An 88,749-nucleotide genomic window follows, 5' to 3' on the forward strand; every position below is an offset into this window, starting at 1 on the left:
TTCTGATTATTCCGTCTTATATTACTTATCATGGAAAGAAGGCATTGAAAATCGTTGTATGTATGACTGGGAAGAGCTAAGTTTACAAAACGGAATTCATATGAAACAAGTACTGAATATATTAGTTATGACAAATAATTGGTGTGCATTTCTTTCGGTATTTAAAAAATTAGTGATCAAATGTTCGTTAAAAGATATCGTAGACTACAACATATGTTATTTTTTTGAAAAAGCTTCAGTAGATCATTTAAAAACAATTGAAGAAATATGGAATCAGCATGTGAGGCAACCCTTAGATTATATGATTGGCGCATGTTTAGCTTTAGCATCACATAAAAAGAAACGGGTAGAACAGTGCTTTCATCATTTGATGCAGTGCAACATATTTGACTTGGAACAGTATAAGAAAAGTAATGGTGAAATAACAAAGATTGATTGGAGTCGTTTGTTAAAAATATTTCTTTACATTCATTCTAGATAGCTGTATTTCGGAAAACGGATAAAGAAGGTGATATAGGTGGCGGGTAAAAAGGGATCATCAAATAAGGGGCATAGCGAGAAAGGAAAAAAGGATATTTTTTCACCGTTTTCAGCTCAAAAGAAAAATCAACCTATTTTACCTCCTCCATTTCAATCTGGAATGACGACAAAACAGATCGCATTACGAGAAGAAAATGCAGAGAATCAAAGAAACGGGATGCAAGAAGAAGGAGTTGAAGAACAACCAATCTTATTTTTATATGGAATAACAGAGAATGAAGAAGCAAGACCGTTAAGAGTGGACGATGAAGGATATTTATTAACAAAGGAATATAGTGTAAAAGGTGAAGAAGAAGGGACATTTAAGGGAAATAATTATGGAAGAAAGAGTAAGTTGTATGAAAAATATAAGCAATTGGGCTACATGAGTTGCTTTGCTCCATTAGGCGTTGATATGCCAGTAATGAGAAAAATGTTTTTTAATAGAGAAGTTATTTTACATATTTCTCAAGAAGAAGGGGACTTTGTAATATTTGACGTTTCAGAGCTAAATCTGTATTCTTTTGCAATCATTAATAATACAAATGCTGCCATTGAAACGTATGTACAAATTAGCCCGGACTCGATTCATTACTTTACAGATACAATCACATTTAAGATTGATCCTCTTCAAATGGCAACAATTTCTCCAGTTCGTTTTCTTAAATATGCAAAAGTCGTTGTAAAGGGGAAAGGAACTGGAGAAGTTTCTGTTTACTTGCAAGGGCAAACGTTAGGGTAATATTTAGATATAACTAAGACTTCATTATTATGAAATGGCAGAAGAGAGGATGATGAACGTAAGAGCCTCTTCAAAACATACATGAACGAACCTATTAAATATTTTGAGAAAATGAGCAGATTATTTAGAATGGATATATCGTTTGTCCTGTCAAGATGTTATATGCAGCGCAAAACTGTGATTGTGTATATTCGTTAGTTTTTATATCTGTTTCTTCATGTGTAAGTATCGTATGGAACGAACGCAGAATACAATTTAGCGCAAAGTATAACTCTTCCTGAGAGCAATTCTTTTCTTTTGTTGCGGTTGCTAAAATTAACTCTTCTGATAACGAGCGAAAATCAATAGTAGCTTGTCCAATTCTCATCGTATCATCTCCATTTTGGTTTTTACCATGTATATGAAGTGATTGGACAAAACATGCAAAATAGATTATATTTTTAACAAATATATATAATTTCAATTACCGTAATAAGATTACTTGCATTTTGACTATTAAAATTGGTAAGATTGGATATAATAATCAGATGTATAACTATACATAAAGAGAGTTGGAGTATATGGGAGAAGAAAAACAGGACAAGGTTGTTGTTATTATTGGACCAACTGCAGTTGGAAAAACGAAGCTTAGCATTGAATTGGCAAAAGCGTTAAATGGAGAGATTATAAGCGGCGATTCCATGCAAATCTATCGTAGTATGAATATAGGTACGGCGAAAGTTACGGAAGAAGAGATGGACGGAATTCCGCATTATATGATTGATATAAAAAATCCAGAAGATGCATTTTCCGTTGCTGAGTTTCAAGAACTTGTACGCGGTCATATAGCGGATATTACAAGTCGCGGTAAACTACCTATCATTGTTGGCGGGACGGGTTTATATATACAATCTGTATTATATGATTACCAGTTTTCTGATGAGCCAGGAGATCCTGCGTACCGTAAACAATTAGAACAAGTAGTAGAGGAACGTGGTGTAGAGTATATACATGGAAAGCTTGAAGAAGTTGATCCGAAAAGTGCAAAGCGCATTCATCCAAATAATGTGAGACGTGTCATTCGTGCTTTAGAAATTTTTCATACAACAGGGCAGAAGATGAGTGACCAATTAGAGCAACAAGAAAATGAATTGTTATATGACGTGGCTTTAATTGGTTTAACAATGGATCGAGATTTATTATATAGCCGCATTAATTTACGTGTAGACATTATGATGGAGCAAGATTTATTAGAGGAAGTTAAGCGCTTGTATGAAGAAGGAATTCGGGATTGCCAATCTATTCAAGCGATTGGTTATAAAGAGTTGTATGAATATTTTGATGGAAAAATTTCGTTAGAAGAAGCGGTAATTGCTTTAAAAACGAATTCCCGCCGTTATGCAAAACGACAATTAACTTGGTTCCGGAATAAAATGGATGTTAAGTGGTTTGACGTTACAAGCGGTGAAAAAAATCAAGAAATTTTACAGTATACAGAAGGAAAGCTACAACTTAAGGCGAATAATTAAGTTGTAGAGAAAAAGAGGAGGATTCGACATGAAGCAATCAATCAATATTCAAGATCAATTTTTAAATCAACTCCGTAAAGAGAATACGTTTGTCACGCTGTACTTATTAAATGGCTTCCAACTTCGTGGTTTAATTAAAGGATTCGATAATTTTACTGTATTGTTGGAAACAGAAGGTAAGCAACAGCTTATTTATAAACATGCGATTTCTACATTTGTTCCACAAAAGAACGTTTCAATCGAATTAGAATAGTAAAAGAATTGTACATAGTAAAAAGAGCGAATGATTCGCTCTTTTTTTATTTCTAAAAAAACATGGAAATCTAGTTAGGAGATAGAGAATCAAGATGTTTTGTTATTTGCCTAAGGAATGAAAATGCGAGAATAAAAAGGATGATTCTTAAATGTTGTTGAGAGTAAAAAATATATCTTCTTCAATAGCTAGAAATGTATCTTATTTATTGAAAACTTATGTTGGAAAAGGTGTTAAAATGGGCATTTTGAGTCGACTTTACGTATTACACAGGTAGATGTAGGGAGATTAGCTCCTCCTCGCTTTCTTGAAGTTGCTTATCTTGATGTTGTTGCTCATCTAAAAGTGCAAGATCGTTTTGTGCGTAGTGTGCATTTAAAAGCTCAAGATCATTTTGTGCGTAGTGTTCATTTGAAAGCTCAGGATCGTTTTGTTCAAGGTGTTCATTTGAAAGCTTAAGTTCGCTTTGTTCAAGGTGTTCATCTAAAAGCTTAAGATTGTTTTGTACACAGTGTTCATCTAGAAATTCGAATTCCTCTTGTATATGGTGTTCGTCTTGATGCTCTTGATCATCTTGAAGTTGATCATTCATTCCGAGTGGCATTATTTGAAGTAAAGCTATTTGTAAATTCTTTGTTTGTTCAATAATATTTTCAGATACATGGTGGTTCATCTTGAATGATTTTATAATATACAGCGAAAAGTTGAGTAGATTTTGTAATCCAATATATACTACATTTGCCGAAAACGGTTGATTGTTCAAAATAGTGATTAAATCCCTAGCAATCTCAATACCGGTTCCTCGCTGTGTTAGTGATACGTTTAAACGTTTTAGGTCCCCTTGTATTGCTTCTAATATGTTTATAAGTTCCTTTACGTTTGATTGTGATGGCGTTGAAAATACAGCTGGAATTAAATGAGTTAAGTCACTTAGTGTTTTTTGCAAACGTTTGATGGATGGTGTAGAAGCATGAGTGTAATGAACAGCTGGAATTCGGTGGGAGTGTATTGGAAAATAAGGCATTGAAACATTTTTCTCATTATCATTAAAATAAGACATTGAAAGTCTCCTTCCTAATTGTCATGGTGAAGAATTCTATCTTAGTAGATGCAAGTAATGTATAAAAAGGAATAGGGAGACGGGGTATTGTTATAAAAAATAATAAAAACGCCTATTACGAGGCGTTTTCTTTTTGCTTTGCATAATTATAATATCTTTTTAATGAAATTTTTGATTTAAAACCGATTCGTTTTATAATTTCTTGTTCCGGAACATGATTTTGGATGAGGCGTAAAATAAAAGTATTGCGTAAATGCTGGCCAGAGATACCTTTGCGTAGCCCTGCACGCGCTACTTCAAGTCGAATCATTTTTTGTACGGAAATCTCTGTTAATCCTTTTGGAGCGTCATTTTCATATACCCAACGGAATGTATTTCGGTTAAAATCAAAGGCCACAAATAATGAATCCGTGCTATGGTATTTTGGACGTACTGGCTCGGGGATATTTTTATAGTATTGATATAACTTTTTTTTATCTTCTTTTGTTAATGTAATAACTCGCTCTATTCCAGATACAGCAGGAATAGATAATGTATTATTTTCAAAATGAACGTGATGCATATTCAACGAGATGAGCTCTTGTAATGATAAACCGTAGTCGAGAAGAAGCATTATAATACATACGTTACGATCCATAAGTAATGGACGTACAGGCCGTTGTTTATCTGACAGTCCTTCCAAAGAAGTTAAAATATATTTTAAACGCTGCTCTTCTTGTTGTGAAATGAAATCTTCATCACGCAATGTACGATCTGGTTGTATTACAAGTTCCATATCTTTCAGGGGGCTAGGTAAGTTTAAGAAATGATACAGTCGATTTAATACAATAAAAACACGATGCATTGTTTTTTCAGAGTAATGACGTTTTATTTTTAAGTCTGAAAAATAATCTTCATAGTCTTTTGTACAAAGTGTTCCCCATATATTATTAGAAGAAATTTTTTTGTACTTTTCTAACCAATGAACAAAATCCTCGATGTCGTAGACGTATCGTTTAATGGTTGAAGGTTTTCGTCCCTTATTTAATAAATAAGCGCAGAAAGCCTGTAATGTATCATTAATTTCTTTTGTTGACATAGTCCCACCTCCCTAGTTTTCTTACATTATAACAAAAATTTTCAGAAAATGTTTATTTCTTGGGAAAGCGCAAATGTTGACAATATTCGTCAGTGAGATGATAAAAAATGAGGTGATTGTATGGAACAGTCGATGCGAAAGAAGAACAATAATCAAATTAACATTGTGCTAAATCACCGAAATAAAAGTTCTGTTTCCTCTCCAGAACAAAAGCAAAATCTTTCAAATGAAACTGTTACAAAACATGAAATGTTGCAGCGGATTGAAGAAGAAATGAGCAAGCTTGTGGGAATGCAGGAAATCAAAAAAATTATAAAAGAAATTTATGCATGGATTTATGTAAATAAAAAACGGCAAGAAATGGGTTTGAAATCAGAGAAGCAAGTCCTTCATATGTTATTTAAAGGAAATCCGGGAACGGGGAAAACAACTGTTGCTAGAATGATAGGGAAATTATTATTTGAAATGAATGTGTTATCGAAAGGGCATTTAGTTGAAGCGGAACGGGCAGATTTAGTTGGTGAATATATTGGACATACGGCACAAAAAACGCGAGATCTCATTCGAAAAGCAATGGGGGGAATTTTGTTTATTGATGAGGCATATTCACTTGCGCGCGGGGGAGAAAAAGATTTTGGAAAAGAAGCAATTGATACGCTCGTTAAACATATGGAAGATAAACAGCATGCTTTTGTACTCATTTTAGCAGGGTATTCACGGGAGATGAACCATTTTCTGTCACTTAACCCAGGTTTGCAATCTCGCTTTCCTTTCATTATTGAGTTTTCAGATTACACAGTCAATCAACTATTAGAAATAGGAAAACGGATGTATGAAGAAAGAGAGTATCAACTATCAAAAGAGGCAGAGTGGAATCTTCGCGATCATTTAAATGCGGTAAAATATTCATCGCATATTACTTCTTTTAGCAATGGGCGTTACGTCCGTAATATTGTGGAAAAGTCGATTCGTATACAAGCGATGAGATTGCTTCAGGAAGAAGCCTATGATAAATATGATTTAATAACGATTTCTAGTAGCGATTTAACACTTGAAGAAGAAGTGCATAGTTTATAAATTGTTTATAATAAAACACGAAGCGTTACGCTTCGTGTTTTATTTCGTATTCTTTGTTTTTGCACGCTGCTCTAATTGGCTTTTTGGACTTTGATCAGCTACATCTGAAGCAAGTCCTTGTGGATTAACGCTACTACCTTGTCCGCGATTACGTTTGTTGTTTCCTTTTGCCATATTATTTCACTCCTGCTCTTCTTTTGCTTTTTGTTGGTATGCTTTGTGATAACGTTCCATTTTTTTACTTTTTTCATATGATGAATTTAGATCATGCCCAAATTGATCTACAGAACTTCTTTGTGCACCTTTATTTACGTGCTTTGTCATTTGTTTCACCTCTCTTTAAGAAATAGTATTTGCGAATATGTACAAAAAACATGCAATAAAATAATTCTTTTATGAGTGGTATTTTTCGTTTCTAATGATGATAAGGAGGAGTAAGTGGAATGTTTTTTTTGATTGGGATAGGGGAAAATAGAAAAACCCTTTACAAAAAAAGTAAAGGGTTAATTTGTTACCTCTCGTTGAAATGTTCAATCTTTTCTACACTACGATGTGGTAGGTGCCATTTGTAATAGAGTGAAACCATACGGAGACATACGATAAGGACGAATAATACATATAATGCCCAGTCGCTCACAATAATTTTAGCCCCAATTAAAAGTCCAGCTATAATTGTCCAAAGTGCATAGACTTCTGCTCGTAGTACAAGTGGTTTTCGGCGTGCTAATAAATCGCGAATAATCCCCCCGCCGATTCCGGTTAAGACAGATGCTACAATCGTTGCGTTAATTGGTAAATTTAGTTTTTGTGCATATAGTGCCCCTTGAATAGCAAAAGCGGATAAACCAATTGCGTCAGTGATATTTTCCCAACGCTTCCAATGCTTGATAAGTTTGTTCGGAAATATAAAGATAATAGTGATTGATAATAGTGCAATTTGAAATAACATATCTTGTTTCCAAAGCGCAACAATTGGATAGCCGATTAATAAATTACGTAGTGCACCTCCGCCGAATGCGGTTGCCATCCCTAAAATATAAACTCCGAAAATATCATATTCTTCTTCCATCGCGATGATTGCTCCACTTAATGCGAAGGCAATTGTACCAATGATGCTAAATAAATCCCAAGCCATGAAATTCTCCCTCACTAACTAGATGAAATGTTCTTACTCTGCTATTATATTAGAAGGTTTAACTTTCGAAAAGGATGAGTGAGGATATTTGTTAAAAGAAAAAGAAAAAGTGATACTAGTTGGCTGTCAATTACCCGAGGATGATAATGAACGTTTTGAACACTCAATGGAAGAATTAGCATCATTAGCAAAAACAGCACAAGCAGAAGTGTTAGTTATGGCGGTGCAAAAACGTACTAAGTTTCATCCGGCAACGTATGTTGGAAAAGGGAAGTTAGAAGAACTTTCTGTGCTTGCAGAAGAACTAGAGCCAGATGTTATCATTTTTAATAATGAATTAACACCAAGTCAAATTCGAAATTTATCAGCGCAGTTAGATGCGAGGGTTATTGATCGTACGCAGCTTATATTAGATATTTTTGCTCAGCGCGCGAAGTCTAGAGAAGGTAAATTGCAAGTGGAACTTGCGCAACTTCAATATGCGTTGCCGCGTCTTGTAGGACAAGGGCAAGCGTTATCTCGCCTTGGTGGTGGTATTGGAACAAGAGGTCCGGGAGAAACGAAATTAGAAACGGATCGTCGTCATATTCGCTCTCGTATCGATGAAATCAAAAGGCAACTTTCTGGTGTGGTTGAACACCGTAAGAGATATCGAGAGCGGCGAAAAGAAAATCAAGTTTTTCAGGTTTCTTTAGTTGGATATACAAATGCTGGGAAATCTACGTTATTTAACAGATTAACTGCCGCTGATACGTTTGAGGAAGATTTATTGTTTGCAACACTTGATCCAACAACGCGTAAAATGCAATTGTCATGTGGCTATACAGTGTTATTAACAGATACAGTTGGATTCATTCAAGATTTACCGACGTCTTTAATTGCCGCGTTTCGTTCTACATTAGAGGAAGTGAATGAAGCGGATGTTATTTTGCATGTTATTGATTCAGCTGATCCGAATTATTTAGGGCATGAAGAGACAGTTAAAAAATTATTGCAAGAACTTGAAGTTGATCACATTCCGATTATTACTGTGTACAATAAAAAAGATAAGTTACATCCAAACTTCATTCCGTTCCCAAAGAATGATTTTATTATGACAAGCGCTTTTAATGAAGTGGATTTAGAAAGATTAAAAGAAGTTGTAGAAATAGAAATGATGAAGCGAATGGATTCGTATGAATTAATGATTCCGGTAAGTGAAGGCAGATTATTGACGCTTTTAAAAACAGAAACAGTATTAACAGCAATGACGTTTCAAGAAGAGAAGCAAGCTTACGAATGTACAGGGTATATTTTTGCTCATTCTCCGCTAAACGGCCAAATCAATAAATATTCAACGAGAAAAGGAGAAGACAAAGAAGATGTTTAATCGATTGAATAATGGGGAGAAGATTGCCCCGATTGTAAAAGAAGTAGAAATGCAAATTGCGGATATACATAAACAGATTGAAGAAGTAATTGAAAGTAATCAATTTCGTGTGTTAGAAAGTTTTCGTAATCATAAAATTAGTGACGCGCATTTTATTCCAACAACAGGATATGGCTATGATGATATTGGCCGAGATACGTTAGAGAAAGTGTATGCTGATGTATTTGGGGCAGAAGCAGGCCTTGTGCGTCCGCAAATTATTTCTGGGACTCATGCAATCTCTACAGCGTTGTTTGGTATATTACGACCTGGTGATGAATTGTTATATATAACAGGGAAGCCGTATGATACGTTAGAAGAAATCGTTGGTGTTCGTGGAAAAGGTGTTGGCTCATTTAAAGAGTATAATATCGGCTATCAGGCAGTTGCTTTAACGGAAGAGGAGCACGTTGATTTTGCTGCAGTGCAAGCGGCAATCCATGAAAATACAAAAATGATTGGAATCCAACGTTCAAAGGGTTATGCAACTCGCCCATCATTTACAATAGCTGAAATTAAAGAAATGATTGCATTTGTAAAAGAAATTAAACCCGATGTTGTTGTGTTTGTAGACAACTGCTACGGAGAATTTATAGAAGAGCTAGAACCGTGTCATGTCGGTGCGGATTTAATGGCTGGTTCACTTATTAAAAATCCAGGTGGTGGCATTGTGAAAACAGGAGGCTATATTGTTGGGAAAGAGCAATATGTAGAAGCGTGCGCATATCGTTTAACGTCTCCAGGTATCGGAGCGGAAGCTGGTGCATCTTTATATAGTTTGCAAGAGATGTATCAAGGTTTTTTCTTAGCGCCTCATGTTGCTGGTCAAGCGTTAAAAGGTGCTATTTTTACAGCGGCTTTTTTAGAGAAGCTTGGTATGAATACATCACCAACTTGGGATGCGCCGAGAACAGATTTAATACAATCGGTTCAATTTGATGATAAAGAACGTATGATTGCATTTTGCCAAGCGATTCAATATGCATCACCAATCAATTCGCATTTTACACCGTATCCGAATTACATGCCGGGTTATGAAGATGATGTAATTATGGCTGCAGGTACATTTATTCAAGGCGCGAGTATTGAATTATCAGCAGACGGTCCAATTCGTCCGCCTTATGTTGCTTATGTACAAGGCGGGTTGACATATTCGCACGTGAAGATTGCGATTTGTTCTGCTATTGATACGCTGATTGAAAAAAATCTATTAGTAATTTCATAAATGAAAGCTGCCAATTTCGGCAGCTTTTTTTGTATATAAGTAAGGAATTGAGACATTTTAATAAAAGTGAAAAAAATTTATAAAAAATACATGTAAGAAAAGCTAACATCTGTTGACATGAAACATAACATGATATAAAATGAGAATCAAGTTAAGGCGAAGGAGGAACTGAAGTGACACAACATGATCGACGTTCTGCTCCGCTGTTTCCGATAAGTATAGTTATGGATTTAACACAGTTATCTGCGCGTCAAATTCGTTACTATGAAGAACATAAATTGATTTCCCCAACCCGTACAAAAGGAAATCGCAGATTATTTTCATTTAACGACGTAGATAAATTGTTAGAGATTAAAGACTTGTTAGATCAAGGTTTAAACATGGCTGGTATTAAGCAAGTACTACTAATGAAGGAAAATCAATCAGAAGTGATACAAGTAAGAGAAGACGTGAAGGAAATTTCGAAATCTGAGCTTCGTAAAATTCTTCGAGATGAACTGCAACATACAGGCAGATTTAATCGAACATCTTTACGACAAGGTGATATGTCAAGGTTTTTTCATTGATGATTGATAATTTTGAGAATGTTTAGAGGGACTAAGGAGGAATTTTAAATGGCAAAGTACACAAAAGAAGATATTTTCCGCTTGGCGAAAGAAGAGAATGTAAAGTATATCCGTCTACAATTTACGGATCTTTTAGGAAGTATTAAAAACGTAGAAATTCCAGTTAGTCAGTTAACAAAAGCTCTAGATAACAAAATGATGTTTGACGGATCTTCTATTGAAGGATTTGTTCGCATTGAAGAATCCGACATGTACTTATATCCAGACCTAGATACATGGGTAATTTTCCCGTGGACTGCTGAAAAAGGGAAAGTAGCACGACTAATTTGTGACATTTATAATCCAGATGGAACACCGTTTGATGGTGATCCACGTAACAATTTAAAACGTATCTTGAAAGAAATGGAAGAACTAGGCTTTACTGACTTCAATCTTGGACCAGAACCAGAGTTCTTCTTATTTAAAGTTGATGAAAAAGGAAATCCAACATTAGAATTAAATGATAATGGCGGATACTTTGACCTTGCACCGATGGATTTAGGAGAAAACTGTCGTCGTGACATCGTTCTTGAATTGGAAGAAATGGGCTTTGAAATCGAGGCATCTCACCATGAAGTTGCACCAGGACAACACGAAATTGACTTTAAATATGCAAATGCAGTTAAAGCATGTGATGATATTCAAACGTTTAAACTTGTTGTAAAAACAATTGCACGCAAACACGGTTTACACGCAACATTTATGCCAAAACCGCTATTTGGTGTAAATGGTTCTGGTATGCACTGTAACTTATCACTATTCAAAAATGGTGAGAACGTATTCTACGATCAAAATGGTGATTTACAATTAAGTGATGATGCTCGCCACTTTATCGCAGGTATTTTAAAACATGCATCAAGCTTTACAGCGGTAACAAACCCAACTGTAAACTCTTATAAACGATTAGTGCCTGGATATGAAGCGCCTTGTTACGTAGCATGGTCTGCACAAAACCGTAGCCCATTAATCCGTATCCCTGCATCTCGCGGTGTAAGTACACGTGTAGAAGTACGTAGCGTTGATCCAGCTGCAAACCCATATTTAGCAATGGCTGTATTACTAGCAGCAGGTCTTGACGGAATTAAAAATAAACTTGCGGTACCACCTGCAGTAGATCGCAATATTTATGTAATGACTCCAGAAGAACGTGAAAAAGCAGGTATTATTGATTTACCAGCTACATTAGCACAAGCGCTAAATGAACTAAAATCAAACGAAATCATTTGCGGTGCATTAGGAGAACACTTACTTGAGCACTTTATCGAAGCAAAAGAAATTGAGTGGGATATGTTCAGAACGCAAGTTCACCAATGGGAACGCGATCAATATATGAGTCTCTACTAAGAGCGGAAAGCCTTGATACTACTGGTATCGGGGCTTTTTTTCTTTTTGTGGCTAAATCAATGTTAAAAGTATGAAAAGAAAAACAGCCACAAAACAGCCACAAAAAATCAGGAAAATTTTAAAAACCCAAAACATTATTCATATAGGCTTCAAATTGTGCGATGGAATCTTTATTAATCTTGTCACTGATATGTGAATAAACATTCGAAGTGATTTCGATATTTTTATGCCCCAAATGATCTTGAATGTATTTCATACTTGCACCAGATTCTAATAGAAGAACGTCATGTGTATGTCGAAGTGAATGAATTTCTAATTTGGTAAATCTACTTTCTAATTACAAAAATCTCTGCTGAACAGGGGAGCAGGGATTTAGGGATAAAAAGGATATCTTGTATTTTGTCGAAATATGTTGTATGCAACAAGTTAATAATATCGCGAATTTTCAGAATAACAGCGCGCTAAATGTGTCTGATTTGTAGATATACTACGTATAAATTTTTACAAAATAGTTATTTGAATGATTTATACACAAGGAGCATAAAGAAGTAGCGCTCCTTGTTGGAAATGTAATCTATATTTTGTTTTGGGTTACAATCTTAATATTCTCTAGAGGAATAATATCTTGAATTGTTTCTTTAAAGTCAATTTGAATCATTTCTTCAATATTGTCTAAGGAAACTTCAAAATTTGCACATTCCACAGTTTTAATATTTAATAAAGAATAATTTTTATTCTTTTTAAATACTAGATATTGTGTAGTATCTGTTTTCACTATACACCCTAATTAAATACCTAGTTTACTATTGTCTTCAAAATTCGTAAATGTTTCTCCTTTTATATGTATTTCCGATAGATAGTTTATAACATAAATACATTAGTTCATATTGAGAAACCTTACATTATTATTACAATTTTGTAAGGTTTCTGAATATCTAGTGGGCTAGTAATACAGATAGTATAAAAAGGCTCAATTGAATATTTAATAAAATCCTTATTTGGAGAAAGGGAGAAAAAGATGCCTAACAGGAGTTATCAATACCATGTATATAACGAGCATATGAGTTTTATAGTTTCTGTTCCTGTAAAAGAAGATAAATATGTGGAGCGGTTTGCCAAACGTGTAGCAGTGGATTTTTATGAATACACAGAGGAACAAGTCAAAAATGTAAATGTGGAATTCATCGTGAGCTATCGGATGGAATCAGCGATTAATTTAAAAAAGTTAAACAAAGCGTAATAAAATCGTTATTTTAATCTTATCGACACGTTTTGATATAAAAATAACTGCTAGAATTATAGTGAATTGACGTTATTTTTCTTTCTTAATGTATTTGGTCTTGTGGATGGCTTGATGGTAGATTTGAACTATCTGAATGACGACAAGCTGCTTGAATGGTTTACAGGCGGGAGCACTCAATCCTTACAACCACAAGAAGATGTCTTAGGATACCTTACAACAACTGCTGATGTAGCAAATATAATGTAAGTGCCCTTGTAATGAGACAAGCAACAAAAGGGCAAGGGCATACTTATTATGGATGGTATTAAGATGGTGCTCATTTTTGGTATAAAGTGAATCCTGATAATTGGATGAGAGATGATGTAGCAAAAATCAATAAAGACGGAAAATCCACTGGTGTTGTATAGGTAAACAGTGTAGATGTTAACTTACGAAAAGGAGCAAGTACTGGCGACGTTGTTATCAATAAAATTACAGAGAGTTCTGCTTACGATGTACATTACCGATATGAAAATTGGATTTATGTTACAGGTGAAGGCGTTTAAGGTTGGATGTAGTTTGATGAGTCTTATGTGAATTGGTTGAGATAACTAACAAAAAGCCCTGATGAAGTAGGGCTTTTTGTTGTTTGACAAGATGACAGTTTCTTAATCAAACATTGGTTATGACATTACAAATACAAAAGTAGAAAATCTATTACTATATTAAGATAACACGATATTACTGTTATTGGAAGTGTTTTGTTAATAAAAGTAAAAGAAATTAGATGATAAAAAATGCAACTCTTAGAGTTGACTTATTTTTATAGAATTCATTGATTGATGTAACCCATAAATTTTAATCAAAATTCATGAATTTGTTCGTGCAGTGAAGGAGAAGGAGAAATATTAAATAAGAAAAGTGCTTGCTTTTATTTGAAAGGTAGGCACTTTTCTTCTTTACATAAAATGAAACTCCTATGATAAATCGATGTTCACGGTTGAAAATGATGGGTTCTATCTGTAATATTAAAAGGTGCTAATAATTTATGATATAGAAACAAGAATAGGAAAAACTACATGTAAGGGTCTTATTACAACATTATATATCATAGTAGGGGGTTTCGCAGTTTGCGACGTACGTTATATCGATTATTGATTGAACTTACAAACGGTCGTTTTACGTCCTATATATTGCGTAAATTTGCACAGTCTCGTTTAAGCTCAATGATTATTCCATCTTATGCGAAGGTATTTCAAATTAACCAAGATGAGATGGAGAGGGATTTACAAGAGTATCAAACGCTTCATGAATTATTTACGCGTAAATTAAAAGAGGGCAAACGATCAATTGATACAGAAGAGTCTGCTATTGTGAGTCCGGTTGATGGCGTTTTTGCAGATCATGGCCCCATTGATGAGGCAAAAATGTTTGAGATTAAAGGAAAGCAGTATTCAATTGTAGACATGCTTGGTACGGACGAAAGGGCAACGCGTTACGCAGGTGGTACATACATGGTGATTTATTTAAGCCCAAGCCACTACCATCGTATTCATAGTCCGCTTTCTGGTACAGTGACAGAGCGCTTTGTACTTGGAAGGAAGTCATATCCTGTTAATGCAGCAGGTATGAAATATGGAAAAGATACGTTGTCTAAAAACTATCGCTCTGTAACAGAGATAGAGAGCGAAGGCGAGCGGATGGCGCTTGTTAAAGTAGGTGCAATGTTTGTGAATAGTATTGAACTGTTGCATGAGAGAGAAACTATGCAAAAAGGTGAAGAGATGGCCTATTTTACATTTGGCTCCACAGTCGTGCTTTTTTTTGAAAAAGGTATGGTTGAAGTCGTTCAATCATTAGCTAGTGGACAAGAGGTTCGTGTTGGTGAGAAAGTGGCAACTCGATTATAAAAGAGCCGTCTTATAAGATGGCTCTTTTTACAGGTGAAGCAGTATCTATTTCTCACGTAATAGGGGTTCTCGTTCAACTAATCATAAGTGGTTAAATGTCATCTATGGAAGTTTTACTGTATATATACTTAAGACGATTTTAAAAGCTTGTCCTCTAATGAGCGTCTAATGATTTCTTGTTTAATAAGTAAAATGAAGTCAGGATTTAAATTTAGTTCTTTTGCTTTATAATAAGACTCAGTGAGTAATTCAGTAGATAACTGTTCCATATGTTTCGCCGTCAAGGCGGTTCACCTCCTGCGAAAAAGGAAATTTGTCTCATTTAATGTACCAAAAATTGTCTTATGTCACAATCTGTTGGTTATCCACATTCTGTCGTGGATAAGATGTGTGGGAATTGTTGATAATTTTTGAATTAACTGAATTTAGCGGGAGGGAAATTGTGTACAAGTTTATCCACAGATGCATAATCGAAAAATGCTGTCGAAAAATTTTATCCGATTTTAACAGACAGTAGTTGTTAGATGATTTATCTCGCTCTTACAGAAAATCACGAGAAGAATGACTTCCTGTAAGAACCCGATAAGTTCAGCTAACCACTTTGAGAGAAAACCGTTCTCAAAGTAGAAGTTGAACTATACAAAACTCCTCAAAGAGGTGAAAGAGATTGAGTTTATTTTTACCGAATGAATATGTGAAAAACGTGTATCATATTCAACCTGAAGAATTGAAAAACCGAGGTATAAAAGGAATCATTACTGATTTAGATAATACCTTAATCGAATGGGATCGTCCGAATGCGACGCCGCAATTGGAAGAATGGTTTACAAAAATGAAAGAACACGACATTCAAGTGACAGTTGTTTCGAATAATAACGAGCAACGTGTAAAAGATTTTGCTGATCCACTTGGTATTCCGTTTATTCATAGTGCACGTAAGCCGCTTGTTCGCGCTTTTAAACGAGCAATAGCGAAAATGAATTTGCGTGCGGAAGAAGTAGTTGTAATTGGAGATCAATTATTAACAGATGTGCTTGGGGGGAATCGTGTTGGACTGCACACGATTTTAGTTGTTCCTGTTGCACAAACAGACGGGTTTATGACTCGTTTTAACCGGAAAATTGAGCGTAGAATTATGAGTAATATGAAGAAAAAAGGTTTAATTAATTGGGAGGAATAAGCTTGACTGAGACGTTTAAATGTATTGGATGCGGCGTTGCAATCCAAACGGAAAATAAAAATGAAGTTGGTTATGCACCAGCTTCTTCATTAGAGAAAGAGCATATCATTTGTCAGCGTTGTTTTCGCTTAAAGCATTACAATGAAATTCAAGATGTGTCATTAACAGATGATGATTTTTTACGCATTTTAAATGGAATTGGACAATCAGATGCATTAGTTGTTAAGATTGTTGATATTTTTGACTTTAGTGGAAGCTGGCTTCCTGGTCTGCATCGCTTTGTTGGAAATAATAAAGTACTTCTTGTCGGGAACAAAGCAGATTTAATTCCAAAATCAGTAAAGAATGAAAAGCTTACACATTGGATGCGCTATAGTGCAAAACAACTTGGTTTAAAGCCAGAAGAGGTTTTCTTAATTAGTGCAGCAAAAGGCCAAGGTATTGAAGAGCTTGCAAGTGCAATTGAACAATATCGTGACGGAAAAGATGTGTATGTTGTTGGATGTACAAATGTTGGGAAATCAACGTTTATTAACCGTATTATTAAAACGTTTAGCGAGGAAACGGAAAATGTCATTACGACATCACATTTCCCGGGTACAACGCTAGATTTAATTGATATTCCGCTTGATGAAAATTCATCTTTATATGATACACCAGGTATTATTAATCATCATCAAATGGCGCATTACGTTGGGAAACAAAGTTTAAAAATAATTACGCCAACAAAAGAAATTAAGCCGATGATCTTTCAATTGAATGAAGAACAAACGTTATTCTTCGGTGGACTAGCACGATTTGATTATATAAGTGGTGGTCGTCGTTCGTTTACTTGTCATTTATCCAATCGTCTTACGATTCATCGTACGAAGCTTGAAAAAGCAGATGCATTGTATGAAAAGCATGCCGGAGAATTATTAAATCCGCCAACACCAGAAGAACTTGAAAACATGCCTGAGCTTGTAAAGTATGAGTTTACCATTCATGAACCGAAAACAGATGTTGTATTTTCAGGTTTAGGATGGGTAACAGTGAATGAAGCTGGTGCAAAAATTGCAGCGCATGTACCAAAAGGAGTTAGTGTTTCATTACGTAAATCTTTAATTTAAAGTGGTGAGGACTTGTGAAACAATTATATGGCGTAATTGGAAATCCAATTGGACATTCCTTATCACCGCTTATGCATAATGATGCATTTGCCCAGTTAGAGCTGGATGCACATTATCATGCTTTTCTCGTTCAAGAGAGTGAATTAAGCGAAGCGGTGAAAGGGTTGAAGGCACTTGGAGTTGTTGGATTTAATGTGACAACGCCGCACAAGGTTTCGATTATGCAGCATTTAGAAGAAATTGATCCTTTGGCAGAACAAATCGGTGCGGTAAATACAGTGCTTCATAAAGAAGGAAAATTAATTGGCTATAATACAGATGGAATAGGGTATGTTCGTTCATTGCAATCTATTAGTAAAGAGCTATTGACGAACAAACGTATTTTACTGCTCGGAGCCGGCGGTGCGTGCCGTGCAATTTATTATTCACTTGCAGATGCTGGTGTGAAAGAGATTGACATTGCAAATCGTACAGTAGAGAAAGCAGAGCAGCTTATTGCAGAATGTAGAAGTGAAGTCGTGTCTTTGGCGCTTTCCTTAGAAGAAGCAACAGAGAAACAAGCATTGTATGATATTATCATCCATACAACGACAGTAGGGATGCATCCTCGTGTAGAAGATACACCGCTACGCATTCGAGATTTGAAAAAAGGAAGCATTGTATCTGATATTATTTATAATCCGTTTGAAACGAAGTTGTTGCAAGACGCGAAAGCGCACGGGGCGATTGTGCAAAATGGCATTGATATGTTTGTTTTTCAAGGTGCACTTGCATTTGAAATTTGGACGGGACGTTTGCCGAATATAGAACGAATGAAACAAATAGTAATGAAAAAGCTTGGAGGCTAAATATATGTTAACAGGAAAACAAAAACGATTTTTACGTGCAGAGGCGCATCATTTAACGCCAATTTTTCAAGTTGGTAAAGGCGGCGTAAATGAAAATATGGTAAAACAAATTGCAGAAGCGCTAGAAGTACGCGAGTTGATCAAGGTTAGCGTACTGCAAAACTGCGAATTTGATCGCCATGAAGTAGCAGAAGAGGTTTCACAAGGTGCAAAGGCTGAACTTGTACAGGTTATCGGAAGTACAATCGTTTTATATAAAGAATCAAAAGAAAATAAACGCATTGTGTTACCAAAAACAAAGTAACGATTTCTAAAAGTTAGTTGAACCAATCGAGTTCGTATAGGTGCCTCGTTTTGTCATAAATGAGAACTATCACCTATAAGGACAAGGTAAAGGGGCGTTTTCTTTGAAGAAAATCGGAATTATTGGCGGGACATTTGACCCGCCTCATAATGGACATTTGTTAATTGCAAATGAAGTGTATGATACATTGGAGCTTGATGAGGTTTGGTTTCTACCAAATCAAATTCCCCCTCATAAACGAGACAAGGACGTTTCAAGTGTACGTAATCGTTTAGAAATGATTCATTTAGCAATTGAACAAGACATGCATTTCTCTATTTGTTTAGCGGAACTGGAACGAGAAGGTCCGTCTTATACATATGACACTATGTTACAATTGACAAAGGAGTATCCAGACGTTCAATTTTATTTTATTATTGGCGGGGATATGGTGGAGTATTTACCAAAATGGTATAACATCGATGAATTGTTAAAGCTTGTTACGTTTGTCGGAGTTGCTCGTCCTGGTTATACACTTTCTACGCCTTATGACATTGTAACGGTAGAAATTCCGGAATTTGCTGTCTCTTCTTCGCTTCTTCGCGAACGTTTAACAAAGAAGAAGACATGCAAATATTTGCTCCCTAAAGGGGTACAGGAATACATTGAGAGGAATGGGCTATATGGATCGTAAACGAGCGCTTGAAATTGTGAAACAACAAATGCATGAAAAGCGTTATATTCATACAATTGGTGTTATGGAAACGGCTATTGAACTTGCAAAGCAATATGGTGTTGATGAAAAAAAGGCGGAAATGGCAGCAATTTTTCACGATTATGCAAAGTGTAGACCGATTTCAGAAATGGCAGAGATTATTAAGCGAGAACATTTGCCAAAAGATTTATTGCTTTATAATAAAGAATTATGGCATGCGCCGGTCGGGGCATATTTAGTAGAACAAGAAGTCGGTATTACAGATGCTGATATACTACAAGCTATTACGTATCATACGAGTGGACATGAACAGATGACGATGCTTGATAAAGTGATTTACGTGGCGGATTATATTGAGCCTGGTCGTAAGTTTCCAGGCGTTGAAGAAGCACGGAAGTTAGCGCGAGAAGATCTCAATCAAGCGTTATTGTATGCTTTAAAGCATACGATACAATTTTTAATGGAAAAGAATCAAACGATTTATCCATTAACATTTCAAACGTATAATGCAGTCATTAAGGAGGACCTTACGAAATGAAGGATAGAGAATTATTAATATTGGCAGCGCGAGCAGCTGATGATAAAAGAGCAGAAGATATTGTTGTGTTGAATATGCAAGGGATTTCCCCGCTTGCTGATTATTTTGTAATTTGTCATGGTAACTCGGATAAACAAGTGCAAGCAATTTCTCGTGAAATTAAAGAACAAGCACATGAAGTACAAGTCGATGTAAAACGCATGGAAGGCTTTGAAGAAGCACGTTGGGTATTAGTTGACCTTGGTGATGTTGTTGTACACGTATTCCATAAAGATGAGCGTGATTATTATAATTTAGAACGTCTTTGGGGCGATGTACCGCGCGAAGATGTTACAGAAGAGTTAGGTCAATGAGATACGAACAATTTGCATTGTTATACGATGAGCTAATGAATGATGTCCCATATGAAAAATGGGTGGAATTTACGGAACAGAGCTTGGAGCAAATTGGTAAAACAGATGCGAAAATTCTTGATGTTGCTTGCGGAACAGGGAATGTTACGTTACCGCTTGTACAAAAAGGATACGATGTAACAGGAGTAGATTTATCAGAAGAAATGTTAACAATTGCTCAGCAAAAGTTAGGTGAAGAAGGGGAATTTATTCCTTTTTATCAACAAGATATGCGTGAGTTAGATGTTCCAGGCGAGTTCGATTGTGTAACAATTTTTTGCGATTCTTTAAATTATGTACTAGAAGAAGAGGGCATCCAAGAGACATTCCGACGTGTGTATCATCATTTGCGCCCAGATGGTTTGTTTTTGTTTGATGTGCACTCTCTTTATAAAATTCATCACGTATTTCAAAATGAAACGTATACAATGAATGAAGATGAAATCTCTCTCATTTGGAACTGTTTCCTAGGTGAAGAGCCGAACAGTGTAGAGCATGATTTGACATTTTTTGTACGAGATGAAGAAGAGGAAGTGTATCATCGGTTTGATGAATTGCATATGCAGCGTACATATCCTGTTGAAGAACTGACGAAGTGGCTAGAAAAATCTGGTTTTACTGTTCTTCGTGTAACAGGAGACTTCGAAAGAATGGAAGTCACAGAACAAACAGAGCGAATCTTCTTTGTCGCTACAAAAAATGCATAATAAAAAAGCAACCATTCTCGGTTGCTTTTTTATTAGATAGCAAAAAATAAAATATTTTATGAAGGAATATAGTTGTTTTTGTCGTAAAAGATATATTAATGTTTATTAAATTGCTGTTCTATGTGCTCTACATCTTCTTCGTACTTTTCATGTGTTCGTTTTAACACCTTGTTAAACAAATCTCCAAGATGTTCTTCTAAAACACGAATCCCTTCTCCTGTTATACCTCCTTTTACGCAAACTTTCTCCTGTAAAGTTGGCAAGGTGAAAATTTGCTTCTCTAGCAGTTTTCCCATTCCAATAATCATTTCACTCGTTAAAATAGTAGCTTCTTCACGTGTAATATTTGTTTCCTCGACAGATGCGTCAATAAAACGTTGTAATAAGTAGCTGAAAAATGCCGGGCCGCAGCTTGCGATATCGGATGCTACTCTTGTGATATTCTCTTCAATGATGATAGGTTTAGAGATTTTTTGAAACAAGTTCAATATACGTCTTTGCCATTCTTGTGAGCAGTTTTTCCCAAATGTGCATAGAGAGCCCCCGGCTAAGGCGCGATTTGTAATACTTGGAATAACACGAGCAACGTGACAAGATACGATTGTTTCTAATTGTCCGGTAGATATGGGACTTGTAATAGAGATCAGACATTTATCGTTGGTAAGAATTGAAGCATGCTTTGTCAAAATAGGATGTATGTCTAATGGTTTTACACAAATAAAAATTAGCTCAGAGCGTTCGATTACTTCTTGGATTGTTTTTGCTATATGAATAGAAGGATACTTCTCTTTTATATGATATGCTTTTGCGAAAGTACGATTAATGATAGTAAGACACGAAGGTTTGACAGCGCGGGCTTCGATACATGCGTCAATAAGTATATTCCCCATATTTCCTGTTCCTATTATTCCTATGTTCAATGTTTCATCCCCTCCTTCGTAACATCTTTCTCCTAAACAATATGAAGTTTATTTTGAATTTATGAATTAGAGGTGCAAAATGATGATGATGAATTTGCCGAGAAAGTGGTTAGTTTTGTTTGCAGCAATTGGTGTTGTCAGTATTTTATTTGTATGGCAAACAAAAGGTGAACAAGGACAATCGGCAGTGAAAGTGGAAGCGAACGCGAAGATAGAAGAAAGAAAGGAGAAAACAAAGGTAACAGAATCTAAATTGCCATCAAAAACGATTATCGTTGATACGAAAGGAGCTGTGCATCGTGAAGGGGTATATGAGTTGCAAAGCGGAGCACGGGTGAAAGATGCTGTTGAAAAGGCAGGAGGATTTTTACCGGAAGCAGATGTAACAAAAGTAAATTTAGCGCAGCTTGTACAAGATCAAATGATGATTTATGTGCCGAAAAAAGGAGAAGCCGCTGCGAATGGATCGCCTGTGTCAGAAGGGAAAATACAAATAAACACAGCAACAAAGGAGCAGCTTGAAAAAATATCTGGCATTGGTCCTAGGAAAGCAGAAAATATTATCAAGTATCGCGAGCAGCACGGTCCCTTTCAAAAAGTAGAAGATTTATTAGAAATCGATGGAATTGGTGAAAAATCACTGGGAAAAATTAAAGATGAAATAATTGTTCCTTAAATAAATCATTGACGACTTTTTTCTTCTTTCGCTACACTATAAGAAGATTTCAAAAGAAGGTGAAGATAATGGAACGAGTTTCTTGGGATCAATATTTTATGACACAAAGTCATTTATTATCACTTCGCAGCACGTGTACAAGGCTTGCCGTTGGCGCGACAATTGTGCGTGATAAACGTATTATTGCTGGTGGTTATAATGGATCGATTGCTGGCGGTGTGCATTGTATAGATGAAGGCTGCTATGTGATTGATAATCATTGTGTGCGTACAATTCATGCCGAAATGAATGCGCTGCTGCAATGTGCGAAATTTGGTGCGAAAACAGATGGTGCGGAAATTTATGTTACCCATTTTCCGTGTTTGCATTGCTGTAAAGCGATTATTCAAAGTGGTATTACAGCCGTGTATTACGCACAAGATTATAAAAATCATCCGTATGCACTTGAGTTATTTGCACAAGCAAATGTAAGAGTAAAACATGTTCCTCTTGCATTTGACGTAACAACATTAGAAGAACAACAGAAAATGCGGGAGCTAAAACAGTTTGTATCTTCGTTACAAACGGATGAAATGACGTTAGAACAGTTGCAACAAGTATTACAACAAGTAAAAAATATGGTATAAACCGTGAGGTGAGTACGTGTTGTGCGGGCAATGGAGCTACGTTGCAATCTCAGCTATCTTTGGGATTGCAACAGCTTATTCCTCTTTTTCTATCGTTCCTTTTCTTATATTTGGTTGTTATTGTGTAGTTTGTATTTCGCGTATCTCTTTTCCTCTATTCTCCTTGATTATCCTCGCGTTTGGCCTTACCTATGTATACGCAATCTATGTAGATGCGCAAAATCATTCTATGCTCTCTTTTCGAGAAACAGACGTAATAGGTACAATTCAAAGTACGCCGATTATAAATGGAAATCGTCTTTCTTTCCAGTTGCAAATGAATGATGACGAAACGGTCCAGTTGTTTTACAAAATCCCTTCTCGTGAATTAAAAGAAAAATTGAAGCAGTTAACACCTGGTATGGTGTGTACGTTTACTGGAACGTTGAAAGAACCACCATCTCCTCGTAATTTTTATGCGTTTGATTATAAGGATTATTTATATAAACAGCATATTCATGCTCTTTTTGAAGTGGAATCAATTTCGAATTGTGTGCAAAAAGATATTTCATTTGTTCATTGGTTATTTTCGATGCGACAAGCAGCTGTTTCTTATATAGGAGAGACTTTTTCGGGGCAGTCAGCAGCTTTTATGAATGCTTTATTGTTTGGTGATCGTCAATATATGGCGTTTGAAGTTGAAGAACAGTATCAACAGTTTGGACTTGTTCATTTATTAGCAATATCAGGATCGCACATTGTTTTGTTAACTGCAATATGTTATTTTGTATCACTTCGAATTGGTATGACGCGTGAAAGCGCAACGATGCTTCTGCTTGTTTGTGTTCCGTTATATATGTTTTGTGCAGGGGCTTCACCATCTGTTGTTCGGGCATCTATAGCAGCTGTTATTGTATTTGTAGCCCTTACGCGAGCAGTGCGAGTGTCTGGGATGGATGCTTTAAGTATGACATTAATAATCATGCTTTTTTATAATCCGTATGTATTATTTGATATCGGGTTTCAGTTTTCATTTGTTGGAAGTTTTTCTCTTTTATTGTCTTCATCACGTCTGTTAGCGAATGAAAATGGTATAGTGAAAAATTCTATATATCTTTCCGTTATTTCTCAATTGACGAGTACACCTATTTTGCTTTATCACTTCGGCTATCTTTCTCCTTACAGTATCATTCTTAATATAATTTATGTCCCGTTTTTATCTTTACTGGTTTTACCGGTGTGTATAGTCATTCTTGTATGTCTTATATGTCTTCCCATTGTGTCTCAATGGTTAGCGGATCTGTTGTCCTTATGTATACATGTTTCAAATGTCATACTTCAAATGTGCGAGGCTTTACCGTTTGTACGTCTTACCTTTGGACAAACCCAGCCATTTCTCGTTGTTTTATATTGTATAAGTATTGTAACTGTTCTTTTATCATGGGAAGGGCTTATATGGAGAAAATATCGCCTATTGTTTCTATCGATGTTTCTCCTCCTTAGTACATGCCACTATGCATTTCCATATGTAAATGCAAACGGAAGTGTTACTTATATTGACGTCGGACAAGGGGACGCCATTTTGATTCGCCTTCCATACAATCAAGGGACGTATTTAATTGATACTGGCGGAACACTTCCGGTAAAGAAAGAAGAATGGCAGCAGAAAAAACATGAATTTTCTGTTGGACATGATATTCTCGTTCCTTTTTTACAAAAAGAGGGTGTACGGATGATTGATAAATTAATTGTGACACATGGAGATATGGATCATATGGGAGCAGCGCAAGAGGTAATGCAATCTATTGCGGTGAAAGAAGTTGTCTTAGGAAAGAAGATAAAATTCTCCTTGCTTGAACAACAAATACAGCAGCTTGCTATGCAAAAGAATGTGTCCGTTCGAATTGTAGAAAAGGGAGATAGCTGGAAGGCAGGAGAGACGGTGTTTTCAGTATTATCACCAGAAGGAGAAGAAAAAGAAGATAATAATCAATCTATTGTACTTTGGACAAAAATAGGGGGATTAACATGGTTGTTTACGGGCGATCTAGAAGAAGCTGGTGAGAATCGCTTCATACAAAGGTATCCAGAGCTGCATGCAGACGTTTTAAAGGTTGGGCATCACGGAAGTAAAACGTCATCTTCAGGGCAGTTTTTAGATGCTGTTCAGCCGAAAAAAGCCATTATTTCTGTTGGAGAGAACAATCGTTATGGACATCCGTATATTGAAGTATTAGAGCGTTTAAAGGAGCGTGGAATTGAGGTGTGGAGAACCGATGAACAAGGGGCAATTTCTTACGTTTTTCGAGGAGAGGCGGGAACATTTCACAGCAAGTTAACATATGATGAAACACAGAAAAAAAGAAGACTGCCACATGCAGTCTTTAAGAACCAATAAATTTAACGACTGTTGCGATGATAAATAAAGTGGTAAAAAATCCGAATGAAACGATAAAGCCTACCCCTGAGTCGACAGCGTCATTACGCTTACTTTGAACGTTTTTTTCAAATTCATTCATCTTTGAATCCCTCCCAACATTCCACTTTAGTATAAAATATTGTCAGAAAAAAATCTACAATTTATCATGTTATTCGTGGTCCGTAATTTCATTATTGACGAAAAATTCACAATATTTAGATTTAGTGGTTAGTAAAGTCTCTTTTCAAGATTTTGAGCGGTGGGATAACTGCCGTTTAAAGCTCGATTGGTTCAAAGCTTTTCCAAGTGTGCTAACAGTTGTCATTCATAGCTCGTAAGGTAGGTGCAAACAATAAAATCAAGGTGGTCACCGTTACGAAATAAGATTCCCGGGGCTTATTTTGTAACGTTTTATATAGATCAAGGAACGGGTAGCTGCCTGTTCCTTTGGACTTGTAAAACGGCAGTTGTCACATTACTATAAGTATATAAAGTGTTAGGGAGTAGGAAATTACATGAGTGATATACATAAAAAAATAAAGAAAAAGCAATTTGCTTCGTTATACTTGTTATATGGAACAGAGGCGTATTTTATAAATGAAACACTTCGGCTTTTGACATCAGAAGCGTTAGCTGAAGAGGATCGAGAGTTCAATGTTGTTACGTATGACATGGAAGAAGCATACATAGAGGAAGTTGTTGAGGATGCAAGGACGCTTCCTTTTTTTGGAGAACGTAAAATTATCGTTGTAAAATCACCGTTGTTTTTAACATCGCAAAAAGCAAAAATTGAGCAAAACGTTAAAGTGCTAGAAGAATATATTGCTGAACCTTCACCATTTTCTATCCTTGTGTTTATTGCTCCTTTTGAAAAATTGGACGAGCGTAAAAAAGTTACGAAGCTCTTGAAAAAAACAGCGGATGTAGTAGAAGCAAATACTATGCAAGTGCAAGATGTACGTAAATGGATTATAAGCCGCACGGAAGAAATGCATATTCAAATAGAAGAAGCGGCAGTTAGTTTATTGTTAGAGCTTGTTGGAAGCAATGTAACCATGCTTGCTAAGGAAATGGATAAACTGACATTATATGTGGGAGCAGGCGGTGAAATTACGGCAAAGCTTGTCGCAGAACTCGTTCCAAAGTCTGTTGAACAAAATGTATTTTCTTTAACAGAAAAGGTAGTGAAAAAAGATATAGCAGGTGCGATGCGCATTTTAGAAGGGCTATTCACACAACAAGAAGAGCCGATTAAATTGCTTGCGCTTCTTGTGAGTCAATTTCGTTTATTATATCAAGTGAAAGAACTTCAGCAGCGCGGGTATGGGCAAAATCAAATTGCATCGCACATCGGTGTACATCCATATCGTGTAAAGTTGGCTATGAATCAAACAAATTCTTTCTCGTTTGAAGCGTTAAAACGAGTGATTCACGAACTTGCTGAGGCAGATTATAATATGAAGACAGGAAGAATGGATAAACGTCTTGTACTAGAATTTTTTCTCATGCGTTTAAATCATATTGGATAGTGGAAAAATGTTCATGTAGACAACTACATGAACATTTTTTTAGGAAAATAAAAAACGACCCGAATGGATCGTTTTTTTAAACGCTTACGCGTTTACTTGTTTCGCTAAGCGAGATTTTTGACGAGATGCAACGTTTTGGTGGATAAGACCTTTACGAGCTGCTTTGTCAAGTTTTTTAGAAGCTACTTTGTATGCTTCTTTTGCTGTTTCAAGATCGTTATTGTTAACTAAAGCTTCTACAGTTTTAACAGCTGTACGCATGTCAGACTTGATAGAAGCGTTATGTGCACGACGCTCTTCGCTAAGTTTAGCGCGTTTGATAGCAGATTTAATGTTTGCCATATATTTCACCTCCCTGGTGCGATCGAGTGACTCGATTCTTACATAGAACAAGTGATATTCTATCAAACGAAGAAGAGAATTGCAATAGTGAGAACGATGAAATTTCAATATAGGAAAAGAATGTCTGAAAATAAATTGGGGAATTCTAATGAATATTGATTATAAATAGTGGAGGAGATTGTATGAGCGAACCGCTTGATTTAAGTAAATACGGGATTCGAACAGATCTTGCATTAGAAGCTCACCAAATGCTGCAAGAGAAGCAAGAAGAAAAAACTGCTATTCAAGGTGTAATTGTAAAAGAGCGCGAAGAAGAAGGGATTACAATTACAAAGGTGACGATTGATGAAAGTGCTGTTGAGGCGATGGGAAAGAAATCTGGAAATTATTTAACTTTAGAAGTACAAGGAATTCGTCAGCAAGATACCGCGTTGCAACAAAAAGTAGAAGGGATTTTTGCAAAGGAATTTTCGCACTTTCTAAAAGAAATTGGCATAAGTGAAGAAGCGAGTTGCTTAATTGTTGGTCTTGGTAATTGGAATGTAACGCCGGATGCCTTAGGGCCAATTGTTGTAGAGAATGTCCTTGTTACGCGCCATTTGTTTAAGCTGCAGCCGGAAAGTGTTGAGGAAGGGTTTCGGCCTGTCAGTGCAATTCGACCGGGGGTTATGGGGATTACAGGGATTGAAACGAGCGATATGATTTATGGTGTCATTGAAAAGACAAAACCAGACTTTGTAATTGCGATTGATGCGCTTGCTGCTCGTTCTATTGAACGGGTAAATAGTACCATCCAAATTTCGGATACTGGTATTCACCCAGGCTCTGGTGTTGGGAATAAACGAAAAGAATTGAGTAAAGATACGTTAGGTATACCGGTGATTGCGATTGGCGTTCCGACCGTTGTAGATGCAGTTTCAATTACAAGTGACACAATTGATTTTATTTTAAAGCATTTTGGGCGTGAGATGCGTGAGGGAGGAAAACCATCTCGTTCTTTACTTCCAGCCGGTTTTACATTTGGAGAGAAGAAGAAGCTAACAGAAGAAGATATGCCGGATGAAAAAAGCCGCAATATGTTTTTGGGAGTTGTTGGTATGTTAGAAGAAGAAGAGAAGAGAAAGTTAATTTATGAAGTGCTAGCACCGCTAGGACATAATTTAATGGTAACACCTAAAGAAGTGGATGCGTTTATTGAAGATATGGCGAATCTAATTGCGAGTGGTTTGAACGCAGCTCTTCATCATCAAGTTGATCAAGACAACACAGGGGCATATACGCATTGATTGGAAAAGGAGAAATAAGAAGTGGAGCAGTTTACACGTAAATGCATCATTGTCGTTGTTAGTGCATTTCTTATAACGTTAGCGGGTATACAAGTTGCCAATAGCGGATTGAAACGAATGAAAGGCTATAACGATCCGACATATGAGCAAATTGCTCACATAACAGGAACAAACTACGGGGGTATAGAAAAAGGAATTATTGGAAATGAATTTTCCATTGAAGATAAACAAAAACAACTAGAAGAATTAAAAAGTTTTAATATGTTTGAGAGTATGGGGAAAGGATTGACTTATTTGGTGAAAAATGTCATTTGCAGCATAACATATACCATTGTTGATAAAATAAAAGGTGCATTTCATTAATTTAAAGTGTAAAAAAAGAGCTATCCTACGTACGAGTAGGATAGCTTATTGTATTTTAGGAAAGGTTTGTCTATTGTTTACGAATTGCATATGATAAAAGTAAGAGTACTTGCTTATAACGTAACACCAGTTTTCATTGAATCTTTTTCCTTGTATTGATATAATCAGTGCTAGTGTATATTGGCGAGATTAATAGGAGTGATAAATAGATGAACAAAGAAGAAAGAGCAAAAAGGCAGTCTAAAATTCGTAACTTTTCCATTATTGCTCACATTGATCACGGGAAGTCAACGTTGGCAGACCGTATTTTGGAGAAAACAAATGCGTTAACACAACGCGAGATGAAAGCGCAGTTGCTTGACTCCATGGATTTAGAGCGTGAGCGCGGGATTACAATTAAATTAAATGCAGTACAATTAACGTATAAAGCGAAAGACGGAGAAGAATATATTCTTCACTTAATTGATACACCAGGACACGTCGATTTTACGTATGAAGTATCTCGTAGTTTAGCGGCTTGTGAAGGTGCGATACTTGTTGTAGATGCGGCGCAAGGGATTGAGGCGCAAACATTAGCAAACGTATATTTAGCACTTGATAATAACTTAGAGATTTTACCGGTTATTAACAAAATCGACTTGCCAAGCGCTGACCCAGAGCGTGTTCGCCAAGAGGTAGAAGATGTAATTGGATTAGATGCATCTGAAGCTGTTCTTGCTTCTGCAAAAGCAGGCATTGGTATTGAAGATATTTTAGAGCAAATCGTTGAGAAAGTACCAGCTCCAGCAGGTGATTCGGAAGAACCATTACAATGTATGATCTTCGATTCCTTATATGATCCGTACCGCGGTGTAATCGCATATATTCGTGTCGTAAACGGTACAGTAAAAGTTGGCGATAAAGTACGTATGATGGCAACGGGTAAAGAGTTTGAAGTAACAGAAGTTGGTGTATTTACACCGAAAACAACGCAACGTCAAGAGTTAACAGTAGGTGATGTAGGATTCTTGGCAGCATCTATTAAAAACGTAGGTGATACGCGTGTAGGGGATACGATTACACATGCAAAACGCCCAGCAGCAGAAGCTTTACCAGGGTATCGTAAATTAAATCCAATGGTATTCTGTGGTTTATATCCAATCGATTCTGCACGTTATAATGATTTACGTGATGCATTAGAAAAGCTAGAATTAAATGATTCTGCTCTTGAATTTGAACCAGAAACGTCTCAAGCACTTGGATTTGGTTTCCGCTGTGGATTCTTAGGCTTACTTCATATGGAAATCATTCAAGAACGTATTGAGCGCGAATTTAAAATTGATTTAATTACAACAGCACCAAGTGTTATTTATAAAGTATATTTAACAAACGGTGAAGACATGATAGTTGATAACCCATCTAACATGCCGGATCCACAATCTATTGATCGTGTGGAAGAACCTTATGTAAAAGCATCTATTATGGTTCCAAACGATTATGTTGGCGCAGTTATGGAAATTTGCCAAGGAAAACGTGGTACATTTATTGATATGCAATATTTAGATGAAACACGTGTTACGTTGACATACGAAATCCCACTTTCTGAAATCGTATATGACTTCTTCGATCAATTAAAGTCAAATACAAAAGGATATGCATCTTTTGATTACGAGCTAATTGGCTATAAACCATCTAAGCTTGTGAAGATGGATATTTTATTGAATAATGAGCAAGTTGATGCGTTATCCTTTATTGTGCATCGTGATTCAGCATATGATCGTGGAAAAGTAATTGTAGAAAAATTAAAAGAGTTAATTCCAAGACAACAGTTTGAAGTGCCTATACAGGCGACAATCGGAAATAAAGTTGTGGCACGTTCTACAATTAAAGCGATGCGTAAAAACGTATTAGCAAAATGTTACGGCGGTGACATTTCCCGTAAACGTAAACTTCTTGAAAAACAAAAAGAAGGTAAGAAGCGCATGAAATCTGTTGGTTCTGTAGAAGTACCGCAAGAAGCATTCATGGCTGTACTGAAAATGGATGATAACTAATAAAAAAGAAGCCGTACAAACGGCTTCTTTTTATTTAGGGAGCAGAAATCAAAACATGTAAAGTTTCGGTTAATATTTAGACATCTTTGTATCTCTCCTATACAATAGTGGTGATGCTTTTGATTGTAAGAGGAAGAATGTGAATGGAGAAAGTTCGCATAGGATTACAGAAGTAAATAAACCTCCGAAGTGCGGAGGTTTTCTTTTTAGAAAGGTAGGAACAGAATTTGATACAAGCTGCATATATCCATATTCCGTTTTGTCAGCATATTTGTCACTATTGTGATTTTAATAAAGTGTTTATTGAACGTCAGCCAGTTGAACAATACTTGCAATATTTAGAGAAAGAAATTGTGAATACAATCAACAAAACACCTTTTAAAGAAATGAAAACGATTTTCGTTGGTGGAGGAACGCCAACAGCGCTAAATATGGAACAAACAAAGCAATTGCTAGATATTATTAATCGGCGTTTACGTCCGTTTGCGCCAAGTTGTGAACTGACTTTTGAAGCGAATCCAGGAGATCTACCAAAAGAGAAATTAAATCTTCTACTAGAAGGCGGCGTAAATCGGATTAGTTTTGGTGTGCAAACGTTTCGAGATGAATTACTGAAAAAAATTGGACGCCAGCATACGAGAGAAGATGCGTTTATAGCGATTCGTGAGGCGAAGGAAGTAGGTTTTACAAATATTAATGTCGATTTAATTTATGCACTGCCGGGTCAAACGATAGAAGATGTGCAAGAAACGTTAGAGATTGCATTTACCCTAGGGGTTCAACATTTCTCTGCATATTCTTTAATTGTTGAACCAAAAACAGTCTTTTATAATTTAATGAATAAAGGAAAGTTGAGACTCCCAGGTGAAGATAGTGAAGCTAAAATGTATGAAATTGTGATGGATGAGATGGAAAAGCACGGTTATCAGCAGTATGAAATTAGTAATTTTTCAAAAGAGGGTTATGAAAGTAGACATAACCTCACTTATTGGAATAATGAAGAGTACTATGGTTTCGGAGCTGGCGCTCATAGTTACGTAAATGGCGAGCGAATTCAAAATGTAGGTCCACTAAAACAATATTTTACGAAAATTGATGAGACAGGTCTGCCGTATTTAGACGTTCATACAGTAACAGCGCAAGAAAAAATGGAAGAAGAGTTGTTTTTAGGGCTTCGAAAAACAGCGGGTGTTTCGAAAGTAGAATTTAGTAAAAAATTCGGTGTAGAGATGAACGACATCTTTGCAAAACAATTACGTCACAATAAGCAACATGAATTGCTGCAAGAAACAAATAATCATGTCTGTTTAACAAGAAAAGGGAAGTTATTAGGAAATGAAGTCTTTCAATCATTTTTAGTGGATTAACTTAATATGAGATTTTGCTGTATTCCGTTCTATATATAAGTTAAAAAACCGACATAAAAACCCCTTTCTTTTTAGGGGGGCGAGAGCATCTAGCCAAGCATAGAAACGGTCAGGGCCTTTTCCTACCACATGCAAGGTTTAAAACAGAAGGAGAAAGCAAGTAGCGGTCATGTTGTATTTTGCATAGCAGCAACTTATATGTCGAAAAAATGGATATATATAACAGCAAGTGCAGCAAGGTGAATCAAGAAGAGAGACCGTCTGTAAGAGCCCGATTGGCAGGGCTAATTAGCAGCAAAAAGTCGTGCTGCTAAAAGTTTCGCTGTATCTCATCACGTTTCCGTTGACAATTCAATATCAATTTTGGTAAGTTAGTAATAGATTTAGCACTCGAAACACAAGAGTGCTAACAGAGGTGATGATGAAATGCTTACGGAACGTCAGCTCTTAATTTTACAGACGATAATTGACGATTTTATCGGATCAGCACAACCTGTTGGATCAAGAACATTATCTAAGAAAGAAGAAATTACATTTAGCTCAGCAACAATTCGAAATGAAATGGCTGACTTAGAAGAATTAGGGTTTATTGAAAAAACACATAGTTCTTCAGGGCGCGTTCCTTCTGAAAAAGGGTATCGTTTTTATGTAGATCATCTTCTTGCACCGCAACATTTGCTCAGTGAGGATATTGTACAAATTAAAGACTTGTTCGCTCAAAGGGTTTTTGAAGCAGAAAAGCTTGCGCAGCAATCCGCGCAAATTTTATCAGAAATCACGAATTATACGGCAATTGTTCTTGGGCCAAAAGTAAGTGCGAATAAGTTGAGAAATGTACAAATTCTTCCGCTTGGTCATCAAACAGCGGTTGCAATTATTGTAACTGATACAGGACATGTGCAAAGTAAAACAATCACAGTTCCGGAATCTGTTGATTTGCAAGATTTGGAAAAAATGGTTAACATTTTGAATGATAAGTTGTCTGGTGTACCGATGTCAGAACTGCATAATAAAATCTTTAAAGAAATTGTAATGGTTTTGCGTCAGTACGTTCATAATTATGATAGTGTTATGAAGATGTTAGATGGTACATTCCAATTTCCGTTATCTGAAAAAGTGTATTTTGGTGGAAAAACAAATATGCTTGCGCAGCCAGAATTCCATGATATTCAAAAGGTTCGATCATTATTAAATATGATTGAAAATGAAGATGCCTTTTATGACATCTTAAAGAGTAAACAAATTGGCATTCAAGTGAAAATTGGCCGTGAGAACTCTTCTGCTGCAATGGAAAATTGTAGTTTAATTTCTGCGACATACTCGATTGGAGATGAGCAGCTTGGAACAATTGCGATTTTAGGACCAACAAGAATGCAATATTCTCGTGTCATTAGTTTGTTGCAATTGTTTACAAAACAATTTACGGATGGACTGAACGGTTTGTATAAACCGAAATAATAAGAAACTTTCATTTGGGGCGGGGATCTTCCCTGCTACGGGTGAGTAGTTGAATATAAGAAATTAGGTAGCTGGGTTCGTGCTGATTTATGCCTGCCCTGCCTTTTTAAGGAGGTGAAAGTTGTGGAAGAGCGTAATGAACAAGTGGTAGAAGAAGTAAAAGTAAAAGAAGCGCAAACAGAAGAAGCTGTAGCACTAGAAAATAGCGAAGAAACTGTTGAAGAAAAAAGTGAAGCTGCTCTTTTACAAGAAAAAGTAGATGAATTACAAGCGAAATTGACGGAAACGGAAGGTCGCATGCTTCGTCTACAAGCTGATTTTGAAAACTATAAGCGCCGTGTTCAACTAGAAAAGCAAGCGGCTGAAAAATATAGATCACAAAGCCTTGTGTCAGATATTTTGCCGGCTCTTGATAACTTTGAAAGAGCAATGCAGGTAGAAGCAAATGATGAGCAGATGAAATCCTTATTACAAGGGATGGAAATGGTATATCGTCAGTTGCAAGAAGCATTAGCAAAAGAAGGTGTTGAAGCGATTGAAGCTGTTGGAAATCAGTTTGATCCGCATGAACATCAAGCTGTTATGCAAGTAGAAGACAGTGAATTTGAATCAAATGCGGTTGTGGAAGAATTCCAAAAAGGCTATAAGCTAAAAGATCGTGTGATTCGACCATCAATGGTAAAAGTAAATCAATAATTACATAAATGTAGGAGGTTTTGTCATGAGTAAAATTATCGGTATTGACTTAGGTACAACAAACTCTTGTGTAGCTGTTATGGAAGGCGGAGAGCCAAAAGTTATTCCAAATCCAGAAGGTAACCGTACAACTCCTTCTGTTGTAGCTTTCAAAAATGAAGAGCGTCAAGTAGGGGAAGTAGCGAAGCGTCAAGCAATTACGAACCCAAATACAATCATGTCTGTTAAACGTCATATGGGTACAGACTACAAAGTAGAAGTTGAAGGTAAAAACTACACACCTCAAGAAATTTCTGCAATCATTTTACAAAACTTAAAAGCTTCTGCTGAAGCGTACTTAGGTGAAACAGTAACGAAAGCTGTTATCACAGTACCAGCATACTTCAACGATGCAGAGCGTCAAGCAACAAAAGATGCAGGCCGCATTGCTGGTTTAGAAGTAGAACGTATTATTAACGAACCAACAGCAGCTGCGCTTGCTTACGGTTTAGAAAAACAAGATGAAGAACAAAAAATCTTAGTATATGACTTAGGCGGCGGTACGTTTGACGTATCTATCCTTGAATTAGCAGATGGAACATTTGAAGTTATTTCAACTGCTGGTGACAACCGTCTTGGTGGTGACGACTTTGACCAAGTGATCATTGATCATTTAGTAGCTGAATTCAAAAAAGAAAATAACATTGATTTAAGCCAAGATAAAATGGCACTTCAACGTTTGAAAGATGCAGCTGAAAAAGCGAAAAAAGATCTTTCTGGTGTAACGCAAACACAAATTTCATTACCATTCATTAGTGCTGGAGCTGCTGGTCCATTACACTTAGAATTAACTTTAACAAGAGCGAAATTCGAAGAGCTTTCAGCTAACCTTGTTGAAAGAACATTAGAACCAACTCGTCGTGCGTTAAAAGATGCTGGTCTTTCTCCAAGTGAATTGGATAAAGTTATTCTTGTTGGTGGTTCTACTCGTATCCCAGCGGTACAAGAAGCGATTAAACGTGAAACTGGTAAAGAACCATATAAAGGTGTTAACCCTGATGAAGTTGTAGCATTAGGTGCTGCAGTACAGGGTGGCGTACTTACTGGTGATGTAAAAGGCGTTCTATTATTAGACGTAACTCCACTTTCTTTAGGTATTGAAACTATGGGTGGCGTATTCACAAAATTAATCGAGCGTAACACAACAATTCCAACAAGTAAGTCACAAGTGTTCTCAACTGCTGCTGATAACCAACCTGCAGTAGACATTCACGTATTACAAGGTGAGCGTCCAATGTCAGCTGACAACAAAACATTAGGTCGCTTCCAATTAACAGATATCCCACCAGCACCACGTGGTATTCCACAAATCGAAGTAACATTCGATATTGATGCGAACGGTATCGTAAATGTACGTGCAAAAGACTTAGGAACAAGCAAAGAACAAACAATTACAATTCAATCTTCTTCAGGTCTTTCTGATGAAGAAGTAGATCGTATGGTTCAAGAAGCGGAAGCAAATGCTGATGCTGACCAAAAGCGTAAGGAAGAAGTGGAACTTCGTAATGAAGCTGATCAACTTGTTTTCCAAACAGATAAAGTTGTAAAAGACTTAGAAGGCAAAGTAGATGCAGCTGAAGTAGCGAAAGCAACAGAAGCAAAAGATGCATTACAAGCGGCAATCGAGAAAAATGATCTTGATGAAATCCGTGCGAAAAAAGATGCACTTCAAGAAATCGTACAACAATTAACTGTAAAATTATATGAACAAGCTCAAGCTGCTGCAGGGGCACAGCAAGCAGAAGGCGCACAAGGCAATGCAGGCGCAAAAAACGATAATGTAGTAGACGCTGAGTTTGAAGAAGTAAAAGAAGATAAATAATCAAATAAGTAAGATGACAAAAAGTCAAAGTCAAGCGTGCCTTGGCTTTGGCTTTTTTCACGAGTGAAGAAAAGACTGGGTATACATGGAGTCTTTTGTGTGAGAGTCCAATCTTTTTCTTTTTGCATACTGTAAGTGAGGAAACAGTGTTGCAAAGCACTTTCTTTCGATGTTAAAATTACGTTTATGTGAAAGGATTCGGGGGTTACAAACTTATGAGTAAACGAGATTACTATGAGGTGCTCGGCATTAGCAAGGGTGCTTCAAAAGATGAGATTAAAAAAGCATATCGTCGTTTGGCGAAAAAGTATCATCCAGATGTAAGTACTGAAGAAAATGCAATTGAAAAATTTAAAGAAGTGCAAGAAGCATACGAAGTATTAAGTGATGATTCAAAACGTGCGCAGTACGATCAATTTGGTCATGCTGATCCAAATCAAGGCTTTGGCGGAGGCGACTTCGGTGGTGGCTTTGGCTTTGAAGACATCTTCAGTTCATTCTTTGGTGGTGGAGGCGGTAGACGTCGTGATCCAAATGCACCGCGTCAAGGGGCAGACCTTCAATATCAAGTTTCTTTAAATTTTGAAGAGGCAATTTCTGGTAAAGAAATGGATATTGAAATTCCAGCTGAAGATCCTTGTAATACATGTAACGGTAGCGGAGCAAAACCTGGAACTTCAAAGGAAACATGTTCACATTGTTCTGGAACAGGTCAAGTTAGTGTGGAGCAAAACACACCATTTGGTCGCATTGTGAATCGTCAAGCTTGTAGACACTGCTCTGGAACAGGCCAAATTATTAAAGAGAAATGTACAACATGTCATGGATCTGGAAAAGTACGTAAACGCAAAAAAATTAATGTTAAAATTCCAGCAGGTATTGATAACGGTCAACAAATTCGCGTTACTGGTAAGGGAGAAGCTGGTATTAACGGCGGCCCGGCAGGAGACTTATATGTAGTAGTGCGTGTGAAAGATCATGAATTCTTCCATCGCGAAGGTGATGATATTATTTGCGAAATGCCATTAACATTCGCACAAGTAGCACTTGGGGATGAAGTGGAAGTTCCGACAGTGCAGGGGAAAGTAAAATTAAAAATTCCAGCAGGAACACAAACAGGAACAGAATTCCGTTTAAAAGGAAAAGGTGCGCCAAACGTACGCGGATATGGGCAAGGTGATCAATATGTAGTAGTACGTGTTGTTACGCCGACGAAATTAACATCGCACCAAAAAGATTTATTAAAAGAATTTGCAGGTCAAGAAGATCATGATGATAGCCTATTTGGAAAGCTTAAGAGAGCTTTTAAAGGGGAATAATGGAAATAAAAAATGGAGTTGGTAAATTGTGAAATGGTCAGAAATTAGTATTCATACAACAGAGGAAGCAGTAGAAGCAATTTCGTATATTTTACACGAAGCAGGTGCAAGTGGCGTTGCGATTGAAGATCCTGCTGAATTAACGAAAGAGCGTGAACAACAATTTGGCGAGATTTATGCATTAAATCCAGCTGAATATCCGGCAGAAGGTGTGCTTGTAAAAGCGTATTTCCCAAAGAATGATGCTTTACAAGAAACAATTACAAATGTAAAGTCGTCCATTAATGTGTTACCTTCTTATGGAATCGAGATTGGAGCAGCAACTATATCTGTTAATGAAGTAGATGAAGAGGATTGGGCTACTGCTTGGAAAAAATATTACCATCCGGTGAAAGTTTCTGATACATTTACAATTGTGCCAACATGGGAAGAGTATACTCCTTCCTCACCTGAAGAAAAAATTATTGAATTAGATCCAGGAATGGCATTTGGTACGGGAACGCATCCGACAACAACGATGTGCATCCGTGCTTTAGAGAAAACTGTCCAGCCAGGAGATACTGTCATTGACGTTGGAACGGGTTCTGGTGTATTAAGTATTGCAGCGGCTAAATTAGGTGCTGCTTCTATTCAAGCATACGATTTAGATCCGGTTGCAGTAGAAAGTGCGGAAATGAATGTACGATTAAATCATACAGAACATGTTGTAACTGTTGGACAAAACAGCTTACTAGAGGGCATTGAAGGGCCTGTGGATTTAATTGTCGCAAATTTACTAGCGGAAATTATTTTACTATTCCCAGAAGACGCAGCGAAAGTTGTAAAACAAGGTGGATTGTTCATTACATCTGGCATTATTGCTGCAAAAGAAAAAATGGTAACGGAAGCGTTAGTAAATGCTGGTTTTACAGTAGAAGAAGTGTTAATGATGGAAGATTGGGTAGCAATTATTGCGCGTAGAGGATAAGATAAAGTGAAACTTCCGTCAGTGGGGGGCTTCATCCCCCACTGACGGTTAGCCCGCCCAATCGGGCTTTTACGGGCAGTTATCCCCCACCTATCTTGAATCTTGAGGTGGGGGTCTTACTGCCCGCGAATAGCGGATAAAGTTTCCTTAATCAAGTTTCAGGGAAAGGTAAGCGGAAAGTCTCTCGTTGAAAGTGGCGAGGGACTTACCGTTTGTTTCATCCAAATCATACCGTTTGGCTCTTTTCGTAAGCACTCGTTTACGAAAAGAGCTAAACTTTACTAAGGTGATAGAATGCAGCGTTATTTTGTAGAAGAACAAAATGTAAATGAAATGGCGATTCGTATTGTAGGAGATGATGTGCATCACATCGGAAGAGTAATGCGTATGACGCCTGGTGATCAAATTTATTGTTGTACAAATGGGAAGACGGCAATTTGTACAATTGCTGAAATTACCAATGAATTTGTAAATGTGACTATTGTAGAATGGGTAGAGATGTCAACTGAGCTACCTGTTTTTGTGACAATTGCAAGCGGATTGCCTAAAGGAGATAAGCTTGAGTTGATTTTACAAAAAGGAACTGAGCTTGGAGCAGCAGGCTTTTTACCGTTCCAAGCATCTAGATCTATTGTGAAATGGGATGCGAAAAAAGCTGAAAAAAAAGTAGAGCGTTTTAATAAAATTGTCAAAGAGGCAGCTGAGCAGTCTCATCGCAGTGAGATTCCGACTGTGTATGCGCCTGTTTCTTTTAAAGAGCTTCTCGCAATGAGCAAAGATTATGATAGCTGTCTCGTTGCGTATGAAGAGGAAGCGAAACAAGGTGAAAAATCAAATTTCGCTAAGGCTTTAACAAAATTAAGGCCAGGACAAAAGGTGCTCATTGTATTTGGGCCAGAAGGTGGTTTAACGGAAGAAGAAGTATCTTCTCTTTCTGATTATGCCTTTGTACCTTGTAGTTTAGGACCAAGAATATTGCGGACAGAAACGGCGCCTTTATACGCGTTAAGTGCCGCTTCTTATCATTTTGAATTAATGGGGTGAGTATATATGGCAACTGTTGCGTTTCATACGTTAGGTTGTAAAGTAAACCACTACGAGACAGAAGCAATTTGGCAACTGTTTAAACAAGGTGGTTATGAACGAACTGAATTTGAAAAAACAGCTGATGTGTATGTAATTAATACATGTACAGTAACAAATACAGGGGATAAAAAAAGTCGTCAAGTTATTCGTCGTGCCGTTCGTCAAAATCCTGATGCGGTAATTTGTGTAACGGGATGTTATGCACAAACATCTCCAGCGGAAATTATGGCAATCCCAGGTGTAGATATTGTAGTCGGAACGCAAGATCGTGAGAAAATGCTTGGCTATATTGAAGAATACCGCAATGAACGTCAGCCGATTAATGCTGTACGTAACATTATGAAAACACGTGTATACGAAGAGTTAGACGTACCATATTTTACAGATCGTACGCGTGCATCTTTAAAAATTCAAGAAGGATGTAACAACTTCTGTACGTTCTGTATTATTCCGTGGGCTCGTGGTTTAATGCGTTCTCGTGATGGGAAAGAAGTCATTCGCCAAGCGCAGCAATTAGTAGATGCTGGCTATAAAGAAATCGTCTTAACAGGTATTCATACAGGTGGATACGGTGAAGATATGAAAGATTATAATTTGGCAGGATTACTTCGGGATATGGAAGCGCAAGTAACAGGGTTAAAACGCCTTCGCATTTCTTCTATTGAAGCAAGTCAAATTACTGATGAAGTGATTGAAGTACTGCGTGATTCTAAAGTTGTTGTCCGTCATTTACACATACCGCTTCAATCTGGATCTAATACAGTATTGAAACGTATGCGTCGTAAATATACAATGGAGTTTTTCCAAGAGCGTTTAGACCGCTTAAAAGAAGCGCTGCCAGGACTTGCAATTACATCTGATGTTATCGTTGGTTTCCCAGGTGAAACAGAAGAAGAATTTATGGAAACGTTCAATTTCATTAAAAATAATCGTTTCTCTGAACTTCATGTATTCCCGTACTCAAAACGTACAGGAACACCAGCAGCACGTATGGATGATCAAGTGCAAGAAGAAATTAAGAATGAGCGTGTACACCGCTTAATTGCATTATCAGATCAATTAGCAAAAGAATATGCATCACAGTTTGAAGGTGAAGTGCTTGAAATTATTCCAGAAGAACCATTTAAAGAAGCTGATCGTGAAGGGTTATATGTAGGATATACAGATAATTACTTAAAAGTTGTCTTTGAAGGTTCTGAAGAATTAATCGGTAAATTAATTAAAGTGAAAATTACGAAAGCTGGTTATCCTTACAATGAAGCACAATTTGTTCGTGTGCTAGAAGATGTATCTCCAAAAGAATCAGCAAGCGCGTAACAGAAAAAGCATGCAAACAGTTTTGTTTGTATGCTTTTTTATTTGCTGGAGAACTTAAAATATGAAAACGCTATACTTTATGATATAATGCTGAAGATTAAGGTTGTCAGACAACTCATGAGTAACAAATTTGCTAAGTATAAGTTGAGAAAGGGGCAATTTTTAAATGAACTATGCAAAATTAATTGATCATACGGCATTAAAATCAGATACAAAAAAAGAGGTAATCGTGACGTTATGCGAAGAGGCGAAACAACATGATTTTGCTTCTGTATGTGTAAATCCAACATGGGTTGAAACGGCAGCAGAACTGTTAAAAGGAACGGATGTAAAAGTTTGTACAGTAATTGGTTTCCCTCTTGGAGCAAATACACCAGAAACAAAAGAGTTTGAAACAACAGATGCGATTGCAAAAGGTGCGACAGAGGTTGATATGGTAATTAACATTGGCGCGTTAAAAGATAAAAACGATGCGTTAGTAGAGCGAGATGTTCGCGCTGTTGTAGAGGCTGCAAAAGGAAAAGCGCTTGTAAAAATAATTATTGAAACATGCTTACTTACAGAAGAAGAAAAAGTTCGTGCTTGTGAATTGTCTGTAAAAGCAGGCGTTGATTTCGTAAAAACATCAACAGGATTTTCAACAGGCGGTGCAACAGTAGAAGATGTTGCGTTGATGAGAAAAACAGTAGGACCCAATATCGGTGTAAAAGCATCAGGCGGTGTTCGTGACGAAAAAGGCATGGATGCAATGATAGAAGCAGGTGCAACGCGCATTGGAACAAGCTCTGGCGTAGCGCTAGTAAGCGGAAAAACAGCAACAACTGATTATTAATTTAAAAGTGGAGCCGACTGTTCAGTCCTGTCGGCTAAGGTTCTTTCACGCAGAAGGTGTTCTTTACCTTCTCGCGTGGAAGGTTCTTAGACGTGAGGGACTAGGAGGCGCAACTGGATAAAAATAAAAGCGGAAGCCGCTCGTTTAGAACATGAGGGCGTTGGAGCTCTTGACGTAGAGGTGCTTTTTGCCTCGTAGGAAAGAGTGAAACGACCAATTGTTCTAGTGGCTGTAGCTGGATAAAATAAAAGTGGAAGCCGTTAGAAGAAGCGAACATTTTCATAGAATCATGTCGCATTGATATAGAAATTTGTATCGAAATTGCACGTACCGTGAAAAAAAGAAGAGTAAGTGCTCTTCTTTTCTTTTATCAGATAGTTGACCTAAAAGTATAAAATGTATTATAATCGTAAAAGACATGCTGAGAAAGTGTTTCTTTTTGCATGCTGAAATTAGGATGTAAGTGGATGTTTCGGAGGGAGGGAAAGAGAATGTCAAAAACAGTCGTTCGTAAAAACGAGTCTTTGGAGGATGCACTTCGCCGTTTTAAAAGATCAACTTCTAAAGCTGGTACGCTTGCTGAAGCAAGAAAACGCGAGTTCTATGAAAAGCCAAGTGTAAAACGTAAGAAGAAATCTGAAGCGGCAAGAAAGCGTAAATTCTAAGAGAGGGTGTAATTTATGAGTCTTCTCAGTCGTTTAAACGATGATATGAAACAAGCGATGAAGAATAGAGAAAAAGAAAAATTAACCGTTATTCGTATGGTTAAGTCTGCTTTACAAAATGAAGCAATTAAACTGCAGAACTCTCTTACAGAAGAAGAGGAACTAACAGTTTTAGCTCGTGAAGTAAAACAGTATAAAGACTCCCTCCTTGAGTTTGAAAAAGCGGGTCGTGAAGACCTTGTCGATAAACTGAAAAGCGAAATTCAGATTTTAGAAACATATTTGCCTGAGCAATTGACAGAAGAAGAATTGACTGCTGTGATTCAGCAAGTTATTTCTGAAGTTGGTGCAGCTTCTAAAGCTGATATGGGCAAAGTGATGAGTGCTGTTATGCCGAAAATAAAAGGTAAAGCAGATGGCTCACAAGTGAATAGGCTTGTTTCACAACTATTAGCATAAAAAAGCGTCTCATTTATAATGAGACGCTTTTTTATGTTTTTTTTCAATTTGGACGTGATATTACAAGCTTTTTTTTCATACATATGGGATGAGAGGGGGGTCTTCGATGAGAAAGTTGCAGCAAATGAAAAATTGGATTACGAAGCAGATAGACCTACCTGCAGATGTATTCATGGATCTGCCGAGAATTACACTTGTTGGGCAGGTACATATTTATATAGAAAATCATCGTGGATTATTGGTATTTAGTGATAAAGAGGTACGACTTTTATTAAAACAAGGACAATTATTAATAAAAGGAGATTCTTTTGTAATTAAGACAATTCTTCCCGAAGAGCTTTTACTTGAAGGAACCATTGAACAAGTCTTGTTTTTAGAAGAGGAAAAAAAAGGAAAATGAAACGAAGCTGTTATTCATGAGAGGTTTTGTTAAACGAATCAGGGGCAAGTGGTTAGGGAATATTTACTTCTTAGTCCTCCTACTACTGACTGTATGAGCGGAGTAAAGTCATAGAGGTGGTGCAGATCTCTCAAGGGGCTGCGCCTTTTTTAGAAAGCTGATGGAGGCGAGCTATGAAAAATAAGTGGTTCACAAAATGGATTGGGTATGTAAAAGTGCGAATTCAAGGAAGAGGTGCAGAACGATTTATTAACGAATGTGTACGAAGAGATATCCTAGTTTGGGACGTTAAGAAAGTTGCAGATGATACACTTGTATTTTGTATATTGCTACGAGATGTGAAACGATTACGCCCGATTTACCGTAAAAATGAATGCAATCTATATTTTATTGGACGTTACGGAGTTCCGTTTTGGAATAAGCGCTTACTTCGAAATGGTGGTTTTCTTGTTGGTTTTCTCATATTTTTCTTAGGTGTAATTGTTTTATCAAATATGGTATGGAAAATAGAGATAACAGGGGCGAAGCCAGAGACGGAATATATTGTGATGAAAGAATTAGACAAAATGGGTATTAAAAAAGGGAAGCTACAATTTCAAATGCCAAGTGTAGAAAATATACAGCGTTATTTGACTGATAATATTAACGCTATAACATGGGTTGGTTTGGACGTAAAAGGAACGACGTATCATTTTAAAATAGTTGAAAAAAATGAGCCGAAGAAAGAAGAAGAACAGGTGCCGCAACATTTAGTTGCCAAAAAAGAAGCGATTGTTACAAAAATGTTTGTAGAGATCGGAAAACCAATAGTTATGAAAAATGATTATGTGCAAAAAGGACAACTTCTTGTGTCAGGAATGTATGGGAAAGAAGAGAGTCCTACGATAGTTTCAGCCAAAGGTGTTGTATTTGGTGAAACTTGGTACAAGTCTGAAGTGGAGGTACCCCTAAAAACGAAATTTCAAGTTTATACAGGGGATTCATATAAAGAACATTATCTTACTTTTGGAAACATGAAAATAAAAATATGGGGATTTCAGCATGATAAGTATAAGCAGTCTAAAACTGAGACAGTAAGACATGATGTGAAATTGCTTGGTTTTACACTGCCGATTGCTTACGAAAAAGCGATTGTACGTGAAGAGGAAGAAGCAAACCGTGAATATACAGAAAAACAGGCAATAGCGGTGGCGGAGGAAATGGGACAAAAAGAATTAAAGAAAAAATTGGATGAACGTGCTATGATTATAGGGAAGAAAGTTTTGCATAAAAAGGTTGAGAATGGAAATTTAAAATTATTGCTGCATTATACAGTGATTGAGAATATTGCAGAGGCTCAACCGATATCTGAATCCGATATTCAAGGAGATTGAGTAATTAATGGCTGAACAATTAGTAGAGATGAATCAACAATTGGAAAACCATAATGAAGCAATTGCTTTGTTTGGAGTAAATGATGCGCATTTAAAAATAATTGAGAATGAACTTGAGGTATCGATTGTTACGAGAGGTGAATCTGTTCGTGTTTCCGGAACAAATGAAGCGGTAGCTCTTGTTGAAGGGATATTACAGCAACTTCTAGTTGTTATTCGCAAGGGTATATCGATTTCTGAGCGTGATGTAACCTATGCCATTCAGCTTGGACGTCAAGGGAAACTGGCTCATTTTGAAGAGTTATATGAAGAGGAGATTTTTAAAACAGCAAAAGGTAAGTCCATCCGTGTGAAAACAATGGGACAAAGGCAATATATTTATGCCATTAAGAAACATGACATTGTGTTTGGGATGGGACCGGCGGGTACTGGTAAAACATATTTAGCTGTAGTAATGGCTGTTCGAGCATTAAAAAATGGTTATGTGAAAAAAATTATTTTAACAAGACCTGCTGTGGAAGCTGGAGAAAGTCTCGGCTTTTTACCTGGAGATTTGAAAGAAAAAGTGGATCCGTATTTACGACCTCTTTATGACGCCCTTCATGATGTACTTGGGCAAGAACATACGCAAAGAATGATGGAACGCGGTATCATTGAAGTTGCTCCGCTAGCGTACATGAGAGGACGCACACTCGATGACGCATTTGTGATTTTAGATGAGGCGCAAAATACAACTGGAGCACAAATTAAAATGTTTTTAACACGTCTTGGATTTGGCTCAAAAATGGTTGTAACAGGAGACCCATCTCAGATTGATTTACCAAAAGGTGTGAAATCTGGTCTTTCTATTGCAGCGAATGTGTTAGATCGTGTGCCTGGTCTTTCGTTTATTAAACTTGAGCAGTCGGATGTTGTTCGACATCCACTCGTACAGCGTATTATTGAAGCATATGATAAAATGGAATGATCCTGCTTGTAAGGATCATTTCTTTTTATCTCGATTGGTTCAACTAACCTTTTAGAGAAGAGCGTTCTAAAAGGAAGTTTCACTGTCTATTTTTTAAAGATATCGTGAACAGGTTGGCTAATGCTTTATTTTTTATTATCATAAATAAAGGAAAGGGTATTTGTCCTTGCGCTTAAATATGTGAAAAGGAAGTTTCACTTAATATTTGGAGAGGAGAAGGTATTGTAATTATGTCAAGGTTTCAAGAAGTTGCTAAGTGGTTTCGCAATTTACAGCATTCGAAAAAACTGAGCTGGATTTCTTATATTTTAATAGGAGCGGTGTTATTTTTTGCACTGATGAATAATGTAAAACCGGAACAACTCCATATCAAAATGTTGTCTATTTCCAAAAAGACAATTCATTCTCCAATCAAAATTGAAGATAAAGTAACGACAGAAAAGAAAAAGAGAGAAGCGGCTCAAAAGGTTGAAGATCAGTATACATATCGAAGTGAATATAAGCAAAACCGGATTGATGTTGTGAACTCAGTTTTTAGTGCAATTAAAGAAGTGGATGGAGATTTAAATGCAACCGCTTCGGCGCCAGAAGGACAAAATAAATTGTCGGCGACAGAAAGATTGGACAAGTTAAAAAAGAAGCTTCCAACGGAGTTAACGAAAAGTTTATCTGATCAAGTGTTATTACAATTTTTAGGTGCTCCAGAAGATCAGCTTCTTATAGCGAGGGAATCAACTGTTACAGCTGTTAATAGTTTAATGAGCTCTCACATTAAACTGAATGAAGTAGATCAGTTTAAGGACCGCATTACTAACGAATTAAAAAATGTATCTGTCAGCAATGAATTGAAACAAGCAATTACTGCGCTTGGACAGTATGCGATTGTACCGAACTATTTTTATGATTCGAATGCAACGAAAGAAAGAAAGCAAATGGCAATCGATCAAGTAGCTCCTGTGTACATTTTGCAAGGTCAAATTCTTGTAAAAGAAGGAGACACAATTACAAGAGAAGCGTATGAACAGTTAAAGTTAGTAGGGTTATTAGATCAAAGTAATTCGTTTCAGCCGTATTTGGGGCTAGCGATTTTTATTGGTGTTCTTTTATTTTTCATGCATAAGCAATTTGATGCGTTTTTAAAGACGAGAAGAGAGGACAAACCATATATTTTAGCTTATACAACAATTGTTGCTATTACAGTTGTTTTAATGAAAATTATTAGTTTGTTTCAAAAGTTAGAATATGTCGGTATTGCTTATATTGCTCCAGTTGCAATGGGAACTATATTAGTCAAGCTGATGATTGGTGATCGATTTGTTTTTATAACAAGTGTGATTTTTTCGGTGTGCGGCAGTATTTTATTTAATGAAGGTGTAACGAGTACACTTAATTATACGGTTGGAATTTATGTATTGCTTAGCTCGCTTTCTGTTAGTATTTTCTTGCGAGAAAAACATCGTCGCACAATGCTGCTGCAAGTTGGGATACTTGTATCGATTTTAAATGTTGTTGTATTAGCAGCTTTATTGCTACTGCGTAACGGAAACTTTTCGGTAATTGAGATTGGAACACATTTATTAATGGCAGCGGCGTCTGGAATTATTTCATCTATTTTAGCGATGGGGATATTGCCGTATTTAGAAAGTGGTCTTGGTCTTGTCTCTAGCATGAAACTAATAGAATTAGCAAGTCCGAACCATCCGTTGCTTCGCAAAATTCTATTAGAGGCACCAGGAACGTATCATCATAGTGTTATGGTTGCCAATTTATCGGAAGCAGCATGTGAAGCTGTGGGAGCGAATGGTGTACTAGCGCGCGTAGGAGCATATTATCATGATATTGGAAAAACAGTGCAGCCGCATTTCTTTATTGAAAATCAAATGGGCATAGCGAATCCCCATGATCGGTTAGACCCTGAAACAAGTAGAAATATTATTATCGCTCATGTTACAAACGGAGTGAAAATGTTAGAGGAACATCATATTCCGCAAGAGATTATTGATATTGCGGCTCAGCATCACGGAACGACGTTGTTAAAATATTTCTATTACAAAGCAATGCAAGAAGATAAAGAGAAATATACAGAAGAAATGTTTCGTTATCCAGGGCCAAAAGCAACATCTAAAGAATCGGCAATTGTTGGGATTGCTGATAGTGTAGAAGCCGCAGTTCGTTCGATGAATGCACCAACACCGGAACAAATTGATAATCTTGTTCGCAGTATTATAAAAGATCGTTTACAAGATGGCCAATTCAGTGAATGTAATTTAACGTTTAAAGAACTGCAAATTGTCGGGAAAACATTATGTGAGACATTAAATGGAATCTTCCACTCTCGAATTAAGTATCCGAAATTAACAGAAGAAAAGGTGAAATAAATGGGATTAATAATTGACTTTTTTGATGAAACAGAAGAAGTAAAAGAAGAGTATGTTGAGCTGATTCAACAATTAGTTGAAAAAGCTGCAGAGATAGAATCTGTAGAGGATGGAGCGGAGCTTTCGATTACATTTGTTAATAATGAACGCATTCAAGAAATTAACCGTGAGTATCGTGATAAAGATCAGCCAACAGACGTAATTTCTTTTGCGATGGAAGATATGGGAGAAGGAGAGATGGAAATTGTCGGTGTAGAAATGCCTCGTATGTTAGGTGATATTATTATTTCTATTCCGAGAGCGAAAGAGCAGGCTGAAGAATATGGTCATTCTTTTGATCGTGAACTTGGTTTTTTAGCGGTGCACGGCTTTCTACATTTGCTTGGCTACGATCACATGACAGAAGAAGAAGAGAAGGTTATGTTTGGAAAGCAAAAAGAAATTCTTGATGCATTTGGATTAGCTAGATGAAAAAGGGAAAACTTATAAACAGTTTTCGCTATGCGTTTGCTGGCATTTTCTTTTGTCTTCGCTATGAACGAAATGTACGAATTCATTGTTTAGCAGCATGTATTGTTAGTTTTCTCGGCTTTTATTTCCATGTTACAAAAACAGAATGGCTCATTTTGATTTTGACTATTGGTGTTGTATTTGCGCTAGAAATTGTGAATACAGCAGTGGAGAAAACCGTTGATTTAGTAACGATGGATGTGAAGCCCCTTGCTAAAATAGCAAAAGATGCAGCGGCAGGTGCGGTATTATTTTTCGCGATTGTTGCTGTTGTAATTGGCGCTATTATCTTTGGACCGTATATGATATAGTTGCATTCCAAAGATTATTATCTTTTCATATCGTGAATGGGAAGGAAGAGAAGCGATGAACAGCAATGAATTAATTCAAGAAGCGATTGAAGCGCGTAAACAAGCATATGTACCATATTCCAAATTTCAAGTAGGTGCTGCCTTATTAACGACAGACGGGAAAGTATACCGTGGTTGTAATGTTGAGAATGCATCGTATGGTTTATGTAACTGTGCAGAAAGAACAGCGCTATTTAAAGCGATTTCTGAAGGAAGCACAGAATTTACTGCAATTGCAGTTGTAGCAGATACAAAACGTCCGGTACCTCCATGTGGAGCGTGTCGTCAAGTTATGGTAGAATTGTGTAAGTCAAATACAAAAGTATACTTGACAAATTTACAAGGTGACATACAAGAAACAACAGTAGGAGAATTGTTGCCAGGAGCATTTTTAGCGGAGGATTTACATGAATAGAGAAGGTTTTAAATCAGGTTTTGTCTCTATTATTGGGAGACCAAACGTTGGGAAATCAACATTTTTAAATCAAATTATCGGTCAAAAAATTGCGATTATGAGTGATAAACCACAAACAACACGTAATAAAATTCAAGGTGTGTACACAGAAAATGATGCGCAAGTCGTATTTATTGATACACCAGGTATACATAAACCGAAGCATAAGCTTGGCGATTTTATGGTTAAAATGGCGCAAACAACCATAAAAGAAGTGGATATTGTTTTATTTATGGTCAACGCAGAAGAAGGCTTTGGACGCGGTGAAGAGTTTATCATCGAAAAATTACAAGAAACGAAGCAACCGGTATTTTTAGTTATTAATAAAATTGATCAAGTCCATCCAGAAGAGCTTCTCGGACTGATTGATAAATATCGTACGCTATATAATTTTGCTGAAATTGTGCCAATTTCAGCATTACAAGGAAATAATGTTGATGCGTTAATCGGAGCAATTAAAAAGTATTTACCAGAAGGTCCTCAGTATTATCCGGAAAATCAAGTAACGGATCATCCGGAACGCTTTATTATTGCAGAACTTATTCGTGAAAAAGTATTGCATTTAACACGTGAGGAAGTGCCACATTCTGTTGCTGTTGTTATTGATGCAATTCAAAAGCGTGAAGGCGGAGCGATTTACGTTAATGCCACAATTATTGTAGAACGTCCATCACAAAAAGGAATTGTAATCGGAAAACAAGGTAAGATGTTAAAAGAAATTGGAAAAAGAGCCCGCATTGATGTGGAGTCGCTTCTTGGTTCAAGAGTATTTTTGGAACTGTGGGTAAAAGTGCAGAAAGATTGGCGCAACAAAATGTCCCAGTTACGTGATCTTGGCTTCCGTGAAGATGAATATCTATAAAGTGAAACGTTTTTACTGCCCGCAAATTGCGGGATAAAAGCTGTATAATTTAGAAAAATTTTTCTCACATGAAAATGAACAAAATGGGTCATTTTAATAGCAAAGAAAGAAATTGGATTACATGAACGCTCACTGAGAAAGGTGGATTCTTATGTTAGATTTTACCTGGAAAGTTTTCTCGAAAACAGGAAGCATTGAAACATATCTTCTTTTGAAGGAAATGGAAAAAAATGTAGAAGATGAAATGCAACAGCATGAAGAAATACAAGTAGAGCTAGATTCTCCAATTTCCTAACCCATTTTGTTCGAACCTTGGATGGTGACGAACATGTTTCAAAAAATTGAGGGAATAGTCATTCGAACGATTGATTATGGAGAAACAAACAAAATTGTAACTATATTTTCTCGTGAATTAGGGAAAGTTAGTGCGATGGCGAGAGGTGCTAAAAAGCCTAAAAGCAGAGTGTCATCCATTTCTCAATTATTAACTCATGGCCATTTTCTTATTCAAATGGGTTCTGGTTTAGGAACATTGCAGCAAGGTGAGATTATTTCTTCTATGAGAGAAATTCGTGAAGATTTATTTTTAACTGCTTATGCGTCATTTATTGTTGAGTTGACTGATAAAGCGACAGAAGAGAAAAAACACAATCCGTATTTATTCGAAATGTTATATCAAACGTTGCATTATATGAGCGAAGGGGTTGACCCGGAAATTTTAGCGCTAATCTATCAAACGAAGATGCTGCCAGTTTTAGGGCTTAACCCATACTTTGATACATGTGCAATTTGTCACCAGTCAACAGACTTTGTCGCCTTCTCCGTTAGGGAAGGCGGCTTTCTGTGTAAATATCACGCTGAGCAAGATCCGTACCGTATTTCAATTAGCGAAGCTATTCACAAGCTGCTTAGGTTATTTTATCATTTCGACTTAGCCCGTCTTGGAAGTGTCTCTGTGAAAGCAGAAACAAAAAAACAAATGCGCACAGTATTGAATATGTATTATGATGAATACTGTGGGATATATTTGAAATCAAGACGTTTTTTAGATCAACTTGATAAATTTCAAATATAGAGGACCGAATTTAGGTCCTTTTTACATACTTTCTTTTTTGAATGATATATTTAGTATATAATATTTAAGAGATAGTATAACTTTTTTCGTTTTGTAATGAAGGTGGTGATTATCATAGAACTGAATAAGCGCCAAGAACATATCATTCAGATTGTAAAAGACAACGGTCCAATTACAGGGGAAGCGATTGCTGAGCAATTAAATTTAACGAGAGCAACGCTAAGACCAGATTTGGCTATTTTAACGATGGCTGGCTATTTAGAAGCGCGTCCTCGTGTTGGGTATTTTTACACTGGAAAAACAGGTGGACAACTGCTTTCAGAAGCGGTTAAGAAGATTATCGTACAAGATTATCAATCTAGACCAGTTGTGATTGATAAAAATGTTTCGGTATATGATGCGATTTGTACAATGTTTTTAGAAGATGTCGGCACTTTATTTATCGTTGATCAAAATACATTGTTAGTTGGTGTTGTTTCTCGAAAAGATTTGTTAAGAGCAAGCTTGGGAAAGCAGGATTTAGCGTCATTACCGGTAAATATTATTATGACAAGAATGCCGAATGTTACGATTTGTCGTAAGGAAGATAGCTTGTATGATGTTGCAATGGATTTAATAGAAAAGCAGATTGACTCTGTTCCAGTTGTAAAGGAAACGAAGCAGGGTTTAGAAGTTGTTGGTCGAATTACAAAAACAAATATTACGCGTGCATTCGTTGATTTTGTGAATCATGAGTAAGGGCAATTCGTTTAAAGTGAGGTAATGCAATGAATAGTAAAATCGTATATGTCGTATCTGATTCGGTTGGAGAAACAGCTGATTTAGTTGTTCGAGCAGCTATGGGACAATTTCCATTTGCGCCGGATATTAGACGTGTGCCGTATGTAGAAGATACAGGGACGTTAAAAGAAGTTATTTCTATTGCTAAAAGTAATAATGCTCTTATTTGTTTTACATTAGTAAAGCCTGATATGAGAAAATATTTACGAGAAGAAGCAGAAAAAGAAGGCGTAGAAGTTTATGATATTATCGGTCCTCTTATCGATCAAATTGAAGATATAACAAAACAAACTCCAAGATATGAGCCAGGGGTTGTGCGAAAGCTGGATGAAGAGTATTTCAAAAAAATTGAGGCAATTGAATTTGCTGTGAAATATGACGATGGTAGAGATTCAAGAGGTCTTTTAAAAGCAGATATTGTATTAATTGGAATTTCTCGTACATCGAAAACACCGCTTTCGCAATATTTAGCACATAATAAGCGATTAAAGGTTGCTAACGTTCCGCTCGTACCAGAAGTGGATCCGCCAGAAGAATTATACCATGTGCCGAAAGAAAAATGTTTTGGGTTAAAAATAACGCCTGATCAATTAAATCATATTCGCAAAGAACGTTTAAAATCTCTTGGATTAAGTGATGGAGCAAATTATGCAAACATTGAACGTATTAAAGAAGAGATTAAACACTTTGAACAGATTGTAAGTAGAATAGGTTGCCCGGTTATCGATGTATCGAATAAGGCGATTGAAGAAACGGCAAATATTATTGTGAATGCAGTGCAAAACCAAAAAATGTTTTAGCACATTTACCAAAGGTGAATGTGCTTTTTTCACTCCACTATAAAAATTAAAAGGACATGTAGCTAAGTTTAGAAAAATGTATTATAATAAAAAATTGTGATAAAAACATTCATTTTACGTTTAGACTTCAATTTTTCAGAATAAACTAGTGATAGGTTTTGTAAAGGACATGCTTTTACGTAAAATCGACAAAAATCTGAACAAGAAAACGCACATTATGGAAGGATTCACAGAAGGGATGTAGAATAGAGAAATATGCAAAACATCACTCGAATTTATGTTGATGCAGATGCATGTCCAGTGAAGGAAGAAATTATGCGCGTCAGTGCAAAATTTCATGTCGATATTTGGTTTATCGCATCCTACGCCCATCAGTCAAGAAGTCAGAAGGGAAATTGGGTATATGTAGATTCTGCGTAAGACGAGGTGGATTTTTATATCTATCAGCGTGCAGAAGTAGGAAATCTCGTTATCACACAGGATATGGGACTTGCTGGTCTTCTTGTCAAAAAAGGAGTATATGTATTATCTCCGCGCGGCACAATTGTGACCGATGAGCATATGGATACAATTTTATATAATCGATACGTATCTGCGAAGTTACGCAGACAAGGAACCTTTACAAAAGGGCCAAAAGCGTTTTCTAAACGTGATCGACAATATTTTTTGGCAAATTTAGAAAAAATATTGTCGAATTATAAAGGAATCCTTTAATTTGTATCGAATACAAAATACGACACGGAGATGGAGTTATGGGGAACAGAATTCCCGAAGAAGTTGTAGAACAAATTCGTACATCATCTGATATTGTTGAAGTGATTGGTGAATATGTACAGCTTAAAAAACAAGGTCGAAATTATTTTGGGCTTTGTCCTTTCCATGGCGAAAACTCACCGTCGTTTTCTGTTTCCGCTGATAAGCAAATTTTTCATTGCTTCGGATGTGGAGAAGGGGGAAATGTTTTTTCTTTCTTAATGAAAATAGATGGACTGTCTTTTGTGGAAGCTGCGCAAAAATTAGGTGAGCGAAATGGTATTCCTGTTGCTAACTTTACATCAGAACTAGAGCAAACACAAAATATATCTGATGATAGCACGATTATGTTGCAAGCCCACGAGCTTTTGAAAAAGTATTATCATCATCTCTTAGTAAATACAGAAGAAGGAAAACAGCCGCTTGCGTATTTACTAGAGCGAGGTATTACAAAAGAAATGATTGTAAAGTTTGAAATTGGATACGCCACTCCTGCTTGGGATGCAGCGGCAAAAATCTTACAAAAACGAGGTTTTTCACCTGCTGTTATGGAGCAAGCTGGATTACTTGTTCGCAGTGAGAAGGATGGCAGTTATCATGATCGTTTTCGTGGACGAGTTATGTTTCCAATTCATACACTGCAAGGGAAAGTAGCTGCTTTTAGTGGACGGGCATTAGGGGATGATACGCCTAAGTATTTAAATAGTCCAGAGACACCTATTTTTCATAAAAGCAAGCTGGTATATAACTTTCATCAAGCAAGGTCATTTATTCGAAAACGAGGACAAGTTCTTCTCTTTGAAGGATATGCGGATGTTTTAGCTGCTGTGAAAAGTGGAATCGAAGAATCGGTTGCTACGATGGGAACTGCTTTAACTGAGGAACAGGCAAAGCTTTTGCGGCGTAATGTTGAAACTGTTGTTCTTTGCTATGATGGTGATAAAGCAGGACAAGAAGCAACAATGAAAGCAGGACAATTGTTATTGCAAACCGGTTGTGAAGTGAAAGTTGTCTCTATGCCAGATAAATTAGACCCTGACGAGTATGTACAGCGTTATGGAACAACAGCGTTTCAAAAACTTGTACAAGCGAGTATAAGTTTTGTTGGATTTAAAATAAATTATCTTCGTTTAGGGAAAAATTTGCAAGATGAGTCTGGAAAAGAAGCTTATGTGAAAAGTGTTTTAAAAGAGTTAGCGTCATTGCAAGATGCAATGCAAGCGGAATCGTATTTGAAGGCATTGTCACAGGAATTTGCTTACTCAATGGAAACACTGCTGGGGCAATTGCACCAATATCGCAAAGAACAAAAGGTACAGCAAAAACAGACAAAGCCAATTGCACAGCCTTCTCAAATTGTTCATGCGAAACCGAAATTTTCTGGTTTTGAAAGAGCTGAAAGAGAGCTTATTTATCACATGTTGCAGAGTGAAGATATCGCTTTTCGTATCGAACCTCATATAGAAGATTTTCATACAGAAGAACATAAAGGGATTTTATATGAGCTATACGCATATTATGAAAAGGGAAATGAACCGTCAGTCGCAAACTTTCTAAGTTGGCTTTCTGATGAAAAGCTGAAAAATATTGTAACTAATATTTCAACAGATGAAATGATTAATCCTGAGTTTTCAGAAGAATTGCTTCATGGCAATGTAGACGCGCTGCGTCGGCATAAGCAAAAGTTAAAGAAAATGGAAAATATTTTTACGCTGAAGCAAATGGAAAAAGAAGATCATTTAGCAGCAGCACGATTTTTTCAAGAATATTTGCAAAAACGAAAAGCAAGAAAATAGCTTTTTGTATAAAAACTTACTATAATCATTGTTTGTATCTCGCGTAAGGAGGGGAACAAATGGCTGATAAACCAGCTCGTTCTAAACAAATTGAAACTGATATGACACTTGAGCAAGTGAAAGAGCAACTCACAGAGCTCGGAAAAAAACGTGGCGTTCTTACATATGAAGAGATTGCAGAACGCATGAGCGGATTTGATATTGAATCCGATCAAATGGATGAATATTATGAATATTTAGGTGAACAAGGAATCGATTTAGTTGGCGACAGTGATGAAGATCCAAATACTCGTCAATTAGCCAAAACTGAAGAAGAGTTTGACTTAAACGATTTAAGTGTACCGCCAGGTGTAAAAATTAATGATCCTGTCCGTATGTACTTAAAAGAAATCGGTCGTGTTGACTTACTATCTGCTGAAGAAGAAATTGCTCTTGCAAAACGTATTGAAGAAGGCGATGAAGAAGCGAAACGCCGCCTTGCAGAAGCAAACTTACGTCTAGTTGTAAGTATTGCAAAACGTTATGTTGGCCGCGGTATGCTTTTCTTAGACTTAATTCAAGAAGGGAATATGGGTCTAATTAAAGCAGTTGAAAAGTTTGATTACCGCAAAGGGTATAAATTTAGTACGTATGCAACGTGGTGGATTCGTCAAGCAATTACACGTGCAATTGCGGACCAAGCAAGAACAATTCGTATACCAGTTCATATGGTTGAAACAATTAATAAGTTGATTCGTGTTCAACGTCAATTATTACAAGATTTAGGTCGTGAGCCGTCTCCAGAAGAGATTGGCGAAGAAATGGATCTTGCTCCTGAAAAAGTACGCGAAATCTTAAAGATTGCCCAAGAGCCAGTATCTCTTGAAACACCAATTGGTGAAGAGGATGACTCTCATTTAGGTGATTTTATTGAAGACCAAGAAGCAACATCTCCTGCAGATCATGCAGCGTATGAATTATTAAAAGAACAATTAGAAGATGTATTAGATACATTGACAGATCGTGAAGAAAATGTTCTTCGTCTTCGCTTTGGTTTAGACGATGGACGAACTCGTACGCTTGAAGAAGTTGGAAAAGTATTCGGCGTTACGAGAGAGCGTATTCGTCAAATTGAAGCAAAAGCGCTTCGTAAATTAAGACACCCAAGCCGTAGCAAACGTTTGAAAGATTTCTTAGAATAGAGCTTTGTGTAAAGTTTACTTCATTAATGTGAAGTAAACTTTTTTCTTTTGTTAATTTTTGTTAAATTTTATTTGTCAGTAGCAATTACAATTCTTGTAATTTATTTTACAGAATTGTCTTTTGATTTGCAAATAGTCATTTTTCGATTTTTCGATTAATTTCGTGTGTTCTTAACAAAAATATGTGGAGAATGTAACTGTTTATGATGAGAAAAGTGGATATTTAGCAAAAAACTACGTGAATTTGTAGCGAGATAATTAATTGAATATACGGAATATTTTTGACTTATTGTAGTTTGGTCTTTTCTGGTAGATTGTTTTCAAGTACAATAGAAATGACTGAATCATCAAAATATTAGGGAATATAGAGGGGGAAAAAGAAAAAATGAAGCGTAATCCGTTAATTCCATTTGCTCTTATTGCTGTATTGGGAATTATTGTTATGTTTGTATTTTCATTTCAAGGCATGCATAAATCAAAGGAACTAGCTGACGCGAAGAAAAACGGGGGGAAAACGACACAAACAGCAGCAAAGCCAGAAGAAATTGTAAAACAAAGTTGTGTAAGTTGTCATGGTGATCAATTACAGGGGGCGGTTGGTCCTAATTTACAAAAAGTTGGCGGTAAGCTTTCGAAAGATCAAATCCAAGAAGTGATTGTAAAAGGAAGAGGAAATATGCCACCAGGTATTATTCCAGCGGATCAAGCATCTAAAGTGGCGGATTGGCTATCAAAGAAAAAATAATAGTGGATTACATAGTAGCTCTTTACGCCTAAGTAAAGAGCTTTTTTATTTGCTAAACATTGAATTTAAAAATAAATGGTTTATAAACAGAGTAAAATGATTTATCTACTTGCAATCACAACTATAAATTCTTTATCATGGAGACAGACTGAAAGAGAAGGAGCAATTGAAATAAATGAATGAAGTAAAGCTTTCAAAACGATTAGAAGAAGTGGCACTTGAAATTCCAGCAGGTTCCACTGTTGCAGATATTGGCTCGGATCATGCTTATTTACCTTGCTATACAATTTTACATCATATTGCTGTGCAGGCAGTAGCAGGAGAGGTTGTAGAAGGTCCATTTCGTTCTGCACAAGCTACAGTAGCAGAATGCGGCTTGCAAGATAAAGTAAGCGTGCGTAAAGGGAATGGTTTAGAAGTCATCGCGCCAGGCGAAGTAGATGTCATTACAATTGCAGGTATGGGTGGTGCGTTAATTCGTGATATTTTAGAAAATGGAAAAGAGAAGCTGAAGGGTGTAACCCGTTTAATTTTACAACCAAACATTGCCGCACATCATATTCGTGAATGGTTTATTGAGAATGGTTGGGAATTAATAAAAGAAAAAATCGTAAAAGAAGACGGAAAGATTTACGAAATTTTAGTAGGAGAACAGGGCGATGTTCTAGCACCCTACAATGAGAAAAAAGAAGAAGCTTTATTCATGGGACCATTTTTAATGAAAGAGAAAAATGAAGTGTTTGTAGAAAAATGGGAAAGTGAACGAAAAAACTTTGAAAATATTTGTAAGCAATTAGAACGTGCAACAGAAACAGAAGAGACAAAAGAGAAGCGTGCAGAAGTACTTGAGAAGATCCGTATGATTGAGGAGGTTTTATCATGAGTAAAACGCCTAATGGATACGAAATCATTTCTTTGTTTGAAAGTATGTACCCGAAACATTTAGCGGTCGAAGGTGATAAAGTTGGATTGCAAATGGGGGCATTAAATAAACCGGTAGAGAATGTGCTAATTGCGCTTGATGTAACGGAAGAAGTTGTACAAGAAGCAATTGAAAAAGGGGTAAATTTAATTATTGCCCATCATCCGCTTATTTTTAATCCGCTTAAAGCAATTCATACAGAGCAAGCATACGGGCGTATTATTGAAATGTGTATAAAAAACGATATTGCAGTTTATGCTGCTCATACAAATGTTGATATCGCAAAAGGCGGTGTGAACGATTTATTGGCAGATGCTTTAGGATTGCAGGAAACAGAGGTGCTTGCTCCCACTTATGCGGAAGAAATGAAAAAGCTAGTTGTATTTGTTCCTTCTTCGCATGCAGAAACAGTACGTCAAGCAATCGGTGATGCAGGAGCAGGGTATATCGGAAATTATAGTCACTGTACGTTTTATAGTGAAGGCAAGGGTACATTTTTACCACAAGAAGGAACGAATCCGTATATTGGAGAGACAGGGCGTTTAGAACAGGTAGAAGAAGTTCGTATTGAAACGATTATCCCGGCGTCGTTGCAACGTAAAATCATGAAGGCAATGCTTGGAGCGCATCCGTATGAAGAAGTAGCATACGATATTTATCCGTTAGAAAACAAAGGTGAAGCGTTGGGACTTGGAAAAATTGGATATTTGCCGCGAGAAATGACATTACAACAATTTGCGGAACATGTGAAACAATCCCTTGATGTAAAGGGAGCTCGTGTTGTTGGTAACTTACAGCAAACGGTGAAAAAAGTAGCGGTACTTGGCGGAGATGGAAATAAGTATATAAAGCAAGCGAAGTTTAAAGGGGCAGACGTATATGTAACGGGGGATATGTATTATCACGTTGCGCATGATGCGATGATGCTCGGATTAAATATCGTAGACCCAGGACATAACGTGGAAAAAGTAATGAAAAAAGGTGTACAAAAACAATTACAAGAAAAAGTGGATGAGAAAAAATTTACTGCGCGTATACATGCTTCAGAATTACATACAGATCCATTTACATTTGTATAGAATGAAAAAAATAAAATCCGTTATCTTATGAGATAACGGATTTGTTTGTATTATCCCGCTAATTGCGGGCAATAAAACCTTCACTGATGGAAAGTTTATTTTGCCTTAACCTTTGGTAAGATTTTTTGTAATGGTACGTTTCGCTTACGCTCCCACGTTGCAGGATTTGTTGGATCGTACTGTTCAAAAAATGCAATTACTTCTTTTGTAATAGGCGTTGGTGTAGATGCCCCCGCTGTAATAGCGACTGTTTCTACGCCTTGTAGCCATTCTAATTGGACCTCACTTACATCGGCAACGCGGTATGCTTTTGTACTAGCAATTTCTTCAGATACTTGTGCAAGGCGGTTAGAGTTATTACTTTTTGGGTCACCAACGACAATTGTTAAATCAGCAACAGTTGCTTGTTTTGCAACGGCTTCTTGGCGCACTTGCGTAGCAAGACAAATTTCTTTATGGAATTCTGCTGTTGGAAACTTTTCTTGAATTTTCTCCATAATTTGTTGAACATCCCATTGACTCATCGTTGTTTGGTTTGTAACTAAAATCTTTTCCGTTGGAATGGTAAGTGCTTCAAGATCTGCTTCTTTCTCGATAAGATGGACAATATCCGGGGCAATCCCGACTGCACCTTCAGGTTCAGGGTGTCCTTTCTTACCGATATAAATAATATGGTAACCTTCTTCTTTTTTTGCTTCAATTAAGTCGTGTGTTTTTGTAACGTCAGGACATGTTGCGTCAATTGTTGTTAAGCCCTTTTCCTTGGCGCGTTGTTTTACTTCTGGAGATACACCGTGAGCTGTAAAAATAACAGTTCCAGACTCAATTTTTTCTAAAATATCTAAGCGGCTTGGGCCATCAAGCGTAATGATACCGTCTTCTTCAAATGCATCTGTTACGTGTTTATTGTGGACAATCATACCTAAGATATAAATTGGCCTTGGTAATGTTTTATCGAGCGCTGCATTGCGCGCAATGACCATCGCGTCTACAACGCCGTAGCAATAGCCGCGAGGAGAAATTTTAACGATTTTCATGTAATTAATCCGCTCCTTTAAAAAAGGATTTGTTTTTATAAAGCTAATCCTTTTTATTATAAAGGAGAAGAAAGCAGATGACAAAGAAATGTTACACGTATAGCTTTGGTTTCGGGGTGCTAGAGTGTACATTTTCTACTTCTATCTTATCTTCAAGTGTGGTTTGAGGAACAAGCGGTTTGCTTGTAATCGGGATTTCTTCAGATTGAGTAGCAGTAGTTGTTTTGACCTCTTGTGTTTGTTGTTCATCCGCATTTTTTCCAGAGGTAAGTATTTTCATGATATTAGGAATGTTGCGGACAATCGGACCATATTGCTGCACGACAGGACCAACGGACTGGGCCATTTGGACAACTTTTTCGACGTTATTGATCATTCCAGTGGGATTTGAAATAAAATTCGTGAAAAAACTGCTAATTCCACTAGGTGCACTTCCTCCTCGTGTTTCACCTTCTGCCATCATTTGAGGCTGGACCATTTGTTGTTGCTGTTTTGGAGGGTGCATATAGGGCTGATTTTGCTGATATGGTGTATTAGGGTATGTTTCTAATTGTCTATAGGGGGGCATCATATACATATAATCTGCAGCGGGATTTTGTTTTTGAAACAATTTTGCAAGAAATCCTTTTTTCTTAGGCATCATTGGTTGCATGCCTTGTGTTGGATACATTGTATGCGGATATGGAGACTGTGTATACATTTGTTGATAGGGAGGGGGTTTCATATACATTAGGAAATCCTCCTTTCTTCAATTAGGTAATATACACTACAATATGCAATGGAGGGAAAGAAGGTTAGTTTTTCCGTTGAAATGCTAAACGAAAGATATACAAGTTCAAAAACTTTCTTTTTAGGAGGGGCGAGAGCATCTGGCTGCGCGTAGAAACGGTCAGAGCCTTTTCCTACCCCATGCAAGGTTTAAAACAAAAGGAGAAAGCAAGTAGCGGTCATGGTGTATTTTTCATAGCAGCAACTTATAAAGAAAAGCGGAGCCGACTGTTTAAGCCTGTTGGCTAAGGTTCTTTCACACAGAAGGTGTTTTTTACCTTCTCGTGTGGAAGGTTCTTAGACATGAGGGCTTAGGAGCCAGAGCTAGACAAAGATGTTGAAAAATTAAAATGGATATATATAAAGATAGATTTTACCCATAGATTTCGATATAATGGTAACTTGACTGATTAATGAACGCAGTAGAAATAAGAAAGAAGGTGGAATGTATGACAGTGCAAACATTTACACAGTATAATTTTCAACCATTTTTAATAGATGCAATTCGTGAATTACGTTTTTCAGAACCAACAGAAATTCAACAAAAGATTTTTCCGGTTGTGAAAAAGGGAGTTAGTATTATTGGACAATCACAAACAGGATCTGGAAAAACGCATGCGTATTTACTTCCAACATTAAATCGTATTGATGCAACTAGAGAAGAAGTACAACTTGTAATTACAGCTCCAACTCGTGAGTTAGCGCAGCAAATTTATGAAGAAATCGTAAAGATAACAAAGTTTTGTGAAGAAGACAAAATGATTACAGCACGTTGTTTTATCGGTGGGACAGATAAACAACGTTCAATTGAAAAATTGAAGAAACAACCGCATGTTGTGGTGGGAACACCAGGGCGTATTAAAGATTTAGTGGAAGAGCAAGCGCTATTTGTACATACGGTTTCTGCAATTATCGTCGATGAAGCAGATTTAATGCTTGATATGGGCTTTATTCATGATGTGGATAAAATTGCAGCACGTATGCCTAAAAATTTACAAATGCTTGTTTTCTCAGCGACAATTCCGCAAAAGTTAAAACCATTTATGAAGAAATATATGGAGAATCCAGAGCATATTCATATTAATCCAAAGCAAATAGCAGCGATTAATCTTGAACATCACCTTATTCCGTCAAGGCACCGTAATAAAGTTGAACTTGTAAAAAATCTGTTATTGCAATATCAGCCGTATTTAGCAATCGTCTTTACGAATACAAAGAAAAAGGCGGAGGAAGTAGCGCATGGTTTAGCGGAACGCGGTTTAAAAGTAGGTCGTATTCACGGTGATTTATCACCGCGTGATCGCAAGAAAATGATGAAACAAGTTCGTGATTTAGAATTTCAATATATTGTAGCGACAGATTTAGCTGCACGTGGTATTGATATTGAGGGAATTAGTCATGTGATTAACTACGAAATTCCATCTGATTTAGATTTCTTTATTCACCGTGTCGGCCGAACAGCGCGTGCTGGATATTCTGGTATTGCGGCAACCATTTATGACCAAGCAGATGAAGAAGCGTTAGATACGTTAGAAAAGCAACGTCATATTGAATTCAAACATGTGGACTTGCGCGCAGGGGAGTTGGTTGAATTAGGACCTCGCCGCCGCCGTCAAAGCCGTAAGAAACCAAATGACAAATTAGATGCTATGGCACAAAAAGTTGTGAAAAAACCGAAAAAAGTAAAGCCGAATTACAAGAAAAAGCTTGAATGGGAACGCGAAAAGATTAAGAAGAAATATAACAAAAAGACAAGATAAGGATTTTCCTTATCTTTTTTTTGTGGAGAAGTTAACAGTGTCAGATTTCGATAAATTATGCTATCATTATAGCTATTGCATTTATAAGAGGTGATTACATGTTGAAAATTGGATCTCACGTTTCGATGAGTGGAAAGAAAATGTTATTAGCAGCGAGTGAAGAAGCTGTGTCATACGGTGCAACAACGTTTATGGTTTATACGGGAGCACCGCAAAATACGAGAAGAAAACCGATTGAAGAGTTAAATATAGAAGCGGGACGTAGACATATGGAACTGAATGGAATTGAAGAAATCGTTGTTCATGCCCCGTATATTATTAATATAGGTAATACAACGAAACCTGAAACATTCCAACTAGGTGTTGATTTCCTTCGCATGGAAATTGAAAGAACATCAGCATTAGGGGTTGCAAAGCAAATTGTACTCCATCCAGGAGCGCATGTTGGGGCCGGTGCGGATGCAGGAATCCAAAAAATTATTGAGGGTTTAAATGAAGTATTAACAACTGATCAAACAGTGAACATTGCGCTAGAAACAATGGCTGGAAAAGGAACAGAGTGTGGGCGCAGTTTTGAGGAGCTTGCGAGAATTATTGATGGTGTAACGCTTAATGAGAAATTATCTATCTGCTTTGATACATGTCATACACATGACGCTGGTTATGATATCGTTAATGATTTTGACGGTGTTTTAAACGAGTTTGATAAAATAATAGGTATTGATCGTTTACAAGTATTACACCTTAATGATAGCAAGAATGAGCGCGGCGCTAGAAAAGACCGTCATGAAAATATCGGTTTCGGTCATATTGGTTATAAAACATTGCACCATATTGTACATCATCCACAATTACTGCATGTACCGAAAATTCTTGAAACACCATATGTAGGTGAAGATAAAAACGATAAAAAGCCACCGTATAAATTTGAAATTGAAATGCTGAAAAATGGTGTGTTTGATGAAGAGGTTCTTCAGAAAATTAGAGAACAATAAAAAAGGGGGAGCACCCCTTTTTTATTTTATCCCATTGATGGAAGTTTCACTTTATTAATTTTTGAAATAGGGTATTAATTTGTTGTGCGGTAGCAGGAGAAGTGACCTTTGCAATTTGTTTTAAAAGTTGTAATCTTTCTTGGTCATCATAAATATTAATATGTTTTCCTTGAATTAATGTGACGATTTTGTCTGCTTGTTCGTTTGTAATCGGCACTCCGTATTCTGCACTATATTTTAATAATTCCTTAGAAGTCATATTGTTTAATTTTTTATTTACAAACTGTTGAATGAGGTTCATGATGCTCCCTCCTTTATTTTGTCTTCATATCCGAATATATGTAAAATATGCTTGTGTATATTCCAAAGCAGGCAGTTTTCTCATTAAAAAAAGGAGGGTATGTTATAATAAAGGGATAAAATATATAGATACTTGAGGAGGTAGTATGGCAAAACAAATGCATAAAAAAGAAAGTATAATTCATCTTGTGTATCGTCTTGTTATGATTGTCATAGGTGCTGGCTGTGCAGCAGTTGCACTTGAGCTATTTTTAATTCCAAACAAAATTATTGATGGTGGTATTATCGGTGTTTCCCTCATATTAGATTTCCTTACACCAAATATTTGGTGGCTAAGCTTTTCCACTTTAGTTGTAATCCTCAATTTACCGTTTATGTACTCAGGTTATAAGCAAATAGGAAAAACATTTATGTTATCTTCTGTTTTTGCAGTCATATGTTTAGCTTTGATTGAGTCGACATTACATTCTATTCAGCCTTTTACGACAGAGCCAATTTTAGCGACTGTCTTTGGAGGACTAATTTTAGGTATTGGTGTTGGGCTTGTGATTAGACATGGTGGTTCATTGGATGGAGCGGAAATTCTAGGTATTTTACTAACAAAGAAATTACCGTTTTCTGTCGGTGAATTTGTTATGTTTATGAATATTTTCGTTTTTGCTTGGGCGGCAGTCGTTTTTGGCGTAGAACAAGCAATGTATTCTGTCATGACATACTATATTGCCTTTAAAACGATTGATACGGTTATCCAAGGTTTAGATGAAACAAAAGCAGTAATTATTGTTTCGGACTATTATGAAGAGGTATCAAACGCAATTTTACATCGACTTGGCCGCGGAACAACGAAATTAGTTGGAAAAGGTGGCTATACGGATAAAGAAAAAGAAGTGATCTATGCAGTTATTACTCGTTTAGAGGTAACGAAGCTAAAATCGATTGTTCATGAAGTAGACGAAAATGCTTTTATTACCATTATGAATACACAAGAAACAAAAGGTGCAAAATTTAAATCAGCAATTCACTAAAAGCGGAGAGATTTTCTCTGCTTTTTGTTATAATAGATAAGTTATCTAAAATGAAAGGTATATTTTAGGACAGATTGGTTTACAACTCGTAATGAGCTATAATATAATTTAAACAGAGATAAATCGGAATCATTCTGAATTAGAATAGGTGAGGTATGATGAATTATATATTAGAAATCGAGAATTTAACCTTTCGTTATGAAGAGCGAAATGTTTTAGAGGACATTCAATTGCAAGTTCCTAAAGGAGCTTTTTTAGGTTTAGTAGGACCGAATGGATCAGGAAAATCTACATTATTGAAATGTATATTAGGGATTTTAAAACCGAAACAAGGAACAATTCGGTTGTTTGGTATGGATAGTAAAAAATTTAAAGATTGGAATGAAATTGGCTATGTTTCCCAAAAGGCAAATAGTTTCAACTCTGGATTCCCAGCAACTGTATTTGAAGTTGTTTCGATGGGACTCGTTTCTAAGAAAGGCTTGTTTCGCTTCTTAACAAAGATGGATAAAGCGAAAGTGACAAAAGCGATTGCTGATGTTGGAATGAGTGAGTTTATGAATCGGAATATTGGTGAGCTTTCTGGTGGGCAACAACAACGTGTTTTTATTGCACGTGCGCTTGTAAGTGATCCAGAGTTATTAATTTTGGATGAGCCTACTGTCGGTATTGATGTAAAGAATGTAGAAAGTTTTTATGATATGCTAGAACATTTAAATAAGCGTTTAGGGATTACACTTATTCTTGTCACTCATGATATGGGAGCTGTGACAGAGAAAGTTACACATGTTGCTTGCTTAAATCAGCGTCTTCATTTCCACGGAAATGTAGATACGTTCCAAAAGTTAGAAGATGCTGAAATGTCGTTATTATATGGTTACCATGTTCATCGTTTAGAGCATGATCATGAGCATCACGGGGGGATACGATGATACAGGATTTTTTGCAATATGATTTTTTACGAAATTCTTTATATGCTGGAGTTTTAATTGGACTTGTTGCCCCGATGCTTGGTGTCTTTGTGGTCATTCGTCGTTTGTCGTTAATTGCTGATGCATTAAGTCATGTTACGTTATCAGGTATTGCAGCGAGTTTATTATTAGAAAAAACCGTATTTACGGGCGGTTTTTTAAATCCACTATATATGGGGATGATATTTTCTATTGGTGGCGCTCTGCTTATTGAAAAATTAAGAACGGTATATAAACATTATCAAGAACTAGCAATTCCTATTATTTTATCAGCTGGTATTGGGATTGGTGTAATTTTCATTTCTCTTGCCAATGGATTTAATACAGATTTATTTAGTTATTTGTTTGGTAGTGTGAGTGCAGTTACAAGTAGTGATTTGCTTATTATTGGATTCGTTGCTGTGATTGTAGTTGCTGTCATTATTTTATTATATAAAGAGCTGTTTTTATTATCTTTTGATGAAGAATATGCTGTAGCTACAGGATTACGTGCAAAATGGATTCACTTTATTTTTATTATTTTAGTTGCACTTGTTATTGCGATTTCAATGCGTGTTGTCGGTATTCTTCTCGTTTCATCGTTAATGACAATACCAGTTGCAGCAAGTATTCGAATTGCGAAAGGTTTTAAGCAAACGATCTTTTTCTCCATTGTATTTGGTGAGATTGCAGTAGTTGGAGGTATGCTAGCTTCTTATCAACTTGATCTTGCTCCAGGTGGTACAATTGTTGTGTTATCAGTTCTTATTTTAATCGGTGCAATCTTATGGAAGAAGAAAAAAACTGCGTAAAGTAGGGATAACTATGAATCTTACAGAAGCTTTACACCTTATGAAAGAGAAGGGTTATAAACATACTGGAAAAAGGGAAGACATGCTGCGTTTATTTGCCGCTCATAATAAATATTTAACGGCAAGAGATGTTTTAGCTAATATGAAAGGTGATTATCCGGGACTTAGTTTTGATACCATTTATCGCAACTTAACTCTGTTTGTGGAAATTGGTATTTTAGAACAGACAGAGTTAAATGGTGAAAAACATTTTCGCTTCAAATGTTCTACTATAGAACACCATCATCATTTCATCTGTTTAGATTGCGGAGGAACGAAGGAAATTACATCGTGTCCAATGGAATTCATGAACAAAGACTTCACAGGATATGAAGTAACGGGACATAAATTTGAAATATATGGACGCTGTCCGAAATGTGCACAATAAAAAGCTTGTCAGTTTTAAAACTGACAAGCTTTTTTTATTAGCAGTTTTACATTTTATTTTTCTTGTTTTGCTGCGTATTCTTCTGCAATTTTATCAATTTCTTTCTTCAATTCTTCCACCATTGTTTCTTCTGGTACTTTACGTACAATTTCACCTTTGCGGAAGAGAAGGCCTTCTCCGCGTGCTCCAGCAATCCCGATATCTGCTTCGCGCGCTTCACCAGGGCCGTTTACTGCGCAGCCAAGGACAGCAACTTTAATCGGTGCTTTAATTTTTGAAATATATTCTTCTACTTCATTTGCAATGCTAATTAAGTCAATTTCAATACGTCCGCAAGTTGGACAAGAAATCAATGTAGCAGCATTAGAAGCAAGTCCAAATGATTTTAATAGTTCACGCGCTACTTTTACTTCTTCAACTGGGTCTGCACTTAATGAGATACGTAACGTATTACCGATACCTTTGCTTAAGATTGCACCAAGACCAGCTGCGCTTTTTACAGTTCCAGCAAATAAAGTTCCAGATTCTGTAATACCAAGGTGTAATGGATAATTGAAAGCACGAGATGCTTTTTCGTACGCTTCAATTGCCAAATTCACATCAGAGGCTTTCATCGATACGATGATGTCATGAAAATCTAGATCTTCTAAAATTTTAATGTGATGCAATGCGCTTTCGACCATACCATCAGCGGTTGGGTATCCATATTTTTCAAGAATATGACGTTCTAATGAACCAGCGTTTACACCGATGCGGATTGGGATGCCGCGTTCTTTCGCAGCATTTACAACTGCTTCAACTTTATGACGACGACCGATGTTTCCTGGATTGATACGAACTTTATCAATACCACCTTCAATCGCTTTTAACGCTAGGCGATAGTCAAAGTGAATATCAGCAACAAGAGGTATATTAATTTGTTTTTTAATATCAGCAATCGCATTTGCAGCGCGCTCATCAGGAACGGCTACACGAACAATTTGACAGCCTGCTTCTTCTAAACGCTTAATTTCAGCAACTGTTGCTTCCACATCATGTGTTTTCGTTGTTGTCATACTTTGTATAATTAATTCATTATTACCGCCAATTGTTAAATTTCCAACTTTAACAGGGCGTGTTTTTGTACGATGAGTTATTTCATTCACGAATAGATCGCTCTCCTTATAAAAGAAGTTTCTTATTTTGTAGACAAACGCATTTATATTATATGCAGTATTTGTCAAGTGAAGCTAAATGTCTATATAAATCCATTTTGATTTTTCAACATACAAGTCACTGCTATGCAGAAAAAACATGATCGCTACTTGCTTTCTCCCTTTGTTTTAACCATTGAAAGTGGCAGGAAAAGGCCCTAACCGCTTCTATGCATGGCCAGATGCTCTCGCCCAACTAAAAAAAGGAGCTTTTATGTTGTTTTTTTAGTTGTATTTATATAGTTTCACTTTTCCTATTGTATCAGCGCCTTACTGTAATTGACAAGGATTATGTGATGTTATTACGGATAGAGGGGGAATTTGTATTTTTTCCCGACTTGTAATTTTGCTGGAGAGTCGTTTTGATTTAAGTCCTTGAAGTCCGTAACAACTGTTTCAATAGAAGGGACTTTTTTCTTATTAATTTCTTCTGTAACAGAGAGAACGGTATCGCCTGTTTTTACTTCAATGACTTTATATTTTGCCAGTGATGTATTTTCTTTTTGTTTATTACTTGCAACTTTAGCTGAAGTTTCTTTTGTTTTGGAATATGTATGAAGCAACGGTAACGTGCCAATTGTCATATCATAGTACAAGACGTAACCGAGAACAAGTAGTAACAAGACACCGCCAAGCCTTTTCATATTTTTCCACTCCTTTGTAGAGAAATATATGCTTGTCCAAAAAAAAAATGCCTTAAAGGCATTTTTTATAGTGAATTTTTTTCTTTTGGTTTTGGCACTTCTTTTATTGTTAAATAAAGAACGATGAGGACAACACCAATGAATATAAATAATGAGAATGGGACATGCACTTTTAATAAGTCCATAATCATAAAGAATATAGTTGGGATTGTATAACTATAGGCAGTTAATGTCCAAACTTGTTTGTAAGATAATTTACGCTCTCCGCTCATTGCAGAGCCGATAAATGCCAATAGGGTAACACCAAGAAATGTAATAAATAGTTGGAATAAGTAAATAAATATCCCGATTAAGAATATCGCAACTGGAGAGATGTTATCAACGAATGAAACGATTTCTTGGATATCTTTCTTTTCAAACGTTGTATTTCCAAAATCAGTATATGGGAAGGATTGTGTTTGTTGCTGTGCTGTTGAAATCATTTTATCCTTTAAAATGAATATACCATCTCGATTTGGATAGGCTTTTGTGTCTGTTGCGTTTGGATCAAATACAAAAATAAAATCTGTTTCATCTTTTACAATTGGTTTGCTAATGTCTGCGTGCAGCTCGCCATTTTCAATTTTAAAATCAGGCACATCTTTTTCGATAGCGCGATCGATTAAATGAATGCCCTCTTGAACGAAATTTCCAAATAAAATCGTTTTTGGAACGGTAGCAAGCAGGCATAGTAACATTATGTAAAGAATCGTCTTTCCGATTTTTTGAAAACGAAAGATTGCCATCTCTTTTGGTGCGTATAAGCTTTTAAATAGTTGTGTAAATATGGACATGCATTCACTTCCTTCTTTAAATATATTGATTTACAATCTCATTGTAACGTATGTTTTTAAGGAATCACAAGATATATCATGTCGCATGTGAAAATACAATTGACACATTTCTTTTTACTATGGTAAATTTATCTTACATTTTTACATATAATCATCCATTCCATCGCAGTTGAACTGGCTATATAAATCTATTTTAATTTTTTTTACATATAAGTCGCTGCTATGCAGAATACAACATGATCGCTACTTGCTTACTCCTTTTGTTTTAAACATTGCATGTGGTAGGAAAAGGCCCTGACCGTTTCTATGCATGGCCAGATGCTCTCGTCCTCCCCTAAAAAGAAAGGGGTTTTGATGTCGTTTCTTTAACTTGTATGTAGAGAGAGCATATGGTTGATAACGGCGATGCCGTAGCGGCTATTCATATATCACGGACCCTTAGCTCAGCTGGTTAGAGCAGACGGCTCATAACCGTCCGGTCGTAGGTTCGAGTCCTACAGGGTCCATATCCATTTCGTATATTAATACATAGCGGATAAGCTTCCTTATAGAAGGAAGCTTTTTTTACGAAATGTATGAGCATTTCGTTTGAAAAGAAATGGGAAATTTGCTACCTTAATGTTAGCGAGGCAATACGCTAAATTTGTTTTCACCCTTATGTAATTAGGGTAAAATGAATTTGTATGCCAAGTCATTATCGGCAATACATACAATGGGAGGAATATAACAATGGCGAAACATGAATTACCAAATTTACCTTATGCGTATGATGCGTTAGAACCTCATTTTGACAAAGAAACAATGAATATCCATCATACAAAACATCACAACACATATGTAACAAACTTAAATGCTGCATTAGAAGGACATGCGGAATTAGCAGAAAAAAGCATCGAAGAGTTAGTTGCAAACTTAAACGAAGTGCCAGAAGCAATTCGCACAGCAGTACGCAATAACGGTGGTGGACATGCAAACCACTCTTTATTCTGGACAATCCTTTCTCCAAATGGCGGTGGACAACCAGTAGGTGAACTTGCAAGTGCAATTGAAGCGAAATTTGGTAGCTTTGATGCATTTAAAGAAGAGTTTGCAAAAGCAGGCGCAACTCGCTTCGGTTCTGGCTGGGCATGGCTAGTTGTAAACAATGGTGAATTAGAAGTAACAAGCACACCAAACCAAGATACTCCATTAATGGAAGGGAAAACTCCAGTTTTAGGATTAGACGTTTGGGAGCATGCATACTACTTACATTACCAAAACCGTCGTCCTGACTACATCAATGCTTTCTGGAGCGTTGTAGATTGGAATGCAGTTGAAAAACGTTACCAAGACGCAAAATAATAATAATTGTAAAAACTAGGAGATATTTCTCCTAGTTTTTTTCTATGCTTTTTTTGAGAGTTGATTGGCTCACCTCAATATTAATGAGAAAAATGCTTACTAATGAAAGTTTCATTTTCTACTTTTCTTCTTTACATAATTGTGACCTTCTTTGGAAGACTAGAACATGAAGTAAAGGAGAGTTTAATATGAAATGGAAACATTTAGTTGGCGATGTTGAGGTGAATCGTGATTTAGTTTTATTACTCATAATTGGCGGGTTATATACGTTGGCCATTTCGTTATCCAATACGTTTGTAAATATTTATTTATGGAAACAAACGAAGGATTTTATGAATATTGGCTTTTATAATTTAGCAAGCGTTGTTTTACAGCCGCTGACTTTTCTTGTTGCCGGAAAACTAGCGAAACGAGTAGATCGTACGATTTTACTCCGCATTGGTGTAACAACATTAGCTGTTTTTTTTATTGTTGTATTGCTGACGGGAACGAATGCTTCGCAGTATATTTTACTTATCGGTGGCTTACTTGGGATAGGATATGGATTTTACTGGCTCTCATTTAATTTATTAACATTTGAAATTACAGAGCCGGAAACACGTGACTTTTTTAACGGATTTCTCGGACTGCTTACCTCATTTTCAGGTATGATTGGTCCAATTGCATCCGGGCTTATTATTTCACGTATGGAAAAGTGGAATGGGTATACATTCGTTTTTTTCCTATCGTTAACCTTATTTACCATTGCAATAGTTGTCAGTTTTTTTCTGACGAAACGTGAATGTGAAGGGCGTTACGAAATTATTGAAGTAATGAAAGAGAGAAAAGTGAATAAAAACTGGGGAAGAATTACGCTTGCTCATTTCTTTCAAGGACTTAGAGAAGGTACATTTATATTTGTTATTTCTGTATATGTGTATATGGCTTCTGGTAGCGAATTAGCGCTGGGGAAATATGGGCTTGTAAATTCTGCTGTTTCTTTCATTTGCTATTATTTAGTAGCACGAGTATTGAAAAAGGAATGGCGAAAAAAAGCTATTTTACTCGGTGGAATTATTTTATATGCAGTTGTATTTTTAGTTGTCTTTCATGTCACGTATACGAAATTACTTATTTATGCAGCTTGTATTGCCGTAGCGTATCCGATTCTTCTTGTTCCATATGGTTCAATGACATATGATATAATAGGCAGAGCTAAACAAGCAAAGGAGCGGCGAGTAGAATATATTGTTGTTCGTGAACTATGGCTAAACGGAGGAAGAATCTGTTCGGTTTTAAGTTTTTTGTTAGCAGTTTCATTATTTCCGGCAGAAAAAAGCTTGCCTATCTTATTATTAATATTAGGTGCTGGACATTTACTTATCTATTTTGCGATTCGAAATGTCAAATACGATGATGAAAAAGCATGCCATGCAGGGCTTGCGGCTGTACAAACGACGCAAAATACAACAGAAGGAGAAGGTTAACTTCTGCGATATTTTATGTTAAAATAGTAAAACGTATATGACAGTAGCGAGGACACCTGAAGAAGGTGTCCCTTTCCGCTTACATAGCTGTTGGTAGAGGGGGTCCGTATGAGTAAGAAAAAGAAAAAAAAGAAAACCCACGTTCCATTTCGGTTAAACGTGTTGTTTTTCTGTGTGTTTTTACTGTTTTCAACAGTAATTGTTAAATTAGGTATGATACAGATTGTCCATGGTGAAGATTATAAAAATGAAGTAAACCGAAAGGAAAACTTAACGGTAAGTACCCCTGTTCCGCGCGGAAAGATTTTTGACAGGTATGGCCGTGCGGTGGTAGATAATACACCACTTCGAACGATTACGTATACAAGAACGAAGGAGTCAAAACGTGAAGAACGTTTAGAAACAGCAAAGCAACTTTCAAAGCTGCTTGATGTACCGACTGATAAATTAACGGAGCGAGATAAAAAAGATTTTTGGATTCTGTTAAATGAAGAACAGGCAAAAGCGAAAATTACGAAAAAAGATGAAGCTGATTTAAAAGCGAAAAAAATTGATGATAAACAACTGGCACAACGTCAGCTTGATCGTATTACAGAAGCGGAATTAAATGAATTAACTCCTGACGATTTAGAAGTATTAGCAATTAAGAGTAAGATGGAAGGCGGCTATGCAATGACGCCGCAAATTATTAAAAAAGATGTTACACCGGAAGAATATGCTGTAGTTAGTGAGAATTTAGCAAAACTTTCAGGGGTAGACACTACAGTTGATTGGGACCGTCACTATGCTTATGGAGATATGTTCCGCACTGTACTTGGCGGTGTAACGAGTTCCGATGAAGGATTACCGCGAGAGAATATCGACTATTACTTAGTTCGTGATTATAACCGTAATGACCGTGTCGGAAAAAGTTATCTTGAGCAGCAATACGAAGATGTATTGCACGGCATGAAAGCACAAGTGAAAAATATTACGGACCAAAAGGGAAATATTCTTGAGACTGTTTATCTTTCTAAAGGAGAAAGTGGAAAGAATGTAAATTTGACCATTGATATGGAGCTGCAAAAGAAAGTTGAACAAATTATTGAAGAAGAAATGAAAGCAGCAAAAGCTTCAGGCGGAGCGGAATATATGGACCGTGCGTTTGTTGTGATGATGAATCCGAAAAACGGAGAAATTTTATCAATGGCTGGTAAACAGTTTGGGGAAGAAAATGGGCAAAGTGTGATAAAAGATTATGCACTTGGCACGATGACGAGTGCATATGAAATGGGTTCGACTGTAAAAGGTGCAACTCTTTTGACTGGATATCAAGAAGACGCTATTAAACCAGGAGATGTAATGGTCGATGAAGCAATTAAATTTAAAGGAACCGATTATAAAAAATCATGGAAAACAATGGGGGCGATTAATGATTTAACAGCCCTGCAACAATCTTCTAACGTATATATGTTTAAAACAGCGATGAAAATCGCGGGTGTAGATTATGTTTATAATGGTCCATTAAGTGTTAAACAAAAGGACTTTGATACAATGCGTTATTACTACAGTCAATTTGGTCTTGGAGTACCAACGGGAATAGATTTACCAAATGAGATGGCAGGAGTAAAAGGAAATGCACCAGGACAACCTGGTAAGTTACTCGATTTAGCAATCGGACAGTTTGATACGTATACACCGCTGCAATTGGTGCAATATGTATCAACGATTGCCAACGGTGGTTATCGAATGAAACCACAGGTCGTAAAAGAAATTCGCACGCCGACTTCCAAACCTGAAGAGTTAGGAAAAGTAGTGGATTCGGTGGAGCCGGTTGTCTTAAATCGAATCGATATGAAAGATGAATATATTAACCGTGTGCAAGAGGGCTTTAAAATGGTTATGCAAACACCAAATGGAACAGGATATACGAATGGTTTTGCTGGTGCAACATATGATCCAGCAGGAAAAACAGGAACTGCACAGTCTGTTTATGCTGGTCCAAATGCAAAAGAAGTAAGAGCGCAGATAGGTGATAGAAACATATATAATTTAACACTTGTTGGCTATGCACCGGCATCTGATCCAGAAGTTGCTTTTTCTGTTGTTGTTCCATGGTTGTCTAGTGATCAAAACCCAGTAAGTAAAAAAATTGGGCGCCGAATTATGGACGCATATTTCGATTTGAAAAAGCAAGAAGCAAACGGAAATACTGGGCCAATAGAAGATACGAAGAAAACAAATAAAGAAGAATAAAAATGTGTAAGATTGGCACACTATCTGTGAAGATAGTGTGCTTTTTTTTATATATGTCGCATATAGTGATGAAAGAAGTGTACAAGCCTAAAAAATTATGTGCAATATTTATTTCAAAAAAGGAGGGGAGCAGATAAATTTAGTTTGTTTTTGAGATAAATCTGCTATGCAAAACAAAAAGAGACTTGCACTCGTTGTCTCTCTTTGTTTTAACATTGCACGTGGCAAGAAAAGGCCCTGACCGCTTCTATGCACGGCCAGCCGCTCTCGCCCATCTAAAAAGAAAGCTTTTTTGTTTGTTATTAAATTGATATTCCTATAAATAAATCCATTTTATTTTTTCAACACACAAGTCGCTGCTATGCAAAACAAAAAGAGACTTGCACTCGTTTACTCTCTATGTTTTAGCATTGTACGAGGCAGGAAAAGGCCCTAACCGCTTCTATGTACGGCCAGCCGCTCCCGCCCATCTAAAAAGAAAAGGGTTTTTATGTCGTTTTTTCAATTTGTATAAAGATATTTACAAAACTTTTACAAACTATTAAAACCGCATTAATAGTTCAACATTATTCTTATATATGTACTCCTGTTCGCAGGAGGCTCCTAGGAGGAAATATTACGTGAAACGTAATAGAGCATACACCATGGTTTTTATCATATCACTGTTTTGTTTATCTGTTCATACGTTACCTGTTTCCGCCGTTAGTATGGTAGGAGAAGTACAAATTGATGGATCTTCTACAATTTTTCCGATTATGGAAGCAGTAGCAGAAGAGTATACGAAGCAGGAGCCTCATGTAAAGCTTTCCATTGGTATATCTGGAACGGGAGGCGGATTTCATCGTTTTGGAAAAGGAGAAGTGGATATAACGAATGCTTCTCGGCCAATGAAGAGAGAGGAAGAAAGGCTTGCTAAGAAGCACCATATTACGTATACGCCATTTCAAATTGCTTATGACGGTCTTACACTTATTGTGAATCGTGAGAATACGTGGACAGATAATCTTACAATAGAAGAACTACAAATGATGTGGAGTGAAAGTGAAACGCCGAAAAAATGGTCGCAAATTCATCCGAAATGGCCGCATGAAACGATACAATTTTACGCACCAGGCATAGATTCTGGTACGTACGATTATTTTCAAAGTGTAGTATTGCAACAAAAGCGGATTACAAGAACAGTTACATTATCCGAAGATGACAATGTTTTAATAAGAGGTGTTATGAGTAATAAACACGCAATTGCCTTTGTTGGATATGCTTATTATGCTGCGAATCGTGACAAAGTAAAGGCCGTAAAAATTAACGGTATTTCTCCGGCGAAAGAAACAATACAATCCGGGGCATATAAACCGTTATCTCGTCCGCTTTATGTATATGTAAATAACTCTTCTATTCGTGCGAAAAACAGTGTTTCAGGCTATGTATCTTTTATGATGAAGCATGCTGGAGAGCTTGTAGAAGAGATTGGATATGTGAAGTTGCCGCAATATAAATATAATGAACAGCTGCAAATGTTAACAGAAATGCAAAAATAATGTCAAGATGGAAAGGGGTTTTCATCTTTGGCTCGTAATAAAAAGAGTCATGTTACGATTTCTGTTCAACATTTGATTGAAAGAAATACAGGCAAGCGAAAGAAAGCACAGCGAATCAATCAAATGGTTCCTTTTGTATTACGAATAATCGCCAGTATCTCAATTGTTACAACGATGGGGATTATTGTAACTTTGGCAAATGAAACATTTATGTTTTTTGAAAGAGTATCAATCGTTTCCTTTTTTACAGAGAAAGAGTGGCTTCCTTTTTTTGGAAATCCTAAATTTGGTATTTTACCGCTTATATATGGAACGGTGCTTGTTACTGTTATTGCCATGATTGTTGCCGTTCCGATTGGATTAGGCTGTGCAGTGTTTTTAAGTGAATATGCTTCTAGTGCGGCAAGAAAGGTGTTAAAACCAGCATTAGAGCTATTGGCAGGGATACCGACAATTGTATACGGTTTTTTTGCTTTAACAGTTGTTACACCTATTTTGCAGCGCATCGTTCCAAATTTGCAGTTTTTTAACGCGCTTAGTCCAGGGTTTGTAATTGGCATTATGATGATTCCGACAATTGCATCTCTTAGTGAAGATGCGATGCGAGCTGTTTCTCATAAAGTGCGAGAGGGTTCTTTTGCGATTGGCGCCACCCGTTTTGAAACGACAAAGCATATTGTATTACCAACAGCTTTTACTGGCATTTTAGCAGCAATTGTGCTAGCTGCTTCAAGAGCAATTGGAGAAACGATGATTGTTGTCATTGCGGGCGGTTCAACGCCGAATTTATCGTTAAATCCGACACAGTCTATACAGACGCTAACAGCATATATTGTGCAAGTTAGCTTAGGAGATGCTCCTTATGGAACGATGCCCTATTACAGCATGTACGCTGTCGGAGCGACGCTTTTTATGTTTACGTTGATTATGAATATGGTTGCACAGCGTATTATGCGTCGTTTTAAGGGAGCGACATAATATGCGAATGTTAAATGAGCGAAACATAGAAGAACATATGCCTCCTCGCTTTCGAAAAGATCGTGTATTTAGAACTGTATTTCGCATCGCGATGTTATTTTCACTTTGTATATTAATTTTTTTACTACACCAAATTTTTCAGCAAGGAATAACATATATTTCATTTGATTTTTTAATCCGTTTTGCATCGCGAAATCCAGAGGAAGCTGGCATTGCAGCAGCTTTATCGGGAACAATTTTATTTATGAGTGTTGTCGCTCCTACTTCCTTTTTATTTGGAGTAGGAACAGCCCTTTATTTAGAATACTATGCAAAACAATCATGGTTTACAAAAATAATTGAGCTCAATATTCAAACGTTGGCAGGAGTGCCATCTGTTGTTTTTGGATTATTAGGATTAACAATGTTTGTATATGGCTTGCAGTTAGGCGAAAGCATATTGGCAGCCTCATTAACGATGAGCCTTCTCGTCTTGCCGACGGTTGTTGTTGCAGCGCAAGAAGCACTTCGCTCTGTACCGAAAGAGTTGTTAGAAGCTTCTTATGGAGTGGGGGCAACGAAGTGGCAAACGATGTACCATGTTGTGATTAGAGCAGCAATGCCAGGGATTTTAACAGGTTGTATTTTAGCATTATCCCGAGCGATTGGAGAAGCGGCCCCGCTACTTGTCATTGGGGCACTTGCTTTTGCAAACTATGTACCACTTGATGTAATGGATAGATTTACAGTTTTACCGATTCAAATCTTTAATTGGATGAATAGGCCGCAAGAGGAATTTCAACATGTAGCAGCAGCTGGAATTATTGTGTTACTCGTGCTGCTATTGCTTATCAATACTTTTGCAATTTGGCTGCGAAATCGTAAGTAAGAAGGACTGGATGAAAGGGGATCTTCAAAATGGTATCTACAGTAGTAAAAGTTCAGGTGAAAAATGAAGAAAAGGCAGAACCGCTAACAAAAAAGGTTGTATTTGACACGAAAAATTTAAACTTATGGTATGGGGAAGACCATGCATTAAAAGATATTAATTTAAGCATTCATGAAAATGAAGTGACAGCGATTATAGGACCAAGTGGATGCGGAAAATCTACGTATTTAAAAACATTAAATCGTATGGTTGAGCTCGTGCCAATCGTTCGGACAACAGGGGTAATTGAGTATCGCGATCGCAATATTTTTGATAAATCTTATCCTGTTGAAGAACTGCGTACGCATGTTGGAATGGTATTTCAGAAGCCAAACCCATTTCCAAAATCAATCTATGAAAATGTTGTGTATGGTCCGAAAATTCATGGTATTCGCGATAAGAAAACGTTGGATGAAATTGTTGAGAACAGTTTACGCGGTGCGGCAATTTGGGATGAATTGAAAGATAGATTACATGATAATGCATACGGACTATCCGGTGGACAGCAGCAACGTTTATGTATTGCGCGTTGCTTAGCAATTGAACCAGATGTTATTTTAATGGATGAACCAACATCAGCATTAGATCCAATTTCTACATTGAAAGTGGAAGAGTTAATTCAGGAGTTAAAGAAAGATTTTAGTATTGTGATTGTTACGCATAATATGCAACAAGCAGCTCGTATTTCTGATAAAACAGCTTTCTTCTTAAGCGGAGAAGTTGTGGAATATACAGATACAAATAAGTTATTTACAACGCCAACAGATAAACGTACAGAAGATTATATTACAGGGCGTTTCGGTTAAGAGTATTTGTTTGAGGAGGAATTTTCTCTCCTTGTTTATTTGAGGTTTTACCTTATACGGAAGTGTGTGGAACGAGTGAAGGAGGAAACAACATGGTACGCGAACAATTTCAATATGACTTACAATCATTACAGCAAAAAGTTATTGAACTAGGTGAATTAGCAAAACAGGCTCTTGAAATTGCAATGGAAGGATTGCGTACAAGAGATGTAGAGAAAGCGATTGAGGTAATCGATGGCGATTACCGTATGGATAATTTGGAAGAAGAAATTAATGATTTTGCCTTAATGCTCATTACGAAACAACAGCCAGTTGCTAGTGATTTACGAAGAATTTTTGTTTCGATTAAAACGGCAACAGATTTAGAACGTATTGCAGATCACGCGGTAAATATTGCTAAGTCAACCATTCGTCTTGGAGAAAAAGAGGTTCTAGTTTCATTACAAAGCCTTGAAAGTATGTTCAAAATTGCAATAGATATGTTGCAAAATGTGATTCAAGCTTATAGAGAAGAAAACTTAACATATGCGAAAAAGATTGCTGAGATGGATGATGAAGTTGATGAACTGTATGGAAAAGCAATTCGTGAATTTATTTCTTCCATTCCAAATAAGCCGGAGTCAATTGGGCAAATTACACAACTATCGTTTATTGCCCGTTATATTGAGCGAGTGGCAGATCACGGTACAAATATTGCAGAAAATGTTTTTTACCTTGTAAAAGGGAAGCATTATTTGCTAAATGAATAAAATGTATTATGAGAGGAATGCAAAAGCATTCCTCTTTTTTAGTCAAAATATGACGAAAAAGTATCATTGTTACTTTCTTGTTGCGGTGATAAGATGGATTATAATGGAATTATAAGAAAACGCTTACTTTTGGGTGGGATGGTCCCGCTCAAACGTCTTCTAAAAGGGAAAACAAACCATCCGTAAGAGCCCGATTGGTTCAACTAACCTTTCATGAAAAGAGCGTTCATGAAAGGAAGTTTCACTTTATTCTTCTATACGAAGAGAAAAGAGGGATGTATGGAGCCTTTGCGTATTTTAATGTTGGCATGGGAATATCCCCCGATGATGGTAGGTGGTCTTGGAAGGCATGTGTATGAATTATCACGGGCTCTTGCACGTAATGGACATGATGTGCATGTAGTAACGATACACGAGGAGAAATGTACAATATATGAAAAGGTACACGATGTACATGTACATCGTGTTGCAGTTGATTATCGTGAAAAGCATCATTTTTATGAGTGGATTGCTCAGTTAAATAAGTCTATGCTTGCTTATGCACAAGAACTATGTAAAGTTTACGCGTTTGATGTGATTCACGCTCATGATTGGCTTGTTGCTATTTGTGCGATGGATTTGCAAAAACAGCAACAGTTGTCTCTCGTCACAACAATTCATGCAACGGAACGTGGGCGGAATAGCGGGATTTATACATCATTGCAATGGAAAATACATATGCATGAAAAAGAACTAGTAAAAGAATCTAATGTTGTGATTGTTTGTAGTCAGTTTATGAAAGGTGAAGTTGTGCGGGATTTCGAAGTAAATAGTGAAGCTGTTATTGTACATCCTAATGGAATTGATCAATATTTTTTTCATGCGGTTACGCCTTCGCTAGACATCACAAATCATTATAATTTAGCGGATCGATTGGTTGTATTCTCAATTGGCCGTATTGTGAATGAGAAAGGCTTCTATACCATTATTGAAGCAGCACCGCATATTACCCAGCAGTACCCCCAGATTTTATTTATTATTGCAGGTCAAGGAACCATGTTAGAGCAGTATCGTGCAGCTGTACAGGGGATGGGACTGCAACATTCTATCCTTTTTCTCGGTCATATTACAGAAGAAGAGCAGCGAGCATTTCTTCAAAGGTGTGATGTATTATTAATTCCGAGCTTGTATGAACCTTTTGGGATTGTTGCGTTAGAAGGGATGCTCGCCAAGAGACCAGTTTTAGTTTCACGTGTGGGCGGCCTGCAAGAGATTATTGTGGATGGTGTGAATGGGTTTCAAATGCAACCAGGTTGTTCGCAAAGTTTGAGTGAGAAATTAATATGGGTTATAGAACAGCCAAAAATTGCTCAGCTCGTTGCAAATAAAGGATATGAAGATGCTCTTGTTCACTACAATTGGGGTGAAATTGCAAGAACAACCGCACAAACGTATGAAAAAGCAGTTCAACATCATAAATGTGGAGGTTGAATGCCGATGAAGGGGGTTATTTTAGCTGGAGGGAAAGGAGCACGTTTACGTCCGTTAACATGCAACCTTCCAAAACCCATGTTACCCCTACTACAAAAGCCAGTGATGGAATACAGTATTGAACTATTGAAACAGCACGGTATTCGTGAAATTGCTATTACTGTTCAATATATGAGTTCCGTTATTCAAAATTATTTTGGTGATGGTAGTAAATGGGGAGTGAAGCTATATTACTTTGAAGATACTCCCCCTCTTGGTACAGCGGGGAGTGTAAAGCAAGCAGAGAAGTTTCTAGATGAGCCATTTGTTGTAATTAGCGGAGATGCGCTAACAGATTTTCAGCTGTCGAAAGGAATTGATTTTCATAACAGTCATAATGGAATCGTTACGATGTTTGTTAAAGAAGTAGTTAATCCATCATCGTATGGATTAGTTGTTACCAATCAACACCACGAAATTATTAAATATATTGAAAAACCAAGTTGGAATGAAGTTATTTCCAATACAGTAAACACCGGTATTTATATTATGGACCCCGACATTTTTTCTTATATTACACCTCATACGTTTTTTGATTTTAGTCATCATGTATTTCCTTTATTAGAAAACAAAGAAGCAATGTATGGATATGTAGCAGATGGATATTGGCTTGATATTGGAACGTTTACACAATATCGCCAAGCTCAATTTGACTTGCTTACGAAGAAAGTTCATGTACCTATTCCATATACAGAAGTGTTGCCGATGGTATGGATTGGAGAAGATGTAACAATTGAAAAAGGAACAAAGATACACGGCCCTGCTTTTATTGGTGAGGGAACAACGGTTCAAACAGGAGCTACTATTGATCCGTATTCTATCATTGGTAACCATAGCGTAATTTCTGCATATACCCGTCTTCAAAAAAGTATTTTACTCGCTCATACGTATGTAGGAAGGCGATGTGAATTAATCGGAACTACAGTTGGAACCAGCACAATTATTGAAGATGGAGTTACTTTATTTGAAAAGAGTGTTGTGGCTGATCATTGTCGAATTGGTCAAAATGCAGTGATTAAGACGAAAGGGAAAGTATGGCCAGAGAAAGTGGTTGAGAGTAGTGCGATTATTGCTTCATCTGGAATTACAGAACATGAAAATATTTCGTATTTTTTGCAGAAAAGTCGTATATGCGGCAGAAGTAATTTAGATATTACGCCACAAGTTGTTGTAAAATTGGCGATGGCATATGGTTCTTTATTATTAGAAGGAGCCAGTTTGCTGATTGGCAGCAGTACACATGCAGAAGTGCAAATGTTTAAACATATTTTTCTGCATGCTGTTCATACAGTGGGCGTGCATACGATGGAATGCCAAGACATGAATGAATCTTGCTTCCGATATGCAACTGGGCAAACAGATGTCGTTGGTGGAGTGTTTTTTTATAAGGGCCAAGATGAGAAACTTATTATCCAATTTTATAATGAAGAAGGAATGGCATTAACATATAAACAGCAAAAAGAGATAGAAAATTTGTATATGGCAGAGTCATTTCGTTATGTCGGTAGTAAAAAAATTGGGAATAACGAAGTCATAGATGTTTGTTCAGAAACATATATTGAATCTGCTTTGCAATTTATAGATATACCTGTTATAAAAAGACAACATTTTCACCTGCTTATAAATAAGCCAGATGAATTATTTCAGCCTTTGCTATTATCTTTTTTACAGGAAATCGGCTGCACAGTAACGTGGGTATATGCCGAGGGGCAAAAAGAACATATTAAGTCATTAATGAAATCGAGCCGAGCAGATATGGCGATTATATTTCGAGAACAAGAAAATACATTTGAATTATATGATACTTACGGGAATATTTATAAAAATACAAATTGCGAAGAAATGGATATTCCAAATTTATTATTTGAAAAAGATGAGGATTTCTACCCATTATCATTAAAATTAGGAGAATGTTATCTTCTTTTTTATATGCACAATGAAAATAAGAAATTATTTCAAACGAGATGGCAGCAAGATATTTTATTTCGAGTTGGTAAATTATTGGAGTTAATCGTTCTTCAAGGGAAAACATTGCCGGAAATGTTAGAGCAATATCCACCACTATACTTATTATGTGATGAAGTAGTTTGTTCGTGGAATGAGAAAGGAAAAGTGTTAGGAATGCTGCTGCGGGACCGGGCACAGCTAGAGTTTGAAGTATTGGAAGGAATTAAATTTACACATGCAGAAGAAGAGTGGTCTTATGTTGTTTCAGATGTAAATCAACCAAAATTTCTCGTTTATTCTCATGCAAGAAATCCAGTCATAGCAAAGGAAAATATGAATACACTTATAGAAAAAATTAGACAATATCAAAAGGTGTAGAATTTTTGTTTTAAAAGTGGTATTATGGTATAGTCTGATTTAAGTTATTAGTGACTGGAGGGAAATAAGAATGCGTGTGAATATTACTCTAGCATGTACAGAATGCGGAGATCGTAACTATATCTCTAAGAAAAACAAACGTAACAACGCTGAGCGTCTTGAGCTTAAAAAATATTGCAAGCGTGACAAGAAGTCTACGTTACACCGCGAAACAAAGTAAGCAGTAGGGATATTTTCCTACTGTTTCTTTTGTATATAGGGGGAATTCCAAATGAAAGAAGAGAAAAAAAGATTACGAACAGAAATATTACAGCGTATGAATGCTTTATCAGAAGAACAGTATACGACTTTATCAGAAAAAATTGCAGATTCTCTATATAAACAACGAGAATGGATTGAGGCTAAAACAATTGGGATTACACTTTCTATGGAACGTGAAGTCAATACATATGCAATTATTGAAAAGGCATGGGAAGAGGGAAAAGCAATTGTTGTTCCAAAATGTAATCGTAAAACGAGAACAATGACATTCCGTCAAATTACAAGTTTTGAACAATTAGAAACCGTTTATATGAATTTACGAGAGCCGGTTCCGTCTATGACAGAAGAAGTATTAGCAGAGGAGATAGATTTGCTTCTCGTACCAGGTGTTGCCTTTACAAGAAAAGGCGAGCGTGTAGGGTATGGCGGGGGATATTACGATCGTTATCTTGTGAACTACAAAGGGAAAGCGCTATCATTAATCTTTGATTTTCAAATTGTTTCTCATATCCCAGTGGAACCATTTGATAAAACTGTACAGAAAATTATTACGGAAAAAGAAATGTTTTCTATTTTGTAACTTATATAGACAAATTAGAAATTGACGATTCTTTTTTATGTTGATTATAATAAATTATGTGAACGTTTTCTTATTATGTTTTTATAGTAAGTAGACATTTAGAGGGTGAAAAAATGAAATCTATTTATGATATTCAGCAATTATTAAAGCAATTTGGAACGATTATTTATACAGGAGATCGTGTTGCAGATTTACAATTAATGGGCGATGAGCTTCGTGAATTATATAAATCACAGCTTATTGAGCCGACAGAGTATCAGATGGCTTTATTTTTATTAAAGCAAGAAATTCAAAAAACGACATAAAAACAACTTTCATACAAAAGCAATCTGACTCGTGTCATACGAGAACAAAGAGAGAAACCGAGTGCAGATTACTTCAGTTATTTTTATGTTGAAAAATCGAAATGAATTTATACAGTAAAACTTCTATTAGCAAATAGCTGGAGAAATAGAGGAAAGAAGGAGAACAACATGGAAGAGAAATGGTTGGTTGGTGTTGATCTTGGTGGAACAACAATTAAATTAGCATTCATTAATATCTATGGTGAGTTTATACATAAATGGGAAATCCTAACGAATACAAGTGAACAAGGAAAACATATTACACTTGATATTGCGAAAGCAATTGATAAAAAGTTACAAGAACTAGGTGAGCTAAAAAGCAAGTTAGCTGGAATTGGGATGGGGGCTCCGGGTCCTGTTCATGTCGCTTCTGGACTAATTTATGAAGCAGTAAACTTAGGATGGAAAAACTATCCTCTTAAAGATTTATTAGAAGTAGAAACTGATTTGCCAGTTGTTGTTGATAATGATGCGAATATTGCAGCACTTGGAGAGATGTGGAAAGGTGCTGGAGAAGGTTCGAAAGATATCGTTTGTATGACGCTTGGAACAGGTGTTGGTGGCGGTGTTATCATAAACGGTGAGGTCGTCCATGGTGTAAGCGGAGCAGGCGGTGAAATTGGTCACATTACAGTTGTAACGGAAAATGGTTTTGCTTGTAACTGCGGAAAATCAGGATGCTTAGAAACTGTTTCTTCTGCAACTGGTATTGTACGGGTTGCAATGCAAAAAATGCAGGAAACAGATGAAGCTAGTGTACTACGTTTGCTGTTAGAACAAGAAGGGCATATTACATCTAAAGATGTATTTGAGGCACTTGCAAAAGGTGATGCATTAGCAAAAAAAGTAGTTGAAAAGGTTGCTTCGTATTTAGGATTAGCGGTAGCAAATTTAGCTAGTACATTAAATCCAGAGAAAATTGTAATTGGCGGTGGTGTATCAAAAGCAGGTGATGCATTGCTACAACCAATTCAACACTATTTTGAACAATATGCATTTTCACGCGCTGTTAAAAGTACAAAACTAGCAATTGCGACACTTGGTAATGATGCGGGAGTAATTGGTGGTGCGTGGCTTGTGAAAAAGTATATTTGTGAAGCAAAGTAAAATGAATGAGAAGATAAGCGGGAAAAGAAAAAGGAAGGGGCGCCCTTCCTTTTTTCATATGCTAGAAATCGTGATGTATGTAGAGATTGTAAACAATTGTTTAATGTGTTGGTGGATAGCCATTGTTTAGTACTGTCATGACTGTAAACCATCCAAAAACAAGTACAGTTGCAACGGAAAAACCTCCAGCAAGAAGGTTCTTGTCTCGCAACGTTTTAAGAGAAGAGTATACAGCTAACAGAGTAACTAACGCAAAAATAATAACAAGACCCATACATATCCCCTCTACTCTCTTATTTCGTTTGAGTTTTTGCAATATTTCCTCATTTTAATTGTACATGTTTTCAATAGGGTTGTCGAGGTTTCGTTTCTTATGGACAGAAAATGTTGTATCATAAAGTGAAGCTTCTATCGGTGGAGGGCTCATTCCTGGCCGATAGAAAGCTCTTATGAATCGAGTATATGGCTACCCCTTTATATCTCTTTACATTTTGAGGCAGGGGTTTTACAGCAGTACAAAAGTGAGTGTAATGACTGGAGGAGATTGAGAGTGAATTGGATTCAAATGCCGTTAGGGCTACTGCAAACAAATGCATATATTTTAAGTAATGATCAAAAAGAGTGTATTATTTTTGATCCAGGCAGTGAAGGAGAAAAACTTGTAAGTTACATAAAACAACAACAATTAAAGCCATTGGCTATTTTATTAACACATGCACATTTCGATCATATCGGTGCAGTAGATGATGTACGCACTGCGTTTCAAATTCCAGTGTATGTTCATCAAGAGGAAGCGGATTGGTTAGGAGATGCTACTGTTAACGGTTCACAAATTTTTATGATGAATCGTAGTATTACGGTAAAACCTGCGGATCATATCATTGAGGAAGAAGGAACATTGACAATTGGTTCGTTTACGTTTGATATATTTGAAACACCGGGACATTCACCAGGAAGTATTTCATACTATTGCAAAGAAGCAAACGCTGTATTCTCAGGTGATGTTTTATTTCAAATGAGCATTGGCCGCACTGATTTACCTGGAGGTAGCTTCCAAGAATTAATCATGAGTATTGAAGAAAAGTTATTTGTACTACCTGATAATACAACTGTGTTATGTGGGCATGGTCCAGAAACAACAATCGGTTTTGAAAAAGAAAATAATCCATTTCTACAATAAGGGGAACAGGGATGAAGCACGTTCTAAAACAAGCGATGGAAAAGGAAGAAGACCGGTCTATTTCTTATAGTACATATATGAGCTTTGCATTATATGATGTAACCAATGGTTATTATATGAAAGAACGTGAAAAAATTGGCAGACAAGGAGATTTCTTTACAAGTAGTAATGTGTCTTCTGTTTACGCAAAAACATTTGCTCATTTTTTAATTCGGCTTGTAAACGAAGGAGTTGTTGCACCACATATATGTGAAATTGGTGGTGGAACGGGGAAATTTGCATATGATGTATTGCAAGAGTGGCAAACGATATCACCGGATACGTTTGGAAACATGCAATATTCTCTTATAGAAGTGAGTCCATTTCATAGAAGGTTACAAAAGCAACAACTTCTTTCTTTTGCAAATGTTTCACAATATGCATCCTATCAGGAATTAGGCGCCTCTTTCAATGGAATTGTTTTTTCTAATGAGTTATTTGATGCGTTTCCTGTAGAAGTAATTGAGAAGCGAGAAGATATGCTATATGAAGTACGCGTAAAGTATAATAGTGGGGATGAACTTATCGAAGTATTGCGTCCGTTAGATAATGAGCACATTGTAAATTATCTGAAAAGACACCAAATACAGTTGTATGAAGGACAACGATTTGAAGTGCCGTTACAAATGAATGTTTATGTAAAGCAGCTCACAAGTTGGCTAGAAGAAGGCATACTTATAACAGTCGATTACGGCTATACAAATGAAGAATGGATGCACCCAGCTCGTCGTGAAGGGAGTTTACGAAGTTATTATGAGCATCAACTGATTCGTAATCCTCTTCAACGTCCAGGAGAGATGGATATAACAACTCATATTCATTGGGATGCATTGAAGGTTGCTTGCGAAGAACGAGGTATACAAACAGTATGGCATACGAAACAAAGAGAATTTTTGCTTGCTGCAGGAATTTTAGAACAACTTGTTAATCATGAAGATCGTAATCCGTTTTCTAGTAGTCAAAAGAAAAACCGTGCAATTCGTTCTATGATTTTACAAGGTGGAATGAGTGATGCTTTTGATGTTGTCATTCAGAAAAAGGGGTTGCCACATTTCAATTTAGACCATTACTTGCATATCTTTTCATAAAGTGAAACTTCCGTCAGTGGGGGGGCTTCATCCCCCACTGACGGAAAGCTCTCACCAATCGGGCTTTTA

General features: G+C 36.7%; 94 protein-coding genes, 1 tRNA gene and 2 pseudogenes. 78 read left to right on the forward strand and 19 right to left on the reverse strand.

Annotation, left to right across the window (positions count from 1 at the left end; translation table 11 throughout):
- Both V7024_RS00485 and V7024_RS00490 read left to right on the forward strand, forming a co-directional pair.
- Positions 1-481, forward strand: a 481-nt coding sequence (locus tag V7024_RS00485; RefSeq protein ID WP_335514164.1) for a hypothetical protein, incomplete at its 5' end; no start/stop codon positions are given.
- A 36-nt stretch (positions 482-517) separates the two neighbouring features.
- Positions 518-1,261, forward strand: a complete 744-nt coding sequence (locus V7024_RS00490) for a DUF6385 domain-containing protein (RefSeq protein WP_335514166.1) — start codon at positions 518-520, stop codon at positions 1,259-1,261.
- A 124-nt stretch (positions 1,262-1,385) separates the two neighbouring features.
- Here the strand turns inward: V7024_RS00490 and V7024_RS00495 are convergent, their stop codons facing one another.
- Positions 1,386-1,622, reverse strand: coding sequence for a hypothetical protein (locus tag V7024_RS00495; RefSeq protein WP_196060798.1), 237 nt, complete (start codon positions 1,620-1,622; stop codon positions 1,386-1,388).
- A gap of 199 nt (positions 1,623-1,821) precedes the next feature.
- Here V7024_RS00495 and miaA point away from each other — a divergent pair, with 199 nt between their 5' ends.
- Positions 1,822-2,769, forward strand: a complete 948-nt coding sequence (miaA, locus tag V7024_RS00500; protein ID WP_335514169.1) for a tRNA (adenosine(37)-N6)-dimethylallyltransferase MiaA — start codon at positions 1,822-1,824, stop codon at positions 2,767-2,769.
- A 28-nt stretch (positions 2,770-2,797) separates the two neighbouring features.
- The gene (gene hfq, locus V7024_RS00505; RefSeq protein WP_000813896.1) at positions 2,798-3,022 is read left to right on the forward strand and encodes an RNA chaperone Hfq; all 225 of its coding nucleotides are present in this window, start codon (positions 2,798-2,800) and stop codon (positions 3,020-3,022) included.
- Positions 3,023-3,287: 265 nt separating this feature from the next.
- On the opposite strand, the gene V7024_RS00510 is transcribed toward hfq, so the two are convergent.
- Positions 3,288-4,082 (reverse strand): collagen-like repeat preface domain-containing protein, encoded by a 795-nt coding sequence (locus V7024_RS00510; RefSeq protein ID WP_335514172.1) that lies wholly within the window; start codon positions 4,080-4,082, stop codon positions 3,288-3,290.
- 115 nt (positions 4,083-4,197) lie between these two features.
- On the reverse strand, positions 4,198-5,160 hold the full coding sequence (locus V7024_RS00515; RefSeq protein ID WP_335514175.1) for a tyrosine-type recombinase/integrase: 963 nt from the start codon (positions 5,158-5,160) through the stop codon (positions 4,198-4,200).
- A gap of 120 nt (positions 5,161-5,280) precedes the next feature.
- Between V7024_RS00515 and spoVK the strand changes: the two genes are divergently transcribed.
- Positions 5,281-6,237, forward strand: coding sequence for a stage V sporulation protein K (gene spoVK, locus V7024_RS00520; protein ID WP_335514178.1), 957 nt, complete (start codon positions 5,281-5,283; stop codon positions 6,235-6,237).
- A gap of 39 nt (positions 6,238-6,276) precedes the next feature.
- Here spoVK and V7024_RS00525 read toward each other — a convergent pair whose 3' ends face one another.
- The 3 genes from V7024_RS00525 to V7024_RS00535 all read right to left on the reverse strand — a co-directional run bounded on the left by V7024_RS00525 (position 6,277) and on the right by V7024_RS00535 (position 7,372).
- Positions 6,277-6,411 carry a hypothetical protein gene (locus V7024_RS00525; protein WP_335514180.1) on the reverse strand — a complete coding sequence of 45 codons (135 nt, stop codon included), beginning with the start codon at positions 6,409-6,411 and terminating at the stop codon, positions 6,277-6,279.
- 6 nt (positions 6,412-6,417) lie between these two features.
- Complete coding sequence (locus V7024_RS00530; protein ID WP_196060793.1) at positions 6,418-6,561, reverse strand: hypothetical protein; 144 nt, start codon at positions 6,559-6,561, stop codon at positions 6,418-6,420.
- 187 nt (positions 6,562-6,748) lie between these two features.
- Positions 6,749-7,372: a trimeric intracellular cation channel family protein gene (locus V7024_RS00535; protein ID WP_335514188.1), complete on the reverse strand. Its 624-nt coding sequence runs from the start codon at positions 7,370-7,372 to the stop codon at positions 6,749-6,751.
- 88 nt (positions 7,373-7,460) lie between these two features.
- Here V7024_RS00535 and hflX point away from each other — a divergent pair, with 88 nt between their 5' ends.
- The 4 genes from hflX to glnA all read left to right on the forward strand — a co-directional run bounded on the left by hflX (position 7,461) and on the right by glnA (position 11,954).
- Positions 7,461-8,741, forward strand: a complete 1,281-nt coding sequence (gene hflX, locus V7024_RS00540) for a GTPase HflX (RefSeq protein ID WP_335514192.1) — start codon at positions 7,461-7,463, stop codon at positions 8,739-8,741.
- The gene (locus V7024_RS00545; protein WP_335514195.1) at positions 8,734-10,005 is read left to right on the forward strand and encodes an aminotransferase class I/II-fold pyridoxal phosphate-dependent enzyme; all 1,272 of its coding nucleotides are present in this window, start codon (positions 8,734-8,736) and stop codon (positions 10,003-10,005) included. The genes hflX and V7024_RS00545 overlap by 8 nt, the downstream gene beginning before the upstream one ends.
- A 224-nt stretch (positions 10,006-10,229) precedes the next feature.
- Complete coding sequence (locus tag V7024_RS00550; RefSeq protein ID WP_335514450.1) at positions 10,230-10,571, forward strand: MerR family transcriptional regulator; 342 nt, start codon at positions 10,230-10,232, stop codon at positions 10,569-10,571.
- Positions 10,572-10,619: 48 nt separating this feature from the next.
- Positions 10,620-11,954 carry a type I glutamate--ammonia ligase gene (gene glnA, locus V7024_RS00555; RefSeq protein WP_335514198.1) on the forward strand — a complete coding sequence of 445 codons (1,335 nt, stop codon included), beginning with the start codon at positions 10,620-10,622 and terminating at the stop codon, positions 11,952-11,954.
- Between the two features lie 118 nt (positions 11,955-12,072).
- Here glnA and V7024_RS00560 read toward each other — a convergent pair.
- Positions 12,073-12,273 (reverse strand): annotated as a pseudogene (locus V7024_RS00560) (tyrosine-type recombinase/integrase); the annotation flags it as partial.
- A gap of 255 nt (positions 12,274-12,528) precedes the next feature.
- Positions 12,529-12,732 (reverse strand): hypothetical protein, encoded by a 204-nt coding sequence (locus V7024_RS00565; protein WP_335514452.1) that lies wholly within the window; start codon positions 12,730-12,732, stop codon positions 12,529-12,531.
- A 240-nt stretch (positions 12,733-12,972) separates the two neighbouring features.
- Between V7024_RS00565 and V7024_RS00570 the strand changes: the two genes are divergently transcribed.
- Positions 12,973-13,194, forward strand: a complete 222-nt coding sequence (locus V7024_RS00570; RefSeq protein WP_335514200.1) for a hypothetical protein — start codon at positions 12,973-12,975, stop codon at positions 13,192-13,194.
- A 1,112-nt stretch (positions 13,195-14,306) separates the two neighbouring features.
- Positions 14,307-15,086, forward strand: a complete 780-nt coding sequence (locus V7024_RS00575) for a phosphatidylserine decarboxylase (protein ID WP_335514204.1) — start codon at positions 14,307-14,309, stop codon at positions 15,084-15,086.
- Positions 15,087-15,214: 128 nt separating this feature from the next.
- Here V7024_RS00575 and V7024_RS00580 read toward each other — a convergent pair whose 3' ends face one another.
- Complete coding sequence (locus tag V7024_RS00580) at positions 15,215-15,370, reverse strand: sporulation histidine kinase inhibitor Sda (RefSeq protein WP_020062215.1); 156 nt, start codon at positions 15,368-15,370, stop codon at positions 15,215-15,217.
- Positions 15,371-15,753: 383 nt separating this feature from the next.
- Between V7024_RS00580 and V7024_RS00585 the strand changes: the two genes are divergently transcribed.
- The 8 genes from V7024_RS00585 to V7024_RS00620 all read left to right on the forward strand — a co-directional run bounded on the left by V7024_RS00585 (position 15,754) and on the right by V7024_RS00620 (position 20,858).
- Complete coding sequence (locus V7024_RS00585) at positions 15,754-16,266, forward strand: YqeG family HAD IIIA-type phosphatase (RefSeq protein WP_335514208.1); 513 nt, start codon at positions 15,754-15,756, stop codon at positions 16,264-16,266.
- Positions 16,267-16,268: 2 nt separating this feature from the next.
- Positions 16,269-17,375, forward strand: a complete 1,107-nt coding sequence (gene yqeH, locus V7024_RS00590) for a ribosome biogenesis GTPase YqeH (protein WP_335514212.1) — start codon at positions 16,269-16,271, stop codon at positions 17,373-17,375.
- 14 nt (positions 17,376-17,389) lie between these two features.
- Entirely contained in the window at positions 17,390-18,223 is an 834-nt protein-coding gene (gene aroE, locus V7024_RS00595) for a shikimate dehydrogenase (protein ID WP_335514214.1), read from the forward strand.
- A gap of 4 nt (positions 18,224-18,227) precedes the next feature.
- On the forward strand, positions 18,228-18,527 hold the full coding sequence (gene yhbY, locus V7024_RS00600) for a ribosome assembly RNA-binding protein YhbY (RefSeq protein WP_335514217.1): 300 nt from the start codon (positions 18,228-18,230) through the stop codon (positions 18,525-18,527).
- A 103-nt stretch (positions 18,528-18,630) separates the two neighbouring features.
- Positions 18,631-19,200, forward strand: a complete 570-nt coding sequence (locus tag V7024_RS00605; protein WP_335514220.1) for a nicotinate-nucleotide adenylyltransferase — start codon at positions 18,631-18,633, stop codon at positions 19,198-19,200.
- Positions 19,190-19,759 carry a bis(5'-nucleosyl)-tetraphosphatase (symmetrical) YqeK gene (gene yqeK, locus V7024_RS00610; RefSeq protein WP_335514223.1) on the forward strand — a complete coding sequence of 190 codons (570 nt, stop codon included), beginning with the start codon at positions 19,190-19,192 and terminating at the stop codon, positions 19,757-19,759. The genes V7024_RS00605 and yqeK overlap by 11 nt, the downstream gene beginning before the upstream one ends.
- Positions 19,756-20,112: a ribosome silencing factor gene (rsfS, locus tag V7024_RS00615; RefSeq protein ID WP_098915020.1), complete on the forward strand. Its 357-nt coding sequence runs from the start codon at positions 19,756-19,758 to the stop codon at positions 20,110-20,112. Before yqeK ends, rsfS begins: the two co-directional genes overlap by 4 nt.
- Complete coding sequence (locus V7024_RS00620; protein WP_335514229.1) at positions 20,109-20,858, forward strand: class I SAM-dependent DNA methyltransferase; 750 nt, start codon at positions 20,109-20,111, stop codon at positions 20,856-20,858. Before rsfS ends, V7024_RS00620 begins: the two co-directional genes overlap by 4 nt.
- Before the next feature lie 95 nt (positions 20,859-20,953).
- Here the strand turns inward: V7024_RS00620 and comER are convergent, their stop codons facing one another.
- Positions 20,954-21,778, reverse strand: a complete 825-nt coding sequence (comER, locus tag V7024_RS00625; protein ID WP_335514232.1) for a late competence protein ComER — start codon at positions 21,776-21,778, stop codon at positions 20,954-20,956.
- Between the two features lie 82 nt (positions 21,779-21,860).
- Between comER and V7024_RS00630 the strand changes: the two genes are divergently transcribed.
- From V7024_RS00630 to V7024_RS00640, 3 genes are all read left to right on the forward strand, one after another.
- A complete protein-coding gene (locus V7024_RS00630) occupies positions 21,861-22,454 on the forward strand; it encodes a helix-hairpin-helix domain-containing protein (protein ID WP_335514455.1) in 594 nt (197 codons plus the stop codon).
- Between the two features lie 68 nt (positions 22,455-22,522).
- The gene (locus V7024_RS00635) at positions 22,523-23,080 is read left to right on the forward strand and encodes a ComE operon protein 2 (protein ID WP_335514235.1); all 558 of its coding nucleotides are present in this window, start codon (positions 22,523-22,525) and stop codon (positions 23,078-23,080) included.
- Positions 23,081-23,099: 19 nt separating this feature from the next.
- Positions 23,100-25,457 (forward strand): DNA internalization-related competence protein ComEC/Rec2, encoded by a 2,358-nt coding sequence (locus tag V7024_RS00640; protein WP_335514237.1) that lies wholly within the window; start codon positions 23,100-23,102, stop codon positions 25,455-25,457.
- Here V7024_RS00640 and V7024_RS00645 read toward each other — a convergent pair.
- Positions 25,444-25,578, reverse strand: a complete 135-nt coding sequence (locus tag V7024_RS00645) for a YqzM family protein (protein WP_020062228.1) — start codon at positions 25,576-25,578, stop codon at positions 25,444-25,446. The two genes, V7024_RS00640 and V7024_RS00645, sit on opposite strands and share 14 nt — an antisense overlap.
- Positions 25,579-25,993: 415 nt before the next feature.
- On the opposite strand from V7024_RS00645, the gene holA reads away from it, so the two are divergent.
- Positions 25,994-27,007: a DNA polymerase III subunit delta gene (gene holA, locus V7024_RS00650; RefSeq protein ID WP_335514240.1), complete on the forward strand. Its 1,014-nt coding sequence runs from the start codon at positions 25,994-25,996 to the stop codon at positions 27,005-27,007.
- An 84-nt stretch (positions 27,008-27,091) separates the two neighbouring features.
- Here holA and rpsT read toward each other — a convergent pair whose 3' ends face one another.
- A complete protein-coding gene (rpsT, locus tag V7024_RS00655; RefSeq protein ID WP_020062230.1) occupies positions 27,092-27,349 on the reverse strand; it encodes a 30S ribosomal protein S20 in 258 nt (85 codons plus the stop codon).
- Between the two features lie 182 nt (positions 27,350-27,531).
- Between rpsT and gpr the strand changes: the two genes are divergently transcribed.
- The 32 genes and pseudogenes from gpr (at position 27,532) to V7024_RS00815 (ending at position 59,483) form a co-directional block, all read left to right on the forward strand.
- Positions 27,532-28,635, forward strand: coding sequence for a GPR endopeptidase (gene gpr / locus V7024_RS00660; protein ID WP_335514243.1), 1,104 nt, complete (start codon positions 27,532-27,534; stop codon positions 28,633-28,635).
- A gap of 21 nt (positions 28,636-28,656) precedes the next feature.
- The gene (locus V7024_RS00665; protein WP_335514246.1) at positions 28,657-28,998 is read left to right on the forward strand and encodes a DUF3679 domain-containing protein; all 342 of its coding nucleotides are present in this window, start codon (positions 28,657-28,659) and stop codon (positions 28,996-28,998) included.
- Positions 28,999-29,207: 209 nt separating this feature from the next.
- Entirely contained in the window at positions 29,208-31,031 is a 1,824-nt protein-coding gene (gene lepA, locus V7024_RS00670) for an elongation factor 4 (protein ID WP_335514249.1), read from the forward strand.
- A 227-nt stretch (positions 31,032-31,258) separates the two neighbouring features.
- Entirely contained in the window at positions 31,259-32,398 is a 1,140-nt protein-coding gene (gene hemW, locus V7024_RS00675; RefSeq protein WP_335514251.1) for a radical SAM family heme chaperone HemW, read from the forward strand.
- 426 nt (positions 32,399-32,824) lie between these two features.
- Positions 32,825-33,856 carry a heat-inducible transcriptional repressor HrcA gene (hrcA, locus tag V7024_RS00680; protein WP_335514256.1) on the forward strand — a complete coding sequence of 344 codons (1,032 nt, stop codon included), beginning with the start codon at positions 32,825-32,827 and terminating at the stop codon, positions 33,854-33,856.
- 123 nt (positions 33,857-33,979) lie between these two features.
- The gene (gene grpE / locus V7024_RS00685; RefSeq protein WP_335514259.1) at positions 33,980-34,552 is read left to right on the forward strand and encodes a nucleotide exchange factor GrpE; all 573 of its coding nucleotides are present in this window, start codon (positions 33,980-33,982) and stop codon (positions 34,550-34,552) included.
- Between the two features lie 25 nt (positions 34,553-34,577).
- Positions 34,578-36,413 (forward strand): chaperone protein DnaK, encoded by a 1,836-nt coding sequence (gene dnaK / locus V7024_RS00690; RefSeq protein ID WP_098914982.1) that lies wholly within the window; start codon positions 34,578-34,580, stop codon positions 36,411-36,413.
- A 215-nt stretch (positions 36,414-36,628) separates the two neighbouring features.
- Positions 36,629-37,732, forward strand: coding sequence for a molecular chaperone DnaJ (dnaJ, locus tag V7024_RS00695; RefSeq protein ID WP_335514264.1), 1,104 nt, complete (start codon positions 36,629-36,631; stop codon positions 37,730-37,732).
- Positions 37,733-37,760: 28 nt separating this feature from the next.
- The gene (prmA, locus tag V7024_RS00700) at positions 37,761-38,699 is read left to right on the forward strand and encodes a 50S ribosomal protein L11 methyltransferase (protein ID WP_335514266.1); all 939 of its coding nucleotides are present in this window, start codon (positions 37,761-37,763) and stop codon (positions 38,697-38,699) included.
- A gap of 294 nt (positions 38,700-38,993) precedes the next feature.
- Positions 38,994-39,743 carry a 16S rRNA (uracil(1498)-N(3))-methyltransferase gene (locus tag V7024_RS00705; protein ID WP_335514268.1) on the forward strand — a complete coding sequence of 250 codons (750 nt, stop codon included), beginning with the start codon at positions 38,994-38,996 and terminating at the stop codon, positions 39,741-39,743.
- Positions 39,744-39,749: 6 nt separating this feature from the next.
- Positions 39,750-41,102 (forward strand): tRNA (N(6)-L-threonylcarbamoyladenosine(37)-C(2))-methylthiotransferase MtaB, encoded by a 1,353-nt coding sequence (gene mtaB, locus V7024_RS00710; protein ID WP_335514271.1) that lies wholly within the window; start codon positions 39,750-39,752, stop codon positions 41,100-41,102.
- Between the two features lie 166 nt (positions 41,103-41,268).
- Positions 41,269-41,934, forward strand: a complete 666-nt coding sequence (gene deoC, locus V7024_RS00715) for a deoxyribose-phosphate aldolase (RefSeq protein ID WP_335514274.1) — start codon at positions 41,269-41,271, stop codon at positions 41,932-41,934.
- Positions 41,935-42,425: 491 nt separating this feature from the next.
- Entirely contained in the window at positions 42,426-42,599 is a 174-nt protein-coding gene (gene rpsU / locus V7024_RS00720) for a 30S ribosomal protein S21 (RefSeq protein ID WP_020062243.1), read from the forward strand.
- A gap of 15 nt (positions 42,600-42,614) precedes the next feature.
- Entirely contained in the window at positions 42,615-43,058 is a 444-nt protein-coding gene (locus V7024_RS00725) for a GatB/YqeY domain-containing protein (RefSeq protein ID WP_335514277.1), read from the forward strand.
- Positions 43,059-43,164: 106 nt separating this feature from the next.
- Entirely contained in the window at positions 43,165-43,458 is a 294-nt protein-coding gene (gene yqfC / locus V7024_RS00730) for a sporulation protein YqfC (protein WP_335514280.1), read from the forward strand.
- A gap of 173 nt (positions 43,459-43,631) precedes the next feature.
- On the forward strand, positions 43,632-44,831 hold the full coding sequence (gene yqfD / locus V7024_RS00735) for a sporulation protein YqfD (protein ID WP_335514283.1): 1,200 nt from the start codon (positions 43,632-43,634) through the stop codon (positions 44,829-44,831).
- 7 nt (positions 44,832-44,838) lie between these two features.
- Positions 44,839-45,798 carry a PhoH family protein gene (locus tag V7024_RS00740; protein ID WP_335514285.1) on the forward strand — a complete coding sequence of 320 codons (960 nt, stop codon included), beginning with the start codon at positions 44,839-44,841 and terminating at the stop codon, positions 45,796-45,798.
- 230 nt (positions 45,799-46,028) lie between these two features.
- Positions 46,029-48,176 (forward strand): HD family phosphohydrolase, encoded by a 2,148-nt coding sequence (locus V7024_RS00745; RefSeq protein WP_335514288.1) that lies wholly within the window; start codon positions 46,029-46,031, stop codon positions 48,174-48,176.
- On the forward strand, positions 48,177-48,647 hold the full coding sequence (gene ybeY, locus V7024_RS00750) for an rRNA maturation RNase YbeY (RefSeq protein WP_335514291.1): 471 nt from the start codon (positions 48,177-48,179) through the stop codon (positions 48,645-48,647).
- Positions 48,644-48,997: a diacylglycerol kinase family protein gene (locus V7024_RS00755; protein ID WP_335514293.1), complete on the forward strand. Its 354-nt coding sequence runs from the start codon at positions 48,644-48,646 to the stop codon at positions 48,995-48,997. Before ybeY ends, V7024_RS00755 begins: the two co-directional genes overlap by 4 nt.
- Positions 48,998-49,052: 55 nt before the next feature.
- On the forward strand, positions 49,053-49,451 hold the full coding sequence (locus V7024_RS00760) for a cytidine deaminase (RefSeq protein ID WP_335514295.1): 399 nt from the start codon (positions 49,053-49,055) through the stop codon (positions 49,449-49,451).
- The gene (era, locus tag V7024_RS00765) at positions 49,444-50,352 is read left to right on the forward strand and encodes a GTPase Era (protein WP_335514298.1); all 909 of its coding nucleotides are present in this window, start codon (positions 49,444-49,446) and stop codon (positions 50,350-50,352) included. Before V7024_RS00760 ends, era begins: the two co-directional genes overlap by 8 nt.
- Positions 50,353-50,503: 151 nt before the next feature.
- Positions 50,504-50,647 carry a YqzL family protein gene (locus V7024_RS00770; protein WP_090916686.1) on the forward strand — a complete coding sequence of 48 codons (144 nt, stop codon included), beginning with the start codon at positions 50,504-50,506 and terminating at the stop codon, positions 50,645-50,647.
- A gap of 33 nt (positions 50,648-50,680) precedes the next feature.
- Positions 50,681-51,427, forward strand: coding sequence for a DNA repair protein RecO (recO, locus tag V7024_RS00775; RefSeq protein ID WP_335514304.1), 747 nt, complete (start codon positions 50,681-50,683; stop codon positions 51,425-51,427).
- A 105-nt stretch (positions 51,428-51,532) separates the two neighbouring features.
- Positions 51,533-52,165 (forward strand): helix-turn-helix transcriptional regulator, encoded by a 633-nt coding sequence (locus tag V7024_RS00780; RefSeq protein WP_335514307.1) that lies wholly within the window; start codon positions 51,533-51,535, stop codon positions 52,163-52,165.
- A 29-nt stretch (positions 52,166-52,194) separates the two neighbouring features.
- Entirely contained in the window at positions 52,195-53,007 is an 813-nt protein-coding gene (locus tag V7024_RS00785) for a pyruvate, water dikinase regulatory protein (RefSeq protein ID WP_335514310.1), read from the forward strand.
- Positions 53,008-53,262: 255 nt separating this feature from the next.
- A pseudogene (locus V7024_RS00790) lies at positions 53,263-53,721 on the forward strand (YaiI/YqxD family protein).
- A gap of 38 nt (positions 53,722-53,759) precedes the next feature.
- Positions 53,760-55,556 carry a DNA primase gene (gene dnaG, locus V7024_RS00795; protein WP_335514313.1) on the forward strand — a complete coding sequence of 599 codons (1,797 nt, stop codon included), beginning with the start codon at positions 53,760-53,762 and terminating at the stop codon, positions 55,554-55,556.
- A gap of 59 nt (positions 55,557-55,615) precedes the next feature.
- Complete coding sequence (gene rpoD, locus V7024_RS00800; protein ID WP_335514315.1) at positions 55,616-56,737, forward strand: RNA polymerase sigma factor RpoD; 1,122 nt, start codon at positions 55,616-55,618, stop codon at positions 56,735-56,737.
- A gap of 385 nt (positions 56,738-57,122) precedes the next feature.
- Complete coding sequence (gene cccA / locus V7024_RS00805) at positions 57,123-57,482, forward strand: cytochrome c550 (protein WP_335514316.1); 360 nt, start codon at positions 57,123-57,125, stop codon at positions 57,480-57,482.
- Positions 57,483-57,657: 175 nt separating this feature from the next.
- On the forward strand, positions 57,658-58,365 hold the full coding sequence (locus tag V7024_RS00810) for a tRNA (adenine(22)-N(1))-methyltransferase (protein WP_335514319.1): 708 nt from the start codon (positions 57,658-57,660) through the stop codon (positions 58,363-58,365).
- A complete protein-coding gene (locus V7024_RS00815) occupies positions 58,362-59,483 on the forward strand; it encodes a Nif3-like dinuclear metal center hexameric protein (RefSeq protein ID WP_335514321.1) in 1,122 nt (373 codons plus the stop codon). The genes V7024_RS00810 and V7024_RS00815 overlap by 4 nt, the downstream gene beginning before the upstream one ends.
- A gap of 95 nt (positions 59,484-59,578) precedes the next feature.
- Here V7024_RS00815 and V7024_RS00820 read toward each other — a convergent pair whose 3' ends face one another.
- Both V7024_RS00820 and vrrA read right to left on the reverse strand, forming a co-directional pair.
- Positions 59,579-60,520: a 4-hydroxy-3-methylbut-2-enyl diphosphate reductase gene (locus V7024_RS00820; protein WP_335514324.1), complete on the reverse strand. Its 942-nt coding sequence runs from the start codon at positions 60,518-60,520 to the stop codon at positions 59,579-59,581.
- Between the two features lie 91 nt (positions 60,521-60,611).
- On the reverse strand, positions 60,612-61,250 hold the full coding sequence (gene vrrA / locus V7024_RS00825) for a VrrA/YqfQ family protein (protein WP_438824424.1): 639 nt from the start codon (positions 61,248-61,250) through the stop codon (positions 60,612-60,614).
- A gap of 487 nt (positions 61,251-61,737) precedes the next feature.
- Here vrrA and V7024_RS00830 point away from each other — a divergent pair, with 487 nt between their 5' ends.
- Entirely contained in the window at positions 61,738-63,048 is a 1,311-nt protein-coding gene (locus V7024_RS00830; protein ID WP_335514327.1) for a DEAD/DEAH box helicase, read from the forward strand.
- 98 nt (positions 63,049-63,146) lie between these two features.
- Entirely contained in the window at positions 63,147-64,043 is an 897-nt protein-coding gene (locus V7024_RS00835) for a deoxyribonuclease IV (protein WP_335514328.1), read from the forward strand.
- 46 nt (positions 64,044-64,089) lie between these two features.
- Here the strand turns inward: V7024_RS00835 and V7024_RS00840 are convergent, their stop codons facing one another.
- Positions 64,090-64,344 carry a DUF2624 domain-containing protein gene (locus V7024_RS00840; RefSeq protein ID WP_098914935.1) on the reverse strand — a complete coding sequence of 85 codons (255 nt, stop codon included), beginning with the start codon at positions 64,342-64,344 and terminating at the stop codon, positions 64,090-64,092.
- Positions 64,345-64,489: 145 nt separating this feature from the next.
- Here V7024_RS00840 and V7024_RS00845 point away from each other — a divergent pair, with 145 nt between their 5' ends.
- The 4 genes from V7024_RS00845 (at position 64,490) to V7024_RS00860 (ending at position 67,557) form a co-directional block, all read left to right on the forward strand.
- Positions 64,490-65,368: a YitT family protein gene (locus V7024_RS00845; RefSeq protein ID WP_335514333.1), complete on the forward strand. Its 879-nt coding sequence runs from the start codon at positions 64,490-64,492 to the stop codon at positions 65,366-65,368.
- Positions 65,369-65,526: 158 nt separating this feature from the next.
- Positions 65,527-66,300 carry a metal ABC transporter ATP-binding protein gene (locus V7024_RS00850; RefSeq protein WP_335514337.1) on the forward strand — a complete coding sequence of 258 codons (774 nt, stop codon included), beginning with the start codon at positions 65,527-65,529 and terminating at the stop codon, positions 66,298-66,300.
- The gene (locus V7024_RS00855; RefSeq protein ID WP_335514339.1) at positions 66,297-67,130 is read left to right on the forward strand and encodes a metal ABC transporter permease; all 834 of its coding nucleotides are present in this window, start codon (positions 66,297-66,299) and stop codon (positions 67,128-67,130) included. Before V7024_RS00850 ends, V7024_RS00855 begins: the two co-directional genes overlap by 4 nt.
- 13 nt (positions 67,131-67,143) lie before the next feature.
- Complete coding sequence (locus tag V7024_RS00860) at positions 67,144-67,557, forward strand: Fur family transcriptional regulator (RefSeq protein ID WP_335514342.1); 414 nt, start codon at positions 67,144-67,146, stop codon at positions 67,555-67,557.
- 53 nt (positions 67,558-67,610) lie between these two features.
- Here V7024_RS00860 and ispG read toward each other — a convergent pair whose 3' ends face one another.
- The 3 genes from ispG to V7024_RS00875 all read right to left on the reverse strand — a co-directional run bounded on the left by ispG (position 67,611) and on the right by V7024_RS00875 (position 70,227).
- Positions 67,611-68,702, reverse strand: a complete 1,092-nt coding sequence (ispG, locus tag V7024_RS00865; protein WP_020062652.1) for a flavodoxin-dependent (E)-4-hydroxy-3-methylbut-2-enyl-diphosphate synthase — start codon at positions 68,700-68,702, stop codon at positions 67,611-67,613.
- Between the two features lie 350 nt (positions 68,703-69,052).
- Positions 69,053-69,394, reverse strand: coding sequence for a hypothetical protein (locus tag V7024_RS00870; protein WP_335514344.1), 342 nt, complete (start codon positions 69,392-69,394; stop codon positions 69,053-69,055).
- A gap of 65 nt (positions 69,395-69,459) precedes the next feature.
- Complete coding sequence (locus V7024_RS00875; protein WP_335514347.1) at positions 69,460-70,227, reverse strand: DUF1189 domain-containing protein; 768 nt, start codon at positions 70,225-70,227, stop codon at positions 69,460-69,462.
- A 432-nt stretch (positions 70,228-70,659) separates the two neighbouring features.
- Between V7024_RS00875 and V7024_RS00880 the strand changes: the two genes are divergently transcribed.
- The 15 genes from V7024_RS00880 (at position 70,660) to V7024_RS00950 (ending at position 86,373) form a co-directional block, all read left to right on the forward strand.
- A tRNA-Ile gene (locus V7024_RS00880) sits at positions 70,660-70,733 on the forward strand.
- A 223-nt stretch (positions 70,734-70,956) separates the two neighbouring features.
- Positions 70,957-71,568, forward strand: a complete 612-nt coding sequence (sodA, locus tag V7024_RS00885; protein WP_020062649.1) for a superoxide dismutase [Mn] — start codon at positions 70,957-70,959, stop codon at positions 71,566-71,568.
- Between the two features lie 188 nt (positions 71,569-71,756).
- Positions 71,757-73,034, forward strand: coding sequence for an MFS transporter (locus V7024_RS00890; protein ID WP_335514350.1), 1,278 nt, complete (start codon positions 71,757-71,759; stop codon positions 73,032-73,034).
- A gap of 108 nt (positions 73,035-73,142) precedes the next feature.
- Positions 73,143-75,269: a peptidoglycan D,D-transpeptidase FtsI family protein gene (locus V7024_RS00895; protein ID WP_335514352.1), complete on the forward strand. Its 2,127-nt coding sequence runs from the start codon at positions 73,143-73,145 to the stop codon at positions 75,267-75,269.
- Positions 75,270-75,889: 620 nt separating this feature from the next.
- Positions 75,890-76,807, forward strand: coding sequence for a PstS family phosphate ABC transporter substrate-binding protein (locus V7024_RS00900; RefSeq protein ID WP_438824425.1), 918 nt, complete (start codon positions 75,890-75,892; stop codon positions 76,805-76,807).
- Between the two features lie 27 nt (positions 76,808-76,834).
- Complete coding sequence (gene pstC / locus V7024_RS00905) at positions 76,835-77,785, forward strand: phosphate ABC transporter permease subunit PstC (RefSeq protein ID WP_335514355.1); 951 nt, start codon at positions 76,835-76,837, stop codon at positions 77,783-77,785.
- A 1-nt stretch (position 77,786) separates the two neighbouring features.
- On the forward strand, positions 77,787-78,653 hold the full coding sequence (gene pstA / locus V7024_RS00910; protein ID WP_335514359.1) for a phosphate ABC transporter permease PstA: 867 nt from the start codon (positions 77,787-77,789) through the stop codon (positions 78,651-78,653).
- A 29-nt stretch (positions 78,654-78,682) separates the two neighbouring features.
- On the forward strand, positions 78,683-79,498 hold the full coding sequence (gene pstB / locus V7024_RS00915) for a phosphate ABC transporter ATP-binding protein (protein ID WP_335514362.1): 816 nt from the start codon (positions 78,683-78,685) through the stop codon (positions 79,496-79,498).
- A gap of 92 nt (positions 79,499-79,590) precedes the next feature.
- Positions 79,591-80,247, forward strand: a complete 657-nt coding sequence (gene phoU / locus V7024_RS00920) for a phosphate signaling complex protein PhoU (protein WP_335514364.1) — start codon at positions 79,591-79,593, stop codon at positions 80,245-80,247.
- Positions 80,248-80,526: 279 nt separating this feature from the next.
- On the forward strand, positions 80,527-81,717 hold the full coding sequence (locus V7024_RS00925; RefSeq protein WP_335514367.1) for a glycosyltransferase family 4 protein: 1,191 nt from the start codon (positions 80,527-80,529) through the stop codon (positions 81,715-81,717).
- Positions 81,718-81,723: 6 nt separating this feature from the next.
- Positions 81,724-84,081: a sugar phosphate nucleotidyltransferase gene (locus V7024_RS00930; protein ID WP_335514369.1), complete on the forward strand. Its 2,358-nt coding sequence runs from the start codon at positions 81,724-81,726 to the stop codon at positions 84,079-84,081.
- Positions 84,082-84,151: 70 nt separating this feature from the next.
- The gene (gene rpmG, locus V7024_RS00935; RefSeq protein WP_012095458.1) at positions 84,152-84,301 is read left to right on the forward strand and encodes a 50S ribosomal protein L33; all 150 of its coding nucleotides are present in this window, start codon (positions 84,152-84,154) and stop codon (positions 84,299-84,301) included.
- Positions 84,302-84,352: 51 nt separating this feature from the next.
- The gene (locus V7024_RS00940; RefSeq protein WP_335514372.1) at positions 84,353-84,922 is read left to right on the forward strand and encodes a 5-formyltetrahydrofolate cyclo-ligase; all 570 of its coding nucleotides are present in this window, start codon (positions 84,353-84,355) and stop codon (positions 84,920-84,922) included.
- A 113-nt stretch (positions 84,923-85,035) separates the two neighbouring features.
- A complete protein-coding gene (locus V7024_RS00945) occupies positions 85,036-85,227 on the forward strand; it encodes a YqgQ family protein (RefSeq protein ID WP_098914904.1) in 192 nt (63 codons plus the stop codon).
- Between the two features lie 168 nt (positions 85,228-85,395).
- Positions 85,396-86,373 carry an ROK family glucokinase gene (locus V7024_RS00950; RefSeq protein WP_335514379.1) on the forward strand — a complete coding sequence of 326 codons (978 nt, stop codon included), beginning with the start codon at positions 85,396-85,398 and terminating at the stop codon, positions 86,371-86,373.
- A 100-nt stretch (positions 86,374-86,473) separates the two neighbouring features.
- Here the strand turns inward: V7024_RS00950 and V7024_RS00955 are convergent, their stop codons facing one another.
- A complete protein-coding gene (locus V7024_RS00955; RefSeq protein WP_020062636.1) occupies positions 86,474-86,647 on the reverse strand; it encodes a DUF2759 domain-containing protein in 174 nt (57 codons plus the stop codon).
- Between the two features lie 276 nt (positions 86,648-86,923).
- Here V7024_RS00955 and V7024_RS00960 point away from each other — a divergent pair, with 276 nt between their 5' ends.
- The gene (locus V7024_RS00960; protein ID WP_335514384.1) at positions 86,924-87,553 is read left to right on the forward strand and encodes an MBL fold metallo-hydrolase; all 630 of its coding nucleotides are present in this window, start codon (positions 86,924-86,926) and stop codon (positions 87,551-87,553) included.
- 11 nt (positions 87,554-87,564) lie between these two features.
- A complete protein-coding gene (locus tag V7024_RS00965; protein WP_335514389.1) occupies positions 87,565-88,680 on the forward strand; it encodes a class I SAM-dependent methyltransferase in 1,116 nt (371 codons plus the stop codon).
- The last annotated feature ends 69 nt before the right edge of the window (positions 88,681-88,749 follow it).

It is taken from the genome of Bacillus sp. JJ864, assembly GCF_036963045.1.
Lineage (GTDB): Bacteria > Bacillota > Bacilli > Bacillales > Bacillaceae_G > Bacillus_A > Bacillus_A pseudomycoides_C.

What these genes read in the sequence shown, in the direction of transcription:
- miaA (WP_335514169.1), top strand. Translation starts at nt 1,822, where the DNA reads ATGGGAGAAGAAAAACAGGACAAGGTTGTTGTTATTATTGGACCAACT.
- hfq (WP_000813896.1), top strand. Translation starts at nt 2,798, where the DNA reads ATGAAGCAATCAATCAATATTCAAGATCAATTTTTAAATCAACTCCGT.
- V7024_RS00510 (WP_335514172.1), bottom strand. Translation starts at nt 4,082, where the DNA reads ATGTCTTATTTTAATGATAATGAGAAAAATGTTTCAATGCCTTATTTT.
- V7024_RS00515 (WP_335514175.1), bottom strand. Translation starts at nt 5,160, where the DNA reads ATGTCAACAAAAGAAATTAATGATACATTACAGGCTTTCTGCGCTTAT.
- spoVK (WP_335514178.1), top strand. Translation starts at nt 5,281, where the DNA reads ATGGAACAGTCGATGCGAAAGAAGAACAATAATCAAATTAACATTGTG.
- V7024_RS00525 (WP_335514180.1), bottom strand. Translation starts at nt 6,411, where the DNA reads ATGGCAAAAGGAAACAACAAACGTAATCGCGGACAAGGTAGTAGCGTT.
- V7024_RS00530 (WP_196060793.1), bottom strand. Translation starts at nt 6,561, where the DNA reads ATGACAAAGCACGTAAATAAAGGTGCACAAAGAAGTTCTGTAGATCAA.
- V7024_RS00535 (WP_335514188.1), bottom strand. Translation starts at nt 7,372, where the DNA reads ATGGCTTGGGATTTATTTAGCATCATTGGTACAATTGCCTTCGCATTA.
- V7024_RS00545 (WP_335514195.1), top strand. Translation starts at nt 8,734, where the DNA reads ATGTTTAATCGATTGAATAATGGGGAGAAGATTGCCCCGATTGTAAAA.
- V7024_RS00550 (WP_335514450.1), top strand. Translation starts at nt 10,230, where the DNA reads ATGGATTTAACACAGTTATCTGCGCGTCAAATTCGTTACTATGAAGAA.
- glnA (WP_335514198.1), top strand. Translation starts at nt 10,620, where the DNA reads ATGGCAAAGTACACAAAAGAAGATATTTTCCGCTTGGCGAAAGAAGAG.
- V7024_RS00570 (WP_335514200.1), top strand. Translation starts at nt 12,973, where the DNA reads ATGCCTAACAGGAGTTATCAATACCATGTATATAACGAGCATATGAGT.
- yhbY (WP_335514217.1), top strand. Translation starts at nt 18,228, where the DNA reads ATGTTAACAGGAAAACAAAAACGATTTTTACGTGCAGAGGCGCATCAT.
- yqeK (WP_335514223.1), top strand. Translation starts at nt 19,190, where the DNA reads ATGGATCGTAAACGAGCGCTTGAAATTGTGAAACAACAAATGCATGAA.
- rsfS (WP_098915020.1), top strand. Translation starts at nt 19,756, where the DNA reads ATGAAGGATAGAGAATTATTAATATTGGCAGCGCGAGCAGCTGATGAT.
- V7024_RS00620 (WP_335514229.1), top strand. Translation starts at nt 20,109, where the DNA reads ATGAGATACGAACAATTTGCATTGTTATACGATGAGCTAATGAATGAT.
- V7024_RS00630 (WP_335514455.1), top strand. Translation starts at nt 21,861, where the DNA reads ATGATGATGAATTTGCCGAGAAAGTGGTTAGTTTTGTTTGCAGCAATT.
- V7024_RS00635 (WP_335514235.1), top strand. Translation starts at nt 22,523, where the DNA reads ATGGAACGAGTTTCTTGGGATCAATATTTTATGACACAAAGTCATTTA.
- V7024_RS00645 (WP_020062228.1), bottom strand. Translation starts at nt 25,578, where the DNA reads ATGAATGAATTTGAAAAAAACGTTCAAAGTAAGCGTAATGACGCTGTC.
- holA (WP_335514240.1), top strand. Translation starts at nt 25,994, where the DNA reads ATGAGTGATATACATAAAAAAATAAAGAAAAAGCAATTTGCTTCGTTA.
- rpsT (WP_020062230.1), bottom strand. Translation starts at nt 27,349, where the DNA reads ATGGCAAACATTAAATCTGCTATCAAACGCGCTAAACTTAGCGAAGAG.
- gpr (WP_335514243.1), top strand. Translation starts at nt 27,532, where the DNA reads ATGAGCGAACCGCTTGATTTAAGTAAATACGGGATTCGAACAGATCTT.
- lepA (WP_335514249.1), top strand. Translation starts at nt 29,208, where the DNA reads ATGAACAAAGAAGAAAGAGCAAAAAGGCAGTCTAAAATTCGTAACTTT.
- hrcA (WP_335514256.1), top strand. Translation starts at nt 32,825, where the DNA reads ATGCTTACGGAACGTCAGCTCTTAATTTTACAGACGATAATTGACGAT.
- dnaK (WP_098914982.1), top strand. Translation starts at nt 34,578, where the DNA reads ATGAGTAAAATTATCGGTATTGACTTAGGTACAACAAACTCTTGTGTA.
- dnaJ (WP_335514264.1), top strand. Translation starts at nt 36,629, where the DNA reads ATGAGTAAACGAGATTACTATGAGGTGCTCGGCATTAGCAAGGGTGCT.
- V7024_RS00705 (WP_335514268.1), top strand. Translation starts at nt 38,994, where the DNA reads ATGCAGCGTTATTTTGTAGAAGAACAAAATGTAAATGAAATGGCGATT.
- mtaB (WP_335514271.1), top strand. Translation starts at nt 39,750, where the DNA reads ATGGCAACTGTTGCGTTTCATACGTTAGGTTGTAAAGTAAACCACTAC.
- deoC (WP_335514274.1), top strand. Translation starts at nt 41,269, where the DNA reads ATGAACTATGCAAAATTAATTGATCATACGGCATTAAAATCAGATACA.
- rpsU (WP_020062243.1), top strand. Translation starts at nt 42,426, where the DNA reads ATGTCAAAAACAGTCGTTCGTAAAAACGAGTCTTTGGAGGATGCACTT.
- V7024_RS00725 (WP_335514277.1), top strand. Translation starts at nt 42,615, where the DNA reads ATGAGTCTTCTCAGTCGTTTAAACGATGATATGAAACAAGCGATGAAG.
- yqfC (WP_335514280.1), top strand. Translation starts at nt 43,165, where the DNA reads ATGAGAAAGTTGCAGCAAATGAAAAATTGGATTACGAAGCAGATAGAC.
- yqfD (WP_335514283.1), top strand. Translation starts at nt 43,632, where the DNA reads ATGAAAAATAAGTGGTTCACAAAATGGATTGGGTATGTAAAAGTGCGA.
- V7024_RS00740 (WP_335514285.1), top strand. Translation starts at nt 44,839, where the DNA reads ATGGCTGAACAATTAGTAGAGATGAATCAACAATTGGAAAACCATAAT.
- V7024_RS00745 (WP_335514288.1), top strand. Translation starts at nt 46,029, where the DNA reads ATGTCAAGGTTTCAAGAAGTTGCTAAGTGGTTTCGCAATTTACAGCAT.
- ybeY (WP_335514291.1), top strand. Translation starts at nt 48,177, where the DNA reads ATGGGATTAATAATTGACTTTTTTGATGAAACAGAAGAAGTAAAAGAA.
- V7024_RS00755 (WP_335514293.1), top strand. Translation starts at nt 48,644, where the DNA reads ATGAAAAAGGGAAAACTTATAAACAGTTTTCGCTATGCGTTTGCTGGC.
- V7024_RS00760 (WP_335514295.1), top strand. Translation starts at nt 49,053, where the DNA reads ATGAACAGCAATGAATTAATTCAAGAAGCGATTGAAGCGCGTAAACAA.
- era (WP_335514298.1), top strand. Translation starts at nt 49,444, where the DNA reads ATGAATAGAGAAGGTTTTAAATCAGGTTTTGTCTCTATTATTGGGAGA.
- V7024_RS00770 (WP_090916686.1), top strand. Translation starts at nt 50,504, where the DNA reads ATGTTAGATTTTACCTGGAAAGTTTTCTCGAAAACAGGAAGCATTGAA.
- recO (WP_335514304.1), top strand. Translation starts at nt 50,681, where the DNA reads ATGTTTCAAAAAATTGAGGGAATAGTCATTCGAACGATTGATTATGGA.
- V7024_RS00785 (WP_335514310.1), top strand. Translation starts at nt 52,195, where the DNA reads ATGAATAGTAAAATCGTATATGTCGTATCTGATTCGGTTGGAGAAACA.
- dnaG (WP_335514313.1), top strand. Translation starts at nt 53,760, where the DNA reads ATGGGGAACAGAATTCCCGAAGAAGTTGTAGAACAAATTCGTACATCA.
- rpoD (WP_335514315.1), top strand. Translation starts at nt 55,616, where the DNA reads ATGGCTGATAAACCAGCTCGTTCTAAACAAATTGAAACTGATATGACA.
- cccA (WP_335514316.1), top strand. Translation starts at nt 57,123, where the DNA reads ATGAAGCGTAATCCGTTAATTCCATTTGCTCTTATTGCTGTATTGGGA.
- V7024_RS00810 (WP_335514319.1), top strand. Translation starts at nt 57,658, where the DNA reads ATGAATGAAGTAAAGCTTTCAAAACGATTAGAAGAAGTGGCACTTGAA.
- V7024_RS00815 (WP_335514321.1), top strand. Translation starts at nt 58,362, where the DNA reads ATGAGTAAAACGCCTAATGGATACGAAATCATTTCTTTGTTTGAAAGT.
- V7024_RS00820 (WP_335514324.1), bottom strand. Translation starts at nt 60,520, where the DNA reads ATGAAAATCGTTAAAATTTCTCCTCGCGGCTATTGCTACGGCGTTGTA.
- vrrA (WP_438824424.1), bottom strand. Translation starts at nt 61,250, where the DNA reads ATGTATATGAAACCCCCTCCCTATCAACAAATGTATACACAGTCTCCA.
- V7024_RS00830 (WP_335514327.1), top strand. Translation starts at nt 61,738, where the DNA reads ATGACAGTGCAAACATTTACACAGTATAATTTTCAACCATTTTTAATA.
- V7024_RS00835 (WP_335514328.1), top strand. Translation starts at nt 63,147, where the DNA reads ATGTTGAAAATTGGATCTCACGTTTCGATGAGTGGAAAGAAAATGTTA.
- V7024_RS00840 (WP_098914935.1), bottom strand. Translation starts at nt 64,344, where the DNA reads ATGAACCTCATTCAACAGTTTGTAAATAAAAAATTAAACAATATGACT.
- V7024_RS00845 (WP_335514333.1), top strand. Translation starts at nt 64,490, where the DNA reads ATGGCAAAACAAATGCATAAAAAAGAAAGTATAATTCATCTTGTGTAT.
- V7024_RS00850 (WP_335514337.1), top strand. Translation starts at nt 65,527, where the DNA reads ATGAATTATATATTAGAAATCGAGAATTTAACCTTTCGTTATGAAGAG.
- V7024_RS00855 (WP_335514339.1), top strand. Translation starts at nt 66,297, where the DNA reads ATGATACAGGATTTTTTGCAATATGATTTTTTACGAAATTCTTTATAT.
- V7024_RS00860 (WP_335514342.1), top strand. Translation starts at nt 67,144, where the DNA reads ATGAATCTTACAGAAGCTTTACACCTTATGAAAGAGAAGGGTTATAAA.
- V7024_RS00870 (WP_335514344.1), bottom strand. Translation starts at nt 69,394, where the DNA reads ATGAAAAGGCTTGGCGGTGTCTTGTTACTACTTGTTCTCGGTTACGTC.
- V7024_RS00875 (WP_335514347.1), bottom strand. Translation starts at nt 70,227, where the DNA reads ATGTCCATATTTACACAACTATTTAAAAGCTTATACGCACCAAAAGAG.
- sodA (WP_020062649.1), top strand. Translation starts at nt 70,957, where the DNA reads ATGGCGAAACATGAATTACCAAATTTACCTTATGCGTATGATGCGTTA.
- V7024_RS00890 (WP_335514350.1), top strand. Translation starts at nt 71,757, where the DNA reads ATGAAATGGAAACATTTAGTTGGCGATGTTGAGGTGAATCGTGATTTA.
- V7024_RS00895 (WP_335514352.1), top strand. Translation starts at nt 73,143, where the DNA reads ATGAGTAAGAAAAAGAAAAAAAAGAAAACCCACGTTCCATTTCGGTTA.
- pstA (WP_335514359.1), top strand. Translation starts at nt 77,787, where the DNA reads ATGCGAATGTTAAATGAGCGAAACATAGAAGAACATATGCCTCCTCGC.
- pstB (WP_335514362.1), top strand. Translation starts at nt 78,683, where the DNA reads ATGGTATCTACAGTAGTAAAAGTTCAGGTGAAAAATGAAGAAAAGGCA.
- phoU (WP_335514364.1), top strand. Translation starts at nt 79,591, where the DNA reads ATGGTACGCGAACAATTTCAATATGACTTACAATCATTACAGCAAAAA.
- V7024_RS00925 (WP_335514367.1), top strand. Translation starts at nt 80,527, where the DNA reads ATGGAGCCTTTGCGTATTTTAATGTTGGCATGGGAATATCCCCCGATG.
- V7024_RS00930 (WP_335514369.1), top strand. Translation starts at nt 81,724, where the DNA reads ATGAAGGGGGTTATTTTAGCTGGAGGGAAAGGAGCACGTTTACGTCCG.
- rpmG (WP_012095458.1), top strand. Translation starts at nt 84,152, where the DNA reads ATGCGTGTGAATATTACTCTAGCATGTACAGAATGCGGAGATCGTAAC.
- V7024_RS00940 (WP_335514372.1), top strand. Translation starts at nt 84,353, where the DNA reads ATGAAAGAAGAGAAAAAAAGATTACGAACAGAAATATTACAGCGTATG.
- V7024_RS00945 (WP_098914904.1), top strand. Translation starts at nt 85,036, where the DNA reads ATGAAATCTATTTATGATATTCAGCAATTATTAAAGCAATTTGGAACG.
- V7024_RS00950 (WP_335514379.1), top strand. Translation starts at nt 85,396, where the DNA reads ATGGAAGAGAAATGGTTGGTTGGTGTTGATCTTGGTGGAACAACAATT.
- V7024_RS00955 (WP_020062636.1), bottom strand. Translation starts at nt 86,647, where the DNA reads ATGGGTCTTGTTATTATTTTTGCGTTAGTTACTCTGTTAGCTGTATAC.
- V7024_RS00965 (WP_335514389.1), top strand. Translation starts at nt 87,565, where the DNA reads ATGAAGCACGTTCTAAAACAAGCGATGGAAAAGGAAGAAGACCGGTCT.